The organism is Xanthomonas cannabis (genome assembly GCF_040616535.1).
Taxonomy (GTDB): Bacteria; Pseudomonadota; Gammaproteobacteria; order Xanthomonadales; family Xanthomonadaceae; genus Xanthomonas; species Xanthomonas cannabis.
Window position 1 is genome coordinate 979,792 of record NZ_CP136580.1, and the last position, 115,066, is coordinate 1,094,857.

Below are 115,066 nucleotides of genomic sequence, written 5' to 3' on the forward strand. Positions count from 1 at the left end.
CGGCATCGCCGGTGCGCTGTTTCCGGCCCAGGCGCACGGCTCGCTGCTGCGCCAGGACACGCGCGTGATCGGGTCGGCCCTGGTCGCCCAGCCCTTCAGCGATGTGCGCTACTTTCAGCCGCGCCCATCGGCGGCCAAGTACGACCTCACCGCGGCCGCCGGCAGCAACCAGGCGCGCTCCAACCCGGATCTGCAGGCGCGCATTGCCGCCACCCGTGCCGAGGTCGCCGCGCGCGACGGCATCGCCCCGGACGCAGTGCCCGGCGAACTGCTGACCCAGTCCGGCAGCGGCCTGGACCCGCACCTGAGCCCGGCCGGTGCCCAGGTGCAGGTGCGCCGCATCGCCGCTGCCCGCGGCTGGCCGGAACCACGCGTCAGCGCGCTGCTGCAGGCTGCGATCGAGCCACCCCAGTTCGGCCTGCTCGGCCAGCCGCGAGTGAATGTGCTGGCGCTGAACCTCGCATTGGATGCGGCGGGAAGTGGCGAAGCTGGAAGCGACGGCGAAACAAAGCACCCGCACTAGAAGCGATGCTTGTAGCCTTTACGAATCTCCAATCACCAATCTCCAATCCCGGCCTCCATGCCCGACGCCCGCACCCAGCAAGCCGACGCGCTGATCGGCGAATTACAGCGCGAACACGGCGGGCGCCTGACGGTGTTCCTGGGCGCTGCGCCCGGCGTGGGCAAGACCTACGCCATGTTGTCGCGGGCGCGCGAGCGGCTACGCCAGGGCATGGATGTGGTGGCCGGGGTGGTGGAAACCCACGGGCGTAGTGAAACGGCCGCCTTGCTGGACGGTTTGCCGCTGCTGGCCCGCGCCCGCGTGAGCTATCAGGGGAGGGTGCTGGAAGAACTGGACCTGGATGCACTGCTGGCGCGCAAGCCGCAGCTGGCGCTGATCGACGAGCTGGCCCACCGCAATGTGCCGGGTAGCCGGCATGAGCGCCGCTGGCAGGACATCGTCGAGTTGCTCGATGCCGGGATCGACGTCTATACCACGGTCAACATCCAGCATCTGGAAAGCCTCAACGACATCGTGCTGCGCATCACCGGCGTGCGCGTGTCCGAAACGGTGCCCGATGCCGTGTTCGACCGCCTGCGCGACATCGTGCTGGTGGACCTGCCGCCACGCGAACTGATCGAGCGCCTGCAGCAGGGCAAGGTGTATCTGCCCGAACAGGCCACGCAGGCGCTGCAGGCGTTTTTCTCGCCTTCCAACCTCACTGCATTGCGCGAGCTGGCGATGCAGACCGCCGCCGACCGTGTCGACAGCGATCTGCGCGACACCCAGGCCGCACGCGGCCTGCCCGGCACCGCTGCGTTGCGGCGACGCGTGGTGGTGGCCATCGATGGGCGTGGCAGCTCGGATTATCTGGTGCGGGTGGCGCGGCGGCTGTCGGAGCGCCGCGATGCGCCCTGGACGGTGGTGACGGTGCAGACACGCACCGTGGCCGATGCCCACTGGCAGCTGGAGATCGACCGCGCCTTCGCGCTCACGCGCCGCCTCGGCGGCGATACCGCGCTGCTGCATGGCGCCAATGTCGCCGACGCCTTGCTGGATTTCGCCGCGCAAAACGGCATCTCCACCCTGGTGCTGGGGCGCACCCGCGAACGCCCGCTGGCGCGCATGTTCAACCGCACGCTGACCCAGCAACTGCTGCAACGTGGCGCGCATTACGAGCTGGTCATCGTCAGCTCCGCCGATGCGCGGGCACGCGCGCGGCAGCGCTGGCGCAACCCGCGCCAATGGCTGCAGCGGTATGACCTGGCGTTCGCCGCAATCGCTGCGGCAGGTGCGGTGGCGGTGGCGTGGTTGCTGCAGCGCTGGACCGACATCGACGACCTGTCGATGGTGTTCATCGTGGCGGTGGTGCTGGTGGCCTCGCGCACGCGCATGGCGGCCGCCGTGATCGCGGCGCTGCTGAGTTTTGTCGCCTACAACTTCTTCTTCATCGAGCCGCGCTTCACCCTGCATATCAGCGCGCGCCAGGGCGTGGTGACGGTGTGTTTGTTCCTGATTGCCGCGCTGGTCGCCGGCCGGCTGGCCTCGCGCCTGCGCAGCCAGGTGCTGGCCTTGCGCGCGGCCAATGCGCACGCCAACGCGCTGCAAGCGCTGGGCCGCCAGCTCAGCACCGCCGCCGATCTGGGCCAGGTGCTCGAAGCCGGCCGTCGCGCCCTGGCCACCGCGCTGGATGCCGAGGTCTGGCTGCGCCTGGAGCAGCGCGAAAGCGAGGTGCCCACCAGCTTCGGTGCGCTCGATCGCAGCGCGGCAGACTGGACCCAACGCCATGGCCAACCGGCCGGCCGCTTCACCGACACTTTGGCCGGCGCCCACTGGTGGTGCCTGCCGGTGCGCCACGAGCGGGGCACCCTGGGCGTGGCCGCGCTGCGCTTTCGGCAGGCCGTGCAGCGGCCCGGCCTGGAGCAACGCCGCCTGGCCGAAGCGATGGTGGAAGACATCGGGCAGGCCGCGCTGCGCACGCGCCTGGTCGCCGATCTGGAAGGCGCACGCGTCAGTGGCGAGACCGAGCGGCTGCGCTCGGCCTTGTTGTCGTCGGTCTCGCACGATCTGCGCTCGCCGCTGGCCTCGATGATTGGTTCGGCCAGCAGCCTGGCCAGCTACGGCGATGCGATGGACGCGCAGGATCGCCACGCGCTGCTCGATACCATCCAGCTCGAAGGCGAGCGGCTGGATCGCTATATCCAGAACCTGCTCGACATGACCAAGCTCGGCCACACCGGGCTCACCTTGAATCGCGACTGGATCGGCGTGGACGAATTGATCGGCTCGGCCACCCGCCGCCTGCAGCGCTACCAGCCGGAGGTACGCCTGCAACTGGATCTGGCCGCCGAGCTGCCGGCCATCTGGGTCCACCCGGCGCTGGTGGAACAGGCCATCTTCAACGTGCTGGAGAATGCGGCGAAATTTTCGCCGCCCGGCGTGGCGGTCACTGTGCATGCGCAGCTGCGTGCCGGCGCTCTTCAGATCGATATCGGCGACCAGGGCCCGGGCATTCCCGAGGACGAACGTGCGCGCATCTTCGACATGTTCTACAGCGTGGAGCGCGGCGACCGCGGGCGCAACGGCACCGGGCTGGGCCTTGCCATCTGCCAGGGCATGATCGGCGCGCATGGCGGCAGCGTGCAGGCATTGGCCGGCGTACATGGTCACGGCACCACCATTCGCATTACGCTGCCGTTGCTTGTTCCCGCCGCGCCACCTCGCCCCGATGCCGACTGACACTACTGCCATCCCGCCCGCCCGCGTGCTGATCGTCGACGACGAGCCGCAGATCCGTCGCTTTCTGGACATCAGCCTGCGTGCGCAGGGCTACCGCGTGCTGCAGGCCGGCACCGCCGAAGAAGGCCTGGCCACGCTGGTCGGGCAGGGCGCCGAACTGGTGGTGCTGGACATCGGTCTGCCCGACCGCGATGGGCACGAGGTGCTGCGCGAGATCCGCCAGTGGTCCAACGTGCCGGTGATCATGCTCACCGTGCGCGCCGGCGAAACCGAAAAGGTCGCCGCCCTCGACGCCGGGGCCAACGATTACGTGACCAAACCGTTCGGCGTGCAGGAACTGATGGCACGCATCCGCGCTTTGCTGCGCCAGGCCGGCGCCGGCAGCACGGTGGAAGAAAGCGTGTTCGACGATGGCCGCCTGCATATCCATCTGGGCCTGCGCGAAGTCACGCTAGCAGGCGAGCCGGTGCCGCTGAGTCGCAAGGAATACGCCTTGCTCGCACTGCTGCTCAAGCACGCAGGCCGCGTGGTCACCCAGCCGCAACTGCTACGCGAAGTGTGGGGTCCCACCCACGAAGAAGACACCCACTACCTGCGCATCCTGGTCGGCAAACTGCGCCAGAAACTGCACGACGATGCCGCCGACCCGCACTACATCGTCACCGAACCCGGCGTGGGGCTACGCTTTATCGGGGTGACGCGCTGAGCGCAGGTGCGCTGCCATCCGTGCTGCGCCTCGCTGTTGCGAGAAGTAGGGGGCGTCTTCCCCGGTGCCTGTCACTGCGAGTGAGCGGATGCGAGCGGCGCGATTCGGTGCGTCGATAGCGGCACCAACGCAGACGCCATGTGCATCGCGAGCGCACAGCTCCGCGCTTGCCAGTACGCGCTGCAGTGTCGCAGGCGCGCAACCTCACTCCAACGGCGGCAACACCTTGCCCGGATTCAAGATCCCATCCGGATCCAGCGCGGCCTTGATCGCGCGCATCGCCGCCAGTGTCGGGGCGCTGAATGCCTGGGCCATGAAATCGCGCTTGGCCACGCCGATGCCGTGTTCGCCGGAGAGCGTGCCTTCCAGCGACAGCACCAGTGCGAACAGCCGCGGCAATGCCGCGTGCGCGCGTGCGTCTTCGCTGGCATCGGCCGGGTCGTACATGATGTTGACGTGCAGGTTGCCGTTGCCTGCGTGGCCGAAGGCGACGATGGGCAGCGCGAATTCCAAAGCAAGCGCTTCCACGCCGGCGACCAGCGCGGGAATGCGCGACACCGGCACCACCACGTCTTCGTTGATCTTGCCGGGCTTGATCGTGCGTAGTGCGGGCGACAGCGCGCGCCGCGCGGCCCACAATTTGTCGCGCGCGCTGCCGTCGGCGGCGATGTCCAGACTCAGCACGCCCTCGCCATTGGCGGCGTCATGCAGTGCCTGCAACGCGTAGGGCAGGGTGTCGTGATCGCCGTCGGCTTCGATCAGCAGCATCGCGCCGGCTTGGGGTACATCGCTGCCATTGCGGCGTAGCAGTGCAATGGCACTGGCATCCATGAATTCCAGCATGGTCGGCGTGGTCGGCTGCGCCATGATGCGCGACACCGCGGCCGCAGCGCTGGACGCGTCGCGGTACAGCGCGCGCAAGCCGGCCTGGGCGATGGCGCGTGGCGTCAGTTTCAAGATCGCTTCGACGATGATCGCCAGGGTGCCTTCACTGCCTACCAATAGATGGGTGAGGTCGTAGCCGGTGGAATTCTTGGTGTATGCGCCGCCGCAGCGGATCACCTCGCCGGTGCCGGTCACCGCCACCAGGCCAAGCACGTTGTCGCGGGTGGCGCCGTACTTCACCGCGCGCGGGCCGCCGGCGTTGGTGGACAAATTTCCGCCAATACTGCAAATCTCTGCACTGGAGGGGTCCGGCGGCCAGAACAGGCCGTGCGGCTGCAACGCCTGTTGCAGGTCGCCATTGAGCACGCCGGGCTGCACCACGGCGCAGCGGTCTTCCGGGCGCAACGCAACGATGCGATTCATGCGCGCCATCGACACCACCACGCCGCCGGAAAACGGCACTGCCGCGCCGGTGGTGCCGGTGCCGGCGCCGCGCGCCACGATCGGCACGCTGTGCGCGCGGCAGGCCTGCACAATCGCCACCACATCTGCAGTATCGCGCGGCAAGGCGACGGCGGCGGGCAATGCCCAGCGGCGCGAATCGTCTTCGCCATAGCGGCGGCGCGCATCGTCGCCTGTCAACCAGCCCTCGGCACCGAGGCGCGCGGCCAGCAGATCGGCCAGTGCAGCGGGAAGTACGTCGGTCATCGCATTTGATCCTGTGGTGTCGTGCGCTGGATGCATCTCCAGCCCAGCGCGGCGACGGTGAGCGGCAGCCAGACCCAGCGCAGCTCGGAGAGCAGCGTGTCCAGGCCGCGCGCATTGAAAAATCCGTTGGCGAACGGCGACACGCGAATGGGCCGCCACGGTGCGAACCAGCGTGTCTGGTCCCACGGCCAGCCCAGTGCCACGCCCAGGCCGCCGGAGGTCAGCGCATCCAGCAACGGGTGCGATGCGGCGCAGACGAACAAAAACACAGCCGCCTGCACGGCATCGGCACGCAACAGGCGATGCGCCGCGCCCCCGAGTAACGCCATCACTGCGGCGAACAACAGCGAGTGGCTGGCACCGCGATGGCCGAACGCGTCGGCATACGGGATGTGCAACGCAAACGCCGCCACGTCGGCGTCGGGCAGCATCGCCGCCAGCACACCGGCAGCCAGCAGGCGTGGCGAGACGCGGCCGCGTTCACTGGCGCACCAGAGCGCCAGCGGCACCGCAGCGTGGGTCATGATGGTCGGCATCGAACGTCGGTAATGGCGTGGGTGGCGAGCGTCGGGCGTGGTCAGCAATCGTCGGCGCGGAACGCGTCGCGGATCCAGTGCAACACCGGCGGTTCGCCACTGGCGTCGACCACATCGAAGCGGCACGGCAGCGCCGCCAGCGCGGGGTGATAGACAAGAAACAATTGCGCGGCCAGTACCAGCTTGCGGCGCTTGCGCACATCCACCGAAGCCGCGCCGCCGCCGAAGCGGTCGTCGCGCCGGTAACGCACTTCCACAAACACCAGCGATTGCCCGTCGCGCATCACCAGATCCAGTTCGCCGCCGCGGTAGGTGGCATTACTCACCACCAGTCGCAAACCGGCCTGCTCCAGCATGACGCGTGCAGCCGCTTCCACCGCCGCACCGCGCCGCTGACGCGCCGCCGGCATGGTCTCAGCGGCCGTCGGCGATCGGCGTCGGGCGGCCACCGTTGAAGGTGGACCAGGCCGGCGTGCGCAACACATTGCCGAAGCCATCCAGATGCAGGGTGCCGGTGGCGCCGCGCAGGCCGCCGTCGGTGCCGGTGGCGAGTTTCTCCAGATACGCGCTGATCTTCCAGGCGTCGTAGCCGAACGCGAACAGGCGGGCGGCCGGGCCGCGTGCGCTGGGCAGGGTGCTAGCCACCTGGCTGGCTGCCGGAAGACCGGAGACACCGAGCGCAGTCCAGGTTTCGCTCGGGTAGACGATGCCATCCAGCGCCAGGTCGTCTTCGACCTTGCCGGTACCAGCCACCAGCTGAGAGGTGCCCACGCGCGACTTGCCGGCAAACCCGCTCAGCGCCAGCTGTGGGGCCAACGCGCGCGCGGTGTTGCCGCGTACCGCCAGGAACACCGCATCGGCGGTGCCGTAATTGCGCAACTGCGCGCCGATGTCGCCCGGCGCATCGGCCACGCTGATGCTGCCGGCCACCGTGCCGCCGCGTTCGCTAAAACGGTCGCGGAAGGCCTTGATGGTGCGCTTGCCGTTGTCGTCGCTGGTGCCGACGATCAGCACGTTGCGGCGCTCGCGCGAGAGCAGGTATTCGGCGGCCATGATGCCGTCGTCTTCCGGCGCCAGCGAGAAGCCGGCACTGCCGGTGGGCGGCGCCTTGTTGTCGGTGGGGCGGTTGAGCGCCAGCACCGGCACGGCGAGCTGGCCGCGTGCGAACAGGGCGCTCACTTCGTCGCGCCCCAGCGGGCCGACCACGTAATCGACACCGGCGCTCACCGCTTTGTCGTACGCGGCATTGGCACCGGCCGCAGTGCCGGCGGTGTCGAAGAACTGCACTTCTGGGCGGCGGCGGGTCTCGGCGTAATAGCCGGCCAGCAGGCCGTCACGCACCGGTGCCGAAGCGGTGGCCAGGTTGCCGGTGAGCGGCAACAGCACGCCCAGCTTGACCGGTGGGCGGTAGCCGTCGCGTTCGGCGGGCGGGCGCTTGCTGGTGTCGAAGCCCCACTGCGCATCGCGCTCGAACGCGCGCGGCAGCCCCAGCCCGCGGCTGATCAACGCGCGGCCAGCAAAGTTGTACAGCGGGTCGCCGGCCGGCAGCGCGGCGGTGCGGCCCTTGAGGGTGGCATCGTCCAGTGCGGCCAGCAGGCGCACGATGGCGCGCTGGTTGTCGCTGCGTGCGGCGCCGGTCAGGCTGGCATCGGCGCGCGCGCGGTCGGCGGCGGCGCCGAACAGGTCGCCGGTGGCTTCCAGCGCGGCGGCGCGGGCCACCAGCCAGCGCGTCTGCAGCGGCTGCGGCAATCCGTGCGGGCTGTCGCCCAACGCCTCCAACGCCTGCGCGCCCTGCTTGTCGAGCACCGCCAGCTCGCCGGTGAGCAGCCCGAAGCGGGCACGCTCTTCGCCGCTGAGATGGCGCGCGTTGACCTGCGCCAGCAGCGTGCGGGCACGCGCATCGTCGCCGGCGTCGTGCCAGCCGAACGCGGCGGCAGCCAGCAGCCGGCTGCGCTGCGCACCACTGGCACCGGCGGCTTCGGCTTCCAGCTGCTGCGCCGCTTCGCGCGGCTTGCCCTGGTCCAGCAGCGCCAGCGCCGCGCTCTGCGTGGGCGAGGCGGTCTGGGTCACGCTGCTGGTGGCGCAGCCGGCGGCCAGCATCACCAGCAGCGACAGGGCGGAGATCCTTGCAACACGCTTGTTCATTTCAGATCCATTGGACAGGGGCCGCCTGGGCGGCCCGTTGAAAACCGCTACGATTCTACCCTTTGCCCCCGGAAGACCGCTGATGACGTCCCCTGGAACCCTGCACGTGGTCGCCACGCCGATCGGCAACCTGGCCGACCTGTCGCCGCGCGCGCAGGAGGTGCTGCGTGGCGTGGCCGCGATCTGCGCCGAAGACACCCGCCACACCCGGCAATTGCTCAGCCATTTCGGTATCGACCGCCCGCTGCTGGCCCTGCACGACCACAACGAAGAAGCGATGTCTGAGCGCATCGTGGCGCGCCTGGGCGAGGGCGAATCGCTGGCCATTGTCAGCGACGCCGGTACCCCGCTGGTCAGCGACCCGGGCTTCAAGCTGGTGCGCGCCGCCCGTGCTGCCGGTATCAAGGTCAGCCCGGTGCCGGGCGCCTGCGCGGCGATCGCCGCGCTGAGCGTGGCCGGCCTGCCCAGCGACCGCTTCGGCTTCGAAGGCTTCCTGCCGGCCAAGAGCGCCGCGCGCCGCGAGCGCCTGGCGCGGCTGGCCGGCGAGACCCGCACCCTGGTGTTCTATGAGTCGTCCCACCGCATCGTCGAGTCGCTGGCCGACCTGCGCCTTGCCTTCGGCGATGACCGACCGGCCGTGATCGCCCGCGAGCTGACCAAGCTGTTCGAAACCGTGCTCGACGGCAGCCTGGCCGAGCTGCAGGCCCGGGTCGAAGCCGACGACAACCAGCGCAAGGGCGAGTTCGTGGTGATGGTGCAAGGCGCCGCCGACGCCGCCGATGGCCAGCTCGCCGAAGGCCGCCGCGTCTACGCCAAGCTCGCCGAACACCTGCCGCCGTCCACTGCCGCCAAGCTGGCTGCCGAATTGACCGGCGCGCCGCGCAAGGCGTTGTATGGCGGCTGATGCGGTCCTCGCAGGAGCATGCCTGGAAGCGACGTTGGTCGGTACCGCCTGTCGCGCCCGGGTGCGCTCCTACGAGGCAATGGTCAGCTTGAAATCGCCGTGCCGTTTCGCATGGCGGCGATAGCGTAGAATGCGCCCCGGCGGAGTCGGCCAGACAGTCGCGTCACTCGCAAGAGTGCCGAGGAAAGTCCGGGCTCCACAGGGCAAGGTGCCAGGTAACGCCTGGGCGGCGCAAGCCGACGGAAAGTGCAACAGAAAGATACCGCCTACGTCCCTCGTCACCCCTCTGCCGCCACTGAAGCATGTCGGCGATGCGCAGCATCGCCAAGTGCGTTCGGAGGCTGCAGAGGGGTGGCGAGGGGCCGGTAAGGGTGAAATGGTGCGGTAAGAGCGCACCGCGAGTCCGGTAACGGACCGGCACGGCAAACCCCACCTGGAGCAAGACCAAATAGGGATCCATTGGCGTGGCCCGCGCTGGATCCGGGTAGGTTGCTTGAGCGCTGCGGTGACGTAGCGCCTAGACGAATGACTGTCCACGACAGAACCCGGCTTATCGGCCGGCTCCGCCACCTTCGTTCGGGCGTTCGCCCTTCTCGAAGGTGCCCACGTTTCGTACCGCCGCAGGCGGTACAAAACGCGGGTCCCGCTCCGGGCATGCCACATCCCCCGCGGCTGTCGCCGCGCCCCCTTGACTCAAGGGGGCTTGCAGATGGGTGGTTGGCTGGGGCGTTGCGCACTAAGTGATCAACTCCCTTCCACCGCTTGCAGCGGTAGGTGCTCGGCTCCCTTCCACGGCTTGCGGGGGAAGGTGCCCGAAGGGCGGATGGGGGCCAGCATTCCGTGCCGCCTGCAGCGGTATACAACGCAGGTCCCGCTCCGGGCATGCCACATGCCCCGCGGCTGTCGCCGCACTCCCTTGACTCAAGGGGGCTTGCAGACAGGTGGTTGGCCGGGGTGCTCGCGCAACCTGATCGGCTCCCTTCCACCGCATGCAGCGATAGGTGCTCGGCTCCCTTCCACCGCTTGCGGGGGAAGGTGCCCGAAGGGCGGATGGGGGCGAGCTTTTCGCTCTGGCGTATGGCGGCAAATCGGGCGTCAAGCGCTGAGATGCTGGATCAGTGGATGCTTCAGCGCGCGCAACTGCCTCGATCTGCGTCATGGGCGTCTCGCTCACGTTGCAGTTGCCAGCGTGCTACCTAACCGAACGAGCGGGTGAACAGCTCGTCCAGGGCGTCGACGATGCGTTGCCCTTCGTCCCTCAACGAACCCGCCGGGTGGGTGAGTACCGAGAGCGGTACCGAGGTCATTTCCAGTGGTTGCAGTACGACGCGCTGGCCGGCGACGACGAATTCGGGGGTGAAGCGGGAGGGGGTCGGGGAGTGCGCGGAGGCGATGACCAACGGTACGACGACGCGGCGGGGGGAGGCATCGAAGATTTTCGATTGGACGACCACAACATAAGGAATGTTCTTGTTGCGTCCGACGTTGGCGTAGATATCGAACTGGTCGGTCACAGGGTGGAGAACTCGTCGGCGAAGGCGCCGTGCGCGTCGGTGAAGGCCTTCCATTCGCTTGCGGCGCGTTGCAACTCCATCGCCCGGGCGCTGTGGCTGTCGCGCTCCTTCGTCACGTACTCGGCCAGCAGTTCCTCCACCTTTGCCGACAGGTTGCCGGTCATGGCGCGGGCCTGGGCGGCCAGGTCGGCATTGATGGTCAGGTTGAGGGGTTTTTTGGGTGCGGAGCTATCGTAATAACGGCTCATGACGGGCCTCCTGCGGTCATGCGCACCCTATGCGCATGATTTCGGGCTGTCAATGCGTGCCAGCGATGTCCAGCCGTGTTTCGCCTTGGAGGATGCCGTTCGGGCCGAAGCGGCGTTCGTGGATGAAGCCGCGTCCTTGGTGGTCCACGGCAACGATCGTACTGGCGCGGGTGCCGTAGCTGGCGCCACTGATAAACGCCGCCGAGAGCAGGCGCTCGGTGGCCAGGTCCACGCCGGTGTGGGGAAGGGCGTGGTCGGGCGCAGTGTCCGGGTTGCCCAGGGCCGTCCACAGCGGCTGCAGATCGCCGCTGGCGTCGTCGCACCAGGCACGCAAGACATCGGTCAGGGCCTTGGTCTTGGGCCAGTGCGCGTCCAGCGGCCCGTTGGACATGCCGTGGATACCGGGTGCCAGGTGGCGCGCCAGCGGCGGATGGTTGCTGAGGTGCTCGCAGTGCCCGGCATCGCACAGCAGCAGGTTGAACGGTGGGAACTCGTGCGCCGCGGCGGCCAGGTCGCCCGCGTAGGCGCGGGCATCCAGGGTGCCGCTCAGGTAGTCGGCAATCAGATGTCCGCGCGAGCGTCCCGAACTGCTGGCCAGCGGGTCGCGCACATTGGTCACCACCGCGACACGGCCATCGCTGCCCAGCCCGACCCAGCTGCCGCCCGAGCGCAGGTCGCGACCGGCCAGCACGCCGTCGGCCGGTGCGGCCCAGCGCGCCAGGGCCGCAGTGGGACGCTCATGCAATTCATCGCGGTTGCCGGCCAGCAGCAGGCGCCAGCGCGGGTGGGTTTTCCAGGCGAGAGCGACCAGGCACATGGCACCGATTGTCCTTTGTTTGCGCAGTTGAGATATGCAGCTGGCGCAATGTGAAGTGAGACGAGGGTCGGGTTTACATACCCTTCACGCCCCTGAATTTTCGTTCAATCTCAAAATCTGAGACGAAACAGCAACTTGTGGATAAGCTTTGAACAAGTCTCTAAAGAGTGCTGCAACTCATTGATGCAACTGGCGATTTGTGACCCGGAAAACTGTTGACAACCTTTGACGCGCTGCTAAGGTGGGCATCGGAGGGAAAACCAGGTGTTTTGTGGTTTTTCGTGGTTCAATGATCCCCCAGCGGGTATTCGAGGTTGCATTCGGTGTTTCAGGGCGAGACTGCCATCACGGTGGACGACAAGGGACGCATGGCGGTGCCAACCGCATATCGCGACCTGGTCACGCGCGTGAGCGGCAACCGCCTGGTACTCACCTACAACCCGTTCGAAGCCGGTTGCCTGTGGCTGTACGCGGAGAAGGAGTGGGAGCGGGTGCGCGACGATGTGATGTCCAAGCCCAACACCCAGCGCGTGGTCCGCACGCTGCAGCAGAAACTGGTGGGTTCCTCGGCCGTGCTGGAGCTGGACGCGAATGGCCGTCTGAGCATCCCGGCCAGCCACCGCAACGCGGTCGGCATCGAAAAAAAGGCCGTGCTGCTGGGCATGGGCGACAAGTTCGAACTCTGGAGCGAGCAGGCACATCGCGCACTGATCCAGCAGACATTGTCTGACGGGGATCTGGGCGATGAATTGCTCGATCTCAGGTTGTGAGCCGGGGTGCCCGGATGCGCGGTGAAGCGCAGCCCGGTCACCCGGTGTCGCAGCCGCCGGCGGCTCATGTGCCGGTGCTGTACACGCAGGTTCTGGATGGCCTGCAGGTGACCGAAGGCGGAACCTATCTCGATGGCACGTTCGGGCGTGGCGGACACGCACGTGGCGTGCTGGAACACCTTGGCCCGGGAGGTCGACTGCTGGTGATGGACAAGGACCCTGAAGCGATCGCGGTGGCCGAACAGGCGTTCGGTGGCGATGCGCGCGTGTCCATCCATCGCGGCAGCTTCGCCGGCCTTGGCCAGGTGGTCGCCGCGGCGACCGTCGACGGCATTCTGCTGGACCTGGGCGTGTCCTCGCCGCAGCTGGACGTGGCCGGGCGCGGTTTCAGTTTCGGCAAGGACGGCCCGCTGGACATGCGCATGGACCCGGACAGCGGCCAGAGCGCGGCGCAGTGGCTGGCCCACGCCAGCGACCGCGAGATTGCCGACGTGCTGTGGACCTATGGCGAAGAACGCCAGAGCCGCCGCATCGCGCGCGCCATCGTCGCGCGTCGTGCCGAGCAGCCGCTGCTGCGTACCGCGCAGCTGGCCGACCTGATCGCCTCGGTGATGCCGCGCGGCGACAGCAAGACCCACCCGGCCACGCGCAGCTTCCAGGCGATCCGCATCCACATCAATCGTGAGCTGGCCGACCTGGAAGCCGGGCTGGACGCGGCCCTGAGCGCACTCAAGCCGGGCGGCCGGCTGGCGGTGATCAGCTTCCATTCGCTGGAAGACCGCATCGTCAAGCAGTTCATGGCCCGCTACGCCAAGGCCCCGCCAAGCAACCGCCGCCTGCCCGAAGCGCAACTCTTCGTACCGACGCTGCAACTGGTCAGCGGCGCGATCAAGGCCGACGACGCCGAACTGGGCATCAACCCGCGCGCGCGCAGCGCGGTGTTGCGGGTAGCTGGGAAGCTGGGAGTCGGGATTCGGGATTCGGGATTGGAAGAGCGCTCCAAGCGAATCCCCAATCCCCGATCCCCAATCCCGGCGTCTCAAGGAGACGCCGCATGAGCCGTTTGCTGCTCATCGTGCTGCTGGCCTGCAGCATCGCCTCGGCGATCGGGGTGGTGTACATGCGCCACATGCATCGCAAGCTGTTCGTGCAGCTGTCCAAGCTCGAACACACGCGCGACGAGTTGAACATCGAATTCGGCCGGTTGCAGCTGGAGCAGGCCACCTGGGCGGAAAGCAACCGTGTCGATCAGGTCGCGCGTGCGCGCATCGGGATGAAGTTCCCGGAGACCAACGACATCGTGGTGGTGCGCCCATGACGAATTCGCGCGACAGCCGTTTTGCACGGCCAAGCTTTTTGCAGGGAGGTATGCGGTGAAGGCTGGTCGCAACCGCCCCCGCAGCAATTTCAACCTGCGCGGCCGCCTCACCTTGGTGGGCGTGGCGCTGGGGCTGTGCTCGGTCACCCTGATCGGCCGGGCGGCCTATGTGCAGCTGGTCAACCGCGATTTCTATCAGCGCCAGGGCGAAGCGCGTTACCTGCGTGAACTGCCGATCGCCACCTCGCGCGGCATGATCACCGACCGCAACGGCGAGCCGCTGGCGGTGTCCACTCCGGTGGAATCGATCTGGGTCAATCCGCAGGAACTGCTGCGCAACCCGGACCGCATTCCCGAGCTGGCCAAGGCGCTCGGCCAGCCGTTGGACGAGCTGAACGCCAAGCTGGCGCAGAAGGCCGGCAAGGAGTTCATGTACCTGCAGCGCCGGATCAATCCGGACAAGGCACATGCGATCGTCGATCTGAAGATCCCGGGCGTGTTTTCGCAGCGCGAGTTTCGTCGCTTCTATCCGCAAGGCGAAGCGATGGCCCACGTGCTGGGCTTCACCAACATCGACGACCGCGGCCAGGAAGGTCTGGAGCTGGCGTTCGACGAGTGGTTGCGCGGCAAGCCCGGCTCCAAGAAGGTGGTGCGCGATGCGCGCGGCGCCATCGTGGAGAGCGTGGATCTGGTGCGTCCGGCGCAGCCGGGCAAGGACCTGACCCTGAGCATCGACCGCCGCATCCAGTTCCTGGCCTACAAGGAACTGCGCAACGCGCTGGTCGAAAACAATGCGGCCGGCGGGTCGATGGTGGTGATGGACGTGGCCACCGGCGAAGTGCTGGCCATGGTCAACCTGCCGACCTACAACCCCAATTCGGTGACCGGGATCAACCCGTCGGCGCGGCGCAATCGCGCCGTCACCGACCTGGTGGAGCCGGGATCGACGATGAAGCCGCTGACCGTGGCTACCGCGCTGACCGCCGGCGTGGTGACCAAGGACACCGTCATCGACACCAACCCCGGCTTCATGTCGGTGGGGCGCTTCACCATCCGCGATGTGCCGCGCAACAACGGCGTGCTCAACGTCACCGGCGTGATCACCCGCAGCTCCAACATCGGTGCGGCCAAGATTGCCGCCAAGGTGCCGGACCAGACCTTCTATCAGTCGATCCGCAACTTCGGGTATGGCAGCGCACCGCACAGCGGGTTCCCCGGCGAATCGTCCGGTGTGGTGCTGCAGCCGGCACGCTGGAGCGGCCCGTCCAAGACCACGATGTCGTACGGCTACGGCCTGTCGGTGACGCCGCTGCAGATCGCGCAGGCCTACGCCACGCTGGGCAACGGCGGCAAGCTGACACCGCCGACCTTCGTGCGCGGCCAGCACAACGAAACCCGCCAGGTGGTGACGCCGGAAGTAGCGCGGCAGGTCATCGACATGATGGAAACCGTGGTCACCCAGGGCGGCGCCAAGGGCGCGGCGATCCTGGGCTATCACGTGGCCGGCAAGACCGGTACGGCACGCAAGAACGGCGCCAACGGCTACGAGCGCGGGCACTACAACGCGCTGTTTGCCGGCCTGGTGCCGGCTACGCGCCCGCGTTTTGCCACGGTGATCGTGATCAACGATCCGCAGGGCAAGGTGTATTACGGCGGCCTGGTCTCCGCGCCGGTCTTCCATCGCGTGATGGAAGGTGCGCTGCGCCTGATGGACGTGCCGCCGGACGATATCCAGTCGTGGCTGGCCGCGCAGGCCGCCGGCAAGACCGGCCAGCCGATCGTCAAGCCGCAGCCGGTCGATCTGGATCCGGCGCTGGTACCTGACCCGGTTGACGAAGTCTCGGCCGGTATTCCGACCGCCGTCGCGCCGCCGCCGGCCGCGCCTGCATCCGCGCAGCCCGCGCCGCTGCAGGAGAGCCGCCAGTGAGCCGCTCGCTGCCGCTGTCGCAGCTGTTGCCGGACCTGACGCTGGCGCACGACGTGCAGGTGTCGGGCCTGGTGATGGACAGCCGCGCGGTACGCCCGGGCGATGCCTTCGTGGCCATCGCCGGCTTCGGCGCACACGGGCTGGGCTTTGTCGAACAGGCGCGTGCCAACGGCGCGGTGGCGGTGTTGTTCGAGCCGCCCGCACCGGCCGATCTGCCGGCGCCGGCCGATGCGATCGCCGTGCCGGGCCTGCGCGCGCGGCTGGGCCGCATGGCCGACCAGTTCCATGGCCATCCATCGCGCGCGCTGCGCATGCTCGGCGTCACCGGCACCAATGGCAAGACCTCCACCGTGCAGCTGCTGGCGCAGGCGCTGACCCTGCTCGGCACACCCACCGGCACGCTCGGTACGCTGGGCGTCGGCCTGTACGGCGCTGCCGTGCCGACCGGCTTCACCACGCCGCTGGTGCTGTCCACGCATGCGCTGCTGGCGCAGCTGCGCGATGACGGTGCGCAGGCGGTGGCCATGGAAGTCAGCTCGCACGCGCTCGACCAGGGCCGCGTGGATGCGGTGCATTTCGACGTGGCGGTGTTCACCAATCTCACCCGCGACCATCTCGATTACCACGGCGACATGGCGCAGTACGGCGCCGCCAAGGCCAGGCTGTTCACCCGTGCCGGGCTGAAGGCGGCGGTGGTGAATCTGGACGATGGCTTCGGCCGCACGCTGTTTGCCTCGCTCGATCCCGCGCTGCGCGCGATCGGTGTGAGTTCCCGCGGGCAGGCCGATGCCGGCGTAAGCGCCAGCGATCTGCAACTGGACCACGCCGGCATCAATTTCGCGCTGCACATCGCCGGTGAGGCGCATGCGGTGCGCTCGCCGTTGCTGGGGCGCTTCAATGTGGACAACCTGCTGGCAGTGGCTGGTGCGTTGTCTGCGCTGGACCATGCGCCGGCGCGGATCGCCGATGTGCTTGGGCAGCTGCAGCCGATCCACGGCCGCATGAACCGGCTCGGAGGCGCGCACGGCGCACCGCTGGTGGTGGTGGATTACGCGCACACCCCCGATGCGCTGGAACAGGCCTTGGCCAGCCTGCGCTCGCATGCGCAGGACCGGTTGATCTGCGTCTTTGGTTGCGGTGGCGAGCGCGATACCGGCAAGCGTCCGCAGATGGCGGCGATTGCCGAGCTCAATGCCGATGTGGCGATCGTCACCGACGACAATCCGCGCGGCGAAGACGGCGATGCGATCGTGGCCGATATCCTGCGCGGCTTTGCGCACCCGGATGCGGCCATCGTGCAGCGCGATCGCGCGGCCGCGATCCATCAGGCCATCGCCATGGCCAGCGCCGCCGACATCGTCTTGATTGCCGGCAAGGGCCACGAGCCCTACCAGGAAGTCGCTGGCGTGCGGCATGCGTTCGACGATGCCGCCGTGGCCGCGCAGGCCTTGCTGCCGCGCACCACGCTGGGGGTGCGCGCATGAAGCTCACCCCGTTGTCGTTGATTGCGCACTGGGCAGGCGGCGAGCTGCAGGGCGACGACGCCATGATCGATGCGGTGAGCAACGACACGCGCACGCTGTCCAACGGCAGCCTGTACGTGGCGCTGCGTGGCGAGCGTTTCGATGGGCACGACTTTGCCGCAGACGCAGTGGCGCACGGCGCCAGCGGGTTGCTGGTGGAGCGCCTGTTGCCGGCGCTGAGCGTGCCGCAGGTGGTGGTGGAAAATGCCGAGCTGGCGTTGGCGCGGATCGCCGCCGGGATGCAGCGCGACCGCGCCACCCGCGTGGTAGCGCTGACCGGTTCCAACGGCAAGACCAGCGTCAAGGCCTTGCTGCTGTCGATCCTGACCGAAGCCGGGCGCGTGGATGGCACCACCGTCTATGCCACGCCGGGCAACCGCAACAACGAAATCGGCCTGCCGCTGGCGGTGATCGCCGCGCCGGACGATGCCGACGTGGCGATCTACGAAATGGGTGCCGGCAAGCCGGGCGATATCGCCTATCTCACCGAAATCGCGCGGCCGCAGGTCGCGCTGGTCAACAACATCGCGCCGGCGCATCTGGAGCGCCTGGGCAGCCTGCTCGGCGTGGCGCAGACCAAGGGCGCCATCTACGCCGCGCTGCCGGCCGATGGCGTGGCGGTCATCAACGCCGACGACGCGTTCGGCGCCTGGTTCGAGCAGCAACTGCTGGCGCAGCCGCTGCAGGGCCGTCGCGTGTTGCGCTATGGCTTGCAGGCTAGCGCCGACATCAGTGCACGCCAGCTGCGGCTGCAGGCCGACGGCGCACAGTTCACGCTGGTGACGCCGCAGGGTGAGGCGCAGATTGCGCTGCCGCTGCCCGGTCGCCACAACGTACTCAACGCCTTGGCGGCTACCGGCCTGGCGCTCGGCGCCGGCATCGCGTTACCGGTCATTGCCGCAGGCCTGGCGCAGGCGCGCCCGGTGGCCGGCCGGCAGATCGCGCATCGGCTGCCCGGCGGCGCGTTGTTGATCGACGACAGTTACAACGCCAACCCCGGCTCGCTGGACGCGGCCATCGATGCACTGGCCGCCGCGCCGGGCGATGGCTGGCTGGTGCTGGGCGACATGCGCGAACTCGGCCCGGAAGGTGCCGCCCTGCATGCCGCTGCCGGACGGCGCGCACGCGCGGCCAAGTTGCAGCGTCTGTATGCATTGGGCGAACTCAGTGCAGCCGCTGCGCAGGCGTTCGGTGACGGTGGCCGGGTGTTTGCCACGCATGTGGAGCTGATCGAGGCGTTGCGGGCGGATCTCTTGGAAGCCGGCGCCCGTGAAGCCGGCGCCCGGAACCCGGGGCCCGGTGAGAAGCAAAAGCAACAGCAGGTATCGGCAAGTACGCAGGAACACGTTTTGATTCAAGAACACCAATCGCAATCCGCAGCGGCTCTTGCGGGTCCCGAGTCCCGGGTCCCGGGTCCCGGCGCCATCACGCTGCTGGTGAAGGGCTCGCGCGGCAGCGCCATGGACCGCATCGTCACCGCGCTGCTCGCACCGGCGGAGGATGCCTCCCATGCTGCTTGAGTTGGCGCGTTGGCTGCAGCAACTGGAGAGCCTGTTCGGGCTGTTCAACTATCTGACCTTCCGCGGCATCCTGGCCGCGCTGACCGCACTGTTCCTGTCGTTGTGGATGGGCCCGGCGGTGATCCGCAAGCTCGCCCAGTTCAAGGGTGGCCAGCCGATCCGCCAGGACGGCCCGCAGACGCATTTCTCCAAGGCCGGCACGCCGACCATGGGCGGCTCGCTGATCCTGCTCACCGTCACCTTGTCGGTGCTGCTGTGGGGCGACCTGCGCAACCGTTACGTCTGGCTGGTGCTGGCGGTGATGATCTGCTTCGGGGCGATCGGCTGGTACGACGACTGGATCAAGATCGTGCGCCGCGATCCCAACGGCCTGAAGTCGCGCTGGAAATACCTGCTGCAGTCGATCTTCGGCCTGGCCGCCGGGCTGTTCCTGTACTACACCGCCGACGTGCCGGCGGCGATCACCTTCTACATTCCGATGTTCAAGTCGATTGCGCTGCCGCTGGCCGGCGTGAGCTTCGTGGTGATCGCCTATTTCTGGATCGTGGGCTTCTCCAACGCGGTGAACCTCACCGACGGCCTGGACGGTCTGGCGATCATGCCGACCGTGCTGGTGGCCTGCGCGCTGGGCGTGTTCGCCTATGCCTCGGGCAACGTGGTGTTTGCCGAATACCTGAAAATCCCGCTGATTCCCGGTGCTGGCGAGCTGATCATCATCTGTTCGGCGATCGCCGGGGCAGGGCTGGGCTTTCTGTGGTTCAACACCTATCCGGCCATGGTGTTCATGGGTGACATCGGCGCGCTGTCGCTGGGCGCGGTGCTCGGCACCATCGCGGTGATCGTGCGCCAGGAAATGGTGCTGGTGATCATGGGCGGCGTGTTCGTGATCGAAACCCTGTCGGTAATGATCCAGGTGGCCAGCTTCAAGCTGACCGGCAAGCGCGTGTTCCGCATGGCGCCCATCCATCACCACTTCGAACTCAAGGGCTGGCCGGAGCCGCGGGTGATCGTGCGCTTCTGGATCATTTCGGTGGTGCTGGTGCTGATCGGCCTTGCCACGTTGAAGGTGCGCTGATGAACGACATGTCCCGCCAGGCCACGCGACTGGACGCCATCGGCGGTCGTTACGACCCATGGCTGCTCGGGGCCGCAGCCACGCTTGCCTCGCTGGGCGTGGTGATGGTGGCCTCCAGCTCGATCGAATTGTCGGATAACCCGTTCTATTACCTGACCCGTCACCTGCTGTTCCTGGGCATCGGCATCGGGCTGGCGTTCTGGGCGATGCGCACCGAGCTCAAGACCATCGAGCAATACAACCAGGTGTTGCTGCTGGCCTGCTTCGGGCTGCTGATGGTGGTCTTCGTGCCGGGGCTGGGCAGCAGCGTCAACGGCGCCAAGCGCTGGATCAACCTGGGCGTGTCCAAGTTCCAGACCGTCGAAGCGGTCAAGGTGCTCTACATCGTGTGGCTGTCCAGCTACCTGGTGCGCTTCCGCGATGAAGTCAACGCAACCTGGCCGGCCATGCTCAAGCCGCTGGGCGTGGCCATCGCGCTGGTCGGCCTGTTGCTGATGCAGCCAGACTTCGGCTCGTCCACGCTGCTGCTGGCGATCACCGCCGGCATGCTGGTGCTGGGCGGGGTGAACCTGCCGCGCATGTCGATGCCGATCGTGTTCGGCCTGCCGGTGTTCGCCTTCATCGCGATCCTGGAGCCGTACCGCCTGCGTCGTATCACCTCGTTCCTGGACCCGTGGGCCGACCAGCTCGGCTCCGGTTATCAGCTGTCGAATGCGTTGATGGCAGTCGGTCGTGGTCAGTGGACCGGCGCGGGCCTGGGCGCCTCGGTGCAGAAGCTCAACTATCTGCCCGAAGCGCACACCGACTTCATCTTCTCGGTGATCGCCGAAGAGCTGGGCTTCGTCGGCGTCTGCGGTGTCATTGCGCTGTACGCGCTGCTGGTCGGCCGCGCGTTCTGGCTGGGCATGCGCTGCGTGGAAATGAAGCGCCACTTCTCCGGCTACATCGCGTTCGGCATCGGCCTGTGGATCAGCCTGCAGAGTTTCGTGTCGGTGGGCGTCAACCTGGGCATCCTGCCGACCAAGGGCCTGACCCTGCCGCTGATTTCCTCCGGCGGTTCGTCGGTGCTGATGACCTGCGTGGCGATGGGCCTGTTGCTGCGCGTCTCCTATGAAATGGATCGTGCCGAGCGCCTGCGCAGCAAGTTGTCGCCGCAGGGTGCGGGCACTGCGGCTGCCGAGCCGGCCGAACCTGTCGCCGACGCGGCGCCGCCGCCGTATTCGCCAGCGCGCAAGCCGCAGCGCGAGACCGCTGCTGCCGCCGCGCCGGTGGCCGCCGCACCAGTCGCTGCCGCTTCCGTGGCACCGGCATCGGCGATCTTGCGCGGCACCAGCCGTATGCAGCCGCGTGTGGAACCGACGTTCGGGAGGATCGCATGAGTGTTGATGCGACTGCCTCACAAGCAACCGCAGCGTCTGCCGGAGCTCGGCCTGTGATGATTCTGGCTGGCGGCACCGGCGGGCATATCTTCCCAGGGTTGGCCGTGGCCAAGGTATTGCGCGCGCGCGGCGTGCCGGTGACCTGGCTGGGCGCCGATGGCGCAATGGAAACCCGTCTGGTGCCGCAACACGACATCCAGATCGACACCCTGGCCATCAGCGGCCTGCGTGGCAAGGGCGTGGTGAAGTTGCTGGGTGCACCGGTGCGGGTGATGCGCGCGGTGCGCGCCGCCGGCTTCGTGCTGCGCAAGCGTCAGCCGCGTGCGGTGATCAGCTTTGGCGGCTTTGCGGCCGGCCCGGGCGGTCTGGCCGCGCGCCTGCTCGGCACGCCGCTGCTGGTGCACGAACAGAACCGCGCGCCCGGCATGACCAACAAGGTGTTGTCGCGTTTCGCGCGCCGCGTGCTGACCGGCTTCCCGGGCAGCTTCGCCGGTGAAGAAGCGGTCGGCAACCCGGTGCGTGCCGACATTGCCGCACTGCCTGCGCCGGCTGCACGTCTGGTGGGCCGCGATGGCCCGGTGCGCCTGCTGGTGCTTGGCGGCAGCCAGGGCGCACGGGCATTGAATCAGGCCGTGCCGGCCGCGCTGGCTGCACTCGGTCACCCGGATGTCGACGTGCGCCATCAGTGCGGCGAAAAGCTGCGCGCCGAAGCCGAAGCGTCGTACGCACAGGCCGGTGTCAACGCCAGTGTCGAACCCTTCATCGCCGACATGGCGGCCGCTTATGCCTGGGCCGATCTGGTCGTGTGCCGCGCCGGTGCATCCACGTTGGCCGAACTGTGCGCCGCCGGCATCGGCAGCGTGCTGGTGCCGTTCGCCGCAGCGGTGGACGACCATCAGACCCGCAATGCCGAATACCTGGTCAGCGCCGATGCTGGCGTGCTGCTCAAGCAGGACGACAGCCTCGCGGTGCGTCTGCAGCAGCTCCTGCAGACCCTGCTCAACGATCCGGCCCGTCGCCTGTCGATGGCGCAAGCCGCCCGCACCCTGGCCAAGCCGGATGCCGCAGAGCGGATCGCCGACATCATTTTGGAAGAAGCCGGGACTCGGGACCCGGGACCCGGGACCCCGGAAGCACACAAGCAACAGCAAGAGCAGAAAGACATGCATGCAGACGATTTCGGCGGGCAGGCGCGCGGCGCCGCTGCGTTTTCCCCGGGTCCCGGGTCCCGAGCCCCGGGTCCCGGCTCCGCAGGAGGTGCCCTGTGATCCGCCGTCTGCAGGACAGTGGCGATCTGGTGCGCGCATTTCCGCGCGTGCATTTCGTCGGCATCGGCGGCACCGGCATGAGCGGTATTGCCGAGGTCATGCTGACGCTGGGTTATGAAGTCTCCGGTTCGGATAATTCGGATAACGCGGCGACGCGGCGTCTGGCCAAGCTGGGTGCGCGAGTGATGCGCGGCCACTCCGCCGCCAACGTGCTCGGCACCGATTGCGTGGTGGTGTCCAGTGCCATCCGCGAAGACAACCCCGAGCTGATGGAAGCGCGCAGCCAGCGCATTCCGATCATGCCGCGCGCAGCGATGCTGGCCGAGCTGATGCGCTTCCGCCGTGGCATCGCCGTGGCCGGCACGCACGGCAAGACCACCACCACCAGCCTGGCGGCAGCCGTGCTGAGCGAAGGTGGCCTGGACCCGACCTTCGTCATCGGTGGGCAGCTGCTGGCCGCCGGCGCCAACGCAAAGCTCGGTGGCGGCCAGTGGCTGGTCGCCGAGGCCGACGAGAGCGACGGCAGCTTCCTGCGCCTGAATCCGTTGATGGCGGTGATCACCAACATCGATTCGGATCACCTGGAAAACTACGGCAACGACTTCGCCCGCGTGCAGGCCGCATTCGCCGAATTCCTGCAGCGCCTGCCGTTCTACGGCCTGGCGCTGTTGTGCATCGACGACCCGGAAGTGGCTGCACTGGCCGGCAAGACGCCGCGCCACGTGATGAGCTACGGCATGAGCGAGAACGCCGACGTGCGCGCCGAGGATGTGGTGCAGGACGGCCCACGCATGCGCTTCACGCTGCGTCTGCCCGAAGGCACCACCACGCCGGTCACCCTGGCGCTGCCGGGCCGTCACAACGTGCTCAACGCCCTGGCCGCCGCCGCAATCGGTTGGCAGCTGGGCGTGGAGCCGCAGACCATTGCGCGCGCGCTGGAAAACTTCGCCGGCATCGGCCGTCGCTTCAACGATCTGGGCGAAGTCACCACCAGCACCGGCGCACGTGTGCGCGTGGTCGACGATTACGGTCATCACCCGCGCGAACTGGAAGCGGTGTTTGCGGCAGCGCGTGGCGGCTGGCCGGACAAGCGCCTGGTCGTCGCCTTCCAGCCGCACCGCTACAGCCGCACCCGTGACCAGTTCGACGCCTTCGCCGCAGTGCTCAGCACGGTCGATGCACTGGTGTTGAGCGAGGTCTACCCGGCCGGCGAAGCGCCGATTCCCGGCGCCGATTCGCGCGCACTGGCACGCGCCATCCGTGCGCGCGGCCGCAGCGAGCCGGTGGTCGTGGGCCAGATTTCCGGCCTGGCCGAAGTGTTGCCGGACGTGCTGCAGGATGGCGACCTGCTGCTGATGATGGGCGCCGGCGATATCGGCTATGTGGCCCAGCACATCATCAACAACGGGTTTGTTGGAGAGCAGGCGTGAGCGCTGTCATCGCCAATGCCCGCACCAGCGACCCGGCCGCATTCGGCCGCGTTGCGGTGCTGCTCGGCGGCACCTCGTCCGAGCGGGAAGTGTCGTTGAACTCCGGCAGCAATGTGCTGGAAGCGCTGCGCGCACGCGGTGTGGATGCACAGCCGGTCGATGGCATTCCGGCGTTGGCCAAGGCATTGGTCGCACAGCAGTTCGATCGCGTCTTCAACGTGCTGCACGGCCATAACGGCGGCGGCGAAGACGGCATCGTGCAGGGCCTGATGGAAGCGTTCGGCGTGCCGTACACCGGCTCGGATGTGCTCGGCTCGGCGCTGAGCATGGACAAGATCCGCACCAAGCAGGTGTGGCTGTCGCTGGGCCTGAGCACGCCGCGCTACGCGCGTCTGGCCGCCGGCGCCAGCGCCGACGACATCCATGCCGCGGCCAGGCAGATCGGCTTGCCGGTCATCGTCAAGCCGGCCAACGAAGGCTCCAGCGTCGGCGTCAGCCGCGTGTTCGACCAGGCACAACTCGAAGAGGCGGTGACCCTGGCTGCCCGCTACGACGGTGCGCTGTTGATGGAGCAATTGATCGAAGGCGATGAACTGACCGTTGCCGTGCTCGGTGATACCGCGTTGCCGTCGATCCGCATCGTGCCCAAGGGCCAGTGGTACGACTACAACGCCAAATACCTGGCCGATGACACGCAATACCTGTGCCCGGGTCTGGAGGGCGAAGCCGAAGTGCAGATCCGCCAGCTTGCCCTGGGCGCCTTCCGCGCTGCCGGCTGCCGCGGCTGGGGCCGCGTGGACGTGATGCGCGATGGCAGCAGCGGCCAGCTCTATCTGCTCGAGGTCAACACCGCCCCGGGCATGACCAGCCACTCGCTGGTGCCCAAGGCCGCCCGCCAGCTCGGCATCGACTTCGAAGAACTGGTCTGGCGCGTGCTGGAGCAGACGCTATGAAGCAGGGATTGGTGATTCGGGATTCGGGATTGGCTAACAGCGACGCCATGCGCGCCGTCGCTGTTGCCGTTGCCGTTGCTGTGGCGAATCCCCAATCCCGAATTTCCAATCCCGCGAGCGCAGCGCGCGCCGTGACGAATCTCCAATCCCCAATGCCGAATCCCGTGTGCGGAGCACACCCATGAACGCCACCCTGCGCATCCTGGCGTGGTTGCTCGCAGTGGCGCTGGTCGCGTTGCCGGTGGTGGCCGTGCTCAATGGCTGGGTCGGCGCCGAGCGCTGGCCGTTGGCGCGGTTGCGGGTGTCTGGCGATTTCAAGCGGGTGCCGGCCGAGCAGTTGCGTGCGGTGGTCCTGCCGTATGCGCGCTCGGGCTTTTTCGCGGTGAAGTTGCAGAGCGCGCAGGACGCGATCGCGCGCTTGCCATGGGTGGAAAGTGCGCAGGTGCGCAAGCGTTGGCCGGACGTGCTGGAAGTGCACGTTACCGAGCACAAGCCGTTCGCGCGCTGGGGCACCGACCGCATGTTGTCCGAGCAGGGCCGCTTGTTCCGCACCCCGCCGCTGTTGAAGGACTTCAAGTTGCCGCAACTTGGTGGCCCGGACAGCAAGACCCAGGACGTGGTGGCGCTCTACAACGAGTCGCGCGCGTTGTTCGCACCGACCGGGCTGGATGTGGAGCGTCTTGAAATGGACGCGCGCGGCAGCTGGTCGCTGGGCTTGAGCAACGGCGTGCAGATCGTGATCGGCCGCGACGATGCCCGCGCCCGCCTGCAACGCTTCGCCCGCGTGCTCCCGCAGCTGGCCGACCCGCAGCGCCCGATCGCACGCGCCGACTTGCGCTACACCAATGGCTTTACGGTTGAAAGGCAGGGATTAGAGAGTGGGGATTCGGGATTGGAAAAAGCGCAGCCCCGGCATCGCGCAACACCTTCCGCGCCTCCCGTCGCCCTGGCACTTCCGCGTTTCCCCAATCCCGTATCCCAAATCCCGAATCCCGGCTTTAAAACATGAACCGCAAAGGCGACAAATCCCTCATCGTTGGACTGGACATCGGCACCTCCAAGGTCGTCGCGCTGGTCGGCGAGTACTCGCCCGGCAATCCGATCGAAGTGATCGGCATCGGTTCGCATGAATCGCGCGGTCTCAAGCGCGGCGTGGTGGTGGATATCGAGTCCACCGTACAGTCGATCCAGCGCGCGGTCGAAGAAGCCGAGCTGATGGCCGGCTGCGAAATCCGCTCGGTGTACGCGTCCATTTCCGGCAATCACGTGCAGTGCAAGAACTCGCCCGGCATCGTGCCGATCCGCGACGGCGAAGTGACCTGGAGCGATCTTGAGCGCGTGCTCGATGCTGCCAAGGCCGTGGCCATTCCCGCCGACCAGCGCATCCTGCACGCGATCCCGCGCGAATACGTGCTGGACGATTCGCAGGAAGGCATCCGCAATCCGGTCGGCATGACCGGCGTGCGCCTGGAGGTGCACGCGCATCTGGTGGTGTGCGCGCAGTCGGCCGCGGCCAACATCACCAAGTGCGTGCAGAAGTGCGGCCTGCAGGTGGACGACCTGGTGCTGTCGTCGCTGGCTTCCTCGGTGGCGGTGTTGACCGCCGACGAGCGGGAACTGGGCGTGGTGCTGGTGGATATCGGCGCCGGCACCACCGATCTGGCGGTGTACGTGCAGGGTGCGATCTGCCACACCGCTTCGCTGCCGATCGCCGGCGACCACGTCACCAACGACATCGCGCACATGCTGCGCACGCCCACGCCGGAAGCCGAGCAGATCAAGGTGCGTTACGCCTGCGCACTGGCGCAGCTGGCCACCGCTGAGGAAAGCATCCAGGTGCCGTCGGTGGGCGACCGCCCGCCGCGACGCATGCCGCGGCATGCGCTCGCGCAGGCAGTGCAGGGCCGTTACGAAGAAATCTTCGAGATGGTGCAGGCCGAACTGCGCCGTTCCGGCTTCGAGGAAATGGTGCGCGCCGGCATGGTGCTCACCGGCGGCGCCTCGAAGATGGAAGGCGTGGTCGAACTTGCCGAAGAAATGCTGCAGATGCCAGTGCGTGTGGGCATTCCGCAGCACGTCACCGGCCTGGGCGAAGTCGTCGGCAACCCGGTGCACGCTTCCGGCGTTGGCCTGCTGCTGATGGGCAGCCAGATCGAACATCCGCGCCGTCCGTCGATCCCGACCGGGCGCGCGGGCAGCTTGTTCAAGAAATTGAAGAATTGGTATCGGGGCGAGTTTTGAAGGCCGGGATTCGGGATTTGAGATTCGGGATTGGAAAGAGCGAAAGAAAAGCAGGGCGGCGGCGAAGATAAGTAGAGAGCGGCGAGCAGGTAGGCGGTAAACTTTTTTGCAGGCATTGCGTCGAGGAGCAGGTGTGGTGAGTCGTTGAGCGCATAGCGCATCGATGACCGCGCAACCGAGGCCCGACTTTCAAACAACAACACTCGCCGTGATGCGGAGTAGGGCAGGGACCAGCGCTTTTGCGAATCCCCAATCCCCACTCCCCAATCCCGGCTCAAGAGGACACTGACATGGCACATTTCGAACTGATTGAAAAAATGGCTCCCAACGCGGTCATCAAGGTCGTTGGCGTCGGCGGCGGTGGCGGCAATGCCGTCGCGCACATGGTCAACACCAATGTCGATGGCGTGGAATTCATCACCGCCAACACCGACTCGCAGGCGATCAAGAACTGCGGCGCCAAGTTGCAGCTGCAGCTCGGCACCAACGTCACCAAGGGCCTGGGCGCAGGCGCCAATCCGGAAGTCGGCCGTCAGGCCGCGCTGGAAGATCGCGAGCGCATCATGGACGCGCTGCAGGGTGCGGACATGGTCTTCATCACCGCCGGCATGGGCGGCGGTACCGGCACCGGTGCCGCGCCGGTGGTGGCGCAGCTGGCCAAGGAAATGGGCATCCTGACCGTGGCCGTGGTCACCAAGCCGTTCCCGTTCGAAGGCCGTCGCCGCATGCAGGTGGCGCTGAAGGGCATCGAAGAGTTGAGCCAGCATTGCGATTCGCTGATCACCATCCCCAATGAAAAGCTGATCACCGTGCTGGGCCGCAACGCCACCATGATCCAGGCATTCCGTGCGGCCAACGACGTGCTCCAGGGTGCCGTGCAGGGCATCGCCGACCTGATCGTGCGTCCGGGCCTGATCAACGTCGACTTCGCCGACGTGCGCACCGTGATGTCGGAAATGGGTCTGGCCATGATGGGCACCGGCTCGGCACGTGGCGATGACCGCGCGCAGGCCGCCGCCGAAGCCGCCATCCAGAACCCGCTGCTGGACGATGTGAACCTGGCCGGTGCCAACGGCATCCTGGTCAACATCACCGCCGGCCCGGATTTCACCATGTCCGAGTTCGACGAGATCGGCCGCACCATCGAAGCGTTCGCTTCCGAAGATGCGACCGTGGTCGTGGGCACCGTGCTCGACCCGGACATGCAGGACGAAGTGCGCGTGACCGTGGTCGCCACCGGCCTGAACCGTGCGGTTGCACGTCAGACCCAGCGTCCGGACCAGCGCGCCCCGATCAAGCTGGTGCGCAACGCCACCACCGGCCAGCCGGAGTTCGGCGACTTCGACGCCTCCAGCGGCGATGCAGTGTCCAAAGCCGTCGGCGGCAGCATGGGTCTGGGCCTGCGTCGCCCGAGCAGCGATTCGGTCGGCAGCAGCCACAGCACCGGCAATTCCGCACCGCCGGCCGCAGACCTGCCCAACGATTACCTGGACATTCCGGCGTTCCTGCGCCGCCAGGCCGACTGAGGGGCGCCGGCGGCGCCGCCACGGCGGCGTCGCCCGTCCCACCCGGGGGTTGCCTCGGGCTGTAATGCCATGTCCTTTCTGCCGGATCGGTGACGGTCCGGCAGCTTTTGCACTGGCGTGACCGCAGGATTACAGCGCTCGTCACGCGCAACTTGTTAAAATTCGGATAATCTCAACGGATTAGACAGCCGGTTCAGCGTCTGTCTGCATTGTTCCCCCAGACTTCGCATATGACCCAGCAACGCACCCTCAAGAACACCATTCGCGCCACCGGCGTCGGCCTCCACAGCGGCGACAAGGTCTATATGACGCTGCGACCGGCCCCGGTCGACCATGGCGTGGTGTTCCGACGTGTGGACCTGGAGCCGGTGGTCGAAGTGCCTGCCGATGCGGAGCTGGTCACCGAGACCACGCTGTGTACCGGTCTGACCTGCAACGGCGCCAAGATCCAGACCGTCGAGCACCTGATGTCGGCGCTGGCCGGGCTGGGCGTGGACAATGTCATCGTCGAACTGTCGTCGGCCGAGTTGCCGATCATGGATGGCTCGTCCGGCCCGTTCGTGTTCCTGCTGCAGTCGGCAGGCATCGTCGAGCAGGACAAGCCCAAGCGTTTCATCCGCATCAAACAGCCGGTGGAAGTGCGCGAGGGCGACAAGGTCGCGCGCTTCGAGCCGTATGACGGCTACAAGCTGGGCTTCACCATCGAATTCAACCACCCGATGATCCCGGCCAAGCAGTCGCGCCAGGAAATCGAGTTCTCCACCTCGGCGTACGTCAAGGAAATCTCGCGCGCGCGCACCTTCGGCTTCATGCGCGACCTGGAATACATGCGCGAGCGCAATCTGGGCCTGGGCGGTTCGATGGACAACGCCATCGTGCTGGACGAGTTTCGCGTGCTCAACGAGGACGGCCTGCGCTACACCAACGAATTCGTCCGCCACAAGATCCTGGACGCCATTGGCGACCTGTATCTGGCCGGCGGCGCCATCCTGGGTGCCTACGAAGGCTTCAAGTCCGGCCACGCGCTCAACAACAAGCTGGTGCGCGCCCTGCTGGCGGATCAGGCTGCCTGGGAATGGGTGAGCTACCCGCAAGGGTCCCAGCAGCCGCCGGTCACCTACGCCAGCCCTGTCTACGCCTGAAGGCACTGATCGAACCCTCCGCAGCGGGCGACGGGCGCGGCCAAGGCCCAGCGTTGCAGCGCCCGGCATCCGCTGGTCGTGTCACGCGTGCCATCTGCCCCGGCGCAGCCGAGCATTCGGCAGCGTTTGTGTCAGGGAATGCCGCAATCGGCATTCAAAGTGTGAACTCCGTTAGATTTTGGGCCGGTTCTTAACTTTTATTTAAGGCTTCTCTAACTCCTGCGGCCTCCACGCCCGCTAGGATGCGTCGGGTCGTGCGTGTCTTCGCAATCTTTTCACGCACAGGCGGTCGCTTCGAGAGGGCGGCCAGGACGTCACCGCTTGGTCGGTAAGACGTCCTGCAAGGACGCCAGCGCTTCGCGCAGACCTTTGTGCGTGGCTTCGGATACCGGCCGTGGACGGTCGCGGTTCTGCTGTGTTGGGGAATGCAGCGGAGTGCTTGCTGTCTTGACGGTCACTGCGGTGGCCTTCAATCCGAGGGATCGGGCGGCATCAAGGAGTTGGGTCTCGGCAAGCCGCACCTTGGCATGCCAGATCGGTGAATCAACCAGAAAAACGAGCTGTTCGCCTCGGACATTGGCCAACCGGCAACGGGTGGTCAGATGGGGCGGTAACAGGGGACGCAACTGCCGGTCCAGCGCATCGAGCCACAAGGCCCGGCGCAACGGGTCGCCAGCCTTTTCCCCCAGCGCGGCCTCGATGGCCGGTTGTGGTGTGGAGGGGTTGCGTGCGTTGGACTTGGGCTTGGACATGACACTCATATGGCGTTGAAAAAAGTTGTAATCAAATCCCGTCAGACACGGGCAGAACGATTGACCCGGCAGATCCAGGGCTTTGCCGCAGATCGGCCGATGGTCGTCCTTGGCGCGGTACTTGGCCTGGGCATGCTGATGGGCGTCGGCGCCAGTACCGCGACCGGCATGGTGACCAATTCCGCGCTTCAGGCCAAGGTCGCGCAGCAGCAGGTCGAGCTGGCCCAGGCGCAGCGCGCCTCGCAGGCGCAGGTCAACGCGCTGGCGGCCCGCATGGGCGAGCTGCAGGCGCAGGCCACCCGCCTCAATGCGCTGGGTGAGCGGTTGACCGAAATGGGCAAGCTGAAGGACGGGGAGTTCGACTTCGACGAGCCGGTCGGCGTCGGTGGCGGCGACGAGCCGGTCAGCGACATGCCGGTGAAAGAGCTCACCGAGACGTTGGGCCAGGTCGAACAGCAGTTTTCCGCCTCCGGGCAGCAACTGAACGTGCTGGCCTCGCTGATGTTCGATCATCAGCTCGAGCAGAACGCGGTGCCGTCGCGGATGCCGATTCGCAACACCTACATCACCTCCGGCTTTGGCGGCCGCGCCGATCCTTTCGATGGCGGCTCGGCCTTCCACAAGGGTGTGGATTTCCATGCCAACGTGGGCGACCCGGTGATGTCGGTCGCCGACGGCGTGGTCAGCTATGCCGGCGTGCGCGGCGGCTACGGCAATGTGGTCGAGGTGGACCACGGCAACGGCTACGTGACCCGCTATGCGCACAACTCGCGGCTGGTGGTGAAGGTGGGCGACCTGGTCCGTGCCGGCCAGCAGGTGGCCAGGGCCGGTTCCAGCGGCCGGTCCACCGGGGCACACGTGCATTTCGAGGTCTGGGCGGACGGGCGCGTGGTCAATCCGCGCAAGTTCCTGGGCGACACCAACACGCCGGTGGGGCGCCGAGGGCGCGGTTGACGAAGGCATGGCAGGCTCCCGCGGAGCTGCTTGATTCGTGAAGGCTCGCCCCAAGCTACAATAGGGTGTTGCCATGACAGGGCGCAGTGCGCCCTGTTTCGTTTACGGCGGTCGGGTCTTGGGGACCGGCGTCGGTCAAACCGTTCCTTTTCAACCGGTTTCTTCAATGATCAACAGTCTGCTTACCCGTGTCTTTGGCAGTCGTAACGAACGCCAGCTGCGCCAGCTCAACCGCCTCGTCACCCAGATCAATGCGCTGGAGCCGACGATCGAGAAGCTCTCCGACGCCGAGCTGCAAGCCAAGACCCCGGAGTTCAAGCAGCGGCTTGCCGCCGGCGAGTCCCTGGACAAGATCCTGGCCGAAGCCTTTGCGGTGTGCCGCGAGGCCAGCCGCCGCGTGCTGGGCATGCGCCATTACGATGTGCAGCTGATCGGCGGCATGGTGCTGCACCTGGGCAAGATCGCCGAGATGCGCACCGGCGAAGGCAAGACTCTGGTGGCGACCCTGCCGGTGTACCTCAACGCGCTGCAGGGCGAGGGCGTGCATGTGGTCACGGTCAACGACTACCTGGCGCGTCGCGACTCCGCGCAGATGGGCAAGTTGTACAACTGGCTGGGCCTGAGCGTGGGCGTGGTGTACCCGGGCATGCCGCATAGCGACAAGCACGCCGCCTACGCTGCCGACATCACCTACGGCACCAACAACGAGTTCGGCTTCGACTATCTGCGCGACAACATGGCGCTGTCGCGGGCCGACCGTTACCAGCGCAACCTGCATTACGCCATCGTCGACGAAGTCGACTCGATCCTGATCGACGAAGCGCGCACCCCGCTGATCATTTCCGGCCCGGCCGACGAGTCGCCGGAGCTGTACATCCGCGTCAACCGCATCGTGCCGCAGCTGACCAAGCAGGAAAGCGAGGAAGGCGAGGGCGATTACTGGATCGACGAGAAGGGCAAGCAGGTGCATCTGTCTGAGGCGGGCATGGGTCACGCCGAAGAACTGCTGATGCAGGCCGGCATCCTGGAAAATGCCGAAGACGGCCTGTATGCCGCGCAGAACCTGAGCGTGGTGCACCACCTCAACGCCGCGCTGCGTGCGCATGCGATCTATCAGCGCGATGTGGACTACATCGTGCGCGATGGCGAAGTGGTCATCGTCGACGAATTTACCGGCCGCACGCTGTCCGGGCGGCGCTGGTCCGACGGCCTGCACCAGGCGGTCGAGGCCAAGGAAGGCGTGCCGGTCCAGCGCGAGAACCAGACGCTGGCCAGCATCACCTTCCAGAACCTGTTCCGCATGTACAAGAAGCTGTCCGGCATGACGGGTACGGCCGATACCGAAGCCTACGAATTCCAGAGCATCTACGGGCTGGAAGTGGTGGTGATCCCGACCAACCGCCCGACCGTGCGAAAGGATCATCCGGACCAGGTGTTCCTCAACCGCAAGGGCAAGTTCAATGCGGTGCTGGCCGATATCGAAGACTGCGCCAAGCGCGGCCAGCCGGTGCTGGTGGGTACCACCTCGATCGAAACCTCGGAGATGCTCTCCGAGCATCTGCGCAAGGCGGGCGTGAAGCACGAAGTGCTCAACGCCAAGCAGCACGAGCGCGAAGCCACCATCGTGGCCAACGCCGGCCAGCCGGGCGCGGTGACCATTGCCACCAACATGGCCGGTCGCGGTACCGACATCGTGCTGGGTGGGTCGCTCGAGTCCGAATACCACGCACTCGGCGAGGAGGCGACCGAAGAAGCGCGCTTCCAAGTCAAGACCGAATGGCAGCGTCGGCACGACGCGGTCAAGGCGGCCGGCGGCCTGCACATCATCGGGACCGAGCGCCACGAATCGCGCCGTATCGACAACCAGCTGCGCGGCCGTGCCGGTCGTCAGGGCGACCCGGGGTCGTCGCGCTTCTATCTGTCGCTGGAAGACAACCTGATGCGCATCTTCGCCTCGGACTGGGTGCAGAAGGCGATGCGCATGATGGGCATGAAGGAAGACGACGTCATCGAAGATCGCCTAGTCAGCCGGCAGATCGAAAAGGCGCAGCGCAAGGTGGAAGCGCACAACTTCGACATCCGCAAGAACCTGCTGGATTTCGACGACGTCAACAACGACCAGCGCAAGGTGATCTACGCCCAGCGCGACGAGTTGCTGGATGCCGAATCGGTCAAGGACAACGTCGACGGCATCCGCGGCGATGTGATCTACGACCTGGTCGCACGCTTCGTGCCGCCCAACTCGGTGGACGAACAGTGGGACCTGCAGGGCCTGGAAGCCACGCTGGAATCGGAACTGGGCATGCCGCTTGCGTTGCGCGAAATGGCACGCACCCAGGAAGAACTGGACGCCGAACAGATTGCCGCCAAGGTGCAGGCAGCGGTGGACGCGCACTTTGCCGAGAAGGAAGCGGCCGTGGGCAACGACACCATGCGCGCATTGGAAAAGCACGTGATGCTGACCGTGCTCGACCAGGGCTGGAAGGAGCATCTGGCCAAGATGGATTACCTGCGCCAGGGCATCTACCTGCGTGGTTACGCGCAGAAGCAGCCCAAGCAGGAATACAAGAAGGAAGCCTTCGAGCTGTTCTCCGAAATGCTGGAGAACGTCAAGCGCGAGGTAATCAACCTGCTGGCGCGCGTGCGCATCCGCAGCGAAGACGAAGTGGCCGAACTGGAAGAGCAGGAGCGTCGCCAGGCTGAAGCCCGCCTGATGGCTTCGCAGTTCCAGCACCAGGATGCCGGCGGCTATGGTGCCGACGAAGAAGTGGAACAGATGCAGGGCGCCAACGCCCCGGTACCGGTCTCGCAGGTCACCCGCGACGAACCCAAGGTCGGCCGCAACGACCCGTGCCCCTGCGGCAGCGGCAAGAAGTACAAGCACTGCCACGGTCAGCTCAGCTGAGCTGAGTTGACCGTGGAGCAGCCCGCTTTGCGGGCTGCTCACCCGCTATCCGCAACGCGGGTAGCGGGCTCACGGTGTTGCTTCCGATCCCCTGCGCCTTCGGCGCGCCCCCCTTACCAACCTGATTAGCGCTGTGTCTCAGCTGGGCGTACGTAGTTGCCGCTCTGTGCGCCTTCCCGCGCTGGCGAAGGCGCTGGCGAGACGCGGCACCATGGCGGCCAGGTCGAAGCGGCGATTGAACCGGTAGGCATGCGCATGCAGGTAGCGCGCGCCGTATTTCGCGAAGTTCACCGCATGGTGGGTGCCGCTAAGGGCGGTTTTGAGATTGCCCAGGATCGTGTTGATCCAACGCAGACGAGGCTGCTGGGCGCCCTTGCGGCCGCCTCCGGTCACGATGGCATCGTGGGTCAGGCCTGCCCAGACCACGCCGGTGAAGGCGGTCAGCCCGTCACTGACCACATGGGTGCCCGGTGCCAGTGCCTGCTGGGCCCAGGTGTGCACGACGCTTCTTCGGAAGCTGGAGACCACATCCAGACGCAGGTAATGCGGGCGCCCGTGCTGCAAGGAAACCGCTGCGATAAACGGCACTTTGTTGCGCCACTGCGGTTCTCCGGGACCACCGGCGCGTTCCCCGCCCAGATAGGCATCATCGATCTGGACCTCCCCCTCAAGCCGGCGTGACTGCTCGCGATCGGCCATCGCCGCCATCACTTTGTGCTTGATCCGCCATGCAGTGCGATAACAGACGCCCAGCTGCCGAGCCAGTTCCAGCGCAGCAATTCCGTTCTTGGCTTGGCTCACCAGATAGATGGCCAGCCACCACACCTGCAAGGGAAGCTTGGTGTCTGCCATCGGCGTGCCGGCGGTCAAGCTGGTCTGTACCCGGCAGCGCGTACATTGCCACAGCTGCTGGCGGCCTCGTTCAAACCGACTGGCATGCGTGTACCCGCACTGCGGACACACGAAGCCATTGGGCCATCTGGCTTGCATCAACGCCTCGACACATTGCGCCTGCGAGCCATAGCGGCTCAGAAAAGCTGGAATCGAAAGCCCCTTCTGGAACTGGATCCGATTGAACGTCATCGTCGTATCTCACTGAAGATCCTGCAGTTCTAAACCCAGGCTGCATCACCAGCTGAGACACAGCGCTAATCAGGCCTTACCAAGGGGGGCTCTGCTTACGGGGAGTTGGTGGGGCTCTTGAGAAGTGGAAATTGTTTGAAAAGTGAGCGGTGAATGTTGGAGGCTGGGCGCAAGGTCCTGCTTCCCGATCCTGCGTGCGTTGGGCCGACTTCCTGGTAACAGTGTTGCTGGTTGAGTCGGTCGGCATTCGGTGGGATACCACGGCATCAACGCCAGAACCGCGCGTTCAAGACGCCTACTCTGGTGAGCGTGAGCTGCAGCTACGCAGTCGTAAATCGCTTGATGCGTTACCTGTGCCGCCGTGCGTCACGCTGCTGCGTCTGTGCGATTGCGGGGCGTATGCTCATTGCCCGTCCTGCGTGGAGTGCGGTCATGTCGCAGCTGTCCAGCCAGCAACTGAAGGTCTTCGTGCCTGCGCGCGATTACGCGGTGTCGCAGCGGTTCTATCGCGGGCTCGGATTCGTGCAGGAAGACGAGGTCGGCAATGTGACCTGCTTTCGGCATGGCGCGCAGTGCGCGTTCTTGCTGCAGGATTTTTACGTGCGCGAGTTGGCGGAGAACCTGATGCTGCATCTGTGGGTGGACGATGCCGACGCCTGGTGGCAGCACGTGCACGACATCGGCCTGGATGCGCAGTTCAGTGTGAGCTTCAGCGCTCCAGAAGACCGGCCCTGGGGCGCGCGATTTCACCTTGCACGATCCCAGCGGCGTGCTGTGGCGAATCGGGCAGCCTTTGTGAAGCCGGGATTGGGGATTCGTGATTGGGGATTTGTAACAGCTGGTGCAATACAGGCGTTAGCCAATCCCGCATCACGCATCCCAGCCCTCAAGCGATTGCGCCGAGTGGCCCACTCGCGGCACTCTTGCGCCATGCCCGATTCCCTTCGATCCATTCACGTCGTTGCCGGCGTGATCACCGACCCCCGCGGTCGGATCCTGTTGACCCGCCGCACTGAAACCCGCGACATGCCGGGGCTGTGGGAGTTCCCTGGTGGCAAGCGCGAACCTGGCGAAACCTCCGAGCAGGCGCTGGTGCGTGAGCTCAACGAAGAGCTGGGCATCGAGGCGCAGGTAGGCGAGTGGGTCATGGAGGTGCCGCAGCTGTATCCGGACAAGCGGCTGCGTCTGGAGGTGCGCCACATCACTGCCTGGAAAGGCAGCCCGCGCGGACGCGAGGGCCAGGCGATGACCTGGGTGGCGGCCGACAAGCTTGCCCGCTATTCGATGCCGCCGGCCGACGTGCCGGTGGTGGGCGTGCTGCGTCAGCCCGACCATTATCTGATCACCCCCGAACCCGATGACGCTGCGTTATGGCTGGAAGGTTTGGAGCGCGCCTTGCAAAGCGGACTCACGCGCATCCAGTTGCGCGCACGGCAGGCCGAGCCCGCGCGCTGGAGGGCCTTGCTGCAACAGGCGATGGGCTTGCGTGGTCGTGCACGCGCGCAGCTGCTGCTCAACCGCGACATCGCGCTGGCCGGGGAGCTCGGCATCGGCGTGCATCTGGGCTCGGAGCAACTTGCCACCTTGCAGGAGCGTCCGTTGCCAGCCGAACAGGTCGTCGCCGCGTCGTGCCATGGCCTGGAGGATCTGCGTCACGCGCAACGGCTCGGCTGTGATTTTGCGGTGCTGGGGCCGGTGCAGGCGACGGCGTCGCATCCAGGCGCGACGCCGTTGGGATGGGACGGATTTGAACGCTTGCGCGAGCAGGTCGCGCTGCCGATCTACGCACTCGGCGGGATGCAGGCCGACGACCTGCGCGAAGCGCGTTCCCACGGCGCACAAGGTATTGCGGCGATTCGCGCGCTGTGGCCGCAGTGACTGCGTCGTCAGCAACCTTGGTGGTGTTCGGCGGATTGCCGGGCGTCGGCAAGAGTTCCATTGCTCAGGCCCTGCTGACGCAATGCACTGCGTTTTATTTGCGTATCGATACGATCGAGCAGGCACTGCGCGAAAGTGGTGCACTTGCCAACGACGTCGGAGCAGCCGGCTACATGACCGCGTACGCGCTTGCCGCGGCCAATCTGCAGCCGGGTCACGTGGTGGTCGCCGATTGCGTGAACCCCTTGCCGGTTACCCGTGATGCGTGGCGTGATGTAGCACGCCGCACACGCAGCCGCCTGCTGGAAATCGAAGTAGTGTGCAGCGATCGCAAGATGCATCGGCAGCGCGTGGAATCGCGTCGGAGCGACGTGGTCGGACTGCGCGTGCCGGATTGGTCCTCCGTACTCGCGCATGAATACGCGGTGTGGACCGAGCTGCATTGGATGATCGACAGCGCCGGGCCGAACCCGCAGCAGGCGGCTGCACAGATCATGGACCGGCTTGCCGCGTAGCCTGCAGGCGTCACCTCCCGAGGCATGGGGTCCAACGGACTCCCGGAGCCGATACGCTCCACCGACGCAGGCACTTCGCCCATGCAATCCGCTGGCGTCCTTCAAGGGCGCGCTGCGCTAGAACGTCACCCAGAAGCAGTTGTACTGCCGGCGGAGCCGCAACACGCTGCGCGCCGGAGTGCCGCTGGCTAGGTTCTGTTCCAGGCGCAATCCCCATGGGCGGGGACGCGTGGGTGCCGGCAAGGGCGCATCGATTGCGCTGCCGTCCAGCGAGGGTGTTGTTGCGGTGTTGTCTACGTCCCAGGTGGGCGGGTCGCTTTGCGGATACATCGGCACGATGTCCAGCAAGGGGCGTTGCACGATGGCCTCCAGCCGGCTCAGCACCTGGTTGGCCGCCGCGTCGGATTGCCCGCTCCACAAGTACAGGCTGGACAATCGATTGACGTCGCGGCTGTCTACGGCGGTTTGCAGCAACGTCACCAGCTCGCTCAGCCGCCGGGGGCAGCCATAGCGATGCAGCCCGGTGTTGCCCGGCGCGCGCGGGGCAGGTGGCGCGCGCGTAGCGGCGCCCACATCTTCGCAGCGGCGGTCGGTGAACATGGTCTGCCCATCCGGCGTCACGCAGCGACGGATCTCCTGTGCCTGCACGCCGGTAGCGGCAGACAGGCCAAGCAGCAGCAACAGCATGGGCAGGATGCGGGGCATCCGCGCAGCGTAGCCGGCCACGTGTGAGCTGGCGACAAACACCAGGATTCATGGCCTTCCGGGTCTGGTGCTGCCGGCCACGCCTACGTGGTGGACTTGATGTCAGCCCCCGATGCGGCAGGCCTGCCGGTTACCGACTTGTGCCGTGCGCCGCAAGTGCGAGCCGGCGGCGAGGGTAACGCACGTGCGGCGCATTGCCCGTGGCCAGGTGCGCTGCTGCGCTCAGCGACCGAGCAGCTGCAGCACCTGGGTGGTCGGCTTGGCCAGGTTGAGCGTGTAGAAGTGCAGCGCCGGCGCGCCGCCGGCGATCAGGCGCTGGCACAACGTGGCCACCACTTCCGCACCGAAGGCACGCACCGCGTCGGCATCGTCGCCATAGGACTGCATCTTCTTGCCGATCCAGCGCGGAATCTCCGCGCCGCACTGCTCGGAAAAGCGCCGCAATTGCGAAAAATTGGAGATCGGCATGATGCCGGGAATGATCGGGATCGCCACGCCCATGCGCTGTACCGCATCGCGGAAATGGAAGTAGGCATCGGCGTTGTAGAAATACTGGGTGATGGCCGCATCCGCGCCGGCATCCACCTTGGCCTTGAAATAGCGCAGATCGCTCAGCGCATCGGCCGCCTGCGGATGGGTTTCCGGATAGGCGCCCACTTCGATCCGGAAGGCATCGCCGTGCTCGGCGCGGATGAAGGCGATCAGGTCCGAGGCGTAGCGCAGGTCGCCGGGATGGCCCATGCCCGAGGGCAGGTCGCCGCGCAGCGCCACGATGCGGGTGCAGCCGATGGCGCGATACAACTTGAGCAGTTCGCGAATCTCCTGGCGGCTGCCGCCGACGCAGGACAGGTGTGGCGCCGCTTCGAACCCGTGCTTCTGCTTGAGGTGGCGCACCGTCTCGGAGGTGTAGCTGAGCGTGGAGCCGCCGGCACCGAAGGTGCACGAGACATATTCCGGCGCGTAGCCTTTCAACCTGGCCGCGGTGCGGTCCAGCTGCGCGCGCTGGTCGTCGGTCTTGGGCGGATAGAACTCGAAACTGAGATGCGTCATCGCGGCGGCTTCTGCGGATCGTGCCGGCATACTATCGCTTCATCGCGATGAATGCATATCTGGTGGCGGATGATGCTGCGCAGGCGCGCGATGCAAGGTGCGCGGCATCTGCGCCACACGTTGACGTCTGCCTGCCTACACTGGGCGCCCCTCAACGGAGCGCCTGCATGAGCGACACCACGATGACCGCCATCGCCATCCGCGATGGCAAGGGCGACGCCGATGCGCTGTACGCCACCGAGCAACCGCTCCCGCGTGCGGCACCGGGGCAGGTGCTGATCCGCGTGCATGCCGCCGGCATCAATCGCCCCGATCTGCTGCAACGCGCCGGCCACTATCCGCCGCCGCCGGGAGCGCCGGAAACGCTGGGCCTGGAAGTTGCCGGCGAGATCGTGGAGCCCGCCGGTCGCTGGAAGGTCGGCGACCGTGTCTGCGCCTTGCTGGGCGGCGGCGGGTACGCGCAATACGCCGCGGTCGATGCGCGTCATGTGCTGCCGATTCCTGCAGGCATGGATCTGGTGCAGGCGGCCGCGCTGCCGGAGACCATCTTCACCGCCTACACCAACCTGTTCGAACATGGCCAGCTGGCAGCCGGCCAATGGCTGCTGCTGCATGGGGCGACGTCCGGAATCGGCGTCACCGCCATCCAGATGGCCAAGGCTGCCGGTGCGCACGTGCTGGCCACCGCACGCTCGGCAGCCAAGGCGGCGCAGGCGCGCGAGCTGGGCGCCGATATCGCCATCGACTCCACCCGTGAGTCGTTCGTCGACGTGGCTAAGGCGCACGCCGGAGTGGATGTGGCGCTCGACATGGTGGGTGCAGCCGTCTTTGTGCAGACGCTGGACGCGCTCAACCCGCGCGGACGCATCGTCTATATCGCCTCGCAGGCCGGGTCCACCATCGAGGTGCCGATCCCGCAGCTAATGCGCAAGCAGGCCATCCTGACCGGCTCGACCCTGCGCCCGCGCAATGCCGATGAAAAGGCGCGGCTCGCAGCAGAGGTCGAACGCGTGGTGTGGCCCTGGATCGAACAGGGCAAGATCCGCGTGCTGATCGACAAGCGGTTCCCGCTCAGCGAGGCCGCCGCCGCGCACCGCTATCTGGAGCAGGGCAGCCACCTGGGCAAGGTAGTGCTGGAAATGTGAGCGCACGCGGTCAGCAGCCTGGCGATGCGACCGTAGGCCAGGCTGCTGATGCTCATGCAACGACGCGGCGCCGGGCGGTTTATCGCGTGCCTGCTCGCACCGCTTCCAGATGGTGGCCGTCGGGGTCGATGACAAAGGCGGCGTAGTAGCTGCTGCCGTAATCCGGCCGCAGACCGGGTGCACCGTTGCAACGGCCGCCGTGTTGCAGCGCTGCCCGGTGAAAGGCATCCACCGCTGCTGCATCGATCGCGGCGAAGGCCAGGTGGAAGCCGTCTCCTGGCGCGCAGTGCGTGGCCGGCCGTTGCTTCAATGCCAGGCTGTCTTCGCCGCCGGGTCTGCCGTAGCCCACGGCCTGGTCGAGCGTGCCCGGCTCCAGATCGGACCACACCCGCACATGGCCCAGCGCCCCCAGAACGGCGTCGTAAAACACGACAGATGCCTCGATTGCGCGAACGCCCAGCGAAACGTGGTGCAACATCGGAGCGGCCTTCGTGACGACGGCACATCGGCGTGCCGGCGGCGATGCTGGGCTGCATCGACGGTGAGGTCAATCGCAGGACAGGACCATGCCGCTGGCTGGCGCGGGAATGCCGGCGCTTGCAGATCGCCATCGCCGGGATGGCAAGCACGCCGGCATCGCCGGCTGGGGCAGGTATAGCAAAACAAGCAGGAGCGATGTCTCGCGGTGGGCTGCGCGCTGACCGTACACTGCATCGCGCTGGCGGACGCGGCCCACGGCTGCGCTGCCCCATGGTGCGCGATCAGTCGATCGTGTCGCCGCTCTCCTTATCAGTACGAAGGTTTCGATGAAGCATCCAGACGCATTGCGCATTGCCCTGGTGGGGATCGGCAAGATCGCCCGCGATCAACACGTGCCGACCATTGCCGCGCGCCCCGATGTGCAGTTGGTGGCCACGGTAAGCCGGCATGGCACGGTCGACGGCGTACCGGCGTATCAAACCCTGGATGAGGCGTTTGCCGCGCATCCGGAGTTGGAAGCGGTCGCGTTGTGCACGCCGCCGGTTGGGCGACATGCGTTAGCGCAAGCGGCGTTGACGGCTGGCCGGCATGTCTTCCTGGAAAAGCCGCCGGCGGCCACGCTCGCCGAGATCAACGATCTGCGCACTGTGGCGCAGCATGCGCAGCGCAGCCTGTTCACCAGCTGGCATTCGCGCTGCGCGGCCGGCGTGGAGCCTGCGCGTGCGTGGCTGGCCGACAAGCAGATCGTGCGGACGCACATCACCTGGAAGGAAGACATCCGCCACTGGCACCCCGGGCAGGACTGGATTCTTGAACCCGGCGGCATGGGCGTGTTCGATCCCGGCATCAACGCCTTGTCCATCGTCACGCATCTGCTGCCGCGCCCCTTCGCCCTGCGCGAGGCCGAGCTGCACACGCCGGAAAACCGCCAGGCACCGCTGTCTGCCCGGCTCGCCTTCGTCGATACCGCCGGCGTGCCGGTAACGGCGGAATTCGATTTCCTGCAGACCGGTCATCAGCGCTGGGACATCGAGGTGGAAACCACGCAGGGGCTGCTCGTGCTCAGCGAAGGCGGCGCCAAGCTGAGCATCGACGGGCAGCCGCAGGCAGTGCCGGCATCCAGTGAATACGATGGGCTGTACCGGCGTTTTGTGCAGCTGGTGCGCGCGGGCGACTCGGACGTGGATGTCGCACCGTTCGTGCATGTGGCCGATGCGTTCCTGCTCGGTGCACGCAAGGTCACCGCGCCGTTCGCCTGGTAACTGCAGGCCGCAGCGATCCGCAACGATGCCGATGGCTGCCTTCATTGAACATGGCGCTCATCGTGATGGCCGCCCCGGGCGCGGTGATCGCCGCGCCTGAGGCGGGCCGCGTCATCGGCTGTCCAGTGCGACGTCGCCTGGTGTGCCGGGCGGCGAAGCCGCCGTCGTGGCGCGCGCAGGGTGCTGCTGCAACGCAGGCTTGATCTGCGCGCGGAAGCGCCGCACGACCCAGGTTTCATCCAGGAGCGCGAAGGCGAAGAAGCTCAGCAGCGTGCCGGCCACCAGGGTGGGCGCATGCGCGAAGGTGCCTGGCAGCAATAGGCTCAGCCACAGGAAGATGTTGGGCGATGTCTGCAGCAGATGGATATCGGAGCGGATGGCCGCGCCGATGCGCTTGCCGGTGACGCGCTGATGCACGTACAGGGACGCCGCGCTGCCCAGCCGGCATGTCAGCAGCAGCGCAAACGGCAACAGCAGTGCGCCCCAGGCCCGCCAGCCGCCATGCGCCAATGCATCCGTCAACGCGGGGCCACCGGCGCGTAGCGCGACCAGCAAGGCCATCGGCACCATCGTCAGTGAGCCGACCCAGCCCCAGTTGGTTGCCAGCTTGCCCGCAGCGATCGGACGCGCACGCCGCCAGCCCTGTGCCAGCAGGCAGGGCAGGGCGAGCGCAAGCAGCAGCACCACGAAATACCGCTCCAGTGCATGCGCATTGCCCAGGACCTCGCGGTGATCCAGGAACAGCAGCAACAGCACCACCGGCAACAGCATCGACAGCACCAGGGTATAGCGCGCGGCAAAGAAATAGTCGCCGCCGCGCGCCAGCGAAAAGGTCGGCACCGAGAGCGCCGGTGGCACGATCAGCAACAGGCCCAGGACGTGCATCCACGCGTTGTCGAACTGGGTAAGCAGCACCATCGCAATCAGTGCGCGCGCCACACTGATCACGCTGAGCGCGACGTTCTCCGGGCCGCGGGTCAGTCGCATCGCGTCAGGTTCGATACGCACCGACAGGAAAAACGCATTGGCGGCCAGCAGCGCCACGATGGCGGCGGAGCTGATGCCATGCGGGAGCGACACGCCCAGGCACGACAGCGCAAAGCCGGCCACTGCGGCAATCAGCATCCATTGCAGTAAATGGATTTCGGTCTGCTCGCCCAGGTAGTTCATGCGCGATGAACTGCGTGCGGTCATGTGTTTGAGTTCGTCCCACGACAGCGGCCGCGAGTTGGGAAGCCGGAAGTCGATGTAGTCGGCAGGCGGCAGGCCGGAGGCGATCAGGGCGAACACCTCGACGATGTATTTGTGCGCCACCACCAGCACCTGCTTGCCCTGGCGGTCCAGCGGCGCCAGCACGGTGTCGTAGTACTGCTTGCAACGCGCGTACATGTCCATCCAGTGCTCGCCGTCGGGTGGCGCGCCTTGCGCGTCATGGAAGCAGGCGTCGTAGAGCCGGTGGCCGATCGACTTCTTGATCAGGGTCTTGTTCTTGCCGGCGAAGATGCCGAAATCGCGTTCCACCAATGCCGCGCTGGAGATGACCTGCGGCGTCCCGGGCACACCGTCGAGAATGATCGCCGCGGTCGCCTGTGCGCGCTCCAGCGTCGAGACGTGGACCTGGTCGAACTGCAGTCCACGGCGCCTGACCTCCTCGGCCGCCTGCCGCGCCTGGCGACGTCCCAGCGAGGTCAATGGCGAGTTCTGCGCGCCGGCAAAATAGTTCTGTTCGTTGGCGAGCGACTCGCCGTGACGCACGAAGTACAAGGGCATCGGCTTGCTCCGGTTCTGCTCCTCGGGTGCGGGATCGCGTGCGTTGCCACGGTGGCGCGCTCGCGTCGCGGTCGGCCGTCTGCATGCCGGGTGGGCAGATGAATCGGCATGCATCGGGCTGCGAGGTAGGTCCACCCGGTAGCAGGTTTTGTTGCGTTCGAAGACCTGGTCTTTTCGATCAATTCATGTTGCAGCGAAGTTCGTATCGATCGTGACCTGGCGCATGTCTGACCAGACCGCTCATCGCATGACCAAGCGGAGCAAGCGCAGGCTGCAGAATGAAAAACGCCTCCGCGCGCGCAAGGCGGCGGAGGCGATGTTTGCTTGCAATGGCCTGATGCACGCAACGATGTCCAGGTCTGCTTTACATAACCTGGGCACGTTGCGGGAGCGCGCGCTGTGCGCGGTCTGCGGCTTGGTTCAGCGGCGCCACATCCGCGCGCCCCGCGCCGGCAGCGTGAACGTGTAGGAGCCGCTGGAGATACGGACCACGCTGCCCGAGCCCAGGGCATCCACGTAGTCGGCATTCCAGTACAGCACGCTGTTGTTCATGCCCACCGTGGTGTTGACCGGGTTGCCGCACTTGTTGATGCCCACGATGCCGAGGCTGCCGCGGCGGAACAGGATGTGGCAGGCGCTGGACGACAGCACCTGCATGTCGGTGCCCTGTACGCCGTTGTGAAAGCCGATCATGCGACGCAGGTCATCGCGCTGATACGCGTTGACCCAGCGGTTGTCGCCACTTTCGTTGTTGTCGGTGTACACCATCGGCATGCCGCCATTGCGTCCGATCAGATAGGCATAGGCCAGGGTTTCGTCCACCGGGTCGAGAATGGCGTAGCGGAAGCCGGCGTTGTTGGGGATGTCGTGGGTGATGGCAAAGGTGACCGCACGGTTGCCCGGCAACGCCTGCCCCGACGCAGCAGGGTCCACCAGCTGCTGCATGCTGGCGCCAATGGCGAACGCATTGCGCACCGCATTGAACAACGGGAAGTCGTAGGCCGCATGCGGTGTGGATTGCAGATACGGCGCCAGGAACTGGTCGTAATCGCCGTTGCCGCTGCCGCCGCCGGTGATGACCTCGCCAAACACGTACACGCCCGAGCGAATGCCTGCATCGAACACGCGGTTGAGATGATCGAAGGTCATGTGCTTGGCTGCATCCACGCGGAAGCCACTCACCCCCAGGCCCTTGAGTGCCTGCAGATAGGCACGCTGCTGCTGCACCACCCAATCGTTGCCGACCAGGTCCGGCAGGCCCGGATCGCTGCCGCCGCCGCAGATGCGGTAATTGCGCACCTGGTAGGCATCGTTGTAATTGCTGATGCATTGCGCCGGGCCGAAGTCGCTGGCGCTCAAAAAATTGGACTGCAAGGTGCCGAACAGGCGCAGCGAATCGTAGCGGCCGGGATTGGCGGCGTACTGCGACAACACCGCGCTGCCGGGGTAGTTCAGATCCGGACGCGTGGCCGCTTCGTTGGCCATGTGGTTGAGCACCACGTCGGCATAGGTTTGCACACCGTTGTTGGCCAATGCCTGCACCATGCGCGAAAACGCCGCGGTGTCGCCGAGCGGCCCGTCGATCACGCGCAGATCCTGCGGCTGGTAGCGCGCCCACCAGGCACTGCCTTGCGAACGGTAGGCGGGTGCTACCAGCACCTTGCGATAGCCCGCATCGGCGATCTGCTTGGCGCGTGCTTCGACGGTGGCATACGGCCAGTTGAAGGCGTGCAGGATCACATCGGCCTGCACATTTGCAGTGGTCAGCAGCAGAACCAGTGCCGTCAGCAACAGGCGGGTGCATCGCTGCGTGAGCGAAGGCGGAGAAGGAGCAATGAGGGTGTGCATCGAATGGATCTCCAGTCGGTAGGAGCAAGCATCCGCGCAGCTGGCGATGCCCACATTCAAGGCCTCCGGCCCCTGTTCCGGAAAGCGCGCGCACGGCGTGCAGCGCGCGGTGATGCTAAGCGCGCATCGCGCCGCAACATCGGTGTTGTGCATACGTATTCAATGCGGTGAACCGCCGAATTGCGTGCAGGGTTCGGCGGCAACGGGGTGCCGGGTCGCAGAATTGCCAGCCCTCCGCGGTTGCCCTGGTACGCGGGGCGCGGCGCCTGCTTCAGCGACGAATGCATCTGCTGTAGCAGATCACCGGCCGGGTGACCGTCTCGGCCAGCGCAGGTGTCGCCAGGCCCGGCGCCATCATCATCGGGGATGCAGGTCGTACGCGGGCCACGAGCGGGCATGTTTGCTGCAGGACTGCAGGTGCGGTCCGTGACCCTCCCTGCGCAGTGATGGTCAGTTGCCCAAGGGCGTGCATCGGTGAGTGGTGCCGTGAGCAGGCGATGCGGCATGACGTTGGGGCACGGCTTGTCTCCGGTAGCGGCAATGCCGTGGTGCGGCCGATGCTTTCATCCGGCGCAGCGGCCGGCTGGCGTGCTGGCCGGGAGGGGGTGGCAGGGGCTGCGACGGGAGCCCGCCGCCTGCCGCGCTAAACTGGCGGCCAATTCACTGCCGACGTCTCCCATGCGCAATCCACTGCAAGAACAGCTGCTCAAGGCCGGGCTGGTCAAAAAAGCCCAGGTGGACAAGGTCGCGCGCGAGCAGGTCAAGCAGCGCCATGCCAAGGGTGGCGCAGTGGCGCCGGCGCAGACCGACAAGGTGGATGCCGCACGGCTTCAGGCCGAGCGTGCCGAGCGCGATCGCACACTGGCCGAAGAGCGCAATGCGCAGCTGCGCAAACAGGAAGTGCTGGCCCAGGTGCGCCAGATCGTGGAGACCAGCAAGGTCAAGCGCGAGGGCGAGATCGACTATCGCTTCAACGATGGCAGCGTCATCCGCAGCGTGCTGGTCAATCCCGCCTTGCGCACCCAGCTTGCCAGTGGCGCCCTGGTGATCGTGCGACATGGCGAAGGCTTCGAGCTGATTCCGCGTGCGGCCGCCGAGAAGGTCTACAGCCGCGATGCGGCAACCGTGGTGCTGGATCACGGCCGCAATGGCAGCTCGCCGGCGCCGGACAGCGACGATGACTATTACAGCCAGTTCAAGGTGCCGGACGATCTGATCTGGTGACGCCGCAGCGGGCGTTGACGCGGCCCGTCGCTCGACGCGCGCAACCGTGAGCCCGCTTCAACGGCAGCGACGCATGCGGTGCATCGCGGCCCGTTTGCCAGCGCCGGCCTGCGCGTGAGAACCGCATTCAAGGGTTACCCTTGACGGCCTTGCCGCTGCCCGCACTGCCATGTCCATCGTTCTGACCGCGTTTGCCCGTCCCCGTCTGTTTCCGCGCGATGGCCGTCGCAATGCCATCCAGGACTGCACGCCCGAGCAGTTCATCCAGCATCTCAATGACGCCCCACCGTTGCGCGTGATCGAAGGCTACGCGCCGTTCTGCCAGCTGCACGTACACCGCAACTGGACCAGCACGCGCTGCCTGACGGTGCCGATCACCGCAGACAACCGGCACCTGCTGCGCTCGGGCTACGAAGCGCGCAACACGCAGGAACTTCCCGTTCTGGTGCGTTGGTTCGAAGGCGTGGAGTCGCCGGTTGCGCAGTACATGGTGCCGATCCTGTACAGCCGCGAACAGCTGGCCAAGGAAGGCGCGCCGATCGATGCGGACTGGGGTGTGGTCGGCTGTCTGTACACCGCCGAGCCCGAAGACATCCCGATGGCGCCGATTACCATGTTGCGCAATGCATTGGGCGTGGATGAGGGCGGCTCCGGCGTGCCGCTGGACCGCGCGGCCTACCGGCGCAGCGTGGCGTTCTGGGAGGCCAATGCAAACTGGCGGCCGTGAGCCTGATCATGATCGCGCCGCTGCGTTTCAAGCATCGCGTGCGTAGCCCGTCTCGCGTTGCGCGCGGTGACCGATCACGACACACCGTGTCGGTCACATCCACGTAGCGATATGACGCAACATGCCCGTGCGAACCGCAGCCCATGACCGGTTCGCGCTTGTCTCCATGCACTGTGCGGCCGATCAACGGATTACCTGCCAGCACGTCGAACGCGCTGGCGATCTTCTCGGCTCTCTCTTCTGCATGCTCGACCTCGCACCAGGCGCTGCTCGGCCTCCCTCGGTGCATGATCTACCGGTAGCACCGTTCGAGGCGCGGTCAGGCGCTGGGCACGTAAAAAAACGGGCGCCTCGCGGCGCCCGTTCATGCATAGCGATGGTTTGCCAAAGACTCAGTAGCGGTAATGATCCGGCTTGAACGGGCCTTCCACCGGCACGCCGAGATAATCGGCCTGGTCCTTGGTCAGAGTGGTCAGCTTCACGCCGATCTTTTCCAGGTGCAGGCGGGCCACTTCCTCATCCAGGTGCTTGGGCAGGATGTAGACCTTCTTCTCGTAGCTGTCGCGCTTTTCCCACAGGTCGATCTGGGCCAGGGTCTGGTTGGCGAACGAGTTGGACATCACGAAGCTCGGGTGGCCGGTGGCGCAACCCAGGTTGACCAGGCGGCCGTCGGCCAGCAGGAAGATCGCGTTGCCGTTGGGGAACACGTACTTGTCCACCTGCGGCTTGATGTTGATCTTCTCCACGCCCTTGAGTGCATTCAGCGCATCGACCTGGATCTCGTTGTCGAAGTGGCCGATGTTGCACACGATGGCCTGGTCCTTCATGGCCTGCAGGTGCTCGACGGTGATGATGTCCTTGTTGCCGGTGGTGGTGACATAGATGTCGCCACGGCCCAGGGTGGATTCGATGGTGTTGACCTCGAAGCCTTCCATCGACGCCTGCAGCGCGCAGATCGGGTCGATTTCGGTGACCACCACGCGGGCGCCATAGGCGCGCAGCGAGGCGGCGCTGCCCTTGCCCACGTCACCGTAGCCGCAGACCACGGCGACCTTGCCGGCCAGCATCACGTCCATCGCGCGCTTGAGGCCATCGGCCAGCGACTCGCGGCAGCCGTACAAGTTGTCGAACTTGCTCTTGGTGACCGAGTCGTTGACGTTGATGGCCGGGATCAGCAGCTTGCCGGCTTCGGCGATCTGGTACAGGCGGTGCACGCCGGTGGTGGTCTCTTCGGAGACGCCCTTCCAGTCCTTGACCACGCGGCCCCAGTAGCCCGGGCGCTCGACAGCCACACGCTTGAGCAGCGCCTTGATCACGCTCTCTTCGTGCGAAGACGCCGGCTCGTCGACCCAGGTGCTGCCGTTTTCGAGCTCATAGCCCTTGTGGATCAGCAGGGTGACGTCGCCGCCGTCGTCCACGACCAGCTCCGGGCCGGTGAGGGTGCCGTCGGGCAGGGTGAAGGTCAGCGCATCCAGGGTGCAGTCCCAGTACTCTTCCAGCGTCTCGCCCTTCCAGGCGAACACGGGGGTGCCGGTGGCGGCGATCGCCGCGGCGGCATGGTCCTGGGTGGAGAAGATGTTGCACGAGGCCCAGCGCACGTTGGCGCCGATGTCCTTGAGCGTTTCGATCAGCACCGCAGTCTGGATGGTCATATGCAGCGAGCCGGTGATGCGCACATCCTTCAGCGGCTTGGTCTGCGCATGCTTGCGGCGGATCGACATCAGGCCCGGCATTTCGTGCTCGGCGATGTCCAGCTCCTTGCGGCCCCAATCGGCCAGGGAGATGTCGGCAATCTTGTAATCGGCGTGCGGGGTAATCTTTGTGACAGCGTTCATGCAATGGCTCCGGTAGGCAAACGAATGTCTGCAATTCCGGGCGCCGTTGAACGGTAACTGCTGGTCGAGCCTGGCCGTAGTTGCCTGCACTTTTCGTGCAGTGAAGCGGATCAGTCCGCCCTACCGGTCGCAGCGCCCCTCGACGAGAGCGCCGATTATATCGGCAGCACCCCCCTCCGGCATGAATTGGCCGGTTTGAAGTGGCATGACCCCCAACCAACGGCAGGGGAGCGGCCGACAGGCGGCTGCTATGGTCGCAGGTCGATCATCACCGGGGACGGGCAATGCAGGAGAAACCGCATGCGCAAGGCTGGCGGCAGCACACATGGGCGCTGGCAGGGGCGCTGGCATTGAGCGCGCCGGTGTTGGCGATGGCGGCCGGCCCGGCGCCCGGCGCGACAGTGACGCAGCCGGGCGCTGCGGCAGGCAGCGCCTACCAGCTGCCGTCCAAGGCGCTGCAGGCGGTGGTGGACGCACCGCGCGCACCGTTGCTGCAGCTCTCGCCCAAACGCGACCTGGCCGCGATGCTGCAGTTGCCGGCACTGCCGGACATCGCCGAGGTGGCCCAGCCCGAGTTGAAGCTGGCCGGCCTGCGCATCCACCCGAAGACCTTTGCCGCCAGCCGGTTCTCCTTTGCCAGCAAGTTGTGGCTGTTGTCGGTGGCCGATGGTGGTGAGCGGCAGATCGCCGGACTGCCGTCGCCGCTGTCGCTGGCCACGTCGAGCTGGTCGCCGGATCAGCGCTATCTGGCGTTCCGCCGCGAGGACGCGAGCAGTGGCGCCAACGAACTGTGGCTGGTGGACGTGGCCGCCGGGCAGGCGCGGCGTCTGGTGACCGGCCTGAATACCACCGTCGATGACGAACTGCGCTGGCTGCCCGATGGCAGCGCGCTGCTGCTGCAACAACAGGTGGCCGGGCAGGGCGCGCCGCCGACCCGCGATGCGACACCGGCCGGCCCGGCGATCCAGCAGACCAGCGCCGCTGCCGGGGTGCGCTCGCTGCCGACCTATCAGGACCTGTTGCGCAACGAGGCCGATGCGCGCGTGTTCGAGTACTACGCCACCGGCCAGCCGATCATCGTCACGCTGAGCGGGCAGGTCCGCCCGATCGCCGCGCCCGGCATCCATCTCAACCTGTCGGTGTCGCCGGATGGCCGTTACGTCCTGAGCGAACGCGCTGAGCGGCCGTTTTCGTATCTGGTGCCGGCGGACAATTTCCCGCGCCGCATCGAGGTGCTGGACCTGCAGGGCAAGCTGGTGCGCCAGATCGCGCAGCTGCCGTTGGTCGAAGGCCTGCCGACCGGCAACGATGCGGTGCCCACCGGCGTGCGCGACATCGCCTGGCGGCACGACGCACCGGCCACCTTGGTGTGGGCCGAAGCGCAGGACGGCGGCGACCCGGCACGCGAGAGCACCATCCGCGATGCGGTGCGGATGCAGGCCGCACCGTTCAACCGCGCACCGGTGACGCTGGCACAGCTGGGTAGCCGGTTCGACGGCATTCAATGGGGCCGCGGCGACCTGGCGATCGTGAGCGAGAGCTGGTGGAAGACCCGCCGCACCAAGCAGTGGCGCATCGCACCGGATCAACCGCAGCGCGCGCCCGAACTGCTGTGGGACCGCTCCTCGCAGGACCGCTACAAGGACCCGGGCACGCCGGCGACGGTAGCCGATGGCAAGGGCCGCGCCTTGCTGCAGACCAGTGCAGACGGCAACAGCCTGTTCCTGCTCGGCAAGGGCGCCTCGCCGGAAGGCGACCGCCCGTTCGTGGACCGGTTCGATCTGCGCAGCAAGCAGGCCACGCGCCTGTTCCACTCGCAGGCGCCGACCTATTCCGCACCACTGGCATTGCTGGACGCACAGGCCACCCGATTGCTGCTCAGCCGCGAATCGCCGGAGGAGCCGGCCAACTATGTCGTGCAGACGCTTGGGGATGGCGCAACCGCACCGCGTGCATTGACACACTTCGCGCACCCGTTGCCGCAGCTGCGCGGTGTGCAGAAGGAGCAGATCCGCTACAAGCGCGCCGATGGCGTGGACCTCACCGCCACGCTGTTGCTGCCGCCCGGCTATGACCCCAAGCGCGACGGCCCGCGGCCGCTGCTGATGTGGGCCTACCCGGGCGAATTCAAAAGCGCCGACACCGCTAGCCAGGTCACCGACTCGCCGTACCGCTTCAACGCCATCAGCTACTGGGGGCCGCAGGCATTTTTGGCGATCGGCTATGTGGTGCTCAACAACCCGACCATGCCGATCGTGGGCGAAGGCGATGCCGAACCCAACGACACCTATGTGCCACAGCTCATCGCCGATGCGCAGGCCGCCGTGGACGAAGTGGTCCGGCGCGGGGTCACCGACCGGCAGCACATCGCCATCGGCGGGCATTCCTATGGTGCGTTCATGACCGCCAACCTGCTTGCGCACACGCGCCTGTTCAAGGCCGGCATCGCGCGCAGCGGCGCCTACAACCGCACGCTCACCCCGTTCGGCTTCCAGGCCGAAGAGCGCAACTACTGGCAGGCGCAACCGGTGTACCAGGCGATGTCGCCGTTCAACTATGCCGACAAGATCAAGGACCCGCTGCTGCTGATCCACGGCCAGGACGACAACAACACCGGCACCTTCCCGATCCAGAGCGAGCGCATGTTCGCCGCGATCAAGGGCCTCGGCGGCACCGCGCGGCTGGTGATGCTGCCCAACGAATCGCATGCCTACCGCGCACGGCAATCGATCATGCAGATGCTGGCCGAGAGCGAGCAGTGGTTGAAGACCAATGTCGGCGAGCCGGTGAAGGAGACTGGCGCTACGCGCACGCGTTGATCGGTGGTGCGCCGGCACCGGTGCGCTGACACCGGTAGGAGCGCGCTTGCGCGCGATGCGGCGTTACCGATGAAGCTTCGTCGCGCCCGGGTGCGCTCCTACAGCGGATGAGGATGTGGCTGATGCGCTGCCGGCAACGGCTGCCGAGCCGCATATGATGGGTGCCGCGATCACCTGTAGGAGCGGGCCTGCCCGCGATGGGGCATTACCGGGAAAGCCGCATCGCGCGCAAGCCCGCTCCTACGCGATTCATCGCCACGTGCGCCAGCACACGATGGTTGGTGTTGAAACCGTCGTGCCGGTCGCGATCATCTAATCCTTTTGGGTTAGTCTTCGACGACTTTGCGCTTGAGAGGGTGTGCGTTTCCGATGAACGAGTACCGCAGCAGTCTTGTGTTCGCTACCCCCGATCTTCCCTTGCGCGACGACGTGCGTCGGCTCGGCGCACTGGTGGGTGATCTGCTCGCCGAGCAGGTGTCTGCGGAATTCCTCGATGAAGTCGAACGCGTGCGCACCACGGCGATCTCGCGCCGCGAAAGCGATGCCCCGCCATCCACCTTGAGCGAACAACTCACCGGCCGCGAACCGCGTGAAGCCGAAGCGCTGGTGCGCGCCTTCAGCACCTATTTCCAGGTGGTCAACATCGCCGAGCGCGTGCATCGCATCCGCCGCCGCCGCGAATACCAGCGCAGCGGCACCGACACCCCGCAGCCCGATGGCCTGCACGATGCCATGCGCCGGCTCAAGGCGCAGGGCGTGACCCTGGAAGAGCTGAGCCAGTGGTTGCCACGCATCGATGTGGAGCCGGTGTTTACCGCGCACCCCACCGAGGCGGTGCGGCGCGCGCTGCTGGAAAAAGAACAGCTGATGGTCGCCAGCCTGGTCGACAACCTGGACGGCATGCGCACGCCCAACGAACGTGCCAGCGACGCGGCACGCTTCCGCATGGCCTTGACCGCCTCGTGGCAGACCGCCGATTCCTCGCCGGTGCGCCCCACCGTGGACGACGAGCGCGAGCATGTGGGCTTCTATCTCACCCAGGTGCTCTACCGCGTCATTCCGGTGATGTACGAAACCCTCGAACACGCCATCGAAGAAACCTACGGCAGTGTGCCGCCATTGCCGCGTCTGCTGCGCTTCGGCACCTGGGTGGGCGGCGACATGGATGGCAACCCGAACGTGGATGCCACCACCATTGCCGGCACCCTGGACGCGCAGCGCCGCGCGGTGCTGGACCGCTACCAGAAGGAACTCTGGCAACTGGCCAGCCTGCTCAGCCAGTCGACCACGCTGGTGCAGGTCAGCCCGGAACTCACTGCGCAACTGGAACGCTACCGCGCGCTGCTCCCCGAAGACGCCGCACGTTCGCGCCCGCGCCACGGCGACATGCCGTACCGCCTGCTCAACGACCTGATGCGCGCGCGCCTGCAGGCCACGCTGGACGATGCCGAGGGCGCCTATACCGCGCCATCCGAACTCGAAGACGACCTGCAATTGATCCTGGATAGCCTGCAGGCCAACAAGGGCCTGCATGCCGGTTGGTTCGCCGTGCGGCGTCTGTTGTGGCGCGTACGCAGTTTCGGTTTTCATCTGGCGCGGTTGGACGTGCGCCAGGAATCGAGCGTGCATGCGCGCGCGGTGGCCGATGCCCTGGGCCAGGCAGAGTGGGACGAACAGGACGCCAGGCAGCGCGCTGGCTTGCTCGGCCCGTACGCGTCCGGCGAACAGGCATTGCCGCGCGTGGCCGACGAAGGCAATGCGCGCCTGGACGCGGTGTTTGCCGCGCTCGCCGATGCGCGCACGCGCCACGGCGCCGATGCGTTGGGCAGCTACATCATTTCGATGGCGCACAACCGCGCTGACGTGCTCACCGTGCTCGCATTGGCGCGCCGCGGCGGGCTGGTCGACGACGCGGGCGCGGTGCCGCTGGACATCGTGCCGCTCTTCGAAACCGTGGACGACCTGCGTGGCGGCACCGGCACCGTGCAGGACCTGTTGGCCGACCCGGTGTATCGCCAGCATCTGGCCGCGCGCGGCGACACGCAGATGGTGATGCTGGGGTATTCGGACAGTGGCAAGGACGGCGGCATTGCGGCCTCGCGCTGGGGCCTGCAGCGCGCGCAGGTCGAGCTGCTGGAAGCGGCCGCCGAGCTGGGCGTGCGGCTGACGTTTTTCCACGGACGCGGTGGGTCGATCGCCCGCGGCGGCGGCAAGACCAGCCGCGCACTGGATGCCGCCCCACGCGGCAGCGTGGACGGCCGCCTGCGCGTCACCGAGCAGGGCGAGGTCATCCACCGCAAGTACGGCATCCGTGCATTGGCGCTGCGCTCGCTGGAACAGATGACCGGCGCGGTGTTGCTGTCCAGCCTGCGCCCGCGTGCGCCCGAGCCGCGCGAGGAGCGCTGGCGCCCGGTGATGGACCTGGTGGCCGAACGCAGCACCGTGGCCTATCGCGCCTTCGTCGGCGCCCCGGACTTCATGCAGTACTTCCGCCTGGCCACACCGATCGATGTGATCGAGCGCATGACGCTGGGCTCGCGTCCGTCGCGGCGGCTGGGCCAGGATGCGGCGTTGTCCAACCTGCGCGCGATTCCGTGGGTGTTTGCGTGGAGCCAGGCGCGTGCGGTGATCCCGGGGTGGTACGGCGTGGGCAGCGGCCTGCAGGCGGCAGTGGATGCCGGGCATGAAGACACCTTGCGCGAGATGGCGCAGGACTGGCCGTTCTTCCGCACCTTCCTGGACGACATCGCCATGGTGTTGTCCAAGGGCGATCTGAATATCGCCGAGTTGTTCTCGCGGCTGTCCGGTGATCTGCACGAGCGCTTTTTCCCGCAGATTCGCGACGAGCTGGCCCTGACCAAGGGCTGGGTCAAGGCGCTGCTGCAACAGCAATCGCTGTTGCAGCACGACCCGCGGCTGGCGTTGTCGATCCGCCTGCGCAACCCCTACATCGACCCGATCAGCGTGCTGCAGGTGGATCTGCTGCAACGCTGGCGCGCCACCGATGGCGAAGACGACGCGTTGCTGCGCGCGCTGGTGGCCTGCGTCAACGGCGTCTCGCAAGGCGTACAGAACACCGGCTGAGCCGGTTGGCGATTGGACCATCGGCTCCGATGGTCCACTCCGAAGACCCAAGCTGACGGTCCACTCCGACGGCCCACTCCGACGACCCACTCCGACGACCCACTCCGACGACCCACTCCGACGACCCACTCCGACGACCCACTCCGACCGTCGGTCGGGGAGGACGTCGATTGAGCAAGCGGACTCTGGCGTTACCGGACAAATCTGTCCGATAATGCCGGCATGATGACTTCCCGCCCTGATGCCGCGCTGCGCCGCCGGCAGATTCTCGATGCCGCCGACGAAGTGTTCAGCGAACACGGTGTCAATGCCCCCCTGGAACTGGTGGTGGAGCGCGCCGGCCTTGGCCGCGCCACCCTGTACCGCAATTTCCCGGACCGCGTGGCGCTGATGACCGCGCTGATGGCGCGCGGGCTCGATGGCCTGGAGCGGCTGGCCGCCGACCTGGCCGACCGCCCGGACGGGCTGGCCGTGCTGCTGCACGACGTGGCCGAACACATCGCCCAGTCCGCACCGCTGGTGGACTTCTGGCGCTCGATCGAGCGCGCGCACCCGGCGGTGGAAGCGGCCGACCGGCGCGTGGTGGCGATCTTCCTGCCCTTCGTGCACCGCGCCCGCAACGCCGGCCTGTGCCGGGCCGATGTCGACGACGAGCAGCTGCTCTTGGTGATCGACATGCTGGGCAGCTGCCTGCGCGGCAACGATGAAGCAGAACGCAAGCGGCTGGCCCACCGTTCGGCCGACCTGCTGATGCACGCGCTGGGCATGCAGGTGCCGGAGGGCGGCACGCGATGACACCGGCCACCCGCGCACGCATCGGCCGCTGGGCGTTGCGCACCGCGCTGGTGCTGGCCGCGTGCTGGGGCGGGCTGGCGATCTATTTCGCGCTCGGTGGCAATGCACTGGTACGCATCGGCTGGGTGGCCTCGTGGTGCGCGATGGCACTGGCCGCGCTGTGGGGCCTGCGGCGTGGCCGCGAGAACTGGGCGCTGGTGGGCATCTTCGCTGCCGCATTCGTGGTGCTGGCGGTGTCGTGGGGGTTCATGCAGCCCAGCCAGGACCGCGACTGGGCCGACGATGTCGCGCAGCGTCTGCAGCCGCAGGTGCAGGGCAACATCGTCACCCTGCGCAACGTGCGCAATTTCGACTGGCACAGCGAAACCCGCTACGTGCCGCGCTGGGAAACCCGCCAGTACGATCTGGACCATCTGGTCAGCGCCGATCTGGCGTTGTCGTACTGGATGGGCCCGGCGATCGCGCACACGCTGGTGTCGTTCGGCTTCGACGATGGCTCGCATGTGGTGTTCTCGCTGGAAATCCGCAAGGAGCGCCACGAGTCGTTCTCGGCGCTGGGCGGGTTTTTCCGCAGTTTCGAAGAAACCCTGGTGGCCGCCGACGAGCACGACATCCTGCGCGTGCGCACCAATGTGCGCGGCGAGGACATGTACCTGTATCGCCTGGCCATTCCCAAGGCCGGGTTGCGTCGCATGTTCATGGGGTATGTGGAGCTGGCCAACCAGCTGGATCGCGCGCCGGCCTTCTACAACACGCTCACCAGCAACTGCACCACCATTGTGTTCGCGCTGGTGCGGCAATTGCAGCCCACGCTACCGCTGGATCACCGCCTGCTGCTGTCCGGCTATGTCGACGAATACGCCTACGACCATCACGGCCTGATGCCCGGGTACGACTTTGCCACCTTGAAGCAGCGCGGGCATTTCACCGCGCGTGCGATCGCCGCCGACAAGGCGAGCGATTTCTCCGAGCGCATCCGTGCCGGCATGCCGCAGGTGCCGGCGCCCGGCACCTCGGCGAGTGCGAAGCAGTGATGCCGCGCAGGCCATGGTGGCGGGCCACGACCGTGCTGGTGGCGGTGGTGATGAGTGGGTGGTTGAGCGGCTGCGCCATGGTCACGGTGCAGTCGCGCAACAGCGGCGATTACGTCGCGCAGACCCGCGGCGATGTGCTCAGCACCGGCGCGCTCAGCCAGGCCGGTAGCGAAACCCTGCAGGTGGCCGGACTGCAGCCCAAGGCCTGCCGCACGCAGCCGCTGCCCTGCCTGCAGCACCTGACCACGGTGGCAGGCATCGGCGAAGAGCGTCGCCTGGCCACCCAGGCCGAGCTCTGGACCGCGCGTGCAATCGACCTGGGCGGACGCAATCCGGCGCAGATGAGCGACGTGGCCACCGATGCCTGGCTGGAGGCGGCGCGGCATGCGTATGCCTACCTGTTTTTCACTGCGCGCGCGCCCAGTGCGCGTGCGTTTGAAAACCGCCAGACGCAGGTGCGCGACTACTACAACTATGCCGTGCAGCAGGTGGTCGAGCGCCTGTTTGCGCGCTCCAAGCAGGCCGGCGACACCACCCCGGCGCCCACCGCGGTCGGCCGCTGGCAGGTGGTGGTCGACATGTCGGCCTACCGGCTTCCCGGTGGTGGCAATACCCCGCGCGCCATCTTTGCCGCCTCGGCATTGCGCTTCAACGGATTGCGCAGCACCTATCGGCGCGACGGTTTCGGTGCCGAGCTGGTGGCCGAAGTGGACCCGCAACTGGTCGGCGATCCGGCGGGGCTGGCGGTCCAGCAAGCCATCGCCCCGAGTACCGCGCCCGAGCGCCCGCTGCCGACCTTCAGCGAGATGCCGTACGCACCGGCGACGCTGTTGCTGCGCTTCGATGGCGACACGCTCGCAGCGGTGCTGGAGACCGATCTGGTGACCCTGGTGCCGTACGACCCGTACCGCCAGAACGAGGTGGTGTTGCATGGGCAGCGCGTGCCGTTGGCGGCCAACTTCACCGCCGCCTACGGGCTGTGGCTGGCCAAATCGGGGTTTGCGGCGCAGTCGCTGCGCTCGATGCTGGGCAGTGCGCGCGGCATCGAGCGCCCGCATCTGTATCTGATGCAGCCGTACGACCCCGATCGTCGCGTGCTGCTGATGCTGCACGGGCTGGCCAGCAGCCCAGAGGCCTGGGTCAACGTGGCCAACGAAGTGATGGGCGATGAAACGCTGCGTCAGCGTTACCAGATCTGGCAGGTGTACTACCCGACCAATGCGCCCATCGCGGTCAATCGCGCGGAAATCCAGTCGTTGGTGGAACGCAGCCTGCGCCACTTCGACCCGGCGGGCAGCGCCGTCGCCTCGCACGACATGGTCCTGATCGGCCACAGCATGGGCGGAGTGATCGGACGGCTGCTGGTGTCCTCGTCCGGCGAACAGCTGTGGGACGCGCTGCTGCGGGATTACCGGCTGGACGGCGAGCGCGGCGCCCGCGTGCGCGCGAAGCTGTCGCCGTTGCTGCATTTTTCGCCGATGCCGCAGATCGACCGCGCGATTTTTATCGCCGCGCCACATCGTGGCACGCCACTAGCCGAAGGCGGGTTGGGGCGCTTCGTCGGGCGCCTGGTGCGGTTGCCGATTGCGTTGCTGGACCGGTTTGGCGATGTACTGCAGGACCTCGCCAACAGCGAACGTGAGGGCCGCGGTGGCCAGTCCCGGCGCAAGGGCCGCCTGCTGCCGCCGACCAGCATCGACAACCTGCGCGATACCGACCCGTTCGTGCGCGCCACGATGGATCTGCCGATCTCACCGCAGGTGCAGTACCACACCATCGTCGGCCGCGAAAAACCGCAGGTGCCGCTGGCCGACTCCGACGACGGGTTGGTGCCGTATCGCAGCGCGCATCTGGATGGCGCCGCCTCCGAACTGGTGGTGACCTCCTGGCACAGCGTGCAGGAAACGCCGCAGGCGATTCTGGAGATCCGCCGCATTCTGCACGCGCAGTTGCAGGCCGAAGCGGCAGGAAGTACGGCGGCCGCAGGGCACGGCGCAAGTACGTCCCCGTAAGCTTCATGGCGGCATCCATGCCGCCAAGGGTCCCGGGACGCTGGGAGGGCAAGGGCCAGTGGAGATGGTCGGTGCGCAGAGTTTTCAACCAGCAACCGACAACCTGCGCGATGCAGCATTTCCGTTTTTCAACAGAACCACCAGCCAACTGTCTGGCGTGGTGTCCTCGCCGATTGCGGGACCGTTGACGGCATGGATGCCGCCAACGAGCCTCTACGACGGATTCACGGCGTGTCCCGCGAGCGGTGAGGGCACCGCGCCCTCGACAGACTTGAAGATAGCCAAGCGATCGCGAGACGCACGATGCAGTCGTCGCTACCTGATTGCTCAATTCTGGAAGATCAGGCGGAGAGCGGATCATCTGCGCCGTTGCTGCAGGTCCCTTGCCCGCCCACCATCGCGGGACACGCTGCAAGTACGTCCATGTAGCTCCGTGGCGGCATCCATGCCGCCAAGGGTCCCGCGACGGTGGGCGGGCAAGGACCAGTCAAGTTGGCTGGTTCGCAAAGTTCTCAACGAGCAACGGCAAGCCGCGACACGCTGTCTTGATTCTTCAACAAAACCACCAGCCATCTGTCTGGCGTGGTGTCCTCGCCGATTGCGGGACCGTGTGGCGGCATGGATGCCGCCATCGAGCCTCTACGACGGATTCACGGCGTGTCCCGCAAGCGGTGAGGGCGCCGCGCCCTCGACCCACTCGGCATCTGGCCTGGACGTCTGACGGCATCGCCAAGACGTGGCCCGAAAATCACTGCACGCACGCAAATACATACGCACACACACGCACGCCTGGCGGACGGACGGACGCGCGGCAGGTCTGTCAGCCGCTCTTAGCGCGGTGTTGACCAGGCTCGTGCTATCAGGCGGTTCCCTCGAACTCGCTCGAACCAAGGAAGACGCGATGCGCAAGACGTTGTCGGCAGTGATTTGGGTTCCCTTGCTATTGGCGGCTTGCAGCCGTGGCGAAGGTCAGAAGGCTGCGGCAGACGTTGCAGGCACAAGGCCGCAGGCAACGCAGACCGCAACGCCTGCCACCGATGCGCCACCCGCGACCGATGCGGCAGTGCCCGAATTTCCGGCCATCCCGATGATCGTGGTCCCCGACATCGTCGGCGTGACCCCGGCGCAGCGCGCACTGGAAGCCTCGTTGCAGGACGTGCTCGACCCGATTGAAGGCGTCAGCGTGGCGCCCGCGCGTTGTGGCGATGGCGGCACGTTGATCACCGATGCAGGCATCACCAGCGTCGATGCCCATGGCAACCTGCTGCGTAACGGCGATGGTGGTTTGTTCGATCTCAAGGCCGACGGCAGTGGCACCGCCAACTTCGACGGTGGCTTGATCAGCATCAACGCCGATGGCAGCGGCACCATCAACGGCACCGGCCAGAACGGCGACGATGCGCTCATCGATGTGCAGTCCACTGGCGGCGGCACCTACAACGGCCCGGCTGGTTTGATCAGCCTGGACGGCAAGGGTGCCGGCACCTGGAACAGCAGCAAGAGCGGCCTGATCGACAATCGCGGCGATGGCAGCGGCACCTGGAACGGTCCGCGCGGACTGGTGACCATCAACGCCGATGGGTCGGGTACCTGGAACGGGCCCGAGGGTCTGGTGCAGAACCACGGCGACGGCACCGGCACGGTGGGCACGCCTCCCCGCGAGGTGCGCATGCCGCCGCTGCCCAAGGTGCCGCCGGCCGGCCGCTTCCCGCCGCTGCAGAAGTTCGCCCCGCCCGGTGCGCCCTGCGGTTATTTGATCACTTTGAACGACCGCATCCTGTTCGACTTCGACAAGTCCGACATCCGTCCCGATGCGGCACGCGTGCTCGATACCCTGGCCGCTGCGCTCGGCAAGGTGACAGCACAGGACATGCAGGTGCGCGGGCATACCGACAGCAAGGGCGAGGACGCCTACAACCAGGCCCTGTCCGAGCGCCGCGCCAACGCCGTGCTGGCCGCGCTGCGTACGCGCGGTACCGCCCAGACGGCCGGTGCGAAGGGCTATGGCGAATCGCAGCCGGTGGCACCCAACACCCTCAACGGGCAAGACAATCCCGGCGGACGGCAGCTCAATCGGCGCGTGGAGATCTTTCTGCGGACGTGAGTGCGGCCCGCTGCCCACGGCATGGATGGCGGTGCATGGTCACGCTCTTTGGATGGCGAGTAATGGATGGCGAAACAGGCTGCGGGGGCCGTAGCGCGAGTGCCCGCACTGCGATCCGAGTGGAAATGTCCGCGACCGCACCGCGGCCCTCGTCTGCGCAGCCCGGCTGCCATTCCAGCTGCGTACTCGCGCAACTGTGCCGAGGTGCGCGCCTGAGGCATGCAGATTTCGGGTCTTGCCCGGGCGTCACCGGGGTGAAACAACCCATCCCCATCATGCGCCGCGCCTGCCTGCAGGCGTGGTGCAGGGCTGCTGCATCGCTTTTCCGCTTGTGCCGTCGCACTGTCGGGATGTCCGACGGTGTTGCAGCCCGGCTGTGCTCTGGATGACGGAATGTACGCTCGTTGTTGGTTGCTGCACTGCTTACGAAGCTGCTCAGAGGACATGCAGACGATATGGGCTGCCGTCGTCGGCAGGCGCCGGCGCAGCAGGATCGCCGCGCGCGAAGTCGGTGATGTAGGGCAGGGTGCCGGGCCGCAGGGGGCGTGCGCCGGCAAGCGGGAATTGCCGCGGTCCGCAGCGGATCGATGCAGCGGGCGCGATGCGATGGGGATCGCTTGGCGCCCGCCGCACTCCACGGGGCACCCTGCGCCGCCGGCAAGCAGCGCAACGCATGACGCGCGCATGCCGCGTATCGGTATGCCATCGATGTTCGTCGCAAGCGCGCTGTGGACGTCGTTGGCCGCCACGTTGTTGAGCGGCTGCGCAGCATCGGAACCGCATGCACCGCTGCCGTCGTCGGATGCGCGCACGCAAGGCAGCGCCGCCGCAGCGGGACCATCACCCGCTACAGCCACGGCCCACCTCGAGCGCGTGGTGGTGATCTTCCGGCACGGCGTGCGTGCGCCGCTACAGGGCGAAGCAGCGGCGGCACGCTATGCCGACCAGCCCTGGCCGCAGTGGTCCACCCCGGCCAGCCTGCTGACCCCGCGGGGTCGCACGGCAGTGCGCTTGAGCGGGGAGTATCTGCGTCAGTGGCTGGCGGCGCAGGGGCTGCTGCCGCATGCCGGCTGCCCGTCGCCGGGCAGCGTGTCGGTCTGGGCCAACACCGATCAACGCACCATCGACAGTGGCGCGCTGCTGGCCGACGCACTGGCACCCGGCTGCGGCCTGGTCGCCGGCCACCGCGAGGCAGGCAGCGACGACCCGCTGTTCCGGCCGATCGAAGCCGGCGCGGTGGCATTCGACGCGGCCGCTGCCGTGGCATCGATCCAGCGGCAGACCGGCGGCCCGGCCGCCTTGCTGGTAGGCCACGCGGCCGAACTGCAGGCGATGCAGCAGATTCTGGGCTGCCGCCGCACGCCCTGCGATTTTGCGCGCATGCCCTCCACGCTGGCGCCCTCGGCCAATGGGCGGGGCCTGGCCCTGGGCGGGCCGATCGACCTGACCTCCGGCACCGGCGAAGTGCTGTTGCTGCAGTATGCGGATGGCCTGCCGCTGGCGCAGGTCGGCTGGGGCCGCGCCACACCCGAGCGTCTGGCACAGGTGTCGCGATTGCATGCATTGCTGTTCGATCTCTATGCACGCCCGCACTACATGGCGCAGCGTTCGGGCGCCCCGTTGGCGCGCGCGGTGCTGCAACGGTTCGGAAATGCGCAGGCGCCGAAGGTGTCGCTGTTCGTCGGCAGCGACACGCATATCGCCGCGCTGAGCAGTCTGCTGGGCGTGCACTTTCACTTGCCCGGCTACGGCGCCGACGACCCGCCACCGGGCGGCGCGTTGCTGCTCGGCCTGTGGCGTGCGCCAGACGGCACCCAGGTGGTGCGCGCACGTTACCTGGCGCAATCGCTGGATCAACTGCGCACGCTCGCGCCGCTGGATCTGGACCACCCGCCGCTGCAGCAGGAACTGTCGCTGGGCTTGTGCGCTCCGGAGCAACGCATGGCCTGCCCATTGGCGGATTTTGCTACGGCGCTGGAGCAGCAGTTGCAGCTCGATCGGTAGCAACAAGTTCGCGACAACAGTCCTACGATGGTTTGCATGGCATGTGACTTCGACCCGTACCCTCACCCCAACCCCTCTCCCGCAGGAGAGGGGCTTGAGCAGACTGCTGGCGTCGTTGTCCCTTCTCCCGCAAGGCGGGAGAAGGTGCTCCGTAGGAGCGGATGAGGGTACGTGCGCAGCCACGTGCTATTCGGCAGGTGAGTGGCTTCGCCCCGTACCCTCACCCCAACCCCTCTCTCGCAGGGAGAGGGGCTTGAGCAGACTGCTGGCATCGTTGTCCCTTCTCCCGCAAGGCGGGAGAAGGTGCTCCGTAGGAGCGGATGAGGGTGTGTGCGCAGCCAGGCGCTATTCGGCGGGGAGTGGCTTCGCCCGTACCCTCACCCCAACCCCTCTCCCGCAGGGAGAGAGGCTTGAGCAGACTGCCGGCGTCGTTGTCCTTTCTCCCGCAAGGCGGGAGAAGGTGCTCCGTAGGAGCGGATGAGGGTGTGTGCGCAGCCAGGTGCTATTGGGCAGGTGAGTGGCTTCGCCCGTACCCTCATCCCAACCCCTCTCTGCGCCCCGGCCCGCGCTTGCGGCGCGGGCGCTCCAAGGCACACGCGCCGGTGGCGCGTAAGCCGTGCCTTCTCGCCCCGCGGGGAGAGGGGCTCCATCTCGTCACGCCCGTCCGCGTGCGGGTCTGCCATAAGCCGACGCCTTCGCAACTTGCCATGTATTGAAGTTGGGCAACCCACCGACAGACCCCCAAAACGCAACCGGGCCGCATCAGCGGCCCGGTCGTCACGCATCGCGCTCGCTCCCGCAGGAGCGGCGTGATTATTTCAGTTTGGCGTCGGCACGCAGGGCGTCGGCGCGGTCGGTCTTTTCCCACGAGAACGAGGTGGCGGAATGCTGCACGCCGGCACCGTCGGTGTAGGTGAAGTCCTTCGGCTTGCGGCCGAAGTGGCCGTAAGAGGCGGTCTGCTGGTACATCGGGTGGATCAGGTCGAGCATCTGGATGATGCCGAACGGACGCAGGTCGAAATGCTTGCGGATCAGCTTTTCGATCTGCTCGTCGGCGATCTTGCCGGTGCCGAAGGTGGTGACCGAAATCGAGGTCGGCTCGGCCACGCCGATGGCGTAGGACACCTGCACTTCGCAACGGTCGGCCAGACCCGCGGCCACCACGTTCTTGGCCACGTAGCGCGCCGCATAGGCAGCCGAACGGTCGACCTTGGACGGATCCTTGCCCGAGAACGCGCCGCCGCCGTGACGGGCCCAGCCGCCGTAGGTGTCGACGATGATCTTGCGACCGGTCAGGCCGCAGTCGCCCACGGGGCCACCGATCACGAACTTGCCGGTCGGGTTGATGTGGAACTTGGTGCCCTTGTGCAGCCACTTGGCCGGCAGCACCGGCTTGAGGATTTCCTCACGCACGGCTTCGATCAGGTCTTTCTGCTTGATGCCCGGGTCGTGCTGGGTCGACAGCACCACCGCATCGATCGCGGTCGCCGCGCCGTCTTCATAGCGCAGGGTGACCTGCGACTTGGCATCCGGACGCAGCCAGGCCAGCGCCGAGTTCTTCTTCTTGCGGATCTTGGCCTGCTGCTCGACCAGACGGTGCGACAGGTGGATGGCCGCCGGCATGAAGCTGTCGGTTTCGTTGGTGGCATAGCCGAACATCAGGCCCTGGTCGCCGGCACCCTGTTCTTCGGGCTTCTTGCGGTCCACGCCCTGGTTGATGTCCGGCGACTGCTTGCCGATCAGGTTGAGCACGCCACAGGTCTCGCCGTCGAAGCCGACGTCGGAGCTGTTGTAGCCGATGTCCAGGATCACCTTGCGGGTCAGCGCTTCCAGATCGATCCAGGCGCTGGTGGTCACTTCGCCGGCGACGATCGCAACGCCCGTCTTGACCAGCGTCTCGCACGCCACGCGGGCACGCTTGTCCTGGGCCAGGATGGCATCCAGCACGGCGTCGGAGATCTGGTCGGCGATCTTGTCCGGATGGCCTTCGGAGACCGATTCGGAGGTGAACAGGTAGCTGGACATCAGGCTTATATCCCTTAATTCGGATGAAAAGATGGGTGCGGATGATACACGCCCCGTGTGTCGGTTGCATTGTGCGCCTGAACGCGATGCCGTGGGGTTAAGCCGATGTCGGTGGGCGCGGCGCGTCCGGCGCAGGAGCCGGCGCATCCACAGCTCCGCGCCGACGAAACGTGGCAGTGGATATTCCCATGCGTGCATGTCGGGCCTGCTAGCATCGGCCGATGGATTCATTGACCCAGATCGTTCTTGGCGGCGCCATCGCCGCTGCCATCGCGCCGCCCGGACAGCGGCGCGCTGCCTTGTTGGCCGGCGCAGCACTGGGCACCTTGCCCGACCTCGACTCGCTGGCGTTGCTGCCGCTGACCGACGACCCGGTCACCCTGATGACCGTGCACCGCAGCGCCAGCCATTCGTTGTTCGTGCTGCCGTTGGTGGGCTGGCTGATCTGGTGGCTGTTCCGGCGCTACGGTAACGGGCGCGTGGCCAGTGCACCCACGCGCTGGTTCTGGGCGATCCAGCTGGCGCTGATCACCCATCCGCTGCTGGATGCCTTTACCGTCTACGGCACCCAGCTGTGGTGGCCGCTGCAGCCGCATCCGGCCATGTGGTCGAGCGTCTTCATCATCGACCCGGCGTACACGCTGTGGCTGTTGCTGGCCTGTGCGGTGGCCTGGTTCGCGCGTGCGCGCCCGCTGGCGCAGCGCGCGCTGGTGATCGGGCTGGTGGCGAGCAGCGCGTACCTGGGCTGGTCGCTGCTGGCCAAGCACCTGGTCGACCAGCAGGCCGATCGCGCGCTGGCGGCGATGGGGCTGGCCGACGCGCCACGCTTCTCGGTGCCCATGCCGTTCAACACCTTGCTGTGGCGCGTGGTGGCGATGACGCCCAACGGCTATGTCATTGGCGAGCGTTCGCTGGTGGCCGACAGCGGCCCGATGCAGTTCCGCGGGTTCTCCAGCAATACCCAGGCACTGGGCGAAGTGGCCCGGTTCGATTCGGTACGCAGGCTGACCTGGTTCAATCGCGGCTTCATGCGCGCACGCCTGGTCGATGACGACCTGATGCTCAGCGACCTGCGCATGGGCCTGGAGCCGGACTACAACTTCAATTTCGTCGTGGCCCATCGCGAGGACGGACAGTGGCAGCCGATCGTGCCGCGGCAGGTGCAGGCGGCGTATCGCGCACCGGTGGCCCGCGACCAGATCGGTGCGGTGCTGGCACAAATGTGGCGCCGCATCTGGCAGGCGCCAAGCGGCACGACGTTGACCGGCGACCTGGACACGGCCGGGACACCGGCCGCCGCATCCGCTCCGAACGCTCAATAGACCGTGGCGCGGGCCTGCACGAACGAGTAGAAGAACACCGCATTCGGGTCGCTTTGCACCTGCGCCAGTTCGCCGCGCATGCCCTCCACGGTGTCTGCGTCGACGGCGCCGGCCTGCAGTAGCTGATCGGCCGCCGACAGCAGCACTTCTTCCCAGAACCCGATCATGGTCTTGCGCCGGCCGGGCTCGCGGTTGTCCAGATGCAGGGTCTTGATCTGCGTGTGCACATCGCGGAAGCCGCCGGCCAGCAGCAGGTTTCCCAGCTTGGCACCGACGAACGGGTCGCCGCCCTGGTCATGCTGGAAGTCGTTGAACGCCATCCAGTAGCGCCACAGGTTGGGCGAGTACGGGTGCAGCAGGAACGAGGCATTCATCACCTCGGTCACGTAGACCGGCACGCCGGGCAACAGTACGCGCCGCACTTCGTTGAGTACGCGCGCCGGCGAGGGTACGTGTTCGAGCACCCAGCACAGGAAGGCCGCATCGAACTGGCGCGCCTCGAATGGCAGGTCGCCCGCATCGGCCTGCTGCAGCGTGTAGCGCTCGCGGCACCACGCCAACCGTTCGAGATTGGCCCGCGCCGCGCCCAGCTGCGCCTCGCTCAGGTCCACGCCGGTGACGTGCAGGTCGGGAAACCGGCGCAGCAGGATCTCGGTCTGCGCGCCGACCCCGCTGCCCACTTCCAGCAGGCGCCGCGCGCCGCTGTAGTCGACCTCGTTGAACAGGGTCGTTTCCAGCAGCCGGGCCTGTTTGAGCAGGCGCGCCTGTTCGGTGGCAGAAAATCCGTGCAGGTAGGTCGGGGAGTCGTGCGGTGCGCTCATGTGTGCAGCTCCAGCAATGCAGGAAAACTCAGGCAGCGTCCGACAATTCGGGCGCCACGCCGGCAATCAAGGCATCGAAGTAGGCGCGCGTCAGCGCCAGTTGTGCCTCCGGCGTCTCGGCGCGATTGACCACCGCGCGGAAGTCGGCGCTTTGCGGGTGATCCTTCGCATACCAGCCCAGGTGCTTGCGGGCGATGCGCACGCCCTGCGGCTGGCCGTAGAACGCGTGCAAGGCCTCCAGATGCCCCAGCAGCGTGTCGCGCACGAATGCCAGCGACGGCGGCGGCAACAGCTCGCCAGTAGCCAGATAGTGCGCCACCTCGCCGAAAATCCAGGGGCGGCCCTGCGCGGCGCGGCCGATCATCACCGCATCCACGCCGGTCTCGCGCAGCACCTGCGCGGCCTTCTGCGGCGAATCGATATCGCCGTTGGCGATCACCGGGATCTGCAGCGCTGCCTTGATCTGCGCGATCGTCGCGTACTCGGCGCTGCCGGTGTAATGCTGGTCGCGGGTACGCCCGTGCACGGCGAGCGCGGCAATGCCACAGTCCTGCGCGATGCGGGCGATGGTGGGGCCGTTGCGATGGTCGCAATCCCAGCCGGTGCGGATCTTCAAGGTCACCGGCACATCCACCGCCTGCACCACCGCGCGCAGGATGCGCGCCACGAGCGCCTCATCACGCATCAATGCCGAGCCGGCCCAGGCATTGCACACCTTCTTGGCCGGGCAGCCCATGTTGATGTCGATCAGCTGCGCACCGTGGTCCACGTTGTAGCGCGCCGCTTCGGCCAGTTGCTGCGGCTCGGTGCCGGCGATCTGCACGCTGATCGGGTCCGGTTCGCCGGCATGATCCATGCGGTGCAGCGATTTGCGCGTGCCCCAGAAGCGTGAGTCGGAAATGGTCATCTCCGACACCGCCAGCCCGGCGCCAAGCCGCTTGCACAGCAAGCGGAACGGCTTGTCGGTGACGCCGGCCATGGGCGCGAGAATCACCTTGGGGGCGATGGAGTAGGGGCCGATCTGCATGGGGGCATTGTAGCTGGGTGGGGAATGGGGAATGGGGAATCGGGAATCGGGAATCGGGAAAGCGCTTCCGGCCTTCGGTCCTGCGCGATTGCTGTGTGGGGCGCGCGACCAGATAGAACGAGGGCAGCGAACCTGTTGGCTGACCGTACCCTCACCCCAACCCCTCTTCCGCGGGGAGAGGGGCTTCTATTCCTTCTCCGCCTCGTGGGTAGAAGAGCAGCTTCTTTCCTTCTCCACTTGGGAGTGGGAGCAGCTTCTATTTCCTTCTCCCGTCGGGAGAAGGTGGCGCGTCAGCGCCGGATGAGGGTACGGGCGCCCGACGCTGCATCACGCCTCATTCCCTAGCATCACGCCTCGTTCCTGTACCCGACGCTTTCCGACGAAGGCGACCGAAGTTCCTGCAGCAGCAGAGCTCGCAGCGTCCGTCGGCAGGCACGTCTCAACCTGCGGTCCCCGGCGCAAAACAGTCTCAACGTGCACACCAAACCCCTGAACGCAGAAGGCGACCGCATCGCTGCAGTCGCCTTTGTTGATCGCTTGACGCGTGCGGTTTACACCGCCACGTCAGGCAGCATCCGTGGCATCGAGGTTGCCGCGCCTTCCACCTCGGTGGAGCGCGCTGCGTAGCGGGTGGCAAAGCGCACGTGGGTGATGAAGCTTGCCCCCGGCGACTGCGCCAGCGAGGCGACCAGTGCGCCGTTGAAGGCGTCGCCGGCACCGGTGGTGTCCACCGTCTGCGCGCTTTCGGCGCCCACGCGGTAATGCGCGGCAGTGTCGCCGCGCAGCTGTTCGTCGGCGTGCGAAATGAAGGCGCCCACCGCGCCCAGCGTGACCACCACGGTCCCGCCCGGCAGCAACTTGCGGCATAGCGAGTGCAGCGTGTTGCCATCCAGCGCCGCGACATCGTCGGCGTTGATGCGCTCGCCGACGTGGCGGCCGAGCAGGGCGGCGAATTCGGTCTCGTTCGGGGTCAGCACGTCCGACAGCTTGAGCAGGCCGATCGAGGTCGGCGCATTGGCGGGCGCGGCGTTGAGCACGGTCAGCACGCCGCATTCGCGTGCAAGCGCCAGTGCCGATTCGACGGTTTCCGCCGGCGATTCCAGCTGTGCCAGCAGCACGCGTGCCGAAGCCACCAGCGCGCGCTGGTTGTCGACAAAGGCCGCACTCAGCACCGAGTTGGCGCCGGCACCGATCACGATGGTGTTGCGGCCGTGACCATCCACATAGATGCCACCGGTGCCGGTGGGCTCGTTGCTGGGCTCGGCGATCAGCGCAAAGCCGTCGTGTGCGGCCAGCGAGCGCGCCAGCGCGCCGCCGGCATCGTCGCCCAGCGCGCACAGAAAATGCGTCCTGGCACCGGCACGCGCGGCCGCGACCGCCTGGTTGAACCCCTTGCCACCGGGCCCGGTGCTGTAGCGGCCGGCGATGGTGGCACCCGGCGCCGGCAACACGTCGCAGCGCCACACGTGATCGACATTGAAAGACCCGACAACGACGACCGAACTCATAAATACCTGCTTGCTTGAATGACTTGAATGAAACGTGGCGTGCGGCGATTAGACCGTGACGCCGATGAACCCGCGCCGCCTCAACCGAAGTGCGAGAGCACCCCGGCAATGGTAGCGGTCATGAAGGTGGCGATCGAACCGCCGAGCACCGCACGCAGGCCGAATTTGGCCAGATCGTGACGACGTTCCGGCGCCAGCCCGCCAATGCCGCCGATCTGGATCGCGATCGAGCTGAAGTTGGCAAAACCGCAGAGGGCATACGTGGCAATCAGGCGGCCTTCTTCGCTCAGGCTCACGCCGGCCACCTGGCCCTTCACGATCTGCGACAACTCGGTGTAGGCGACGAACTCGTTGATCACCACCTTCTGGCCGATCAACGAACCGACCGTGGTCGCGTCCGCCCAGGGCGTGCCGATCACCCAGGCAACCGGCGCCAGCACATAACCGAAGATCGTCGACAGGTTGGTCGGCCGGCCCAGCGCGGCAGCCGCGCCGGTGACCTCGCCCAGCCAGGTCAGCGGTGCGTTGATCAAGGCGATCAGCGCGATGAAGGCCAACAGCATCGCACCGATGTTCAGCGCCAGGCGAAGACCGTCTCCGGCCCCGGCCGCCGCCGCGTCGATGATGTTGCTGGTGGTCTTTTCCACTTCCATCTTGACCGTGCCGCGGGTCAGCGGGGTGCCGGTTTCCGGAACCAGCAGCTTGGCCACCACCAGGGTGGCGGGTGCGGCCATGATGCTGGCGGCGAGCAGATGCTTGGCATAGAACGCTTGCTGCGCGGGGTCGCTGCCACCGAGCATGCCGACGTAGGCGGCCAGTACGCCGCCGGCGATATGCGCCATGCCGCCGATCATCATCGTCAGCAGTTCGGACTGGGTCATCTTGGGGATGTACGGGCGCACCGTCAGCGGGGCTTCGGTCTGGCCGATGAACACGCTGGCGCACACGCTGGTGGTTTCCGCGCCAGACACGCGCATCACCTTGGTGATTGCCCATGCCATCGCCCGCACCACCACCTGCATCACGCCCAGGTGGTAGAGCACGCCCATCAGTGCAGAGAAGAAGATGATGGTGGGCAGCACCTGGAACGCGAAGATGAAGCCGTAGCTTTCGATGTTCATCAGGCTGCCGAAAATGAAGGTGGAGCCTTCATTGACGAAGCTCAGCACCTTCACAAAGCCCTTGCCCAGCGAATCGAACACATCGCGTCCGCCCGGCACCAGCAGCACCAGCGAGGCAAACGAGATCTGCAGCAGCAGGCCGGTGCCAACCAGCTTCCAGTCGATCGCGCGGCGGTTACTCGAAAACAGCCAGGTGATGCCGATGAGCACCGCCAGACCGAACAGGCCGAAACCGATCCTTCCCAAACCTTCGACCATTCCAATCCCCGGGGCTGCTGACGGCAAAACGAGAAGCCTAGAGCAGGGGGTGTCGGCGGGCAAGGCGAGCGGCATTCAGATGGCCGTCACAGGCTTGCGCACAGCCCCGGCCCGGTAAACTGCGCAAGCCGGTCCGGGGCAGGTGCCCCGGAGGTTGCAGGAGTTCGCCATGCTTTACCGTCGTCTGGGTTCCACCGGGCTGCAGCTGTCGGCGTTGTCGTTCGGGGCCTGGGTCACCTTCGGCAAGCAGATCGGGCGCGGCGAAGCGCGCAACCTGATCGCTGCGGCCTGGGACAACGGCATCAATTTCTTCGACAACGCCGAGGTCTATGCACGCGGCCGCGCCGAAGAGGTGATGGGCGATGTGATCGCCGATCTGCGCCTGCCGCGCGACGGCTACTGCGTGTCGAGCAAGGTGTTCTTCGGTGCGGTGGACAGCCCGCGTCCGACCCAGCGCGGGCTGTCGCGCAAGCACGTCACCGATGCCTGCCACGCCGCGCTCAAGCGCCTGCGCGTGGACTATCTGGATCTGTATTTCTGCCACCGGCCCGACCCGGACACGCCGGTCCAGGAAACCGTGCGCGCCATGGACGCGCTGATCCGCCAGGGCAAGGTGCTGTATTGGGGCACCTCCGAGTGGAGCGCCGACCAGGTGCACGCGGCCATCGCCATCGCCGAGCAGGAGCACCTGCATGCGCCGGCGATGGAGCAGCCGCAGTACAACCTGCTGCATCGCCAGCGGCTGGAACACGAGTACGCGCCGCTGTGCGAGCGCGGACTGGGCACCACCATCTGGTCGCCGCTGGCCTCGGGCCTGCTCACCGGCAAATACAACCAGGGCGTGGGCGCGGACAGTCGTCTGGGCCAGCCCGGCAACGCCTGGTTGCAGGAAGAGGTGTTGGGGGCAGCGGAGTCGCGCCGTGTCGAGCGCGCACGCGCGTTCTGCGCGCTGGCCGCCGAACTGGGCCACGCGCCCGCACGCCTGGCCATCGCCTGGTGCCTGCGCAACCCGCACGTGTCCAGCGTCATCCTCGGTGCCAGCCGGGTCACGCAGTTGGAAGAAAACCTCGGCGCCCTGGAGACGCTCGCGCAGATGGATGCAGCCGAATGGGAGCGGGTGGACGCAGTCACATTTTGACGCGTGGCACCACTATCGATTGATCCGGTCAATTGAGAACTATGAGTTGATGCAAAGATCCAGCCATTCAGATGAGAATGGCTCTTGATCATTAAATGAGAATGGTTATTATTTGTCTGGCCAACCGACTGGAGATCCAGATCATGACCGCTCATCCCGTGCTGCTCCGCTCCGAACCGGTCAACCTGCGCGACCGCGCCGCGCCGCGTGCCGTGCCTGCCGAAGACCTCATCAGCAGCGAGGCGCTGCTCAAGGGCCGCCGCGAAGTGCTGATCCAGCATGGCGACCGTGTGTATCGCCTGCGCCATACCAGCAACGACAAGCTCATTCTTACCAAGTAACCCTGGCAGCGCGCCCGGCTGCGCCCCACCACGCGGGCGCGGCCGTACGACGCTGAAGGCAGGACAGGCGCGCCCTCGCGCTAGTGTCCAGGCACCGCTGCAACAGCAGCGCTTCACTGCTGTCGATTTGCACCAACGCACCCGCTGACGGGTGCGGCATCACCGCTGCGGGCGCTGCCGCCGCCGTCCGCCATTCCGTTCTCCCTCGGCTGCCGCACGCGGCGTGTCGCTGCGCGCAAGGTCCGGGGTCTCCCACAAAGGTTCTTGAATGATCCGCCTGCATCCGCTGGTGGCCGCGCTGTCGCTTGCGCTGCCTGCAGTTCCGTTGTGTGCCCATGCTGCCGACGCAGATGCCGGCGGCGAGTCGGCGCGTGAAGTGCACGATTTCGACCGCCTGCAGGTCACGGCCACGCGCACCCAACGGGCGTTGGTCGACGTGCCGGGCACGGTGGACGTGATCGACCGCGAGCAGCTGGACAACCAACTGGTGCGCGAACTCAAGGACTTGTTTCGCTATACGCCCGGTGTGTCAGTCACCACCAACAGCGGCCGTTTCACCGGTGCCAGCGGCATCCGCGTTCGTGGCCTGGACGGTAACCGCGTAGCGATCCTGGTCGACAACGTGCCGGTATCGGACACCTTCGCGTTTGGCAGCTATCTCAATGCCAACCGTAACTTTGTCGATCTGGAAACGCTCAAGCGCGTGGAAGTGGTGCGCGGGCCGGCCAGCGCCTTGTACGGGTCCGATGCGCTGGGTGGTGTGGTGGCCTTCGTCACCAAGGATCCATCCGATTATCTGAGCGACGATACGTCCAGCTACGTCGGCCTGAAGTTCGGCTACGAAGGCGACTGGAACGGGCTGTTTGCCGGCGCCACCGGCGCCTTCGGCGGCGAGCGCTGGAGCGGGATGGTGGCCGTTGCGCACCGTCAGGGCCAGGAGGCGCAAAACCAGGGCGACATCCGCAGCCGCGATTTCACCCGTACTGCAGCCAACCCGCAACAGGTCGACGGACGCAGCGTGCTGACCAAGCTGGTGTATGCGCCAAGCGCACGACAGCGTTTCAAACTCACGGTCGAAGGCAACGAAGACTACGGCAGCATCGATGCGCTCAGCAGCATCGACACGCGCTCGCCAAGCGCATCGCTGCGCATTCTGTCGCAGGAGGGGCGCGACCATCAGACCCGTGCGCGGGTGTCGCTGCGGCACGAGATCGATGCGCTGGATTCCGCACTGGCCGACGATCTGCAGTGGCAGGTGTATCGCCAGGACAGCGAGAGCCTGCAGCGCACCAACGAGTTGCGCGGCAACAACACCCGCCGCCATAACGAACACACCTTCGATCAGCGTGTTTACGGCCTGCTGGTCAACGCCCACAAAGCCATCGACACCGGCACGCTTCGCCACGAAATCACCTATGGGCTGGACGGCACCTGGAGCGACACGCGTGCCAAGCGCGATGGCTATTCGGTCAACCTCGCCAATGGGGCAGTCACCAATCGGGTAGGCCAGGATGTGTTTCCGGTACGCGATTTCCCGACCAGCGAAACCACCAAGCTCGGGTTGTATGCGCAGGACGAAATCGGCCTGCTCGATGGCCGCCTGTCGCTGACGCCGGGCATGCGCGTGGACTATTTCCGGCTGTCGCCGCGGGTGGACGACATCTTCCGCGAAGACAATCCGGGCGTTGCCGCCGCGATCATCGAGCAAACCCAGGTCTCGCCCAAGTTCGGCGCGGTGTGGCGGTTCTCCGACGCATGGTCGGCTTACGCCAACTACGCGCATGGCTTCCGCGCGCCGCCGTACAACGACGTCAATATCGGCTTCACCAATCTGCAGGGGCGCTATACCGCCATCGCCAATCCCGACCTGAAAGCGGAAACCAGTCGCGGTGGTGAACTGGGGCTGCGCTTCAACGCTGCGCTCGGTTATCTCGGCCTGGCGGTGTACTACACCGATTACCGCGATTTCATCGAGTCCAATGCGCCAGCCGGGGTCAACGCCGACGGTTTCATGGTGTTCCAGTCGCGCAACGTGGACGATGTGGTGATCAAGGGCGCAGAGGCACGCGGCGGCCTGGATCTCGGGGTGCTGGCCGGCTGGCAGGGCTGGTCGTTGAACAGCGCGGTTGCCTATTCGGAAGGCGACAACCTGACCGACAACACGCCGCTCAACTCGGTGGATCCGCTGCGCGGCACGCTCGGCGTGGCCTTCGACAGCGACAGTTGGGGCGCAGAGCTGATCGGCAGCTTCGTCGCGCGCAAGCGGCGCCCGCAGTTGGCCAGCTATTACACCCCGGCCGGCTACGCCACGCTGGACCTGATGGGGCACTGGGAGTTCGCACCCGGCGCCAGGCTCACCGCCGGCCTTTTCAATCTGGCCGACCGCCGCTATGTGGACTGGAATGCACTGCCCAACGGCACGCTGGCCGGCAGCACGGTGGTGGACCGCTTCACCGGCGCCGGGCGTACCGCCGCGGTCAGCCTGGCCGTGAGCTGGTAGCGGCCATGCCCATCGCCCGCACACCGCAGGTGTCGTCGCATGCACGCGCTACTGCCGCGGCGCTGCCGCGTCCGCCGCAGTTGTCGGCGTTGGGCGCGGTGCTGTGCCTGTACCGCCCTGCGCTGGGCAATGAACTCGATGGCTGGCAGCACGCGGTCGATGCGGCCGCCTTGCGACAGGTCGATAGCGAGGGCGTGCGCGAGAGCGTGTGGTTCTTCGATGCCGACGGCCACTGCTGCTGGCGGTTGTACCTGTTGCCGGACAGCGACTTCCTGAGTTGGGACCGGCTGGTTTCGCGCTTGCCGCCCGTACCGGACGACACCCAGGGCCTGGGCGTGGGCGAGCGCCTGTGGCGGCGGCTGGCCGGACGCATGCGCGGCGAGAGCTGGCGGTTGAGCGCGCTGCGGTTGCATCCGGCCGGCGGGCGCGCGCACCCCCTGGCGGCGAGCCTTGCGACCGTGTCGGCGTTGGGGGCGGAGGTCGCCGCACGGCTTGCGCGGGAAGAAGGCATCGACGGTCGCGTGGCCGTGGACGATTGCTGCTGCGCGCGCGCTGCCTTGTCGCGCGCGGCGCAGGCCGGCGCGCGCGGGGCCGATCCCATCGCCATGACCGCTGCGCTGCTGCGCCTGCGCCGCTGACATCCCCGTCTTCACCACCGAGATCTCCGATGAGTCGATTCGTCCCCCCTTGTCTTGCCCTGACCCTGAGCCTGTTACCCGTGGTCGCCACTGCAGCGACAGATGCCGAGCGCGATCGCCAGAGCATCCTGGCGATGCAGGGCGAGTACGCGGTGGATTTCGCCTTTGACGAAACCGTGTTGCTCAAGCCCGGCTACGAGCGCGCCTCGGCGATGCGCAGCGGTGCAAGCGAGGTGGTCATCGTGGTCGAGGACAGCCCGCGCAAGATCGTGTTGCAGCACCTGCTGGTGGACGAGAAGACCAAGCACGTGACCAAGCACTGGCGGCAGGACTGGGTCTATCAGGCGCCGCAGCGGTTCGAGTTCAGTGCGGACCAGACCTGGCAGGTACGTGCGGTGCCGGCCGCCACGACCACCGGTGCGTGGACCCAATGTGTGTTCGAAGTCAGCGATGCGCCACGCTATTGCGGTACCGGCCGCTGGGACTACGCCGATGGCCACCCGACCTGGACCAGTGACTTGAGCTGGCGCCCGTTGCCGCGCCGCGAGTACACCAAGCGCAGCGACTACAACGCGCTGTCGGTGATCAACCGGCATACCCTCACGCCCAATGGCTGGACGCACGAACAGTTCAACACCAAGGTGCTGCGCAAGCCCGACGGCAGCCAGGAAGCGATCGCGCGCGAGTTCGGCTTCAACGATTACCGCAAGACCACCGAGATCGATTTTGCTCCGGCCTATGCCTACTGGAAGGGCACGCAGGATTACTGGGCCAAGGTGCGTGCACGCTGGGCCAGATTTCTGGACACACCGCCGGGCCTGCACCTGAAGACCAAGCCCGATGGCATGGCGATGATCATGCCGATGTTCGAGCAGGCCGAAGCTGTGCAAGCGGGCAAGCGCGTCAAGGACGCGCAGATCGATGCAGTGTTCGCGCAATGGGCCGAACCGGCGAACTAGCCAGCCCAGGTCGTAGGAGCGCACCAGGGCGCGACGTGGCATTCCCGACACGCCCATCGCGCCGCGCCCATGACGCTGCTGCGAGGTCGCGCCCTGGTGCGCTCCTACAGGCGAGGCGCGGGTTGGTCGCTCAAAGGGCCGTTATTCCTTGAACATCAGAAACGCCGCCACCAGGATCAGCCCGAATGCGGCCCAGTGATTCCATTTCAGCGACTGGCCCAGGTAGAAGGTCGAGAACCCGGCGAACACTAGCAGCGTGATCACTTCCTGCATGCCCTTGAGCTGCGGCGCCGAATACACCGCGCTGCCCAACCGGTTGCCCGGCACCTGCAGGCAGTATTCGAAGAACGCAATGCCCCAGCTGACCAGGATCGCGATCATCAGCGGGGTGCTCTTGTACTTCAGATGCCCGTACCAGGCGAAGGTCATGAAGACATTGCTGGCGAGCAGCAACAGGACCGGATACAGATAAGCAGTGAACGACGCGGTGGGCATGACGGCAGACGGCAGCGAAGGGGCCGGCAGCATAAGCCAGACCCGTTAAGCGCACGCGACCGTGCCGATGAGCCCGGCAAGCAGGCCAAGGCTGCTCACGCATGGCCCGACGTGGCCGCGTGCAGCGCAGTCAGGCATCGGGCCCCGGCTGCGCCTCGCTGCCGCCGTGGACAGAGCCGCTAGCGCTGCATGCCCCAGCGCCGCACGGTGAGCCGCTCGATCGCCTGGAACACCACGCCCTCTACCAGCAGGCCCAGCACGATCACCATGGCCAGGCCGGCAAACACCTTGTCGGTGTAAAGCTCGTTGCGGTTCTGGAAGATGTACCAGCCCAGCCCGCCCTGACCGGAGGTGGCGCCGAACACCAGCTCGGCGGCGATCAAGGTGCGCCAGGCGAACGCCCAGCCGATCTTCAGGCCGGACAGGATCGCCGGCAGCGCCGCCGGAATCAGCAGCTGCGCCACATAGCGCGGCCCACGCAAGCCGTAGTTGCGGCCGGCCATGCGCAGCGTGTCGGGCACCGCCTGAAAGCCGGCGTAGGTGGTCAGCGCCAGCGGCCACAGCACCGAGTGCACCAGCACGAACACCAGGCTGCCGGTGCCCAGCCCGAACCACAGCAGGGCCAGCGGCAATAGCGCGATGGCCGGCAGCGGGTTGAACATGGCGGTGAGTGTGCCGAGCACGTCGCGGCCCCAGCGGGTGGAGGCGGCCACGGCGGTCAGCAGGAATGCCGACACCACGCCGAGCAGATAGCCCTGCGCCAACACCCGCAGCGAAGCGCCTACCCGGCGCAGCAGTTCGCCCGACAGCAGGCCGTCGTAGAACGCGCGCGCAGTCTGCACGGCGCTGGGCAGCATCAGATCGTCGCCGACCACGCGCGCGGCGACCTCCCAGGCCGCTCCGAGGACCAGCAGCACCAGGGCCTTGCGCAGCCAGGCGGGTGCCTGCCAGCGGATCGGCGCAGCGGCGGTCAACAGGGCCGGGTCCAGTGGCTGCAGCGTCAATTCGTATTCCGCGCGCACCGGTGGAACCGGCGGCAACGCCGTGGCGGGCGAGCGGCTCATGGCAGCGCCTCACGCTGCAGTGGGGCAGTGCGGCGCAATGGCGCCACCTTGTCGTCGTCCAGGGGGTCGTCGGGCAGATCGAACAGCAGGCGGTGAATCCGTTGCGCGGTCTGCTGAAACGCCACGCTACCGGCGCTATGCGGCCCGAAGGCATGTGCGTTGAGCTCGGCGCGCACCTGGCCCGGGTGCGGCGACAGCAGCAGGACACGGTTGCCGACCACCAATGCCTCTTCGATGGAATGAGTGACGAACAACAGCGTGAAGCGCGATTGTTCCCAGAGCTCCAGCACCTGCTCCTGCATGCGCGAACGCGTCAGCGCATCCAGTGCCGCGAAGGGCTCGTCCATCAGCAACACGCGCGGGCGCATCGCCAGCGCGCGCGCAATGGCGACGCGCTGCTTCATGCCGCCGGACAAGGTGTGCGGGTAGGCCTCGGCAAACGCGCTCAGCCCGACCTGGGCCAGACTCTCGTCCGCCCGTTCGCGTGCTTCGGCGCGCGACAGCGTGCGCGCCGCCCGCAGGCCGAAGATCACGTTGTCGCGCACGGTCTTCCAGGGCGCCAGCTGATCGAACTCCTGGAACACCACCACCCGATCCGGCCCCGGACCGGTCACCGCCTGTCCGTCCAGACGGATCTGCCCCTCGCGCGAGCCGACGAAGCCGGCCACCGCCTTGAGCAGGGTGGATTTGCCGCACCCCGATGGCCCCAGCAGCACGAAACGGTCGGCTTCATGCACATCGAAGCGCACCCGATGGGTGGCGCGCACCACCCGCTGGGCGGAGGCGTATTCCAGGCTGACATGATCGACCTGCAGCAAGGGCGTGCTCATCGCTCAGCTCCCGCCCGCAACCAGCGGGTCGTCGAAGAAGTAGTCGCTGACCTTGGCCGGTGCCTGCTTGATCGCCCCGCTGTGCTGCATGAACTTGCCCAGCCCCAGCGTGTTCTGCGGTGCCACGGTGAACTGCACCTTGGGGTCCTTGAGGATCTGCAGCACCAGCGCGCGGTCGATCCCCGAGCCATTGCGGCGCAGGAAGATATCCGCCGCCTGATCCGGATGCGCGGTGACGAACTTGGCTGCCTGGTCCAGTGCGGCGACGAAGGCGCGATAGGTCTTGGGATTGTCGCGGCGGAATTTTTCGGTGGCGTACAGCACCGTCGCCGACGACGGGCCGCCCTCGATGTCGTAGGAACTGGTCACGATATGCGCGGCCGGGTTGCGCGCCAGCTCCTGCTCCTGGAACGGCGGACTGGCGAAATGCGCGGTGATTTCGGTGCGGCCACGGATGATCGCCGCCGCCGCGTCCGGGTGCGGCAACGCCACCTGCAGCGGATCGAGCTGATGGGTGCCCTTGTCGCCCCAGCGCTGTTGCGAGGCATGCTGCAGAAAACGCGACTGCACCGACACGCCGGTGGCAGGCACCGCAATGCGGTCCTGCGGGGTGAAATCGCCGATGCTCTTGATGCGCGGATTGTTGCTGATCAGGTAGTACGGAAAATTGCCCAGCGAGGCCACCCCACGCACATTCTGCCGGCCGCGCGTGCGGTCCCAGATGGTGAACAACGGTCCCACGCCGGCACCGGCGATATCGATCGACCCGGTGAGCAACGCATCGTTGACCGCTGCGCCACCGGAGAGCTGCAGAAACTGCACGTCGATGTCGACACCGGCGGACTTGCCCTGCTGCTCGATCAACTTCTGGTCCTGCGCCACATCCAGCAGCAGATAGACGATGCCGAACTGCTTGGCGATGCGCAGCTTGCCTTCGGCCTGCGCCTGCGCGCTATGCAGCAGCGGCAAGGCGGCCAGAAACAGCAGCGCGATGGGCCGCAAAAAGCGTCGGCGCTGCGAAGGTGCGTGAGAAGTGACAGTCAAACGCATGCGGCGCTCCGGTCGATGAGGGGAGAGGGCAGGCGCGCGCTCAGAACGGCGCATCGCCTTCGATGGTGGTGCGGTTGAGACGGCGACGCAGGTGATCGGGCGTACCGGCGGCCAGGTGCATGACCGAGCGGTTGTCCCAGAACACCATGTCATGCGGCTGCCAGCGATGCCGGTACACCAGCGCCGTGCGCGTGCTGTGCGCAAACAAGGTCTGCAACAGCGCCCGGCTTTCGTCCTCGGGCAGGCCGACGATGCGCGTGGTGAAATGCTCGCTGACGAACAACGCTTTCTGGCCGGTTTCCGGATGCGTGCGCACCACCGGGTGCTGCACGGGCGTCACTTCGGCAATCTGCTCTGGCGTCAGTGCCGGCCGCCACGGATTGCGCGCGCGCAGCTCTTCGTACTTTGCGAGATAACTATGTTCGGCGCGCAGGTCCTGCACCGTGCGCTTGAGCGCGTCGGGCAGCGTTTGCCACGCCAGGTGCTGGTTGGCGAACAGGGTGTCGCCGCCCTCGCTCGGCAGCTCCTGCGCGTGCAGCAGCGAGCCCATGCTCGGGGTCTGCTTGTAGGACAGATCCGAGTGCCAGTAATGCCCGGCATCGCCCAGGCCGATCGGTTCGCCGTTTTCCTTGATGTTGGACACCACCAGCACTTCCGGGTGATCGCGCAGCTGAAAATTGCGCAGCACATGAATCTGCAACGGCCCGAAGCGACGGCTGAAATCCACCTGCTGCGCCGGAGTGATGCGCTGATCGCGGAACACCAGCACGTGGTGATCCAGATGCGCCCGATGGATGCGCGCGAACGTAGCCGCGTCCAGCGGTTGCGACAGATCCAGCCCGATCACCTCTGCGCCCAGTGGCGCATCGAACGGCACGATCCGCACGCCCGACGCAGCCGCGGTGGTGGCATCGGCACGCGGCGGTTGCACACGCGCGGCGGAACGACTGCTGGCCATGACCCTGGCACCTCGACAACGGCAAAGGCCGCCAACGGCGACCGGACTGGTCACTCTAGGCAGTCATGCCGTCGCTGCGAACGTACGATTGGCAAGGTGCTTATGCGCTGCGGGTATATGAAATACCGCCACCCGCATCGTGCTTCGCCCGCCGCAGATGCCGTCGCGCCGATTCCCGCGTTGCCGTCAGACGGCGCAGCACATGCCGTCGTCAGCCAGCACGGCGTGCCCGCGCCCAGAACGGCCGCAGAACGAAGCGCGCAACCGTCAGACGGGCGCGGACGGCGTGCAGTAATCGCTGTGTACCGGTGGTACGTGCGAATCCCGAACACCGGCCGCGCCCGCCTGGGGCCTGCGCAGCAGTCTGGTTGGCTGCTCTTATTCGCTGCGCAAGGCCAACGCCGGTGGCGTGGACAGGATGCGACGGGTGCCTGACCAGCCGGCCAGCAGACTCAGGGCGAGCCCGAATGCGCCGCCCAGCAGCAGACGCGGCCAGTCCGGTGCCAGTGCGATCTCGAAGGCCTGTTGTCCGACCAGCGCGCCGATCACCGCCGCCGCCGTCACCGCCAGCCCCGCCGCCAGCAGCCCCAGTGCACCAAATTCCACCAGCACTGCGCCACGTAGCTGCCCGCGGCGCGCGCCCAGCGTGCGCAGCACGGCACTGTCGTAGCGGCGCTCGCCGGCGGTGGCCTGCAGCGCCGCCAGCAGCACCAGCACACCGGCGAGCAGGCTGAAGCCCATCACCAGTTGCACCGCCTGTGCCACCTGGTCGATCACCTCGCGCACGCGGCCCAGGATGGCATCGATATCCAGCACCGAGATGTTGGGGTAGTCGCGGCTCAGCGACGCCAGTCTGGGGGCACTGCCGGGCGGCAGGTGGAAGGCGGAAATCAGGTTGTACGGCGCATCGCCGACTGCGCCCTCATTGAGCAGCAGGAAAAAGTTGACCCTGAACGAATCCCAATCGGCCTTGCGGATGCTGGTGACGGTAAAACTGCGTTGCTGTTCGCCCAGCAGCAAGGTGATGCGGTCACCGAGTTTGAGCTGGTAGCGCTGTGCCCAGCCTTCTTCCACGGAGGCTTCCGCTGCAGTGCTGTCGGCTGCCCAGAACTTGCCCTGCAACAGCGTATTGGCCGGCGGAAATGCGTGCCGCCAGGAAAAATTGACCGGGCGGTTGTCGCCGTCGCCATCGTCGGCCGGGTCGCGGTCGCCGCGCACCGGCGGCTTGTCGTTGATGGCGACCAGGCGTCCGGTGGAAAACGGCTCCACCGCTGCGTTGTCCACGCCCAGGCCGCGCAATGTCTGCAGCACCGGCTCGGTCTGCTCGGGCTGGATGTTCATCAGGAAGTAGTTGGGCGTATCGGCCGGGAGGCGGTCGCGCCACTGGCCGAGCAGGCCGGGGCCGACCACGGCCAGCAGCAACAGCGCGCACAACGACAGCGACAGCCCGACCAACTGCACCACGCTCAGCCCGCGTCGCCGTGTCAACGAGGCCAGGCCCAGCTTCCAGGCACCACGCAGGCGGTGCTGGATCGGTCGCAGCAGCGCGAGCAGGCCAAGGCCCAGCGCCATTGCCACCAGCGCTAGCGCCGCCAGCCCGCCCAGCACCCAGCCAGCCAGCACCAGGTTGCCGGTGGCATACACGGTCAGCGCCAGCGTCGCGGCCAGGGCTGCGCCATACACCAGCAACGAGCTCGGCGGCACGGCGGCAAAACTGCGGTTGAGCACGCGCATCGGCGGCACGTTGCGCAGCCGCAGCAGCGGCGGCAGGCCGAAGCCCAGCAACAGGGTCAGGCCGATGCCCGCACCGGCCAGCGCAGGGGTAGCCTGCGGCAGCGGCAGGCGGTTCGGAATCAGGCTGCCGAGTGCCTGCACCAGGCCTTCCTGCGCCAGCATGCCCAGCCCGATGCCGACCAGGCAGGCCGGAATGGCGGTCAGCAGCAGCTGCAGCGACAGCATCGCCAGGATGTCGCGCTGCTTCGCGCCCAGGCAGCGCAGCACTGCCACGGTGTCGATACGCCGCATCGCAAACCGGTTGGCCGCCAGTGCGGTCGCCACGCCGGACAACAGCACCGCCAGCAAGGCCGACAAGGCCAAGAAGCGGCCGGCGCGATCGAACGCCGCACGCATACCGCGTTGGGTGTCTTCGATGCCGACCAATCGGTATTCGCTGGCACGCGGCTTCAGCCAGGCGCGAAGATCGGCGATGGCCTCCGGTGCGCCGGCAAACATCAGCCGGTACGAGGCGCGGCTGCCGGGGCCGAGCAGGCCGGCACCATCGATATCGGCGCGATTGACCAGCAACGGCGGCGACAGCTGCATCAGCTCGCCGGAGGCATCCGGTTCGGCGCGCAGCACGCCGGTGATGGTCAGGTGGCCGGCGCCGAATTCCAGTTGCTCGCCCACGCGCAGGCCCAGCGCTTCGAGCAGGCGCGGATCGGCATAGGCCTGGCCCGGCGGCGGTGCGCTGGCGACGCTGCCCTCCGTCCCGGCGCCGTCCCTGGACACCAGCAGCTGCCCACGCAGCGGGTAACCGGCGCCAACGCCGCGGATATTGGCCATCTGGCTGGCATCGCCATGGAACAGCACGCTGGGGAAGCTGACCATGCGCGTGCTCTGCAGGCCACGTCGCTGCGCTTCTTCGGCGAAGTCGGCCGGAATCTCCTGGCGGCCGGTCACGCCCAGATCGCCGCCGAGTACCTCGGCCGCGCTGGAGGTCAAGGCGAGCGTCACCCGGTCGACCAGCGTGCCGACGGCGGTCATTACCGCAACGCCCAGCACCAGCGCAGCGAACACGGTGAGCAGGTCGCCGGCCAGGAATTCGCGGCGTACCGCGCGTGCGGCTTGTCGCAGCACGTTCATGCGGCCGGACCGGTCTGTGCGTGCAGGCGGCCGCTGTCGATGCGGTAGATGTGTTTGCAGCGCTGCGCCAGGGTCATGTCGTGAGTGACCAGCACCAGGGTGGTATCGCTGGTGGCATTGAGCGCGAACAACAGGTCGCTGATCTGTGCGCCGGTGGCCTGGTCCAGGCTGCCGGTGGGTTCGTCGGCGAACAGGATGCGCGGGCGGGCCACGAATGCGCGCGCCAGCGCCACGCGTTGCTGTTCGCCGCCGGACAGCTGGCGTGGGTAATGGCGCGCACGCGCACTCAGGCCCACCGCTTCCAGCACTTCGCGCACCCGCGCCGGGTCTTCGCGCCCCGCCAGTTCCAGCGGCAGCGCGATGTTTTCTTCGGCGGTCAGCGCCGGCAACAGGTGGAAGCTCTGGAACACGAAGCCCACTTCGCGGGCGCGCAGGGCGGCGCGGGCTTCTTCGTCCAGCTGGCCCAGGTCCTGGCCCGACAGCGCGATGCTGCCGCGGCTGGGCAGGTCCAGCCCGGCCAGCAGGCCGAGCAGGGTGGTCTTGCCCGAACCGGAGGCGCCGACGATGGCGATGCTGTCGCCTTCACTGACCGTCAAGCTCACGTTGTCGAGGATGTGGAGTGTTCCCTCCGGGCCACTGACGGACTTGCCGACCTCGCGGACGTCGATGGCGGTGCGGGTGCTGGAGCGGGGGGCCAGACTGTCGATGAGGAATCTCCGAATGCGTGAAAGAACACTGCGATATGGCGCGCTGGCCCTGTGGCTGCTGGCACTGTCCCTGCTTGCGCCGGGGATTGCCTCTGCCAGAAGTCCGGCCACCACGGCACCGATCCTGGTCGTTGGCGACAGCCTGAGCGCTGCGCACAACATTCCGGTGCAGTCCGGCTGGGTGACCTTGCTGGACCAACGCCTGAAGCGTGACATGGCGACGCCACCGGCGGTCGTCAATGCCAGCATCAGCGGCGAAACCACCTCCGGTGCGCTGACCCGGCTGCCCGGCCTGCTGGAAAAACACCGTCCCGGCGTGGTGGTGATCGAACTGGGCGGCAACGACGCGCTGCGCGGCCTGACCCCGGCCCAGCTCAAGGGCAACCTGGAAAAGATGATCCAGCTCAGCCAACGGGCCGGTGCCAAGGTGCTGTTGCTGGGCATCGACGTACCGCCCAACTACGGCCCGGCCTACCGTGAGCGCCTCAAGGCCACCTACGCAGACCTGTCGAAACAGTACACCACCGCGCTGGTGCCGTTCTTCCTGGAAAAGGTGGCATTGCAGCCGGGGCTCATGCAGGACGACGGCCTGCACCCGACCGCCGCAGCCCAGCCCAAGGTGCTGGAGACGGTGTGGCCCGCGCTGCGTCCGCTGCTCCCGCGCTAGACCCTGCGCGTCACAAAACGTTATCCGGTCTTCACGTTCTTTCCACCGCCGATCCGGCATGTTTCACAAAGCTGAAGACCGAGGAAAGTCCATGCGTCAGACCAAGGAAACGTCCGGCCTCGTGCTGGTCGTCGAAGACAACCGCAATATCTCCGAAATGATCGGCGAATACCTGGAAGGCCGTGGCTTCGAGGTCGACTATGCGCAGGACGGACTCGACGGTTACCGTCTGGCCGCCGAGAACAGTTACGACGTGGTCGTGCTGGATCTCATGCTGCCACGCCTTGACGGTATCGAAGTGTGCCGCCGCCTGCGTAACGACGCGCGCAAGTCCACTCCGGTGCTCATGTTGACCGCCCGCGACACGCTGGACGACAAGCTCACCGGCCTGGGCTTCGGCGCCGACGATTACCTGACCAAGCCCTTCGCGATCCAGGAACTGGAAGCGCGCCTGCGTGCCCTGATCCGTCGCGAGCGCCGCCAGGTGGGCTCGGAAGTGCTCAAGGTCGCCGATCTGGTACTTGACCCGGTGAGCATGCGCGCCACCCGTGCCGGCACCGAGCTGCAGCTCTCGCCGATCGGTCTGCGCCTGCTGACCATCCTGATGCGCGAGTCGCCGCGCGTGGTGACCCGCCAGGAAATCGAGCGTGAAATCTGGGGCAATGGCTTGCCGGATTCGGACACCCTGCGCAGCCATCTGTACAACCTGCGCAAGATCATCGACAAGCCGTTCGACCGCCCGCTGCTGCACACCGTGCAGAGCGCCGGCTACCGCATCGCCGACATCGCCCAACCGATGGCCTGATGTCCCCCGACCGGCCGCCGTTCTGGCGGCCGGTCGGTGTTAGGCTCCACGCGCTAATGGTTTATCCGTGCTGCCGGCTGGCTGCACGACGGACTCACGGAAGCGTTGCCTATACTCCGGCGCTCTCCCCTGGATGCAGCAATGCCACACGGGCTCCCGCGAAAAATACGTCTTGCCTTCCTGCTACAGGTCGCGCTGGCGAGCCTGGCGATCGTGCTGGGCGGGTACCTGATTTCGCTGGTCATCAAGTACAGCCTGGTGCGCACGGTGCTTGCCGACGAGGCCGTGCATTTCTGGCAGATGCACAAGAGCGCACCGGACAATCGGCCGCCGAATACGCGCAACATCCAGGGATATTTCGCACCTGCCGGCGCTGGCGACCAGTCCATCCCGCGCGCGCTGCAGACCTTGTCGCCGGGCTTCAGCGAAGTGGCCGCCGCCGACGCGATGGTCTATGTGGACCAACATCCGGAAGGGCGCTTGTACCTGGTCTTCCCGCGCTCGCGTGCGGCGCATCTGACCCTGTGGTTCGGGGTGGTGCCGGCGATCATCGTGTTGCTGGGGATCTATGGCGTGTCCTGGTTCACCTACCGCGTCTCCAAGCGGCTGGTGTCACCGATCAGCTGGCTTGCGCTGCGGGTGTCGCATTGGGATCCGCGCAACCCGGATGTGGACGAACTTTCGCCGGAGCGCCTGCCCGCAGAGTTGCAGGGCGAAACCCGGCAGCTGGCTGCTGCATTGCATGCGCTGGGGCAGCGGGTCAGCGAGCATGTCGCACGCGAACGCAACTTCACCCGCGACGCCAGCCACGAACTGCGCACACCGCTGACGGTGATCCGCGTCGCCACCGACATGGCACTGGCCGACGACGAGCTGTCACAGCGCACCCAGCGCAGCCTGCGCCGGATCCAGCGCGCCGGCCGCGACATGGAGGCGGTGATCGATGCCTTCCTGATCCTGGCGCGCGAAGCGGAGATCGACCCGCAGAGCGAGACCTTCGATGCGGCCGAGCTGGCCAGCGAAGAAGTCGAAAGTGCGCGCGAGCTGCTCGGCGACAAGCCGGTGTCCCTGCGCATGGTGGGTGACCGCAGCCTGCAGATGTTCGCGCCGCCGCGGGTGATGCGGGTGGTACTCAGCAATCTGCTGCGCAATGCCTGCGCCTACACCGACACCGGCAGCATCGAGGTAGAGGTGACACAGGACCGCATCGTGGTGCGCGATACCGGCATTGGCATGAGCGATGAAGCACGTGCGCGGGCATTCGAGCCGTTCTTCCGCGCCGACCCCACGCGCCCGCAGGGCACCGGCCTCGGTCTGTCGATCGTGCGGCGCTTGTGCGACCGCTTTGGATGGCGGATCGAGCTGGAAAGCGAGGCCGGGCAGGGGACCTCGGTAGCCGTGGTAGTTGCCTGACACTGGCGGTCTGCCCGCAGGCAGGCCGTCAGTGTCGGCTGCCTGGCGGGATTGATCGGAACGGCTGCGCGGCGAAGGGCCTTCTGCGTCCACGTTGCAGCTTGCCGTTGCGATCCACGCATTGGCGGCGTGCCGTGGCCAATGGGCCGCGCCACTGGTCCGAGCGGGATCACTCAGAGGTGACTACGGTTCCAGCACCGGGGCGACGGTCTTGCGCCAGATCGCGTAACCATCGGCGGTCATGTGCAGCATGTCCTCGCGAAACAGCTCCGGACGCGGCTTGCCGGCGGCATCGAGCATGGGCGTGTAGACATCCACGTAGTCCACCCGCGGCAGTGGCGCCAGCGCCGCCTTGATCAGGCGATTGGCGGTGATCACCGCCGGCAGCAATTGCGCGCGCGAGGGGCTGGGCTTGATCGACAGATAACTGATGCGCGCCTCGGGCAGGTCGCGGCGAACGCGGGTGACGAAGGCCAGCACATCGTCGCGCACCTGCTCGGGCGTACGGCCGCTGTTGAGATCGTTGTCGCCGGCATACAGCACCACCTGGCGTGGTGCGTACGGGATCACGATGCGGTCGGCATACCAGGTGCTGTCGCGGACTTCCGAACCGCCAAAACCGCGGTTGATGACCGGGGTGCCGGGGAAATCCTGCGCCAGCGTTTCCCAGAAGCGGATCGACGAGCTGCCGACGAACACGATGCCGTGCCTGGGCGGCGGTTGGCGCGCGTCGCTGGCGGCGAAGCGCTGCATGTCCTGTTCCCATGCGGTATTGGACACCTGTGCAGGTACGGCCGGTGCCGCGTGCAGTGGCTGCGCATGCACCTGGCTGGACAGCAGCACGAGGGCGCACAGCAGCGTGCGCAAGTTGTGTCTGATCATGCGAGAAACCTGCAGCGATTGAGCGGGCTTGCCATGGTGCAGCAGTCTGCGAGCTGAGGGCAAACCGGACTGCGGCTGGCGATGCGCAGCGCCACGGTGCAAGATTCGCACTTTCCCCAGCAGCGACATGCCATGCGTTTTCCCTGTTCTCAGACACGCCCTGCCGGGGCGCAAGCACCGACGCATGGCTGATCAACTGGGACACGTGCCGCGCGGCCCGCGCCGCATGCTCAAGGCGGCGATCTGGTCGTGGCAGGGATTGCGCGCCGCGTGGTTGCATGAATCCTCATTCCGGCTCGAAGTGTGCCTGGCGGCGGTCATGGCCCCCTTGGGGCTCTGGCTGGGGCAATCACCGCTGGAACGTATCGCGCTGATCGCGCCGTTGTTGATCGTGCTGGCCGCCGAGCTGCTGAATTCGGCCATCGAAGCGGTGATCGAGCGTTACGGCCCGGAGCATCACGTGCTGGCCGGGCGTGCCAAGGACATGGGCTCGGCCGCGGTGTTCCTGCTGCTGCTCAACGTGCTGCTGTGCTGGGGCTTGATCCTGTTGCCGCGGCTGTTCTGAAGGCCTTCGGCAGCACAAGAGGAATTGTCTCGAAGCGATTGCGGGGCCGCGCGTGCACCATCGATGCGGCGACAGGTACGGGTATGGAGACACGGCTGGATGGCGATGCCGGCGCGTCCGGTGATTGGGTCGGATGAGTGCCCGCCCGTCCGCTGCCTTTGGGGTGCCGACATCGGTGGCAACCCGCATCGCAGGCTGGGCCAGAGTGAGGCCGCTTTATTGCCAGCCAGTTACCGGCGGGGCGCTGGCCACCCGCGTACCGACCATCATTCGCGCTTGCCTGCTGCCGGCCTCTACAACGCAGGGCCGCTTCAGATGCGGGCATGTGCATGCGGGCTTGACCTGGCCCATGGCATGCTCGCCCCTTCTTTCAACGGAATCGCCTGCATGCCTGTCCTGATTCGCGCCCTGGTGTTGCTGATCCTGACCGCGTCGCTGTCCGGTTGCGGCTATAACGCGATCCAGCAGAAGGAAGAAGGCGTCAAGGCCGGTTGGTCGGAGGTGCTCAATCAATATCAGCGCCGCGCCGATCTGATTCCCAATCTGGTGCGCACCGTGCAGGGCTACGCGCAGCAGGAGCGTCAGGTGCTGACCGAGGTGACCAATGCGCGTGCGCGGGTTGGTCAGATCCAGGTCAATGCCGATGACGAGGCCTCGCTGAAGCAATTCCAGCAGGCCCAGGGCGAACTCGGGAGTGCACTGTCGCGGCTGCTGGTGGTCAGCGAAAACTATCCGCAGCTCAAGTCCGACCAGTCTTTCCGCGACCTGCAGGTGCAGCTGGAAGGCACCGAGAACCGCATCACCGTGGCGCGCGGCCGGTATATCCAGACGGTGCAGGACTACAACACCTATATCCGTTCGTTCCCGCAGGTGATCACCGCCAAGATCTTCGGCTACCAGCCCAAGCCGAATTTCAGCGTGGAGAACGAAGCGCAGATCTCGCGCGCCCCGCAGGTGGATTTCGGTAACCAGCAGGCGCCGCAGCAACAGCCGGCGCCGCAGCCTGCACAGTAATCTGCAGCCCGCGCAGTAATCGCCCTTCTCCCTGCGGGAGAGGGGTTGGGGTGAGGGTACGGCGCGAAGCTTCTGTGTCCTCCCATTGCACGTGGCTTCGCTCGCACCCTCATCCGCCTCTCGGGGCACCTTCGAGAAGGGAACGACTGAGCTGTTTTACGGCGTCAAATCGACAAGAGTCTGCAAAACGAATTTGCAAACCGTGTCCGAGCAGGCTATGAGCCCCTCTCCCCTCGGGAGAGGGGTTGAGGTGAGGGTACGGAGCGAAGCCTCCATGGTGTCGCGCTGCACGTGGCTTTGCGCGGACCCTCATCCGCCCATTTGGGACACTTTCCCCACAAGGGAGGACGGTGCCTCGATGGAGGAAGGAAACGACTGAGTTTCAGTACGCATCAGGTAGGAGTCGGCAATGCGGCGAACGTCTTTGAGAGCAGTGTGGATGATGATGGTGTTGCTGCTGCTGCCGGCATCGCTGCTGGCGCAGGATCTGGCTGCCATCCCGCCGCTGCGTTCGCCGGTCGTCGATGTCACCGGTACGCTGGATGCCGCACAGATCCAGCAACTGGAGCAACAGGCGCTGGCCCTGCAGCAACGCAAGGGCGCGCAGCTGCAGATCCTGATCGTGCCGACCACCCAGCCGGAGGCGATCGAGCAATACACCCAGCGCGTATTCGACCAGTGGAAAATCGGCCGCAAGGGCGTGGACGATGGCGTGCTGCTGCTGGTTGCCAAGGACGACCGTCGCGTGCGTATCCAGCCCGGGTACGGTCTGGAGGGCGCCATCCCCGACATCGTGGCCAACCGCGTCATCCAGGAATATCTGGCACCGCGCTTTCGCGAGGGCGACTACGGCGGCGGTATCCGTGATGCAACGGCGACGCTGGCCGGACTGATCGAAGGCGAGGCGCTGCCGGCGCCGGTCAGCGGGCACGAGGGCGGTGCCGGCGCTGGCGCCAGTGGGGGCTGGATCATGGCGCTGTTCATCGGCTTCGTGGTGGCGATGGTGGCGCGCGGGATCCTTGGCGCGTTGCCGCGCCCGTTGCGTGCCGTGCTGACCGGGGTGGCCGCTGGTGGCGCGGCCTTGCTGTTCACCTCGTTGCTGTTCGCCAGCGCAGGCGCTGCGGTGATCGGGCTGTTGGCGGGGCTGGCCTCCGGCTCGCCGGGACGCTTCGTCGGCGGTGGCGGCTGGGGCGGTGGCGGCTTTGGAGGGTTCGGGGGCGGTGGCCGCGGTGGCTTTGGCGGCGGCGGCTGGGGTGGCGGCGGTGGATCATCGGGAGGCGGTGGCGCCTCGGGGAGCTGGTAATGCGACTGCTCAGGCATCTGTTCGCGCCCTCGGCGCAGCATCGGTTTCCCGCCAGGTGCATGGAGACAATCACTGCCGCCGTGGCCGACAGCGAGCGCAGCCACACTGGCCAGATCATGGTGGCGGTGGAGGCGGACCTGCCGCTGGGGGCGCTGTGGCGCGGGCAAACGGCCCGCCAGCGCGCCGAGCAGGCGTTCGCGCAGCTGCGTGCCTGGGACACAGAAGGCAATAACGGCGTGCTGGTCTATCTGCTGCTGGCCGACCATGCCATCGAGGTGGTGGCCGACCGCGGCCTGCGCAGCCAGGTGCCGCAGGCGCAGTGGGACGAGGTGTGCCGGCGCATGCAGCAGTTCCTGCGCGAGGGGCAGTACGAGGTGGCGGTGCTGGCAGGCATCGAGGCAGTGACCGAGCTGCTGGTCGCTCACTTCCCGCGCGGCACCGACACGTCGCATGAAGACGAGCTGCCCAACCGGCCCCAGCTTTTAGGCTGAGCGCGTCCAAGGTGTCAGAATAGCGGCCTCGCTCTATGTGATCCGCGGTCCGCATGATCTATCTGCACGCCATCGACCCCATCGCCTTCTCGCTCGGCCCGGTGCAGGTGCACTGGTACGGCTTGATGTATCTGGCGGCGTTCTTCTCGGCCTGGGCGCTGGGTCGCTCGCGCATCCTGCGCGGCCGCCTGCCCGGGGTGGACATGGACGGTTTCTCCGACCTGCTGTTCTACGGCATGCTCGGCGTAGTGCTGGGCGGGCGCATCGGCTACATGTTGTTCTATGCCTTCGATACCTTCCTGGCCAACCCGCTGATCCTGTTCAAGGTGTGGGAAGGCGGCATGAGCTTCCACGGCGGCCTGCTCGGCGTGCTGATCGCGTGCTGGCTGTGGGCACGCAAGCACCGGCTGCATTTCTTCGATGTCATGGATTTTGTCGCGCCGCTGGTGCCGCTGGGCCTTGGGTTCGGGAGGCTGGGCAACTTCGTCGGCGGCGAGTTGTGGGGCAAGTTCACGCAGGCCGGTTGGGGCGTGATCTTTCCGCATGCGCCGGAGCTTGCCAACCAGTTGCCGGCGCAGATCCAGGCGCAGTACGCCGCCGGCGCATTGAATCAGTTTGCACGCCATCCCTCGCAGCTTTACGAAGCGGCGCTGGAAGGCGTGGTGATGTTCGTGGTGCTGTGGGCGTTCTCCATGAAGCCGCGCGCCCGTTACGCGGTGTCGGGCCTGTTCGCGCTGCTGTACGGCGTGTTCCGCTTCATCGTGGAGTTCGTGCGCGTGCCGGACGCGCCGATCGGCTACCTGGCCTTCAACTGGCTGACGATGGGGCAGATCCTGAGCCTGCCGTTGATTGCCGTGGGCCTGGTGTTGCTGGCGATGTCGCGCCGCGCGCCGGTGCTGCAGCCGGTGGTTGCAGCACCGGCCGCGGCGGAGGCGGTCAAGTGAGGCCGTATCTGGATCTGCTGCGGCATGTGCTGGAACACGGCGCCGAGAAGTCCGACCGCACCGGCACCGGCACGCGCAGCGTGTTCGGCTGGCAGATGCGCTTCGACCTCAACGACGGCTTTCCGCTGGTCACCACCAAGAAGCTGCATCTGCGCTCGATCATTCACGAGCTGCTGTGGTTCCTGCAGGGCGATACCAACATCGGGTATCTGAAAGACAACCAAGTGCGCATCTGGGACGAATGGGCCGACGCCAATGGCGACCTGGGTCCGGTGTACGGCAAGCAATGGCGACGCTGGACCGGCCCGGACGGCGTCGAGATCGATCAGATGCAATGGCTGGTGGACGAGATCAAGCGCAACCCGGATTCGCGTCGGTTGGTGATCAGCGCCTGGAATGTGGGCGAATTGCCGCAGATGGCGCTGATGCCGTGCCACAGCCTGTTCCAGTTCTACGTGGTGAACGGCAAGCTCAGTTGCCAGCTGTACCAGCGCAGTGGCGACATTTTTCTGGGCGTGCCGTTCAATATCGCCAGCTATGCGTTGCTGACCCACATGGTGGCGCAGGCCACCGGCCTGGGCGTGGGCGATTTCGTGCATACGCTGGGCGATGCGCATCTGTATTCGAATCACTTCGAACAGGCGCGCGAGCAGCTGACGCGCACACCGCGCGCGCTGCCCAGCTTGCGCCTGAATCCGGAGGTGACCGACCTGTTCGCGTTCCGCTTCGAAGACATCGCCATCGAAGGCTACGACCCGCATCCGGCGATCAAGGCGCCGGTGGCGGTATGAAGGGCCGGGACCCGGGACCCGGGACCCGGGGCGCGCGAACGGCGACTGCAACTGCAATTGCAACGACCGGCAGTGCTGCGAACGTTACGGATGCGGCGGACCCGGCATTGGGCGGCACCTCGCTTTCCGGGTCCCGGGTCCCGGGTCCCGGGTCACGGGCGTCCCATCCGCGCATTTCGCTGATCGTCGCCCTCGACCGCAACAACGCCATTGGCCGCGACAACGACCTGCCGTGGAAATTGCCCGATGACCTCAAGCGTTTCAAGGCGCTGACGTTGGGCAAGCCGATCCTGATGGGGCGCAAGACGGCGCAGTCGCTGGGACGTGCGCTGCCGGGGCGGTTGAACCTGGTGCTGACGCGCTCGGGGCAGGTGCCGTTCGAGGGCATGCAGGCGGTGGCATCGGTGGAGCAGGCCATCGAACGTGCCGCGCATGAGGGCGCGCAGGCGCTGTGCGTGATCGGTGGCGGGGAGGTGTATCGGCTGACCTTGGAACATGCCGATCTGCTGGCAGTGACCGAAGTGGATACCGTGGTCGCCGGCGCCGACACGCATTTCCCGCCGATCGATCCCGCCGTGTGGGAACCGGTACAGCGCCAGGCGCATGCGGCCGACGAGCGCCATGCGTTTGCGTTCGAGTACGTGGACTACCGGCGCCGCTGAGCCTTGGCCGTTGCGCTGCGACCTTGCTGTTGCAGCATGCGCGCTCAGCCGTGCCGGTGGCTCGGCACCGTCATCCTGCGCCGGGCAGGCGCACCTCAGCCGGAGCGCGTGTTAACGACCAGTTCGCCCCGCGCGATCAGCCGTGCACGCACGACGTTGCGGCTGACTCCCAACAGTGCAGCTGTCCTGACCTGATTCTGGTCGCAGTGCCGATAGGCCGCACGGAACAGCTGCTCTTCGACCGTTGCGTGCAATGCGGCGTCGCCTGTCTCGAACAGTCTGGCAAAGGCCCGTGCAAGCAGCGCCTGGCCATCCGTGGGCAGCTCGTCACCGAGACGGGAGGGCAGGCGCTGTGGCGGCAGCTGGATGTCCTCGGCGCGGACCACGCCGTCGCGGTGCATCAGCAAGGCGTGGTGGATGACGGGGGCGAACGTGCGTTGCGCGATACGCGCGATTGCGTGCAGCAGATCACGCCATCAGCGCAGCATCGGCGGCTCAGGAATAGAAGCTCGGGGTGGGCGCCTGTTGCCGCAGTGCCCACTCACCGAGCTCGCGCACCTTGTAGTCGACCGGGTCGTGCAAGGTCTGGGTGCGCAGGTTGCGCCAGTAGCGGTCCAGCCGCAGTGCCGCATGCGTGGCACGCGCGCCGGTCACGTCGAACAGTTTGCTGCACACCTCCAGCCCGACACGCGTGCTGGCGACCTTTGCGGCGGCCACCGCCACGGCGACCTGTGCGCGTTCTTCGCGGCCCAGCGCATGCTCCTTGCGCCAGGCGGCGTCGAGCAATTCGGCAGCCCGCCCGGCCAGCAGGCGGGCGCTTTCCAGGCCCAGCCAGAAGTCGCCGTAATGGGCCAGGATGTACGGATCGTCGCTGGCCTGCTCCACCCCGGAGCGATGCCACGGCCGCGTTTCGGTCAAGGTATAGCGGCGTGCCTCCTCGAACGCGCCTTCGGTGATGCCGAGGAAGACATGCGCAAACATCAGCTGCGCGAGCAACGGGCGCAGACACGCAAACGGCGTACTCAAGGGGCCGGGATCCAGCAGCAGTTCGTTCTCTTCCACGCGCACACGCTCGAAGGTGGTGCTGCCGCTGTCGGTCTGGCGCTGGCCGATGTTGTCCCAGTCGTGACCCAGCGTAATGCCGCTGCGCGCGGTAGGAATCGCACCGATCAACAGCTTGCCGCTGCGTTCGTCCAGCGCCGAGGCGATCAGCATCTGCGAATCGATGGCGCCGGAACAGAAACTCTTCCTGCCGGAAAACTCGCGCCAGCCATCGCATTGCGCAGCCACTGTGCGCGTATCCAGCGGGTTGAGCGCGTTGCCCCAGAACCAGTGTTTGCGCGCGGTCTGCTCCAGCCAGGGCTGCCACTGCGCCTGCTGGCCGAACAGGCGCACGGTGGCCAGCATCAGGTGGTGGAAGCCGAACACATGCGCGATCGAACTATCGACCCGGGCGAACTCGCGCACGACCGTCAGCACCTCGCTCCAGCTGGCGCCCAGCCCGCCATACTGCACCGGGATGCTCAGGCCGAGCAGCCCGCTGGCGCGTAGCGCATCGCGCTCGGCCTTGGGCGTGCCGCCACGTGCATCGCGTTCGACTGCCGTGGCGGCAAACTCGCTCGCCAGGCGCCGCGCGGTGTGCAGCGGATCGAGCAGGGTCGGTTGCGGTCGGCGGTCGGTCATGCGGGGATCTCGTTCAAGACGTAAAGGGTGAGCCGTGGCGGGGCTGGCAATCGATTCGGCAGCGCATGCGGTCACTGCCCAGCAGCGACGGATGCACCTGAGGACGGGCCAGCGGCTACAGCACGTGGATGTCGTGCAGCGCGGCCAGCAGTGCCTGCCGCGCCTGATGTAGCGCTGGCGCATGGTCCTGGCGGTGGCGCGGACGCGGTGTGTCCAGCACCTGCGTCTGCACGATCGACCCGGGGTGACCGCCGATGACGATGGCGCGGTCGCTCAGATAGGCGGCCTCCTCGATATCGTGGGTCACCAGCAACACGGTGAAGCCGTGCTCGTGGGCCAGCCGCAGCAGCAGGTCCTGCAGCTTGATGCGGGTGAAGGCATCCACCGCGCTGAAGGGCTCGTCCAGCAACAGTACCTGCGGCTGCCGATACAGCCCGCGCGCCAGTGCCACCCGCTGCGCCTGGCCGCCGGACAACTGCTTGGGTAAGGCGGTTGCGTGGTCGAGCAGGCCGACCTCGGCCAGTAATTGCTGCACACGCGGCGATTGCCGTGCAGCGGCTGGCGACAGCCCAGTGTCGTCGGCGAAGGCGACATTGGCGGCCACATCCAGCCAGGGCAACAGACGTGGTTCCTGGAAGATGAAGCCGATGCGGCGGTCGGCGCCCTGCACGCGCACGCCGTCCAGCACCACCTCGCCGGTGTAATCGCGTTCCAGGCCGGACACGATGCGCAGCAAGGTGCTTTTGCCGCAGCCGCTGGCGCCGATCAGGCTCAGGATCTGGCCGGGTGCCACGCGCAGGTCGATATCCTGCAGAACGCTGCGCTGGCCGAAGCGCTTGGCCGCAATCCGGATCTGCAGGCCGGCACTCATGCGTCGTGTGCCGCGCGCAGGTGGGCGTGGCTGTTCTGCAGGTTGTCGCGCCAGTGCAGCGTGCGCGTCTCGATCGCCTTGAGCGCGCCGTCGCTGAGTTTGCCGAGCAGTGCCAGCAACACGATGGCACCGATTACGATGTCCGGGCGCGAGGTTTCGCGTCCATCGCTCAGCAGATAGCCCAGCCCCCGCGTGGCGGCGATCAGTTCGGCGGCGACCAGAAACATCCAGGCCAGGCTCAGGCTGGTGCGCAGCCCGGTGAAGATCGATGGCAGCGCGGCCGGAAGCAGGATCCTCCGTACCAGCCGCAGCTTGGACAGTCCGTAGCTTTCGCCAAGTTCCACCAGCGTGCGGTCGACCTGGCGCAGCCCGGTTACCACGCCCAGATACACCGGGAAAAACGCGCCGATGGCGATCAGGGTGATCTTGGGTGCTTCGTCGATCCCCATCCACAGCAGCAGCAACGGCACCCAGGCCAGGCTGGGCACCGCGCGCAACGCCTGGAAGCTGGGGTCGAGCAGGCGTTCCAGCCAGCGGCTCAAGCCCACCCCCACGCCGACCAGCACGCCGAGTCCGGCGCCGATCGTGAAGCCCGCCAGCACGCGCAACACGCTGGCGCCGATATGACTGGCCAAGCCACGGCCCGCCTCGTCGGCGAGCGTGCTCAGGATCTGGCTTGGCGGCGGCAGCAGGTAGCGCGGCGTCCAGCCGAACGCAGCGGCCAATTCAATAGCGGCGAAGAAGCTGAGCGGCAGGAGCCAGCCAAGGCTGCTGGCCGGCAGCCTGAGTCGCGGCCGCGATGGCGTGCCGGCCAGCGTGCGGGAAACGCGCAAGGAGGTCTCGTTCATGGCCGCGCTCAGCCCTGCGCCACGTGTGCGCGTTTGGCGTAGCTGGCATCGATCAGCGTGGCCAGCACCTTGCTCAGATCGGTGCCGGGCCGGACCAGACCTTCTTCGAGCAGGATCGGCGCAGCGCTCTGCAAGGCGGCATGTTGCTCGGCGCCGATCAGCGGACGACTGAAGTCGTTGCGCTGCAGCTGTAGCTTGGCCACCGGCAGCGAGACGCGGGCCTCCTCGGCGATCAGGCCGACCAGCGCGTCGGGATGCTCGATGGCCCAGCGGCGCGCCTTTTCATAGGCCTGCAGCACCAGCGGAATCTGCGCCGGGTAGGCCGCAGCAAACGCCTCGCTGGTGTTCAGGAAACCGTACGAATTGAAGGCCACGTTACGGTAGATCAAGCGTGAGCCGGCTTCGATCTGGCTGGCCGCCAGGTGCGGATCCAGGCCCGACCAGGCGTCCACATCGCCACGCTCCAGCGCGGTACGGCCATCGGCATGCTGCAGATGGACGATGTTCACCGCGTTCTTGTCCAGCCCCGCCTGGCGGAGCGCACGCAGCAGGAAGAGATAGGCATCGGTGCCCTTGGTTGCCGCGATCCGCTTGCCTTTGAGCTCGGCCACGCGCTGGATCGGCGAACGCTTGCCGACGGCCAGTGCAACCCACTCCGGCCGGGAATAGACGTAGACCGCCTTGACCGGATTGCCGTTGGCGCGCGCCAGCAAGGCGGCCAGGCCAGCGGTGCTGGCGAAATCGATGCTGTTGCCGGCCAGGTATTCGAGTGCGCGGTTGCTGCCGGCCGACAGCACCCAGGTCACCTCGGTGTCCTGCGCCTTAAGCGCTTGTTCCAGCCAACCGAAGTGCTTGAGCACCAGCGAAGTGGGCGAGTAATAGGCATAGTCCAGGCGCAGTTGCTTGGGAACTGCGGGCTTGGCTTGCGCGAATGCGGCGCGCGGCAACAGCGGCGAACTGCCGAGCGCGACGCCGGCGAGAGTTCCGAGTTTGAGCAGGTTGCGACGCTTCATGAGGGCTCCAGTCAGCGCGCCGAAGCGCGTGGCACGATGGTGTTGGCGATGACTTCGCCGAAGGGCCCGCTCAGTGCCTGGCCAGGAAGTTTTTGTTTGACCGCGCGCGGCAGCAGCGGGAATACCAGCTCGGCGAAACGGTAGGCCTCTTCCAGATGCGGGTAGCCCGAGAAGATGAAGGTGTCGATGCCGAGCGCGGCGTATTCCTCGATCCGCCTGGCCACGGTCTGCGGGTCGCCCACCAGCGCGGTGCCGGCACCGCCGCGCACCAGGCCGACGCCGGCCCACAGGTTGGGACTGACTTCCAGATCGGCGCGTGTCCGGCGCTGACCGCGGCCGTGCAGTGCAGCCATGCGTCGCTGGCCCACCGAATCCATGCGCGCAAACGCACTCTGCGCGCGCTCCACGGTTTCGTCGTCGAGATGACTGATCAGCGATTCCGCCGCCGCCCATGCTGCCTCGTCGGTTTCGCGCACGATCACGTGCAGGCGGATGCCGAAGGTGAGCGTGCGCCCGAGCGCAGCGGCCTTGCTGCGCACCGAGGCGATCTTTTCCGCCACCGCTTCCGGCGGCTCGCCCCAGGTCAGGTAGGTATCCACCTGCTCGGCCGCCAGATCGTGCGCGGCATCGGACGAGCCACCGAACCAGACCGGCGGATACGGCGTCTGCACCGTGGGATACAGCAGCTTGGCCGCCTTGACCTGCAGGTGTTTGCCATCGAAGTCGTAGCTCTCGCCGGTGTGGCTGTGGGCGATGATCTCGCGCCAGATCCGGATGAATTCGGCTGAGGCTTCGTAACGTTCGGCGTGGTCCAGGAACACGCCATCGCCTTCCAGCTCGCCGCGGTCGCCACCGGTGACCAGATTCACCAGCAAGCGCCCACCGGAGAGCCGGTCGAAGCTGGCCGCCGTGCGCGCGGCCAGCGCCGGTGCCATCAACCCCGGGCGCAGCGCGACCAGGAACTTCAACCGACGCGTGGCATTGATCAGGCTGGAGGCAATCACCCACGGGTCCTCGCACGAGCGCCCGGTGGGAATCAGCACACCTTCGTAGCCCAGCGTGTCGGCAGCGACCGCCACCTGGGTGACGTACTCGGCACTGACCTGGCGTGCGCCGTCGCTGGTGCCCAGATAGCGGCTGTCGCCGTGGGTGGGGATGAACCAGAACATCTGCATCGTGGTGTCCTCAGGCGTGGATCGGTTGAGCGCTTCCTGCGTTTCAGCGCGCGTGCCGCTCAGGCGGTGCACACCGCTGGCGACTGGTTCAGGCAATACGCAATAGCGCATCCGGTCGCGCACCAAGCACGCCGGCGGCACGTTCTGCGGCCAGCGCGATGCGCTCACGCAGCGCCGGATTGCTCACCCGGTAATCTTGAAAATCCGCTTCGGCGGCATAGATGCCGACCGGCAGGGCCAGTGCCTGGAAGAAGGCGAACAACGGGCGCAGCTGGTGGTCGATCACCAGCGCATGCCGCTCACTGCCGCCGGTGGCGGCGAGCAGGACGGGCGTATCGATCAAGGCGCTGATGTCGATGAGATCGAACAGATGCTTCAGCAGCCCTGGATAGGAACCGCGATATACCGGTGCGACCACCAGCAACAGATCCGCGGCCTCGATCTGGCGCAGTGCGTGTTCGGTGTGCTCGTCCAGTTCGTTGCGCCACAGTGCTGCACCCAGCGGCCGGGCGATATCGCCCAGGTGCACGATGCTGGGCTTGATCGCAATGCGTTGGGCCAGTGCGGCCAGGGTCGCCTCGGTCAGCGCAAGGCTGCGCGACGGACGGGCCGAGCTGCCGGAGACAGCGACAACATTCAACGGAGTGCGCATGCAAAGGTTCCTATGGTGCGGCGGCCCAGGTCACGGCAAAGCGGTATCCCGTCCCGGCAGCCCCACTGTTGCGATGGAGGCAGAATGTGCTGCGTTGCCACTGTGCGTGCGCAAGCAGCCAGCGATTTCAATCTGCCTGCCGGACCCAAGCGATGGCAATGCCTTGGCGCCTGTAAATGCCCGATGGCTTAGGAGGTTTGAGAATGACGTGATGAAAAAGTGCACGACTCAACGGAATCGCGCTGTTTCGCGCGCGTTTCCTCATACCTCTCGATGCATCAGGAAAGTGCGTCAGGAAATAAGCGCGTCATAACTGTTTGTGGAAAAACATCTCCGCAGCAGTGTGTTGGATATCACTCGATGAATAACCGCAGACGGTTGCAGGCCCGATCGTTGGAAATGCCATCCAGCCAGCCAGAGAGAAATTCGAAACAGAGATGCAAAGCGAATAGTGTTCTATTCAAACCATGAGGCGTGATGTGTTGCGATTCGCACGGAGTGATGGCGCCGCATATCGCGGCGCTGCACGTAGTGCCGGCACGATCGTTCGCGCCTCACCCAGCGAAGGACCTGGCTGCGTCATCCGCTACAGCCGCCATGCGAGTGCCGCAATGGCATGACCATTTACTCGGTCGGCGCAGTCTGCGGCAGAGCTGCAATGACGCGATTGCCTCAAGGTTCCGGCACGCGGGACATCAGCAATTGATGCCGGCCTAGAACCTGAACCAGATCTAGGCGCAAGCCTGGTGACCCTTACGTTCTTCCGCGCATCGAAACGTCGGAATGCTACGCACGCGAAGCGTGCGTCCTGAGTCACAGGCCGCACGCTGCTGCATGCGGCGCGCATCGCGCGACCTTGCGATAGTCAGCCAGACGCGCGTCGTGCCGCACGCCTCGCTGGCGGATCATTCCGTCGCCGGTGTGGCCGGCCGGTTGGGCGCCGTTGTGTTGTCGGCCCCCGTGTTCGCGCCACCGCCACCGCCATTGCCATGGCCCCGTCCACGGCCACGCCCGCGCTGGCGGCCCTGGCCTTCGCGCGGGCGCCGCGGCGCATGCGCTGCCGGTGCTGCCGGAGTGGGGACTTCGCGCCCGGGGACCTGCACGACGCGTAGTTCGTCGGTGTCCAGCTGCAGGGCGGTGAGCTTGCCGCCCCACACCGCGCCGGTATCGATGGCGTGCACGCCCTGGGTGATCGTCAGGCCCAGCGCCGACCAATGCCCGCAGACGATCTTCAGATCGCGTTCGACCCGGCCGGGCACTTCGAACCAGGGATACAGGCCCTGCGCCTGGGTGCCCGGCGTGCCCTTGTCGTCGGTGGCGATCCGCCCGCGCGGGGTGCAATAGCGCATGCGCGTGAACAGGTTGATGATCGCGCGGCTGCGCTCATAGCCGCTCAGCCCCGGCGACCAGCCGGGCTGATCGCCGTACATGTTGCGCAACAGCTTGCGATAACCGCCGCCCTGCAACTGCTGCTCGACTTCGCGGGCATGTTTCTCGGCCATCTGGGTGGTCCACTTCGGGGCCAGCCCGGCATGGATCATCATCCAGCCCAGCTCGCGATCCACATGCGCCAGCTTCTGCATGCGCAGCCAGTCCAGCAGCACGTCGCGGTCCTCGGCCAGCACGATGCGCTGCAGGTCCGGGTTGACCTTGCGCTGCTCCTCTTCCGAGCGTGCACCGATCGCCAGCAGCGAGAGGTCGTGATTGCCCAGCACCACCACGCTATGCGCGCGCAGCGAATGCACCAGGCGCAACGTCTCCAGCGATTGCCCGCCACGGTTGACCAGGTCGCCGCAGAACCACAGCGTGTCCCGCGCCGGGTCGAAGTTCACCTTTTCCAGCAGGCGCTGGGTGATGTCGTAACACCCCTGCAGGTCGCCAATTGCCCAGACGCTCATCGCGCGCGCTCCATCAATCCAGCAGTCATCAGTGCAGCGTCCTGGGTACGCTCAGCACGAAGGCGGCGATCGGGGCGGTGAATTCGGTGCCATCGTCGGCCACCATGTCGTAGTGGCCCTGCATCTGGCCCTGTTCGGTTTCCAGCAACACCCCGGAGGTGTACTGGAAGGCTTCGCCGGGACGCAGCCAGGGTTGTTCGCCGACCACGCCTTCGCCATCGACCTGTTCGGTGCGACCGTTGGCATCGGTGATCTTCCAGTGGCGCGCCACCAGGCGCGCAGGCACCGCGCCCGCATTCTGGATACGGATGCTGTAGGCGAAGGCGTAACGGCCTTCTTCCGGGGTCGATTGGTGGGCGAGGAAGCGCGGCGAGACCTCGACCTCGACCCGATAGCGTGGATCATCGTGCATGGGAAAAGTCTAAATAAACCACTGTGGGAGCGGTGCTCAAGCCAGCTCGACATTGGCCAGCCGGATGAAATCGGCGACCTCGAGCTGCTCGGCGCGGGCATCCGGACGCACGCCGGCGGCCTCGAAATGCGCTGGTTCGCACACATTGGACAAGGCATTGCGCAGGGTCTTGCGGCGCTGCCCGAAACCGGCGCGCACCACATCGGCGAAGCGGCGGCGGTCCTTGATCTGCACCGTGGCCGGGTCGCGCGGCACCAGCCGCACCACGGCCGAGTCCACCTTCGGCGGCGGCCGGAACGCGCCTGGGGGCACCACGAACAACGCGGTGACCTCGCAGTACGCCTGCAGCATCACGCTCAGCCGGCCATAGACCTTGCTGCCGGGACCGGCCGCCATGCGGTCGACCACTTCCTTCTGCAGCATGAAATGCATGTCGGCCACGGCCGCGGCATGGTCCAGCGCATGAAACAGGATCGGCGAGGAAATGTTGTAGGGCAGGTTGCCGACCAGGCGGATCGGCGTGCCGTCGGCCAGTGCGGTGAAATCCACGCTGAGCACGTCGCGATGAATGATGCTCAGCGCGCCGATCGGCGGTGCAGCGTCGGTCAATGGAGCGATCAGGTCGCGATCGAACTCGATCACGGTCAACGCGCCATGGGTGCGTAGCAGCGGGAAGGTGATGGCGCCCTGACCGGGGCCGATTTCGACCAGATGCTGGCCGGCGCGCGGGCCCACCGCCTGCACGATTCGGTCGATGTAATACCGGTCGGCAAGAAAGTGCTGGCCAAGCGACTTCTTGGCCGGTGCGCTGAAGGAAGAATTCATCTGCGCAGTTTAACGGAGCCGGCGGCTGCACGCCGTGTGGTGCGACGTGCGCGGCGTGTGCCGCCACGGCCAGTGACGCGCACGCAGCTTCGCAATGTCCTGCCGGGATGGTGGCTCAGCCGCGCGCCGCCAGCCGCGCGCACAACGCCGTGGCGGCCATCAGGCTGGACGGGTCGGCGGTGCCGCGTCCGGCCAGTTCCAGCGCGGTGCCGTGATCCACCGCCACGCGCGGGTAGGGCAGGCCCAGGGTGATGTTCACCGCCTGCTCGAAACCGCTGTACTTCAGCACCGGCAGGCCCTGGTCGTGGTACATCGCCACCACCGCGTCGAAGCCGCTCAGTTTTTGCGGCAGGAAGGCAGTGTCTGCCGGCAATGGCCCGATCAGCTGCAGGCCCTCGCCGCGCAGCTGCTGCAGAACCGGAATGATCACATCCAGTTCCTCGCGGCCCAGGTGGCCGTCCTCGCCCGCATGCGGGTTGAGGCCGAGCACGGCAATACGCGGCGTCGGCAGGCCGAAGTCGCGCTGCAAGGCGGTATGGGTGATGCGCAGGCACTGCACCAGCGCGTCGGCGCTGATCGCATCGGCGACCGCGCGTAGCGGCAGGTGCGTGGTCACCAGCGCTACGCGCACGATGCTGTTGGCCAGCATCATCACCACCGGGCAGCCGGCCTGTTCGGCCAGCAATTCAGTGGTGCCGGTATAGGCGATGCCGCCAGCGTTGATGACCGCCTTGTGCACCGGGCCGGTCACGATGCCTTGCAGGCGCCCGGCTAGACAGTCGCCGGCGGCCGTGCGCAGGGCGGCAATCACCGCGGCGGCATTGGCGGGATCGGCGTGGCCGAAGCGGGTCGGCACCGCCTGTCGAACCGGAAACAACGGCAGGTCGCCGGGGCGACGCGCCGGCTGGTCCGGATCGAGCAGGCGCACACACAGCGACAGCGCCTGTGCGGCGCTGTGCAGGGTGTCAGGATCGGCGTAGGCGATCAGGTGAGCATCCGTGCGTGGCCGTTGGGCGAGCCGCACACACAGTTCCGGCCCGACCCCGGCCGGCTCGCCCGGCACCAGCGCGAGCGAGGGGACCCCCATCGGCTCAGCGCGCCGGCTGTGCCGGCGGCGGGGTCGGAGCGGCCGGTTCGGCCGGCTTGGTCGGCTCGGCAGTGGCATTGCCGTCGGCACGATCACCGGTGCGGTAGCTCACGTACGCTTCGCCACGCAGTTCCTGCAGGTAGCGGTTGTATTCCTCTTCCAGCTTGCGGCGACCGATCGTTTCACGGATCTGCGCACGCTGGTTTTCGGAACTGACATCGGTCTGGCGGCTGCCGACGCGCTGCACGATATGCCAGCCGGCCTGGGTACGGAACGGCTCGGACACGGCGCCATCGGCCAGGCTCTCGACCTGCTTGCCGAAGTCCGGGCCGAACGCATCGGCCGGGAACCAGCCCAGGTCGCCGCCCTGGCTGCGGCTGTTGGTGTCCTCGGAGGATTCCTTGGCCGTCGCCTGGAAGTCAGCGCCGCCCGCGATGCGGGCGCGCAGCGTGTCGATCTTGGCCTTGGCCTGCGCGTCGGTCTGGTTGTCGCCGATGCGGACCAGGATGTGGCGCGCGTTGTACTCGGTGACCATCTTCTTCTCGCCGCCGGCATTGGCGTCGCGCATTTCCACCAGCTTGAGCAACTGGAAACCGCTGGGGCCACGCAGCGGGCCGGCCACCTGGCCAGGCTGCATGTCGCGAATGAGCTGGGCAAACGCGTTGGGAATCTCGTCCAGGCTGCGCCAGCCCAGGTCACCGCCTTCCAGCGCATTCGGGCTATCCGAATAACGCACCGCCGCTGCCGAGAAATCCAGCTCGCCCTTGTCGATCAACGCCTTGACGCCATCGACCTTCTTCTGGCCGGTGGCGATCTGATCGGCGGTCGCGCCTTCGGGCAGGCCGACCAGGATGTGGGCCAAATGATACTGGCTGCCGGTCGTGGCCTGCTGGGCCAGCGCGGTATCCACTTCGCCTTCGCTCACGCTGATGCGGCTCTGCGCAAAGCTCTGACGCAGGCGCTGCACGATGATCTCCTCGCGCACCGACGAGCGGAAGTCGCCGTACGCCATTCCGTCGGCCGCCAGCTTCTGACGCAGGCCATCGACGGTGGTGCCGTTCTGCTGGGCGATGCTGGCGATGGCGCGGTTGAGCTCCTCGTCGCTGACGCGGATCCCGCTGCCATCGGCACGGCCCACCTGCAGCTTGACCAGGACCAGGCGCTCGAGCACCTGACGCTGCAGGACATCGTCCGGCGGCAGCTGGTTTTCGCGGCCCGCATATTGCGACTTGACGTTGCGCACAGCGCGATCGAGCTCGCTCTGCAGCACCACGTCTTCGTCCACGATGGCGGCGATACGATCCAGCGGCTGGGATTGCTGCGCCGAGGCCAGCGGCGAGACCGTGCTGGTGATCACCAGCAGCGAGGCAAGAAGAACAGAGAAAGGCTTGGTCATGGAATCAGGTTCGGATCGTAATCGTCCGGATTGCTCGTGGTGTTGGTGTTGCTGGGCGGGACCAGGTACAGGTCGTCGCGGTAATAGCCGAGAATAGCACGGCGCAAAGTGCGGTCCGTGTTCTGGCCAAACGAGCTCAAGCCCTTGAGCACGAACTCGAACTGGATGGAGTTGTCCATCTCTCCGTCGCGGTTGCGCACGAACCGGCGTACCAGCGCGCGGACCGCCAGGCAGCAGCTGTCCCACTGCACGCCGCCGATGATTTCCAGCGGCTTGCGATCCAGCAGCGAGTAGTAATAACGGCCAACCGCACTCCAGGTGGGGTTGATCGGGTACAGGAACGAGAAGTCGGCCTGCTTGAGCTGGTCGCTGTCGTCGATCAGGTTGCGGCGGTAGCGGTAGGCCAGATTGATGATGCCATCGTTATTGAGCAGGTAGCGCGTACGCAGGCTGGCCAGATCTTCCTTGCGTGAGTTGGGGTTCCACTGATACGTGGCGCCCATCGACCAGCGGTCGTTGATCGAGTAATTGCCATCGACCACCCAGGCAGATTTGCCCTGCTCGATCGGCTGCTCGCTACCGCCGGTGGCGGCATTGGTACTGTTGTTAATGGTGACCAGTGAATCGTTGAAGTACAGGATTTGGCCCGCGCTCAGCGAGAGCTTCTCGCGGCCATTGTCCTGTCGCAGCCAACGTGACGTTACGGCCAGGGTCAGCTGATTGGCATCGTTCTGGCGGTCGGCGCCGGTGTAACGGGTGTCGCGGAACAGCTGTCCATAGCTAAATGTGAACGGACGGGTGTCGAATACCGGCAGGTCGTCCTGATCGCGATACGGCACATACAGGTAGTACATGCGCGGCTCCAACGTATTGAGATAGTTGGTGCCAAAAAGCGAGGTCTCGCGATCGAAATACAGACCGGCGTCCACCGACGCGATCGGCAGGCTGCGCGAAGGCGAGCGATCGCCGGTCAACGGCGCGGTGTTGGCCAGCGTGGAATCCAGCTGATATGCGGTGTAGCGCCACGCTACGGTGGGCGTCAGAAACCATGCCGCGCCGGATAGCGGCATGGAGATATAGGGTTTGACATCCAGGCGCGCGCCGTTGCCGTAGTCCTTGTTGCGGATATTGGTGCGGACGTAATCGTCGTCGTCGTCATTTCCGCTGTTGCTGCCATTGATGGGTGGCCTGACGAAGTAAGAGTCGTCGTGGGTGAAGCGCACCGCTTCGGCATACACGCCAGCCTCGAAAATGCCGAAGGGCTTTTCCCAGGTGAAATACGCGCGCGGCTGCCGGTTGTAGGGCAGCGCCTGCTCGTCCAGGGTGTAGTCAGTCAACTGCCAACGATCGGCCATCAGGCCGGCTGTCCAGGTTTCACCGGTGCCGTAGATGCCGATGGTGCTCTGCAGGCTGGAGGCCGAGCCCATGCCGTTCAGGCGGCTGGTGAAGTCCTCCACATAGCGCGTGTCGCTGACCCAGGAGATGCTGCTACGCGCCTGCCAGTGATCATTGATGTTGTGATAACCGGTGTAGAAGACGCTGCCGCGGTCTTTCTTGCGCAGGTTGTCATTGGGCAGGTAATTGCCGGTGATCTCACCGCGACCGCCCTCGTAGAGGTAACGGAATTCGGTGCCGAACATGAAACCGCGCTTGCTCATGTAGCGCGGCAGCAGGGTGGCATCGTAGTTCGGCGCCAGGTTCAGGTAGATCGGCTGCAGGTAGTCGAAGCCATTGCGGCCGGACAGGCCGAACTGCGGAAACAGCAGGCCGGTCTGACGGCGGTCGTCGATCGGGAACTTGAACCAAGGGAAGTACAGCACCGGCACCTTGCCGATCTGCAGCACGGCATTGCGTGCCGTGCCGAAGCCTTCTTCATTGTCGACGTCGATCTCGGGCGCACGCACGCGCCAGATCGGCTGCGACGGATCGCAGGTGGTATAGGTCGAGCGATGCATCTGGCCGACCTGGCCCTGCAGGTCCACAGATTCCGCACCGCCGTTGCCGCGCCGGTCCACCAGTTGGTACTGGATGTTGGTGACCTTGTGGGCGTCGGTGTCCTGATTGCCCTCGGCACGGTCGGCAATCATCCGGAACGAGCTGTCCTGGTACCGCACGTTGCCTTCGGCGATGTAGTTGCCGGTCTCGGTGTCCATGCGCAGGTTGTCAGCACCCAGGAACTGGTCGCCGCGCTTGAGCGCCACGTTGCCCTGGTATTGCGGAGTGGTACTGGTCCCGGACAGCTGGTCGCCTTCGATGTCGGTCGGCAACTGCGGGCGTATCTCGGCCGCCTTGGGGTCTGCGGCGGGCGCGCCGTCGAAGCCGGGTAGCGGGTCCACGGCCGGGCACAATCCCCAGTTCAACGGCTTGTCGGCAGCCATGGCCGGGAGGCAGATGGCAATGCTCAAGGGCAGGGGCAGCAGGCGGAGAGCTCGGCGCACGCGTGGTTCAACCAATAAAATGGCGACTAGCTTGCCGTATACCCCGCATAGGGGCAATGAAGAGCAGCTGCGCCGCGCGGGCGAGGTTCATCGCCGGCGGCCGCGCGCCCGGCGTGCCGACGGGGTCAGCGCAGGGCGGCGACGTGGGCCACGCTGCTCTCGCGCAACGCCTGCAGGTCGTATCCGCCTTCCAGCATGGACACCACCCGACCGCGCGCATGGCGCTCGGCCAGGGTGCGCAGCGCGCCGGTCAGCCAGGCGAAATCGTCGTCGTCCAGCATCAGGTCGGCCAGCGGATCGCGCAGGTGCGCATCGAAACCGGCCGAGATCAGGATCAGCTGCGGGCGGAAGGCATCGATCAGCGGCAGCATCTCGTCTTCCCAGACATTGCGGAAGCGCAGCCCGTCGCTGCCCGGCGGCAGCAGCAGGTTGTGGACGTTGCCGACGCCGCGTTCGTGGACGCTGCCCGAGTGTGGATAGAGCCCGGACTGATGGGTGCTCAGATACTGCACGGCCGGGTCGCGCTCGAAGATCGCCTGCGTGCCGTTGCCGTGGTGGACGTCGAAATCGACGATGGTGATCCGCTCCAGCCCATGGCGGTCGCGCGCATGGGCGGCGGCCACGGCGATGTTGTTGAACAGGCAAAAGCCCATCGACACCTGCGCGGTGGCGTGGTGGCCGGGCGGGCGCACTGCGCAGAAGGCAGTGCGGGTCTGGTCCTGCATGACCGCGTCCACCGCGGCGATGCCGGCGCCGGCGGCGCGCAGGGCGGCCGCGCGCGAGGCAGGCACCATCCGCGTGTCCACGTCCAGTTGGCGATAGCCGTCGAAAGCGGTTTCCAGCACCGCGTCCACCTGCTCGCGCTCATGCACGCGGCACAGGTCGCCCAGCTTGGCCAGGGGCGCCTCGCGCCAGTCCAGGTCCGGAAAGGCGGCGCGCAGGGCGTCGACCACCGCTTCCAGGCGGGCGGGGCTTTCAGGATGCTCGGGGCCGGCGTCGTGACCGAGGCAGGCGGGATGGGTAAAGACCAACATGGGACGACTCTAGCCTCTCCGCCGTGCCGGGCACAGGGTCAACTGCGCCGGCGGTCGTGCCGCCAGAGCACTTCCTGCTGGCCATCGACCCGCGCCAGCACGCGCGCCAGGACGAACAACAGGTCCGACAGCCGGTTGAGATAGCCGATCGCCTCGCTGCGCACCGCTTCCTGACGCGACAGCGCGACGGTCTCGCGCTCGGCCCGGCGCACGATGGTGCGGGCCAGGTGGCAGCGCGCGGCCGCTTCGCCACCAGCCGGCAGGATGAAGTCCTGCAGCGGCGGCAAGCCGTCGTTGTAATGGTCCAGGTGGCGTTCCAGGGCGGTGATATCGGCCGCCTCGATCGCCGCATGCCCCGGGATGCACAGCTCGCCGCCCAGGTCGAACAGCTGGTGCTGCACGGTGGTCAGCAGGTCGGCGACCGGGGCGGGCACGCCGGGCGCGGCCAACAGCACGCCGAGCGCCGAATTGGCCTCATCCACCGTCCCGTAGGCATTGACGCGCAGCGCGTCCTTGCCGGTACGGCTGCCGTCGCCCAGGCCGGTGTTGCCATCGTCGCCGGTGCGGGTATAGATGCGCGAAAGCCGGTTGCCCATGATCTAGCCGGCGTGGGACTGGTGCTGCGGCACTGCCAGGCGCTCGGCCGCGACCTGGAGCAACGCGGCGGCGGCGACATACAGCGCCGCACTGCGCAGGTAGGGCCACAGCCAGTCGGTGTAGTTCTTGAACCAGCCAGCCAGCGTGGGCTCACTGACGCTGGCACTGATCCAGTAGAAGCTGCCCTGGGCGATCAGCTGGCACAGCGCCACGCCGATCAACAGGGCGGGTACCAGCCGGGCCAACGCGTTCCAATGGGCGCCGTGGTAGTGCCGGCGCAGCCAGACGCCACCTGCCCACAGCGCGAAGTACGCCGGGATCAGGCACCAGTAGGCCGGCGAGACACAATAGTGCTGCCAGAAGCTCAGGCCCTGGCGGGTGATCACCAGCCAGTCCACCGCCACCGCAAGCCCCATCAACAGCGGGAACGCCAGCCGCGTGCGCGCAGCCAGGTGAAAGCCGCCGATGAAGAACACCGCCCAGGACGCATCCGGGACCGGCGCGAAGTGATTGATCCGCGTGGCCGCCATCAGGAGGGCGAGCAGACTCAGAATCAGGGTGTCGTGCGAGCGAGACGTCATGCGCGAAGGTGGCCAGGTCACAGGTCCGGAAGTGTAGCGTGGAACCCGGCATGCCCGTGCCGGCCCGGCAGGCGCGCGATCCGTCGAGCGTCTGCCGGAATGGGCGTGCCGGCGACGCGGGGTAGACGGGCCGGGCGCGGCAATCTGTCTCAACGCCCGGCGGCAACCTGCCTGGGGCCAGGGCTTATCATGTGGCGATGACACATCCACATGACGTTCTGATCGTTGGCGGCGGCCTGGTCGGCTCCAGCCTGGCGATTGCGCTGGACCGCCTCGGCCTGGATGTCGGGTTGGTGGAAGCCACCCCGGCCGGCGCGCCACCGGCGGTATTCGACCAACGCAACCTGAGTTTTGCCGCCGCCACGGTCAATGCATTGGGCGCGCTCGGGGTCATGGCAAAGTTGCGCAACCCGCCCGGGCCGATCCGGCGCATCCACGTCAGCCGTGCAGGCGACTTCGGGCGCGTGCAGCTGGATGCCGCCGACTACGGGCGCGACAGCTTCGGCCAAGTGGTGGTGGCGCGCGATTTCGGCGACGCCCTGCAGGCGCGTCTGGACGAGCTGACCCGGTTGCACCGGTATCGCCCGGCACGCTGCATCGGCGTGGAGCCGGTGCAGGACGGCCTGCGCGCAGTCCGCCTGGCGGCCGCCGACGGCGAGCGACTGGTCCGCGCCAGGCTGGTGGTTGGCGCCGATGGCAGCCACAGCGCGGTGCGCGAGCTGCTGCATATCGGCACCGACGCGCACGATTTCCTGCAGACCCTGTTCGTGGCGCGCGTGCGGGCCGCCAGGCCGCCCGATGGCACTGCCTGGGAGCGCTTCGGCGAACACGGGCCAACCGCATTGCTGCCGCGGGGCGACCGCCATTACGGCGCCATCCACTGCGTGGCGCGTGCCGATGCCGAAGCGGTGGCGGCCCTGGACGAGGCCGGCTGGCTGGCACGGCTGCAGCGCGCGGCCGGCTGGCGTGCCGGGCGCTTCATCGCCAGTGGCGAGCGCAGCGCCTACCCGTTGGTGCAGGTGCTGGCGAACAGCCTCATCGCCGAACGCGTGGTGCTGCTGGGCAATGCCGCGCAGACGCTGCATCCGATCGGCGCGCAGGGCTTCAATCTCGGGCTGCGCGATGCGCTGACGCTGGCCGAACTGATCGAACACGATCGCAGCGATGCTGGTGCCGGTGCGCTGCTGGACGCGTATCTGGCGCGTCGACGTGTGGACCGCGAGCACACGATCGGCTTCTCCAGCGGGTTGGCGCGGCTGACCGGCAATCCGGCGCCTTTGCTACGGCCGCTGCGCAGCCTGGGCCTGCTGGCGACCTCGCAGGCCGCCCCGTTGCAGTCGATGCTGGTCGGGGGCGCGATGGGCTTCCGTGGCGAAGTCCCGCAGCTGTGCCGGGGTGTGGCATGAACCGGCGCACGCCGCGCGATGCGGTGATCGTCGGTGGCGGTGTGGTCGGCGCCGCCTGCGCCTTGGCGCTGGCCGATGCCGGGCTGCAGGTCGCGTTGGTGGAAGGGCATGAACCCGCGCACTGGCACGCCGACCAACCCGACCTGCGCGTCTACGCATTCGCCGCCGACAACGCCGCGTTGCTGGACAGCCTGGGCGTGTGGTCGGCAGTGCGTGCCGCCCGCGTGCAGCCCTACCGGCGGATGCGGGTCTGGGATGCCGGCGGGGGCGGCGAGCTGGGCTTCGATGCCGACACGCTGGGGCGCGAACAGCTGGGCTGGATCGTCGAAAACGCGCTGCTGGTCGATCGCCTCTGGGCGGCCGTGCACGCAGCCGGCGTCGAGGTGCATTGCTCGGCGCGCGTGGTCGAACTGGAGCAGGACAGCGGCAGCGTGCGTCTGCGGCTGGACGATGGCAGCCGCCTGGAGGCGGCGATTGCGATCGCCGCCGATGGTGCTGCGTCCACCTTGCGTGAATTGACCGGGGTGCCGGTCTCGCGGCACGCCTACGCGCAACGCGGCGTGGTGGCCTTCGTGGAGACCGAGCGGCCGCACGAGTCCACCGCCTGGCAGCGCTTTTTGACCACCGGGCCGCTGGCGTTCCTGCCGTTTGCCGAAGGCCGCAGTTCGATCGTATGGACCTTGCCGGATGCCGACGCCGCACGTGTGCTGGCCCTGGATGATGCGGCGTTTTCGCGCGAGCTCACCCAGGCCTTCGCCGCACGCCTTGGCCAGGTGCGGGTGGCCTCGCCGCGCGCTGCCTTTCCGCTGCAGCGGCAACTGGTGGAGCAGTACGTCAGCGGTCGTGTGCTGACCCTGGGCGATGCCGCGCACGTGGTGCACCCCCTGGCCGGGCAGGGCGTCAATCTGGGGTTGCGCGATGTCGCTGCGCTGCGCGAGCAAGTGCGCAACGCGCGCGCCAAGCGTGCCGACTGGGCAGCGCCGCACCGCCTGCAGCGCTGGGCGCGAACCCGTCGCAGCGACAACGCCGTCGCCGCCTACGGCTTCGATGCGATCAATCGGGTGTTTTCCAATGACGAGATGCACCTCACCCTGCTGCGCGGTTCGGTGCTCGGCCTGGCCGGCAAACTGCCGCCGCTGGTCGATGTGTTGTGGAAGCGCGCCTCCGGCGGTGCGTGAGCAGCGCCGCGCCGGCCGGCGTGAACGCGGATAACCGGCGCAGCCTTTGTTATATGCCTGAAAACTTATAGCGAAGGCCGCATCTTCCATACGACGGACGCGCACGGCCTAGCTACAGTCGGCGCATGACCTCGGTTGCGCACCCACCCAAGCCCCCCTTGCTGCTGCTCTGCGGCCTGCTCTGCGATGCCGCGATCTGGCAGCCGCAGCGCGAGGCGCTGGGGGACCTGGCGGAGGTGCAGGTGCTGGACTTTCCCGGTTTCGACAGCATCGTGCAGATGGCCACCCACGTGCTGGCCGGTGCACCGCCGCAGTTCGCGCTGGCCGGGCACTCGATGGGCGGACGCGTCGCGCTGGAGATCATGCGCCAGGCACCGGAGCGCGTGACCCGGCTGGCATTGCTCGATACCGGCATCGCCCCACGTCGCGAGGGCGAGCGCGAAGAGCGACAGGCGCTGGTGGACCTGGCCCGCACCCAGGGCATGCCGGCGCTGGCGTCGGCCTGGTTGCCGCCGATGCTGCACCCGGACCGTGTCGACGATGCCGCGTTGATGGAGCGCCTGACGGCGATGGTGCAGCGTCAAAGCCCGCAGGGGTTCGCCGGCCAGGTCACGGCCCTGCTGGAGCGCCCCGATGCCGCGCCGGTGCTGGCACGGATCCGCTGCCCCACCTTGCTGGGTGTCGGGCGCCAGGACGCCTGGAGTCCGTTGGCCCGGCACCAGGACATGGCGCGGCACGTTCCGCAGGCGCGCCTGGTGGTGTTCGAAGACAGCGGGCACATGGCGCCGGTGGAGGCGCCGGCGGCGGTGACCGCCGCCCTGCGCGACTGGCTGCAGGCCGCGTGATGGCCAGCAGGCCACGCCACCGGCGGTGACGCAGCGGTCGCTGGCGACGCCGATACGTTTTGCTGAAATCCAAGGAGGCTGCATGCACGACGAGGCATCGACCATCATTGCCTGCGAGCAACTGATCCGCAGGTTCGCGCTGTACAACGACCGCCACGATCACGAGGCGCTTGCTGCCTTGTTCACCGACGATGGCGTGTTCGCA

At 66.8% G+C, this 115,066-nt stretch carries 98 protein-coding genes, 2 other RNA genes, 3 pseudogenes and 1 riboswitch (2 of these 104 running past the window's edge); of the genes and pseudogenes, 58 read left to right on the forward strand and 45 right to left on the reverse strand.

The window, feature by feature from the left end:
- The 3 genes in view from kdpC to RZV17_RS04040 are tightly spaced (at most 57 nt apart) and all read left to right on the forward strand, a layout consistent with a single transcriptional unit that may run on beyond the window.
- Window positions 1–523: the 3' portion of a potassium-transporting ATPase subunit KdpC gene (gene kdpC, locus RZV17_RS04030; RefSeq protein ID WP_355607436.1), read on the forward strand. The gene continues 128 nt to the left of window position 1, outside the view; 523 of the gene's 651 nt are visible here — the last part of the coding sequence; its start codon lies off the left edge, out of view; its stop codon occupies window positions 521–523.
- Between the two features lie 57 nt (window positions 524–580).
- Complete coding sequence (locus RZV17_RS04035; RefSeq protein ID WP_355607439.1) at window positions 581–3,241, forward strand: sensor histidine kinase KdpD; 2,661 nt, start codon at window positions 581–583, stop codon at window positions 3,239–3,241.
- A complete protein-coding gene (locus RZV17_RS04040) occupies window positions 3,231–3,947 on the forward strand; it encodes a response regulator (protein WP_184439460.1) in 717 nt (238 codons plus the stop codon). Before RZV17_RS04035 ends, RZV17_RS04040 begins: the two co-directional genes overlap by 11 nt.
- A 204-nt stretch (window positions 3,948–4,151) precedes the next feature.
- Here the strand turns inward: RZV17_RS04040 and RZV17_RS04045 are convergent, their stop codons facing one another.
- From RZV17_RS04045 to RZV17_RS04060, 4 genes are read right to left on the reverse strand one after another with little or no spacing between them, the layout of a single operon-like run.
- Window positions 4,152–5,540: an FAD-linked oxidase C-terminal domain-containing protein gene (locus RZV17_RS04045; RefSeq protein ID WP_355607443.1), complete on the reverse strand. Its 1,389-nt coding sequence runs from the start codon at window positions 5,538–5,540 to the stop codon at window positions 4,152–4,154.
- A complete protein-coding gene (locus RZV17_RS04050; RefSeq protein WP_355607446.1) occupies window positions 5,537–6,076 on the reverse strand; it encodes a metal-dependent hydrolase in 540 nt (179 codons plus the stop codon). Before RZV17_RS04050 ends, RZV17_RS04045 begins: the two co-directional genes overlap by 4 nt.
- Window positions 6,077–6,117: 41 nt before the next feature.
- Entirely contained in the window at window positions 6,118–6,486 is a 369-nt protein-coding gene (locus RZV17_RS04055) for a YraN family protein (protein ID WP_355607449.1), read from the reverse strand.
- 4 nt (window positions 6,487–6,490) lie between these two features.
- A complete protein-coding gene (locus tag RZV17_RS04060) occupies window positions 6,491–8,221 on the reverse strand; it encodes a penicillin-binding protein activator (RefSeq protein WP_355607452.1) in 1,731 nt (576 codons plus the stop codon).
- An 82-nt stretch (window positions 8,222–8,303) separates the two neighbouring features.
- On the opposite strand from RZV17_RS04060, the gene rsmI reads away from it, so the two are divergent.
- Together rsmI and rnpB are read left to right on the forward strand one after the other, a co-directional pair.
- Window positions 8,304–9,125: a 16S rRNA (cytidine(1402)-2'-O)-methyltransferase gene (gene rsmI, locus RZV17_RS04065; protein ID WP_047697623.1), complete on the forward strand. Its 822-nt coding sequence runs from the start codon at window positions 8,304–8,306 to the stop codon at window positions 9,123–9,125.
- A 142-nt stretch (window positions 9,126–9,267) separates the two neighbouring features.
- An RNA gene (gene rnpB / locus RZV17_RS04070) (RNase P RNA component class A) lies at window positions 9,268–9,694 on the forward strand.
- Between the two features lie 627 nt (window positions 9,695–10,321).
- Here the strand turns inward: rnpB and RZV17_RS04075 are convergent.
- Genes RZV17_RS04075 through RZV17_RS04085 form a run of 3 tightly spaced genes read right to left on the reverse strand, consistent with a single transcriptional unit; the run spans window position 10,322 to window position 11,704 of the window.
- Window positions 10,322–10,639: a CcdB family protein gene (locus RZV17_RS04075; protein ID WP_064630843.1), complete on the reverse strand. Its 318-nt coding sequence runs from the start codon at window positions 10,637–10,639 to the stop codon at window positions 10,322–10,324.
- Window positions 10,636–10,887, reverse strand: coding sequence for a type II toxin-antitoxin system CcdA family antitoxin (locus RZV17_RS04080; protein WP_047697619.1), 252 nt, complete (start codon window positions 10,885–10,887; stop codon window positions 10,636–10,638). Before RZV17_RS04080 ends, RZV17_RS04075 begins: the two co-directional genes overlap by 4 nt.
- Window positions 10,888–10,936: 49 nt before the next feature.
- Window positions 10,937–11,704 (reverse strand): NRDE family protein, encoded by a 768-nt coding sequence (locus RZV17_RS04085; RefSeq protein ID WP_355607456.1) that lies wholly within the window; start codon window positions 11,702–11,704, stop codon window positions 10,937–10,939.
- Window positions 11,705–12,018: 314 nt separating this feature from the next.
- Here RZV17_RS04085 and mraZ point away from each other — a divergent pair, with 314 nt between their 5' ends.
- The 15 genes and pseudogenes from mraZ (at window position 12,019) to lpxC (ending at window position 29,776) form a co-directional block, all read left to right on the forward strand.
- Entirely contained in the window at window positions 12,019–12,474 is a 456-nt protein-coding gene (gene mraZ, locus RZV17_RS04090) for a division/cell wall cluster transcriptional repressor MraZ (RefSeq protein WP_010367651.1), read from the forward strand.
- Between the two features lie 14 nt (window positions 12,475–12,488).
- Entirely contained in the window at window positions 12,489–13,532 is a 1,044-nt protein-coding gene (gene rsmH, locus RZV17_RS04095) for a 16S rRNA (cytosine(1402)-N(4))-methyltransferase RsmH (protein WP_355609173.1), read from the forward strand.
- The gene (gene ftsL, locus RZV17_RS04100; protein WP_005991913.1) at window positions 13,529–13,792 is read left to right on the forward strand and encodes a cell division protein FtsL; all 264 of its coding nucleotides are present in this window, start codon (window positions 13,529–13,531) and stop codon (window positions 13,790–13,792) included. Before rsmH ends, ftsL begins: the two co-directional genes overlap by 4 nt.
- A 55-nt stretch (window positions 13,793–13,847) precedes the next feature.
- Window positions 13,848–15,719 carry a penicillin-binding protein 2 gene (locus RZV17_RS04105; RefSeq protein ID WP_039404171.1) on the forward strand — a complete coding sequence of 624 codons (1,872 nt, stop codon included), beginning with the start codon at window positions 13,848–13,850 and terminating at the stop codon, window positions 15,717–15,719.
- An 8-nt stretch (window positions 15,720–15,727) separates the two neighbouring features.
- Window positions 15,728–17,203, forward strand: coding sequence for a UDP-N-acetylmuramoyl-L-alanyl-D-glutamate--2,6-diaminopimelate ligase (locus RZV17_RS04110; RefSeq protein ID WP_184375902.1), 1,476 nt, complete (start codon window positions 15,728–15,730; stop codon window positions 17,201–17,203).
- Complete coding sequence (murF, locus tag RZV17_RS04115; protein WP_355607459.1) at window positions 17,200–18,762, forward strand: UDP-N-acetylmuramoyl-tripeptide--D-alanyl-D-alanine ligase; 1,563 nt, start codon at window positions 17,200–17,202, stop codon at window positions 18,760–18,762. Before RZV17_RS04110 ends, murF begins: the two co-directional genes overlap by 4 nt.
- Window positions 18,752–19,837 carry a phospho-N-acetylmuramoyl-pentapeptide-transferase gene (mraY, locus tag RZV17_RS04120; protein WP_010367638.1) on the forward strand — a complete coding sequence of 362 codons (1,086 nt, stop codon included), beginning with the start codon at window positions 18,752–18,754 and terminating at the stop codon, window positions 19,835–19,837. The genes murF and mraY overlap by 11 nt, the downstream gene beginning before the upstream one ends.
- Complete coding sequence (gene ftsW, locus RZV17_RS04125; RefSeq protein ID WP_228334889.1) at window positions 19,837–21,216, forward strand: putative lipid II flippase FtsW; 1,380 nt, start codon at window positions 19,837–19,839, stop codon at window positions 21,214–21,216. Before mraY ends, ftsW begins: the two co-directional genes overlap by 1 nt.
- Window positions 21,213–22,391, forward strand: a pseudogene (murG, locus tag RZV17_RS04130) (undecaprenyldiphospho-muramoylpentapeptide beta-N-acetylglucosaminyltransferase); the annotation flags it as partial. The gene ftsW and the pseudogene murG, both read left to right, overlap by 4 nt.
- A gap of 89 nt (window positions 22,392–22,480) precedes the next feature.
- Window positions 22,481–23,914 carry a UDP-N-acetylmuramate--L-alanine ligase gene (murC, locus tag RZV17_RS04135; protein WP_047697602.1) on the forward strand — a complete coding sequence of 478 codons (1,434 nt, stop codon included), beginning with the start codon at window positions 22,481–22,483 and terminating at the stop codon, window positions 23,912–23,914.
- Window positions 23,911–24,867, forward strand: a complete 957-nt coding sequence (locus RZV17_RS04140; RefSeq protein ID WP_355607462.1) for a D-alanine--D-alanine ligase — start codon at window positions 23,911–23,913, stop codon at window positions 24,865–24,867. The genes murC and RZV17_RS04140 overlap by 4 nt, the downstream gene beginning before the upstream one ends.
- A 181-nt stretch (window positions 24,868–25,048) precedes the next feature.
- Window positions 25,049–25,768, forward strand: a pseudogene (locus RZV17_RS04145) (cell division protein FtsQ/DivIB); the annotation flags it as partial.
- Between the two features lie 104 nt (window positions 25,769–25,872).
- Window positions 25,873–27,108 carry a cell division protein FtsA gene (ftsA, locus tag RZV17_RS04150; RefSeq protein WP_003485272.1) on the forward strand — a complete coding sequence of 412 codons (1,236 nt, stop codon included), beginning with the start codon at window positions 25,873–25,875 and terminating at the stop codon, window positions 27,106–27,108.
- Window positions 27,109–27,398: 290 nt separating this feature from the next.
- Window positions 27,399–28,634 carry a cell division protein FtsZ gene (ftsZ, locus tag RZV17_RS04155; RefSeq protein ID WP_039404161.1) on the forward strand — a complete coding sequence of 412 codons (1,236 nt, stop codon included), beginning with the start codon at window positions 27,399–27,401 and terminating at the stop codon, window positions 28,632–28,634.
- Window positions 28,635–28,864: 230 nt separating this feature from the next.
- Window positions 28,865–29,776 carry a UDP-3-O-acyl-N-acetylglucosamine deacetylase gene (gene lpxC / locus RZV17_RS04160; protein ID WP_039404158.1) on the forward strand — a complete coding sequence of 304 codons (912 nt, stop codon included), beginning with the start codon at window positions 28,865–28,867 and terminating at the stop codon, window positions 29,774–29,776.
- Between the two features lie 314 nt (window positions 29,777–30,090).
- Here lpxC and RZV17_RS04165 read toward each other — a convergent pair whose 3' ends face one another.
- A complete protein-coding gene (locus RZV17_RS04165; protein WP_179453719.1) occupies window positions 30,091–30,537 on the reverse strand; it encodes a DUF721 domain-containing protein in 447 nt (148 codons plus the stop codon).
- On the opposite strand from RZV17_RS04165, the gene RZV17_RS04170 reads away from it, so the two are divergent.
- A complete protein-coding gene (locus tag RZV17_RS04170) occupies window positions 30,538–31,482 on the forward strand; it encodes a M23 family metallopeptidase (protein ID WP_104580956.1) in 945 nt (314 codons plus the stop codon).
- A gap of 166 nt (window positions 31,483–31,648) precedes the next feature.
- A complete protein-coding gene (secA, locus tag RZV17_RS04175) occupies window positions 31,649–34,387 on the forward strand; it encodes a preprotein translocase subunit SecA (protein ID WP_179453721.1) in 2,739 nt (912 codons plus the stop codon).
- 138 nt (window positions 34,388–34,525) lie between these two features.
- Here the strand turns inward: secA and RZV17_RS04180 are convergent, their stop codons facing one another.
- Window positions 34,526–35,470, reverse strand: coding sequence for an IS1595 family transposase (locus tag RZV17_RS04180; protein ID WP_355603622.1), 945 nt, complete (start codon window positions 35,468–35,470; stop codon window positions 34,526–34,528).
- Between the two features lie 432 nt (window positions 35,471–35,902).
- On the opposite strand from RZV17_RS04180, the pseudogene RZV17_RS04185 reads away from it, so the two are divergent.
- The 3 genes and pseudogenes from RZV17_RS04185 (at window position 35,903) to RZV17_RS04195 (ending at window position 37,863) form a co-directional block, all read left to right on the forward strand.
- Window positions 35,903–36,269, forward strand: a pseudogene (locus RZV17_RS04185) (VOC family protein).
- A gap of 131 nt (window positions 36,270–36,400) precedes the next feature.
- Entirely contained in the window at window positions 36,401–37,348 is a 948-nt protein-coding gene (locus RZV17_RS04190; RefSeq protein ID WP_355607468.1) for a Nudix family hydrolase, read from the forward strand.
- Entirely contained in the window at window positions 37,336–37,863 is a 528-nt protein-coding gene (locus RZV17_RS04195; protein WP_355607471.1) for an AAA family ATPase, read from the forward strand. The genes RZV17_RS04190 and RZV17_RS04195 overlap by 13 nt, the downstream gene beginning before the upstream one ends.
- A 117-nt stretch (window positions 37,864–37,980) precedes the next feature.
- Here RZV17_RS04195 and RZV17_RS04200 read toward each other — a convergent pair whose 3' ends face one another.
- Together RZV17_RS04200 and metF are read right to left on the reverse strand one after the other, a co-directional pair.
- Window positions 37,981–38,610, reverse strand: a complete 630-nt coding sequence (locus tag RZV17_RS04200; protein WP_184375871.1) for a hypothetical protein — start codon at window positions 38,608–38,610, stop codon at window positions 37,981–37,983.
- Between the two features lie 180 nt (window positions 38,611–38,790).
- The gene (gene metF, locus RZV17_RS04205) at window positions 38,791–39,618 is read right to left on the reverse strand and encodes a methylenetetrahydrofolate reductase [NAD(P)H] (RefSeq protein ID WP_166750273.1); all 828 of its coding nucleotides are present in this window, start codon (window positions 39,616–39,618) and stop codon (window positions 38,791–38,793) included.
- Window positions 39,619–39,785: 167 nt separating this feature from the next.
- Between metF and RZV17_RS04210 the strand changes: the two genes are divergently transcribed.
- Complete coding sequence (locus tag RZV17_RS04210; protein ID WP_355607476.1) at window positions 39,786–40,763, forward strand: NAD(P)H-quinone oxidoreductase; 978 nt, start codon at window positions 39,786–39,788, stop codon at window positions 40,761–40,763.
- A gap of 79 nt (window positions 40,764–40,842) precedes the next feature.
- On the opposite strand, the gene RZV17_RS04215 is transcribed toward RZV17_RS04210, so the two are convergent.
- On the reverse strand, window positions 40,843–41,241 hold the full coding sequence (locus RZV17_RS04215; protein WP_039404181.1) for a VOC family protein: 399 nt from the start codon (window positions 41,239–41,241) through the stop codon (window positions 40,843–40,845).
- Window positions 41,242–41,569: 328 nt separating this feature from the next.
- Between RZV17_RS04215 and RZV17_RS04220 the strand changes: the two genes are divergently transcribed.
- Window positions 41,570–42,505: a Gfo/Idh/MocA family protein gene (locus tag RZV17_RS04220; RefSeq protein WP_104580948.1), complete on the forward strand. Its 936-nt coding sequence runs from the start codon at window positions 41,570–41,572 to the stop codon at window positions 42,503–42,505.
- Window positions 42,506–42,616: 111 nt separating this feature from the next.
- On the opposite strand, the gene RZV17_RS04225 is transcribed toward RZV17_RS04220, so the two are convergent.
- The gene (locus tag RZV17_RS04225) at window positions 42,617–44,275 is read right to left on the reverse strand and encodes a histidine phosphatase family protein (protein WP_355607481.1); all 1,659 of its coding nucleotides are present in this window, start codon (window positions 44,273–44,275) and stop codon (window positions 42,617–42,619) included.
- Between the two features lie 151 nt (window positions 44,276–44,426).
- Between RZV17_RS04225 and RZV17_RS04230 the strand changes: the two genes are divergently transcribed.
- On the forward strand, window positions 44,427–44,744 hold the full coding sequence (locus tag RZV17_RS04230; RefSeq protein WP_355607484.1) for a hypothetical protein: 318 nt from the start codon (window positions 44,427–44,429) through the stop codon (window positions 44,742–44,744).
- Here the strand turns inward: RZV17_RS04230 and RZV17_RS04235 are convergent.
- Window positions 44,696–46,066, reverse strand: a complete 1,371-nt coding sequence (locus tag RZV17_RS04235; RefSeq protein WP_047694383.1) for an alpha-amylase family protein — start codon at window positions 46,064–46,066, stop codon at window positions 44,696–44,698. The two genes, RZV17_RS04230 and RZV17_RS04235, sit on opposite strands and share 49 nt — an antisense overlap.
- 735 nt (window positions 46,067–46,801) lie before the next feature.
- Here RZV17_RS04235 and RZV17_RS04240 point away from each other — a divergent pair.
- A complete protein-coding gene (locus RZV17_RS04240) occupies window positions 46,802–47,347 on the forward strand; it encodes a DUF2058 domain-containing protein (RefSeq protein WP_355607487.1) in 546 nt (181 codons plus the stop codon).
- Window positions 47,348–47,516: 169 nt separating this feature from the next.
- A complete protein-coding gene (locus RZV17_RS04245; RefSeq protein ID WP_179453735.1) occupies window positions 47,517–48,074 on the forward strand; it encodes a DUF3228 family protein in 558 nt (185 codons plus the stop codon).
- A 392-nt stretch (window positions 48,075–48,466) separates the two neighbouring features.
- Here RZV17_RS04245 and ahcY read toward each other — a convergent pair whose 3' ends face one another.
- Window positions 48,467–49,909, reverse strand: a complete 1,443-nt coding sequence (ahcY, locus tag RZV17_RS04250) for an adenosylhomocysteinase (RefSeq protein ID WP_039564728.1) — start codon at window positions 49,907–49,909, stop codon at window positions 48,467–48,469.
- A 31-nt stretch (window positions 49,910–49,940) separates the two neighbouring features.
- Window positions 49,941–50,056, reverse strand: a riboswitch (S-adenosyl-L-homocysteine riboswitch).
- Window positions 50,057–50,193: 137 nt separating this feature from the next.
- On the opposite strand from ahcY, the gene RZV17_RS04255 reads away from it, so the two are divergent.
- The 8 genes from RZV17_RS04255 to RZV17_RS04290 all read left to right on the forward strand — a co-directional run bounded on the left by RZV17_RS04255 (window position 50,194) and on the right by RZV17_RS04290 (window position 63,761).
- Window positions 50,194–52,728 (forward strand): prolyl oligopeptidase family serine peptidase, encoded by a 2,535-nt coding sequence (locus RZV17_RS04255; RefSeq protein WP_355607492.1) that lies wholly within the window; start codon window positions 50,194–50,196, stop codon window positions 52,726–52,728.
- A 115-nt stretch (window positions 52,729–52,843) separates the two neighbouring features.
- Window positions 52,844–53,044 (forward strand): hypothetical protein, encoded by a 201-nt coding sequence (locus tag RZV17_RS04260; RefSeq protein ID WP_355607496.1) that lies wholly within the window; start codon window positions 52,844–52,846, stop codon window positions 53,042–53,044.
- Window positions 53,045–53,097: 53 nt separating this feature from the next.
- Window positions 53,098–55,812 (forward strand): phosphoenolpyruvate carboxylase, encoded by a 2,715-nt coding sequence (gene ppc / locus RZV17_RS04265; protein WP_355607499.1) that lies wholly within the window; start codon window positions 53,098–53,100, stop codon window positions 55,810–55,812.
- A gap of 222 nt (window positions 55,813–56,034) precedes the next feature.
- Window positions 56,035–56,607 (forward strand): helix-turn-helix domain-containing protein, encoded by a 573-nt coding sequence (locus RZV17_RS04270; protein WP_355607502.1) that lies wholly within the window; start codon window positions 56,035–56,037, stop codon window positions 56,605–56,607.
- Window positions 56,604–57,641 (forward strand): DUF4105 domain-containing protein, encoded by a 1,038-nt coding sequence (locus RZV17_RS04275; RefSeq protein ID WP_355607505.1) that lies wholly within the window; start codon window positions 56,604–56,606, stop codon window positions 57,639–57,641. Before RZV17_RS04270 ends, RZV17_RS04275 begins: the two co-directional genes overlap by 4 nt.
- A complete protein-coding gene (locus RZV17_RS04280; RefSeq protein WP_355607508.1) occupies window positions 57,641–59,653 on the forward strand; it encodes an alpha/beta hydrolase in 2,013 nt (670 codons plus the stop codon). Before RZV17_RS04275 ends, RZV17_RS04280 begins: the two co-directional genes overlap by 1 nt.
- A gap of 838 nt (window positions 59,654–60,491) precedes the next feature.
- Window positions 60,492–61,757, forward strand: a complete 1,266-nt coding sequence (locus RZV17_RS04285; protein WP_355607511.1) for an OmpA family protein — start codon at window positions 60,492–60,494, stop codon at window positions 61,755–61,757.
- 699 nt (window positions 61,758–62,456) lie between these two features.
- Entirely contained in the window at window positions 62,457–63,761 is a 1,305-nt protein-coding gene (locus RZV17_RS04290) for a histidine-type phosphatase (RefSeq protein WP_355609177.1), read from the forward strand.
- A gap of 813 nt (window positions 63,762–64,574) precedes the next feature.
- Here the strand turns inward: RZV17_RS04290 and metK are convergent.
- The gene (gene metK, locus RZV17_RS04295; RefSeq protein WP_047694400.1) at window positions 64,575–65,786 is read right to left on the reverse strand and encodes a methionine adenosyltransferase; all 1,212 of its coding nucleotides are present in this window, start codon (window positions 65,784–65,786) and stop codon (window positions 64,575–64,577) included.
- A gap of 221 nt (window positions 65,787–66,007) precedes the next feature.
- Between metK and RZV17_RS04300 the strand changes: the two genes are divergently transcribed.
- Complete coding sequence (locus RZV17_RS04300; RefSeq protein ID WP_355607514.1) at window positions 66,008–67,108, forward strand: metal-dependent hydrolase; 1,101 nt, start codon at window positions 66,008–66,010, stop codon at window positions 67,106–67,108.
- Here the strand turns inward: RZV17_RS04300 and RZV17_RS04305 are convergent.
- From RZV17_RS04305 to RZV17_RS04320, 4 genes are all read right to left on the reverse strand, one after another.
- Window positions 67,102–67,929 carry a methyltransferase domain-containing protein gene (locus tag RZV17_RS04305; protein WP_355607517.1) on the reverse strand — a complete coding sequence of 276 codons (828 nt, stop codon included), beginning with the start codon at window positions 67,927–67,929 and terminating at the stop codon, window positions 67,102–67,104. The two genes, RZV17_RS04300 and RZV17_RS04305, sit on opposite strands and share 7 nt — an antisense overlap.
- Before the next feature lie 28 nt (window positions 67,930–67,957).
- Window positions 67,958–68,956: a tRNA dihydrouridine synthase DusB gene (dusB, locus tag RZV17_RS04310; RefSeq protein WP_166743927.1), complete on the reverse strand. Its 999-nt coding sequence runs from the start codon at window positions 68,954–68,956 to the stop codon at window positions 67,958–67,960.
- Window positions 68,957–69,507: 551 nt separating this feature from the next.
- A complete protein-coding gene (locus RZV17_RS04315; protein WP_039565492.1) occupies window positions 69,508–70,464 on the reverse strand; it encodes a ribokinase in 957 nt (318 codons plus the stop codon).
- An 80-nt stretch (window positions 70,465–70,544) separates the two neighbouring features.
- Entirely contained in the window at window positions 70,545–71,843 is a 1,299-nt protein-coding gene (locus RZV17_RS04320) for a NupC/NupG family nucleoside CNT transporter (RefSeq protein WP_039408521.1), read from the reverse strand.
- 154 nt (window positions 71,844–71,997) lie between these two features.
- On the opposite strand from RZV17_RS04320, the gene RZV17_RS04325 reads away from it, so the two are divergent.
- The 5 genes from RZV17_RS04325 (at window position 71,998) to RZV17_RS04345 (ending at window position 77,419) form a co-directional block, all read left to right on the forward strand.
- Window positions 71,998–72,981: an aldo/keto reductase gene (locus RZV17_RS04325; protein ID WP_355607521.1), complete on the forward strand. Its 984-nt coding sequence runs from the start codon at window positions 71,998–72,000 to the stop codon at window positions 72,979–72,981.
- 101 nt (window positions 72,982–73,082) lie between these two features.
- Complete coding sequence (locus RZV17_RS04330) at window positions 73,083–73,322, forward strand: hemin uptake protein HemP (protein WP_024938306.1); 240 nt, start codon at window positions 73,083–73,085, stop codon at window positions 73,320–73,322.
- A gap of 268 nt (window positions 73,323–73,590) precedes the next feature.
- Window positions 73,591–75,822 carry a TonB-dependent hemoglobin/transferrin/lactoferrin family receptor gene (locus RZV17_RS04335; protein WP_355607524.1) on the forward strand — a complete coding sequence of 744 codons (2,232 nt, stop codon included), beginning with the start codon at window positions 73,591–73,593 and terminating at the stop codon, window positions 75,820–75,822.
- A gap of 5 nt (window positions 75,823–75,827) precedes the next feature.
- A complete protein-coding gene (locus tag RZV17_RS04340) occupies window positions 75,828–76,460 on the forward strand; it encodes a Hemin transport protein (protein WP_355607527.1) in 633 nt (210 codons plus the stop codon).
- Window positions 76,461–76,489: 29 nt separating this feature from the next.
- A complete protein-coding gene (locus RZV17_RS04345) occupies window positions 76,490–77,419 on the forward strand; it encodes a DUF6607 family protein (protein WP_355607530.1) in 930 nt (309 codons plus the stop codon).
- Between the two features lie 141 nt (window positions 77,420–77,560).
- Here the strand turns inward: RZV17_RS04345 and RZV17_RS04350 are convergent, their stop codons facing one another.
- The 8 genes from RZV17_RS04350 to RZV17_RS04385 form a co-directional block, all read right to left on the reverse strand.
- On the reverse strand, window positions 77,561–77,914 hold the full coding sequence (locus RZV17_RS04350; protein WP_039408585.1) for a DMT family protein: 354 nt from the start codon (window positions 77,912–77,914) through the stop codon (window positions 77,561–77,563).
- 179 nt (window positions 77,915–78,093) lie between these two features.
- Window positions 78,094–78,978 carry an ABC transporter permease gene (locus RZV17_RS04355; RefSeq protein WP_355607534.1) on the reverse strand — a complete coding sequence of 295 codons (885 nt, stop codon included), beginning with the start codon at window positions 78,976–78,978 and terminating at the stop codon, window positions 78,094–78,096.
- Entirely contained in the window at window positions 78,975–79,808 is an 834-nt protein-coding gene (locus tag RZV17_RS04360; protein ID WP_355607537.1) for an ABC transporter ATP-binding protein, read from the reverse strand. The genes RZV17_RS04355 and RZV17_RS04360 overlap by 4 nt, the downstream gene beginning before the upstream one ends.
- Window positions 79,809–79,811: 3 nt before the next feature.
- Window positions 79,812–80,858 (reverse strand): ABC transporter substrate-binding protein, encoded by a 1,047-nt coding sequence (locus tag RZV17_RS04365; RefSeq protein WP_355607540.1) that lies wholly within the window; start codon window positions 80,856–80,858, stop codon window positions 79,812–79,814.
- A gap of 40 nt (window positions 80,859–80,898) precedes the next feature.
- Window positions 80,899–81,816, reverse strand: a complete 918-nt coding sequence (locus RZV17_RS04370; protein ID WP_355607543.1) for a TauD/TfdA family dioxygenase — start codon at window positions 81,814–81,816, stop codon at window positions 80,899–80,901.
- A 242-nt stretch (window positions 81,817–82,058) separates the two neighbouring features.
- Window positions 82,059–82,133: non-coding RNA, sX9 sRNA (locus RZV17_RS04375), on the reverse strand.
- A 61-nt stretch (window positions 82,134–82,194) separates the two neighbouring features.
- Window positions 82,195–84,678 carry an FtsX-like permease family protein gene (locus RZV17_RS04380; protein WP_355607546.1) on the reverse strand — a complete coding sequence of 828 codons (2,484 nt, stop codon included), beginning with the start codon at window positions 84,676–84,678 and terminating at the stop codon, window positions 82,195–82,197.
- On the reverse strand, window positions 84,675–85,274 hold the full coding sequence (locus RZV17_RS04385; RefSeq protein ID WP_039565510.1) for an ABC transporter ATP-binding protein: 600 nt from the start codon (window positions 85,272–85,274) through the stop codon (window positions 84,675–84,677). The genes RZV17_RS04380 and RZV17_RS04385 overlap by 4 nt, the downstream gene beginning before the upstream one ends.
- Before the next feature lie 109 nt (window positions 85,275–85,383).
- On the opposite strand from RZV17_RS04385, the gene RZV17_RS04390 reads away from it, so the two are divergent.
- The 3 genes from RZV17_RS04390 to RZV17_RS04400 all read left to right on the forward strand — a co-directional run bounded on the left by RZV17_RS04390 (window position 85,384) and on the right by RZV17_RS04400 (window position 88,270).
- Window positions 85,384–86,052 carry an arylesterase gene (locus tag RZV17_RS04390; protein ID WP_355609180.1) on the forward strand — a complete coding sequence of 223 codons (669 nt, stop codon included), beginning with the start codon at window positions 85,384–85,386 and terminating at the stop codon, window positions 86,050–86,052.
- 91 nt (window positions 86,053–86,143) lie between these two features.
- A complete protein-coding gene (locus tag RZV17_RS04395) occupies window positions 86,144–86,857 on the forward strand; it encodes a response regulator transcription factor (protein ID WP_002811889.1) in 714 nt (237 codons plus the stop codon).
- A gap of 141 nt (window positions 86,858–86,998) precedes the next feature.
- Window positions 86,999–88,270 (forward strand): HAMP domain-containing sensor histidine kinase, encoded by a 1,272-nt coding sequence (locus tag RZV17_RS04400; RefSeq protein ID WP_355607549.1) that lies wholly within the window; start codon window positions 86,999–87,001, stop codon window positions 88,268–88,270.
- A 183-nt stretch (window positions 88,271–88,453) separates the two neighbouring features.
- Here RZV17_RS04400 and RZV17_RS04405 read toward each other — a convergent pair whose 3' ends face one another.
- Window positions 88,454–89,152: an SGNH/GDSL hydrolase family protein gene (locus RZV17_RS04405; RefSeq protein WP_355607552.1), complete on the reverse strand. Its 699-nt coding sequence runs from the start codon at window positions 89,150–89,152 to the stop codon at window positions 88,454–88,456.
- A 184-nt stretch (window positions 89,153–89,336) separates the two neighbouring features.
- On the opposite strand from RZV17_RS04405, the gene RZV17_RS04410 reads away from it, so the two are divergent.
- The 7 genes from RZV17_RS04410 (at window position 89,337) to RZV17_RS04440 (ending at window position 94,922) form a co-directional block, all read left to right on the forward strand.
- Window positions 89,337–89,717: a diacylglycerol kinase gene (locus RZV17_RS04410; RefSeq protein ID WP_039408580.1), complete on the forward strand. Its 381-nt coding sequence runs from the start codon at window positions 89,337–89,339 to the stop codon at window positions 89,715–89,717.
- Window positions 89,718–90,104: 387 nt separating this feature from the next.
- Window positions 90,105–90,731 carry a LemA family protein gene (locus RZV17_RS04415; protein WP_064630950.1) on the forward strand — a complete coding sequence of 209 codons (627 nt, stop codon included), beginning with the start codon at window positions 90,105–90,107 and terminating at the stop codon, window positions 90,729–90,731.
- A gap of 409 nt (window positions 90,732–91,140) precedes the next feature.
- A complete protein-coding gene (locus RZV17_RS04420) occupies window positions 91,141–92,034 on the forward strand; it encodes a YgcG family protein (protein WP_166743940.1) in 894 nt (297 codons plus the stop codon).
- Window positions 92,034–92,525: a TPM domain-containing protein gene (locus tag RZV17_RS04425; RefSeq protein ID WP_355607557.1), complete on the forward strand. Its 492-nt coding sequence runs from the start codon at window positions 92,034–92,036 to the stop codon at window positions 92,523–92,525. Before RZV17_RS04420 ends, RZV17_RS04425 begins: the two co-directional genes overlap by 1 nt.
- A gap of 53 nt (window positions 92,526–92,578) precedes the next feature.
- Window positions 92,579–93,469 (forward strand): prolipoprotein diacylglyceryl transferase, encoded by an 891-nt coding sequence (lgt, locus tag RZV17_RS04430; RefSeq protein ID WP_355607560.1) that lies wholly within the window; start codon window positions 92,579–92,581, stop codon window positions 93,467–93,469.
- A complete protein-coding gene (locus RZV17_RS04435; protein ID WP_355607563.1) occupies window positions 93,466–94,260 on the forward strand; it encodes a thymidylate synthase in 795 nt (264 codons plus the stop codon). Before lgt ends, RZV17_RS04435 begins: the two co-directional genes overlap by 4 nt.
- A gap of 173 nt (window positions 94,261–94,433) precedes the next feature.
- Window positions 94,434–94,922 carry a dihydrofolate reductase gene (locus RZV17_RS04440; RefSeq protein ID WP_355609183.1) on the forward strand — a complete coding sequence of 163 codons (489 nt, stop codon included), beginning with the start codon at window positions 94,434–94,436 and terminating at the stop codon, window positions 94,920–94,922.
- A 95-nt stretch (window positions 94,923–95,017) separates the two neighbouring features.
- Here RZV17_RS04440 and RZV17_RS04445 read toward each other — a convergent pair whose 3' ends face one another.
- The 16 genes from RZV17_RS04445 to RZV17_RS04520 all read right to left on the reverse strand — a co-directional run bounded on the left by RZV17_RS04445 (window position 95,018) and on the right by RZV17_RS04520 (window position 111,432).
- Window positions 95,018–95,323: a hypothetical protein gene (locus tag RZV17_RS04445; RefSeq protein ID WP_355607566.1), complete on the reverse strand. Its 306-nt coding sequence runs from the start codon at window positions 95,321–95,323 to the stop codon at window positions 95,018–95,020.
- 94 nt (window positions 95,324–95,417) lie between these two features.
- Window positions 95,418–96,605 (reverse strand): acyl-CoA dehydrogenase family protein, encoded by a 1,188-nt coding sequence (locus RZV17_RS04450; RefSeq protein ID WP_355607569.1) that lies wholly within the window; start codon window positions 96,603–96,605, stop codon window positions 95,418–95,420.
- 115 nt (window positions 96,606–96,720) lie between these two features.
- Complete coding sequence (locus RZV17_RS04455) at window positions 96,721–97,476, reverse strand: ABC transporter ATP-binding protein (protein WP_166743947.1); 756 nt, start codon at window positions 97,474–97,476, stop codon at window positions 96,721–96,723.
- Window positions 97,473–98,324, reverse strand: a complete 852-nt coding sequence (locus RZV17_RS04460) for an ABC transporter permease (protein ID WP_166743948.1) — start codon at window positions 98,322–98,324, stop codon at window positions 97,473–97,475. Before RZV17_RS04460 ends, RZV17_RS04455 begins: the two co-directional genes overlap by 4 nt.
- 8 nt (window positions 98,325–98,332) lie before the next feature.
- Window positions 98,333–99,337, reverse strand: coding sequence for an aliphatic sulfonate ABC transporter substrate-binding protein (locus tag RZV17_RS04465; protein WP_166743949.1), 1,005 nt, complete (start codon window positions 99,335–99,337; stop codon window positions 98,333–98,335).
- An 11-nt stretch (window positions 99,338–99,348) separates the two neighbouring features.
- Window positions 99,349–100,512, reverse strand: coding sequence for an FMNH2-dependent alkanesulfonate monooxygenase (gene ssuD / locus RZV17_RS04470; RefSeq protein WP_166743950.1), 1,164 nt, complete (start codon window positions 100,510–100,512; stop codon window positions 99,349–99,351).
- Between the two features lie 88 nt (window positions 100,513–100,600).
- Entirely contained in the window at window positions 100,601–101,164 is a 564-nt protein-coding gene (gene msuE / locus RZV17_RS04475) for an FMN reductase (RefSeq protein WP_355607574.1), read from the reverse strand.
- Window positions 101,165–102,069: 905 nt separating this feature from the next.
- Window positions 102,070–103,062 (reverse strand): symmetrical bis(5'-nucleosyl)-tetraphosphatase, encoded by a 993-nt coding sequence (locus RZV17_RS04480; RefSeq protein WP_104580915.1) that lies wholly within the window; start codon window positions 103,060–103,062, stop codon window positions 102,070–102,072.
- 28 nt (window positions 103,063–103,090) lie between these two features.
- Window positions 103,091–103,474: a Co2+/Mg2+ efflux protein ApaG gene (gene apaG, locus RZV17_RS04485; RefSeq protein ID WP_039413027.1), complete on the reverse strand. Its 384-nt coding sequence runs from the start codon at window positions 103,472–103,474 to the stop codon at window positions 103,091–103,093.
- A gap of 36 nt (window positions 103,475–103,510) precedes the next feature.
- Window positions 103,511–104,299 (reverse strand): 16S rRNA (adenine(1518)-N(6)/adenine(1519)-N(6))-dimethyltransferase RsmA, encoded by a 789-nt coding sequence (gene rsmA, locus RZV17_RS04490; protein ID WP_355607578.1) that lies wholly within the window; start codon window positions 104,297–104,299, stop codon window positions 103,511–103,513.
- Between the two features lie 115 nt (window positions 104,300–104,414).
- Complete coding sequence (gene pdxA / locus RZV17_RS04495) at window positions 104,415–105,386, reverse strand: 4-hydroxythreonine-4-phosphate dehydrogenase PdxA (RefSeq protein WP_355607581.1); 972 nt, start codon at window positions 105,384–105,386, stop codon at window positions 104,415–104,417.
- 4 nt (window positions 105,387–105,390) lie between these two features.
- Window positions 105,391–106,782, reverse strand: a complete 1,392-nt coding sequence (locus RZV17_RS04500) for a peptidylprolyl isomerase (protein WP_104580912.1) — start codon at window positions 106,780–106,782, stop codon at window positions 105,391–105,393.
- Window positions 106,779–109,220 carry an LPS-assembly protein LptD gene (gene lptD, locus RZV17_RS04505; protein ID WP_355607584.1) on the reverse strand — a complete coding sequence of 814 codons (2,442 nt, stop codon included), beginning with the start codon at window positions 109,218–109,220 and terminating at the stop codon, window positions 106,779–106,781. Before lptD ends, RZV17_RS04500 begins: the two co-directional genes overlap by 4 nt.
- A gap of 125 nt (window positions 109,221–109,345) precedes the next feature.
- The gene (locus tag RZV17_RS04510) at window positions 109,346–110,254 is read right to left on the reverse strand and encodes a histone deacetylase family protein (RefSeq protein ID WP_039413038.1); all 909 of its coding nucleotides are present in this window, start codon (window positions 110,252–110,254) and stop codon (window positions 109,346–109,348) included.
- Between the two features lie 38 nt (window positions 110,255–110,292).
- Window positions 110,293–110,850 carry a cob(I)yrinic acid a,c-diamide adenosyltransferase gene (locus tag RZV17_RS04515; RefSeq protein WP_355607587.1) on the reverse strand — a complete coding sequence of 186 codons (558 nt, stop codon included), beginning with the start codon at window positions 110,848–110,850 and terminating at the stop codon, window positions 110,293–110,295.
- Window positions 110,851–110,853: 3 nt separating this feature from the next.
- Entirely contained in the window at window positions 110,854–111,432 is a 579-nt protein-coding gene (locus tag RZV17_RS04520; RefSeq protein WP_047695322.1) for a hypothetical protein, read from the reverse strand.
- 197 nt (window positions 111,433–111,629) lie between these two features.
- On the opposite strand from RZV17_RS04520, the gene ubiH reads away from it, so the two are divergent.
- The 4 genes from ubiH to RZV17_RS04540 form a co-directional block, all read left to right on the forward strand.
- A complete protein-coding gene (gene ubiH, locus RZV17_RS04525; RefSeq protein WP_166743955.1) occupies window positions 111,630–112,838 on the forward strand; it encodes a 2-octaprenyl-6-methoxyphenyl hydroxylase in 1,209 nt (402 codons plus the stop codon).
- On the forward strand, window positions 112,835–114,016 hold the full coding sequence (locus RZV17_RS04530; RefSeq protein ID WP_355607591.1) for a UbiH/UbiF family hydroxylase: 1,182 nt from the start codon (window positions 112,835–112,837) through the stop codon (window positions 114,014–114,016). The genes ubiH and RZV17_RS04530 overlap by 4 nt, the downstream gene beginning before the upstream one ends.
- 125 nt (window positions 114,017–114,141) lie before the next feature.
- Window positions 114,142–114,861, forward strand: coding sequence for an alpha/beta fold hydrolase (locus RZV17_RS04535; protein ID WP_184376182.1), 720 nt, complete (start codon window positions 114,142–114,144; stop codon window positions 114,859–114,861).
- A gap of 82 nt (window positions 114,862–114,943) precedes the next feature.
- A protein-coding gene (locus tag RZV17_RS04540) for a nuclear transport factor 2 family protein (protein ID WP_355607595.1) crosses the window boundary here: on the forward strand, window positions 114,944–115,066 show its 5' portion. 306 nt of this gene lie beyond the right edge of the window; only the first 123 of its 429 coding nucleotides appear in the window; the start codon lies at window positions 114,944–114,946; its stop codon lies beyond the right edge, outside the window.

Coding starts and splice junctions, on each gene's coding strand:
- RZV17_RS04035 (WP_355607439.1), top strand. CDS start 581: ATGCCCGACGCCCGCACCCAGCAAGCCGACGCGCTGATCGGCGAATTA.
- RZV17_RS04040 (WP_184439460.1), top strand. CDS start 3,231: ATGCCGACTGACACTACTGCCATCCCGCCCGCCCGCGTGCTGATCGTC.
- RZV17_RS04045 (WP_355607443.1), bottom strand. CDS start 5,540: ATGACCGACGTACTTCCCGCTGCACTGGCCGATCTGCTGGCCGCGCGC.
- RZV17_RS04050 (WP_355607446.1), bottom strand. CDS start 6,076: ATGCCGACCATCATGACCCACGCTGCGGTGCCGCTGGCGCTCTGGTGC.
- RZV17_RS04055 (WP_355607449.1), bottom strand. CDS start 6,486: ATGCCGGCGGCGCGTCAGCGGCGCGGTGCGGCGGTGGAAGCGGCTGCA.
- RZV17_RS04060 (WP_355607452.1), bottom strand. CDS start 8,221: ATGAACAAGCGTGTTGCAAGGATCTCCGCCCTGTCGCTGCTGGTGATG.
- rsmI (WP_047697623.1), top strand. CDS start 8,304: ATGACGTCCCCTGGAACCCTGCACGTGGTCGCCACGCCGATCGGCAAC.
- RZV17_RS04080 (WP_047697619.1), bottom strand. CDS start 10,887: ATGAGCCGTTATTACGATAGCTCCGCACCCAAAAAACCCCTCAACCTG.
- RZV17_RS04085 (WP_355607456.1), bottom strand. CDS start 11,704: ATGTGCCTGGTCGCTCTCGCCTGGAAAACCCACCCGCGCTGGCGCCTG.
- rsmH (WP_355609173.1), top strand. CDS start 12,489: ATGCGCGGTGAAGCGCAGCCCGGTCACCCGGTGTCGCAGCCGCCGGCG.
- ftsL (WP_005991913.1), top strand. CDS start 13,529: ATGAGCCGTTTGCTGCTCATCGTGCTGCTGGCCTGCAGCATCGCCTCG.
- murF (WP_355607459.1), top strand. CDS start 17,200: ATGAAGCTCACCCCGTTGTCGTTGATTGCGCACTGGGCAGGCGGCGAG.
- mraY (WP_010367638.1), top strand. CDS start 18,752: ATGCTGCTTGAGTTGGCGCGTTGGCTGCAGCAACTGGAGAGCCTGTTC.
- ftsW (WP_228334889.1), top strand. CDS start 19,837: ATGAACGACATGTCCCGCCAGGCCACGCGACTGGACGCCATCGGCGGT.
- ftsA (WP_003485272.1), top strand. CDS start 25,873: ATGAACCGCAAAGGCGACAAATCCCTCATCGTTGGACTGGACATCGGC.
- ftsZ (WP_039404161.1), top strand. CDS start 27,399: ATGGCACATTTCGAACTGATTGAAAAAATGGCTCCCAACGCGGTCATC.
- lpxC (WP_039404158.1), top strand. CDS start 28,865: ATGACCCAGCAACGCACCCTCAAGAACACCATTCGCGCCACCGGCGTC.
- RZV17_RS04165 (WP_179453719.1), bottom strand. CDS start 30,537: ATGAGTGTCATGTCCAAGCCCAAGTCCAACGCACGCAACCCCTCCACA.
- RZV17_RS04170 (WP_104580956.1), top strand. CDS start 30,538: ATGGCGTTGAAAAAAGTTGTAATCAAATCCCGTCAGACACGGGCAGAA.
- secA (WP_179453721.1), top strand. CDS start 31,649: ATGATCAACAGTCTGCTTACCCGTGTCTTTGGCAGTCGTAACGAACGC.
- RZV17_RS04180 (WP_355603622.1), bottom strand. CDS start 35,470: ATGACGTTCAATCGGATCCAGTTCCAGAAGGGGCTTTCGATTCCAGCT.
- RZV17_RS04190 (WP_355607468.1), top strand. CDS start 36,401: ATGCCCGATTCCCTTCGATCCATTCACGTCGTTGCCGGCGTGATCACC.
- metF (WP_166750273.1), bottom strand. CDS start 39,618: ATGACGCATCTCAGTTTCGAGTTCTATCCGCCCAAGACCGACGACCAG.
- RZV17_RS04210 (WP_355607476.1), top strand. CDS start 39,786: ATGAGCGACACCACGATGACCGCCATCGCCATCCGCGATGGCAAGGGC.
- RZV17_RS04215 (WP_039404181.1), bottom strand. CDS start 41,241: ATGTTGCACCACGTTTCGCTGGGCGTTCGCGCAATCGAGGCATCTGTC.
- RZV17_RS04220 (WP_104580948.1), top strand. CDS start 41,570: ATGAAGCATCCAGACGCATTGCGCATTGCCCTGGTGGGGATCGGCAAG.
- RZV17_RS04225 (WP_355607481.1), bottom strand. CDS start 44,275: ATGCCCTTGTACTTCGTGCGTCACGGCGAGTCGCTCGCCAACGAACAG.
- RZV17_RS04240 (WP_355607487.1), top strand. CDS start 46,802: ATGCGCAATCCACTGCAAGAACAGCTGCTCAAGGCCGGGCTGGTCAAA.
- RZV17_RS04245 (WP_179453735.1), top strand. CDS start 47,517: ATGTCCATCGTTCTGACCGCGTTTGCCCGTCCCCGTCTGTTTCCGCGC.
- ahcY (WP_039564728.1), bottom strand. CDS start 49,909: ATGAACGCTGTCACAAAGATTACCCCGCACGCCGATTACAAGATTGCC.
- RZV17_RS04255 (WP_355607492.1), top strand. CDS start 50,194: ATGCAGGAGAAACCGCATGCGCAAGGCTGGCGGCAGCACACATGGGCG.
- ppc (WP_355607499.1), top strand. CDS start 53,098: ATGAACGAGTACCGCAGCAGTCTTGTGTTCGCTACCCCCGATCTTCCC.
- RZV17_RS04270 (WP_355607502.1), top strand. CDS start 56,035: ATGATGACTTCCCGCCCTGATGCCGCGCTGCGCCGCCGGCAGATTCTC.
- RZV17_RS04275 (WP_355607505.1), top strand. CDS start 56,604: ATGACACCGGCCACCCGCGCACGCATCGGCCGCTGGGCGTTGCGCACC.
- RZV17_RS04280 (WP_355607508.1), top strand. CDS start 57,641: ATGCCGCGCAGGCCATGGTGGCGGGCCACGACCGTGCTGGTGGCGGTG.
- RZV17_RS04290 (WP_355609177.1), top strand. CDS start 62,457: ATGCCATCGATGTTCGTCGCAAGCGCGCTGTGGACGTCGTTGGCCGCC.
- metK (WP_047694400.1), bottom strand. CDS start 65,786: ATGTCCAGCTACCTGTTCACCTCCGAATCGGTCTCCGAAGGCCATCCG.
- RZV17_RS04300 (WP_355607514.1), top strand. CDS start 66,008: ATGGATTCATTGACCCAGATCGTTCTTGGCGGCGCCATCGCCGCTGCC.
- RZV17_RS04305 (WP_355607517.1), bottom strand. CDS start 67,929: ATGAGCGCACCGCACGACTCCCCGACCTACCTGCACGGATTTTCTGCC.
- dusB (WP_166743927.1), bottom strand. CDS start 68,956: ATGCAGATCGGCCCCTACTCCATCGCCCCCAAGGTGATTCTCGCGCCC.
- RZV17_RS04315 (WP_039565492.1), bottom strand. CDS start 70,464: ATGAGTTCGGTCGTCGTTGTCGGGTCTTTCAATGTCGATCACGTGTGG.
- RZV17_RS04320 (WP_039408521.1), bottom strand. CDS start 71,843: ATGGTCGAAGGTTTGGGAAGGATCGGTTTCGGCCTGTTCGGTCTGGCG.
- RZV17_RS04330 (WP_024938306.1), top strand. CDS start 73,083: ATGGTTATTATTTGTCTGGCCAACCGACTGGAGATCCAGATCATGACC.
- RZV17_RS04335 (WP_355607524.1), top strand. CDS start 73,591: ATGATCCGCCTGCATCCGCTGGTGGCCGCGCTGTCGCTTGCGCTGCCT.
- RZV17_RS04340 (WP_355607527.1), top strand. CDS start 75,828: ATGCCCATCGCCCGCACACCGCAGGTGTCGTCGCATGCACGCGCTACT.
- RZV17_RS04345 (WP_355607530.1), top strand. CDS start 76,490: ATGAGTCGATTCGTCCCCCCTTGTCTTGCCCTGACCCTGAGCCTGTTA.
- RZV17_RS04350 (WP_039408585.1), bottom strand. CDS start 77,914: ATGCCCACCGCGTCGTTCACTGCTTATCTGTATCCGGTCCTGTTGCTG.
- RZV17_RS04355 (WP_355607534.1), bottom strand. CDS start 78,978: ATGAGCCGCTCGCCCGCCACGGCGTTGCCGCCGGTTCCACCGGTGCGC.
- RZV17_RS04360 (WP_355607537.1), bottom strand. CDS start 79,808: ATGAGCACGCCCTTGCTGCAGGTCGATCATGTCAGCCTGGAATACGCC.
- RZV17_RS04365 (WP_355607540.1), bottom strand. CDS start 80,858: ATGCGTTTGACTGTCACTTCTCACGCACCTTCGCAGCGCCGACGCTTT.
- RZV17_RS04370 (WP_355607543.1), bottom strand. CDS start 81,816: ATGGCCAGCAGTCGTTCCGCCGCGCGTGTGCAACCGCCGCGTGCCGAT.
- RZV17_RS04380 (WP_355607546.1), bottom strand. CDS start 84,678: ATGAACGTGCTGCGACAAGCCGCACGCGCGGTACGCCGCGAATTCCTG.
- RZV17_RS04390 (WP_355609180.1), top strand. CDS start 85,384: ATGAGGAATCTCCGAATGCGTGAAAGAACACTGCGATATGGCGCGCTG.
- RZV17_RS04395 (WP_002811889.1), top strand. CDS start 86,144: ATGCGTCAGACCAAGGAAACGTCCGGCCTCGTGCTGGTCGTCGAAGAC.
- RZV17_RS04400 (WP_355607549.1), top strand. CDS start 86,999: ATGCCACACGGGCTCCCGCGAAAAATACGTCTTGCCTTCCTGCTACAG.
- RZV17_RS04405 (WP_355607552.1), bottom strand. CDS start 89,152: ATGATCAGACACAACTTGCGCACGCTGCTGTGCGCCCTCGTGCTGCTG.
- RZV17_RS04410 (WP_039408580.1), top strand. CDS start 89,337: ATGGCTGATCAACTGGGACACGTGCCGCGCGGCCCGCGCCGCATGCTC.
- RZV17_RS04415 (WP_064630950.1), top strand. CDS start 90,105: ATGCCTGTCCTGATTCGCGCCCTGGTGTTGCTGATCCTGACCGCGTCG.
- RZV17_RS04420 (WP_166743940.1), top strand. CDS start 91,141: ATGCGGCGAACGTCTTTGAGAGCAGTGTGGATGATGATGGTGTTGCTG.
- RZV17_RS04425 (WP_355607557.1), top strand. CDS start 92,034: ATGCGACTGCTCAGGCATCTGTTCGCGCCCTCGGCGCAGCATCGGTTT.
- lgt (WP_355607560.1), top strand. CDS start 92,579: ATGATCTATCTGCACGCCATCGACCCCATCGCCTTCTCGCTCGGCCCG.
- RZV17_RS04445 (WP_355607566.1), bottom strand. CDS start 95,323: ATGCACCGCGACGGCGTGGTCCGCGCCGAGGACATCCAGCTGCCGCCA.
- RZV17_RS04450 (WP_355607569.1), bottom strand. CDS start 96,605: ATGACCGACCGCCGACCGCAACCGACCCTGCTCGATCCGCTGCACACC.
- RZV17_RS04455 (WP_166743947.1), bottom strand. CDS start 97,476: ATGAGTGCCGGCCTGCAGATCCGGATTGCGGCCAAGCGCTTCGGCCAG.
- RZV17_RS04460 (WP_166743948.1), bottom strand. CDS start 98,324: ATGAACGAGACCTCCTTGCGCGTTTCCCGCACGCTGGCCGGCACGCCA.
- RZV17_RS04465 (WP_166743949.1), bottom strand. CDS start 99,337: ATGAAGCGTCGCAACCTGCTCAAACTCGGAACTCTCGCCGGCGTCGCG.
- ssuD (WP_166743950.1), bottom strand. CDS start 100,512: ATGCAGATGTTCTGGTTCATCCCCACCCACGGCGACAGCCGCTATCTG.
- msuE (WP_355607574.1), bottom strand. CDS start 101,164: ATGCGCACTCCGTTGAATGTTGTCGCTGTCTCCGGCAGCTCGGCCCGT.
- RZV17_RS04480 (WP_104580915.1), bottom strand. CDS start 103,062: ATGAGCGTCTGGGCAATTGGCGACCTGCAGGGGTGTTACGACATCACC.
- apaG (WP_039413027.1), bottom strand. CDS start 103,474: ATGCACGATGATCCACGCTATCGGGTCGAGGTCGAGGTCTCGCCGCGC.
- rsmA (WP_355607578.1), bottom strand. CDS start 104,299: ATGAATTCTTCCTTCAGCGCACCGGCCAAGAAGTCGCTTGGCCAGCAC.
- pdxA (WP_355607581.1), bottom strand. CDS start 105,386: ATGGGGGTCCCCTCGCTCGCGCTGGTGCCGGGCGAGCCGGCCGGGGTC.
- RZV17_RS04500 (WP_104580912.1), bottom strand. CDS start 106,782: ATGACCAAGCCTTTCTCTGTTCTTCTTGCCTCGCTGCTGGTGATCACC.
- RZV17_RS04510 (WP_039413038.1), bottom strand. CDS start 110,254: ATGTTGGTCTTTACCCATCCCGCCTGCCTCGGTCACGACGCCGGCCCC.
- RZV17_RS04515 (WP_355607587.1), bottom strand. CDS start 110,850: ATGGGCAACCGGCTTTCGCGCATCTATACCCGCACCGGCGACGATGGC.
- RZV17_RS04520 (WP_047695322.1), bottom strand. CDS start 111,432: ATGACGTCTCGCTCGCACGACACCCTGATTCTGAGTCTGCTCGCCCTC.
- ubiH (WP_166743955.1), top strand. CDS start 111,630: ATGACACATCCACATGACGTTCTGATCGTTGGCGGCGGCCTGGTCGGC.
- RZV17_RS04530 (WP_355607591.1), top strand. CDS start 112,835: ATGAACCGGCGCACGCCGCGCGATGCGGTGATCGTCGGTGGCGGTGTG.
- RZV17_RS04535 (WP_184376182.1), top strand. CDS start 114,142: ATGACCTCGGTTGCGCACCCACCCAAGCCCCCCTTGCTGCTGCTCTGC.